The sequence below is a fragment of the Corallococcus caeni genome, assembly GCF_036245865.1.
Taxonomy (GTDB): domain Bacteria; phylum Myxococcota; class Myxococcia; order Myxococcales; family Myxococcaceae; genus Corallococcus; species Corallococcus caeni.
In genome coordinates, this window is record NZ_BTTW01000007.1 from 459,789 (window position 1) to 568,717 (window position 108,929).

82 protein-coding genes (1 of these 82 only partly in view) are annotated in these 108,929 nt (G+C 71.1%); 37 read left to right on the forward strand and 45 right to left on the reverse strand.

Annotated elements, in window-relative coordinates:
* The 6 genes from AABA78_RS28810 to AABA78_RS28835 form a co-directional block, all read left to right on the forward strand.
* Positions 1–1,639, forward strand: the 3' portion of a protein-coding gene (locus AABA78_RS28810) for a type I polyketide synthase (protein ID WP_338267861.1). 1,385 nt of this gene lie to the left of the window's left edge; the window shows 1,639 of its 3,024 coding nt (coding positions 1,386–3,024); its start codon lies off the left edge, out of view; it ends in the stop codon at positions 1,637–1,639.
* Positions 1,636–9,693, forward strand: a complete 8,058-nt coding sequence (locus AABA78_RS28815) for a hybrid non-ribosomal peptide synthetase/type I polyketide synthase (protein ID WP_338267862.1) — start codon at positions 1,636–1,638, stop codon at positions 9,691–9,693. Before AABA78_RS28810 ends, AABA78_RS28815 begins: the two co-directional genes overlap by 4 nt.
* A gap of 49 nt (positions 9,694–9,742) precedes the next feature.
* Positions 9,743–10,693 carry a hypothetical protein gene (locus AABA78_RS28820; RefSeq protein ID WP_338267864.1) on the forward strand — a complete coding sequence of 317 codons (951 nt, stop codon included), beginning with the start codon at positions 9,743–9,745 and terminating at the stop codon, positions 10,691–10,693.
* Between the two features lie 87 nt (positions 10,694–10,780).
* Entirely contained in the window at positions 10,781–12,079 is a 1,299-nt protein-coding gene (locus AABA78_RS28825; RefSeq protein ID WP_338267865.1) for a hypothetical protein, read from the forward strand.
* On the forward strand, positions 12,076–13,344 hold the full coding sequence (locus AABA78_RS28830) for a YncE family protein (RefSeq protein WP_338267867.1): 1,269 nt from the start codon (positions 12,076–12,078) through the stop codon (positions 13,342–13,344). The genes AABA78_RS28825 and AABA78_RS28830 overlap by 4 nt, the downstream gene beginning before the upstream one ends.
* Positions 13,341–14,036 carry a c-type cytochrome gene (locus tag AABA78_RS28835; protein WP_338267869.1) on the forward strand — a complete coding sequence of 232 codons (696 nt, stop codon included), beginning with the start codon at positions 13,341–13,343 and terminating at the stop codon, positions 14,034–14,036. The genes AABA78_RS28830 and AABA78_RS28835 overlap by 4 nt, the downstream gene beginning before the upstream one ends.
* Position 14,037: 1 nt before the next feature.
* On the opposite strand, the gene AABA78_RS28840 is transcribed toward AABA78_RS28835, so the two are convergent.
* The 7 genes from AABA78_RS28840 to AABA78_RS28870 all read right to left on the reverse strand — a co-directional run bounded on the left by AABA78_RS28840 (position 14,038) and on the right by AABA78_RS28870 (position 21,686).
* Entirely contained in the window at positions 14,038–15,411 is a 1,374-nt protein-coding gene (locus tag AABA78_RS28840) for a ferritin-like domain-containing protein (protein WP_338267871.1), read from the reverse strand.
* Positions 15,412–15,483: 72 nt separating this feature from the next.
* Complete coding sequence (locus tag AABA78_RS28845) at positions 15,484–16,854, reverse strand: ferritin-like domain-containing protein (RefSeq protein ID WP_338267874.1); 1,371 nt, start codon at positions 16,852–16,854, stop codon at positions 15,484–15,486.
* 222 nt (positions 16,855–17,076) lie between these two features.
* Positions 17,077–18,327 (reverse strand): hydroxymethylglutaryl-CoA synthase family protein, encoded by a 1,251-nt coding sequence (locus tag AABA78_RS28850; protein WP_338267876.1) that lies wholly within the window; start codon positions 18,325–18,327, stop codon positions 17,077–17,079.
* A gap of 40 nt (positions 18,328–18,367) precedes the next feature.
* Complete coding sequence (locus AABA78_RS28855) at positions 18,368–19,405, reverse strand: zinc-binding dehydrogenase (RefSeq protein WP_338267878.1); 1,038 nt, start codon at positions 19,403–19,405, stop codon at positions 18,368–18,370.
* A gap of 45 nt (positions 19,406–19,450) precedes the next feature.
* A complete protein-coding gene (locus tag AABA78_RS28860; protein ID WP_338267879.1) occupies positions 19,451–20,197 on the reverse strand; it encodes a CoA-transferase subunit beta in 747 nt (248 codons plus the stop codon).
* Positions 20,194–20,994: a CoA transferase subunit A gene (locus AABA78_RS28865; protein ID WP_338267881.1), complete on the reverse strand. Its 801-nt coding sequence runs from the start codon at positions 20,992–20,994 to the stop codon at positions 20,194–20,196. Before AABA78_RS28865 ends, AABA78_RS28860 begins: the two co-directional genes overlap by 4 nt.
* On the reverse strand, positions 20,991–21,686 hold the full coding sequence (locus AABA78_RS28870; protein ID WP_338267883.1) for a TetR/AcrR family transcriptional regulator: 696 nt from the start codon (positions 21,684–21,686) through the stop codon (positions 20,991–20,993). Before AABA78_RS28870 ends, AABA78_RS28865 begins: the two co-directional genes overlap by 4 nt.
* A gap of 199 nt (positions 21,687–21,885) precedes the next feature.
* Here AABA78_RS28870 and AABA78_RS28875 point away from each other — a divergent pair, with 199 nt between their 5' ends.
* The 4 genes from AABA78_RS28875 (at position 21,886) to AABA78_RS28890 (ending at position 26,357) form a co-directional block, all read left to right on the forward strand.
* Entirely contained in the window at positions 21,886–24,018 is a 2,133-nt protein-coding gene (locus tag AABA78_RS28875; RefSeq protein ID WP_338267885.1) for a two-component system sensor histidine kinase NtrB, read from the forward strand.
* Positions 23,996–25,360 (forward strand): sigma-54-dependent transcriptional regulator, encoded by a 1,365-nt coding sequence (locus AABA78_RS28880; RefSeq protein ID WP_370469488.1) that lies wholly within the window; start codon positions 23,996–23,998, stop codon positions 25,358–25,360. Before AABA78_RS28875 ends, AABA78_RS28880 begins: the two co-directional genes overlap by 23 nt.
* Positions 25,361–25,477: 117 nt before the next feature.
* Positions 25,478–25,843, forward strand: coding sequence for a DNA-binding response regulator (locus AABA78_RS28885; protein ID WP_338267888.1), 366 nt, complete (start codon positions 25,478–25,480; stop codon positions 25,841–25,843).
* A complete protein-coding gene (locus AABA78_RS28890; protein ID WP_338267889.1) occupies positions 25,836–26,357 on the forward strand; it encodes a DUF6232 family protein in 522 nt (173 codons plus the stop codon). The genes AABA78_RS28885 and AABA78_RS28890 overlap by 8 nt, the downstream gene beginning before the upstream one ends.
* Here the strand turns inward: AABA78_RS28890 and AABA78_RS28895 are convergent.
* The 11 genes from AABA78_RS28895 to AABA78_RS28945 form a co-directional block, all read right to left on the reverse strand.
* Positions 26,308–27,336, reverse strand: a complete 1,029-nt coding sequence (locus tag AABA78_RS28895) for an LLM class flavin-dependent oxidoreductase (RefSeq protein ID WP_338267891.1) — start codon at positions 27,334–27,336, stop codon at positions 26,308–26,310. The genes AABA78_RS28890 and AABA78_RS28895 overlap by 50 nt on opposite strands.
* Positions 27,337–27,658: 322 nt before the next feature.
* Complete coding sequence (locus AABA78_RS28900) at positions 27,659–29,458, reverse strand: GGDEF domain-containing response regulator (protein WP_338267893.1); 1,800 nt, start codon at positions 29,456–29,458, stop codon at positions 27,659–27,661.
* A gap of 129 nt (positions 29,459–29,587) precedes the next feature.
* Positions 29,588–31,045: a CHASE2 domain-containing protein gene (locus AABA78_RS28905; RefSeq protein WP_338267895.1), complete on the reverse strand. Its 1,458-nt coding sequence runs from the start codon at positions 31,043–31,045 to the stop codon at positions 29,588–29,590.
* A gap of 1 nt (position 31,046) precedes the next feature.
* Positions 31,047–32,225, reverse strand: a complete 1,179-nt coding sequence (locus tag AABA78_RS28910; RefSeq protein WP_338267897.1) for a FecR family protein — start codon at positions 32,223–32,225, stop codon at positions 31,047–31,049.
* Positions 32,222–42,088, reverse strand: coding sequence for an Ig-like domain-containing protein (locus tag AABA78_RS28915; protein WP_338267899.1), 9,867 nt, complete (start codon positions 42,086–42,088; stop codon positions 32,222–32,224). The genes AABA78_RS28910 and AABA78_RS28915 overlap by 4 nt, the downstream gene beginning before the upstream one ends.
* Positions 42,089–42,299: 211 nt before the next feature.
* Entirely contained in the window at positions 42,300–42,716 is a 417-nt protein-coding gene (locus AABA78_RS28920) for a response regulator (RefSeq protein ID WP_338267901.1), read from the reverse strand.
* A gap of 156 nt (positions 42,717–42,872) precedes the next feature.
* On the reverse strand, positions 42,873–43,283 hold the full coding sequence (locus tag AABA78_RS28925; protein WP_338267903.1) for a response regulator transcription factor: 411 nt from the start codon (positions 43,281–43,283) through the stop codon (positions 42,873–42,875).
* A gap of 136 nt (positions 43,284–43,419) precedes the next feature.
* Positions 43,420–43,902: an NUDIX hydrolase gene (locus tag AABA78_RS28930; protein WP_338267906.1), complete on the reverse strand. Its 483-nt coding sequence runs from the start codon at positions 43,900–43,902 to the stop codon at positions 43,420–43,422.
* A 9-nt stretch (positions 43,903–43,911) separates the two neighbouring features.
* The gene (locus AABA78_RS28935) at positions 43,912–44,043 is read right to left on the reverse strand and encodes a hypothetical protein (RefSeq protein ID WP_338267909.1); all 132 of its coding nucleotides are present in this window, start codon (positions 44,041–44,043) and stop codon (positions 43,912–43,914) included.
* Entirely contained in the window at positions 44,040–44,336 is a 297-nt protein-coding gene (locus AABA78_RS28940; protein WP_338267911.1) for a lipoxygenase family protein, read from the reverse strand. The genes AABA78_RS28935 and AABA78_RS28940 overlap by 4 nt, the downstream gene beginning before the upstream one ends.
* Before the next feature lie 130 nt (positions 44,337–44,466).
* Positions 44,467–44,772: a hypothetical protein gene (locus AABA78_RS28945; protein ID WP_338267912.1), complete on the reverse strand. Its 306-nt coding sequence runs from the start codon at positions 44,770–44,772 to the stop codon at positions 44,467–44,469.
* Positions 44,773–45,263: 491 nt separating this feature from the next.
* Here AABA78_RS28945 and AABA78_RS28950 point away from each other — a divergent pair, with 491 nt between their 5' ends.
* Positions 45,264–45,725 (forward strand): hypothetical protein, encoded by a 462-nt coding sequence (locus AABA78_RS28950; RefSeq protein ID WP_338267914.1) that lies wholly within the window; start codon positions 45,264–45,266, stop codon positions 45,723–45,725.
* A gap of 88 nt (positions 45,726–45,813) precedes the next feature.
* Here the strand turns inward: AABA78_RS28950 and glsA are convergent, their stop codons facing one another.
* Together glsA and AABA78_RS28960 are read right to left on the reverse strand one after the other, a co-directional pair.
* Positions 45,814–46,800 carry a glutaminase A gene (glsA, locus tag AABA78_RS28955; RefSeq protein WP_338267916.1) on the reverse strand — a complete coding sequence of 329 codons (987 nt, stop codon included), beginning with the start codon at positions 46,798–46,800 and terminating at the stop codon, positions 45,814–45,816.
* A gap of 181 nt (positions 46,801–46,981) precedes the next feature.
* Positions 46,982–47,569 (reverse strand): cyclic nucleotide-binding domain-containing protein, encoded by a 588-nt coding sequence (locus tag AABA78_RS28960; protein ID WP_171412305.1) that lies wholly within the window; start codon positions 47,567–47,569, stop codon positions 46,982–46,984.
* Positions 47,570–47,635: 66 nt separating this feature from the next.
* On the opposite strand from AABA78_RS28960, the gene AABA78_RS28965 reads away from it, so the two are divergent.
* The 5 genes from AABA78_RS28965 (at position 47,636) to AABA78_RS28985 (ending at position 52,459) form a co-directional block, all read left to right on the forward strand.
* On the forward strand, positions 47,636–48,883 hold the full coding sequence (locus AABA78_RS28965) for a sterol desaturase family protein (protein ID WP_338267919.1): 1,248 nt from the start codon (positions 47,636–47,638) through the stop codon (positions 48,881–48,883).
* A gap of 145 nt (positions 48,884–49,028) precedes the next feature.
* Entirely contained in the window at positions 49,029–49,802 is a 774-nt protein-coding gene (locus AABA78_RS28970) for a DNA/RNA non-specific endonuclease (RefSeq protein ID WP_338267921.1), read from the forward strand.
* 73 nt (positions 49,803–49,875) lie between these two features.
* The gene (gene mtgA, locus AABA78_RS28975) at positions 49,876–50,775 is read left to right on the forward strand and encodes a monofunctional biosynthetic peptidoglycan transglycosylase (RefSeq protein WP_338267924.1); all 900 of its coding nucleotides are present in this window, start codon (positions 49,876–49,878) and stop codon (positions 50,773–50,775) included.
* A 63-nt stretch (positions 50,776–50,838) separates the two neighbouring features.
* Positions 50,839–51,438 carry a TetR/AcrR family transcriptional regulator gene (locus AABA78_RS28980; protein ID WP_338267926.1) on the forward strand — a complete coding sequence of 200 codons (600 nt, stop codon included), beginning with the start codon at positions 50,839–50,841 and terminating at the stop codon, positions 51,436–51,438.
* Positions 51,439–51,475: 37 nt separating this feature from the next.
* A complete protein-coding gene (locus AABA78_RS28985) occupies positions 51,476–52,459 on the forward strand; it encodes an alpha/beta hydrolase (RefSeq protein ID WP_338267929.1) in 984 nt (327 codons plus the stop codon).
* On the opposite strand, the gene AABA78_RS28990 is transcribed toward AABA78_RS28985, so the two are convergent.
* A complete protein-coding gene (locus AABA78_RS28990) occupies positions 52,369–53,169 on the reverse strand; it encodes a VOC family protein (RefSeq protein ID WP_338267932.1) in 801 nt (266 codons plus the stop codon). The two genes, AABA78_RS28985 and AABA78_RS28990, sit on opposite strands and share 91 nt — an antisense overlap.
* 126 nt (positions 53,170–53,295) lie before the next feature.
* Positions 53,296–55,161 carry a M23 family metallopeptidase gene (locus AABA78_RS28995; protein ID WP_338267934.1) on the reverse strand — a complete coding sequence of 622 codons (1,866 nt, stop codon included), beginning with the start codon at positions 55,159–55,161 and terminating at the stop codon, positions 53,296–53,298.
* Positions 55,162–55,293: 132 nt separating this feature from the next.
* Here AABA78_RS28995 and AABA78_RS29000 point away from each other — a divergent pair, with 132 nt between their 5' ends.
* The 5 genes from AABA78_RS29000 (at position 55,294) to AABA78_RS29020 (ending at position 61,172) form a co-directional block, all read left to right on the forward strand.
* On the forward strand, positions 55,294–56,151 hold the full coding sequence (locus AABA78_RS29000) for a helix-turn-helix domain-containing protein (RefSeq protein ID WP_338267937.1): 858 nt from the start codon (positions 55,294–55,296) through the stop codon (positions 56,149–56,151).
* A gap of 51 nt (positions 56,152–56,202) precedes the next feature.
* Positions 56,203–56,952, forward strand: coding sequence for a metal-dependent hydrolase (locus AABA78_RS29005; protein ID WP_338267939.1), 750 nt, complete (start codon positions 56,203–56,205; stop codon positions 56,950–56,952).
* A gap of 196 nt (positions 56,953–57,148) precedes the next feature.
* Positions 57,149–57,619 (forward strand): hypothetical protein, encoded by a 471-nt coding sequence (locus AABA78_RS29010; RefSeq protein WP_338267941.1) that lies wholly within the window; start codon positions 57,149–57,151, stop codon positions 57,617–57,619.
* A 161-nt stretch (positions 57,620–57,780) separates the two neighbouring features.
* A complete protein-coding gene (locus AABA78_RS29015) occupies positions 57,781–60,339 on the forward strand; it encodes an exonuclease/endonuclease/phosphatase family protein (RefSeq protein WP_338267942.1) in 2,559 nt (852 codons plus the stop codon).
* Positions 60,336–61,172 (forward strand): hypothetical protein, encoded by an 837-nt coding sequence (locus AABA78_RS29020; RefSeq protein WP_338267945.1) that lies wholly within the window; start codon positions 60,336–60,338, stop codon positions 61,170–61,172. Before AABA78_RS29015 ends, AABA78_RS29020 begins: the two co-directional genes overlap by 4 nt.
* 13 nt (positions 61,173–61,185) lie before the next feature.
* Here the strand turns inward: AABA78_RS29020 and AABA78_RS29025 are convergent, their stop codons facing one another.
* Positions 61,186–61,653, reverse strand: coding sequence for a hypothetical protein (locus tag AABA78_RS29025; protein ID WP_338267947.1), 468 nt, complete (start codon positions 61,651–61,653; stop codon positions 61,186–61,188).
* A 206-nt stretch (positions 61,654–61,859) separates the two neighbouring features.
* Between AABA78_RS29025 and AABA78_RS29030 the strand changes: the two genes are divergently transcribed.
* The gene (locus AABA78_RS29030) at positions 61,860–63,131 is read left to right on the forward strand and encodes an SBBP repeat-containing protein (RefSeq protein WP_338267949.1); all 1,272 of its coding nucleotides are present in this window, start codon (positions 61,860–61,862) and stop codon (positions 63,129–63,131) included.
* Positions 63,132–63,307: 176 nt separating this feature from the next.
* Here AABA78_RS29030 and AABA78_RS29035 read toward each other — a convergent pair whose 3' ends face one another.
* Positions 63,308–64,138 carry a hypothetical protein gene (locus tag AABA78_RS29035; RefSeq protein WP_338267951.1) on the reverse strand — a complete coding sequence of 277 codons (831 nt, stop codon included), beginning with the start codon at positions 64,136–64,138 and terminating at the stop codon, positions 63,308–63,310.
* A 200-nt stretch (positions 64,139–64,338) separates the two neighbouring features.
* Positions 64,339–65,229, reverse strand: coding sequence for a hypothetical protein (locus AABA78_RS29040; protein ID WP_338267952.1), 891 nt, complete (start codon positions 65,227–65,229; stop codon positions 64,339–64,341).
* Between the two features lie 443 nt (positions 65,230–65,672).
* Here AABA78_RS29040 and AABA78_RS29045 point away from each other — a divergent pair, with 443 nt between their 5' ends.
* A complete protein-coding gene (locus AABA78_RS29045; RefSeq protein ID WP_338267955.1) occupies positions 65,673–67,055 on the forward strand; it encodes an amidase in 1,383 nt (460 codons plus the stop codon).
* Between the two features lie 4 nt (positions 67,056–67,059).
* Here the strand turns inward: AABA78_RS29045 and AABA78_RS29050 are convergent, their stop codons facing one another.
* The 3 genes from AABA78_RS29050 to AABA78_RS29060 form a co-directional block, all read right to left on the reverse strand.
* Complete coding sequence (locus tag AABA78_RS29050; protein ID WP_338267958.1) at positions 67,060–69,114, reverse strand: LamG domain-containing protein; 2,055 nt, start codon at positions 69,112–69,114, stop codon at positions 67,060–67,062.
* A gap of 197 nt (positions 69,115–69,311) precedes the next feature.
* Positions 69,312–69,548, reverse strand: a complete 237-nt coding sequence (locus AABA78_RS29055) for a SelT/SelW/SelH family protein (protein WP_338267960.1) — start codon at positions 69,546–69,548, stop codon at positions 69,312–69,314.
* 41 nt (positions 69,549–69,589) lie between these two features.
* Positions 69,590–70,255 (reverse strand): glutathione S-transferase family protein, encoded by a 666-nt coding sequence (locus AABA78_RS29060; RefSeq protein ID WP_338267962.1) that lies wholly within the window; start codon positions 70,253–70,255, stop codon positions 69,590–69,592.
* Positions 70,256–70,418: 163 nt separating this feature from the next.
* On the opposite strand from AABA78_RS29060, the gene AABA78_RS29065 reads away from it, so the two are divergent.
* Positions 70,419–72,653, forward strand: a complete 2,235-nt coding sequence (locus AABA78_RS29065) for a GNAT family N-acetyltransferase (RefSeq protein WP_338267965.1) — start codon at positions 70,419–70,421, stop codon at positions 72,651–72,653.
* A gap of 21 nt (positions 72,654–72,674) precedes the next feature.
* Here the strand turns inward: AABA78_RS29065 and AABA78_RS29070 are convergent, their stop codons facing one another.
* Positions 72,675–74,426 carry a SulP family inorganic anion transporter gene (locus AABA78_RS29070; RefSeq protein WP_338267969.1) on the reverse strand — a complete coding sequence of 584 codons (1,752 nt, stop codon included), beginning with the start codon at positions 74,424–74,426 and terminating at the stop codon, positions 72,675–72,677.
* Positions 74,427–74,600: 174 nt separating this feature from the next.
* Here AABA78_RS29070 and AABA78_RS29075 point away from each other — a divergent pair, with 174 nt between their 5' ends.
* The 3 genes from AABA78_RS29075 to AABA78_RS29085 all read left to right on the forward strand — a co-directional run bounded on the left by AABA78_RS29075 (position 74,601) and on the right by AABA78_RS29085 (position 78,895).
* Positions 74,601–76,097 (forward strand): HAMP domain-containing sensor histidine kinase, encoded by a 1,497-nt coding sequence (locus AABA78_RS29075; RefSeq protein ID WP_338267971.1) that lies wholly within the window; start codon positions 74,601–74,603, stop codon positions 76,095–76,097.
* A complete protein-coding gene (locus tag AABA78_RS29080; protein ID WP_171412289.1) occupies positions 76,087–77,532 on the forward strand; it encodes a sigma-54-dependent transcriptional regulator in 1,446 nt (481 codons plus the stop codon). Before AABA78_RS29075 ends, AABA78_RS29080 begins: the two co-directional genes overlap by 11 nt.
* 70 nt (positions 77,533–77,602) lie before the next feature.
* The gene (locus AABA78_RS29085) at positions 77,603–78,895 is read left to right on the forward strand and encodes a porin (protein ID WP_171412290.1); all 1,293 of its coding nucleotides are present in this window, start codon (positions 77,603–77,605) and stop codon (positions 78,893–78,895) included.
* 9 nt (positions 78,896–78,904) lie between these two features.
* Here the strand turns inward: AABA78_RS29085 and AABA78_RS29090 are convergent, their stop codons facing one another.
* From AABA78_RS29090 to AABA78_RS29105, 4 genes are all read right to left on the reverse strand, one after another.
* A complete protein-coding gene (locus AABA78_RS29090) occupies positions 78,905–81,343 on the reverse strand; it encodes an Ig-like domain-containing protein (protein ID WP_338267976.1) in 2,439 nt (812 codons plus the stop codon).
* 172 nt (positions 81,344–81,515) lie between these two features.
* Complete coding sequence (locus tag AABA78_RS29095; protein ID WP_338267979.1) at positions 81,516–82,427, reverse strand: type VI immunity family protein; 912 nt, start codon at positions 82,425–82,427, stop codon at positions 81,516–81,518.
* On the reverse strand, positions 82,424–83,224 hold the full coding sequence (locus tag AABA78_RS29100) for a hypothetical protein (RefSeq protein WP_338267980.1): 801 nt from the start codon (positions 83,222–83,224) through the stop codon (positions 82,424–82,426). Before AABA78_RS29100 ends, AABA78_RS29095 begins: the two co-directional genes overlap by 4 nt.
* 291 nt (positions 83,225–83,515) lie before the next feature.
* Positions 83,516–83,833, reverse strand: coding sequence for a hypothetical protein (locus AABA78_RS29105; RefSeq protein ID WP_338268050.1), 318 nt, complete (start codon positions 83,831–83,833; stop codon positions 83,516–83,518).
* Between the two features lie 23 nt (positions 83,834–83,856).
* Here AABA78_RS29105 and AABA78_RS29110 point away from each other — a divergent pair, with 23 nt between their 5' ends.
* Both AABA78_RS29110 and AABA78_RS29115 read left to right on the forward strand, forming a co-directional pair.
* Complete coding sequence (locus AABA78_RS29110) at positions 83,857–84,246, forward strand: putative porin (protein WP_338267983.1); 390 nt, start codon at positions 83,857–83,859, stop codon at positions 84,244–84,246.
* The gene (locus AABA78_RS29115; protein ID WP_338267986.1) at positions 84,243–84,404 is read left to right on the forward strand and encodes a hypothetical protein; all 162 of its coding nucleotides are present in this window, start codon (positions 84,243–84,245) and stop codon (positions 84,402–84,404) included. Before AABA78_RS29110 ends, AABA78_RS29115 begins: the two co-directional genes overlap by 4 nt.
* A 9-nt stretch (positions 84,405–84,413) precedes the next feature.
* Here AABA78_RS29115 and AABA78_RS29120 read toward each other — a convergent pair whose 3' ends face one another.
* The 6 genes from AABA78_RS29120 to AABA78_RS29145 all read right to left on the reverse strand — a co-directional run bounded on the left by AABA78_RS29120 (position 84,414) and on the right by AABA78_RS29145 (position 92,452).
* On the reverse strand, positions 84,414–86,858 hold the full coding sequence (locus AABA78_RS29120) for an Ig-like domain-containing protein (RefSeq protein ID WP_338267988.1): 2,445 nt from the start codon (positions 86,856–86,858) through the stop codon (positions 84,414–84,416).
* 235 nt (positions 86,859–87,093) lie between these two features.
* Positions 87,094–87,969 (reverse strand): subclass B3 metallo-beta-lactamase, encoded by an 876-nt coding sequence (bla, locus tag AABA78_RS29125; RefSeq protein ID WP_338267990.1) that lies wholly within the window; start codon positions 87,967–87,969, stop codon positions 87,094–87,096.
* 12 nt (positions 87,970–87,981) lie between these two features.
* Positions 87,982–89,319, reverse strand: a complete 1,338-nt coding sequence (locus tag AABA78_RS29130; protein WP_338267992.1) for a sigma-54-dependent transcriptional regulator — start codon at positions 89,317–89,319, stop codon at positions 87,982–87,984.
* Positions 89,316–91,445 carry a PAS domain-containing sensor histidine kinase gene (locus AABA78_RS29135; protein WP_338267994.1) on the reverse strand — a complete coding sequence of 710 codons (2,130 nt, stop codon included), beginning with the start codon at positions 91,443–91,445 and terminating at the stop codon, positions 89,316–89,318. The genes AABA78_RS29130 and AABA78_RS29135 overlap by 4 nt, the downstream gene beginning before the upstream one ends.
* Before the next feature lie 196 nt (positions 91,446–91,641).
* Positions 91,642–91,890, reverse strand: a complete 249-nt coding sequence (locus AABA78_RS29140) for a hypothetical protein (protein ID WP_338267997.1) — start codon at positions 91,888–91,890, stop codon at positions 91,642–91,644.
* Complete coding sequence (locus AABA78_RS29145) at positions 91,820–92,452, reverse strand: OsmC family protein (protein WP_338267999.1); 633 nt, start codon at positions 92,450–92,452, stop codon at positions 91,820–91,822. The genes AABA78_RS29140 and AABA78_RS29145 overlap by 71 nt, the downstream gene beginning before the upstream one ends.
* A gap of 357 nt (positions 92,453–92,809) precedes the next feature.
* Between AABA78_RS29145 and AABA78_RS29150 the strand changes: the two genes are divergently transcribed.
* Positions 92,810–93,295 (forward strand): SRPBCC family protein, encoded by a 486-nt coding sequence (locus AABA78_RS29150; protein WP_171412377.1) that lies wholly within the window; start codon positions 92,810–92,812, stop codon positions 93,293–93,295.
* 7 nt (positions 93,296–93,302) lie between these two features.
* Here the strand turns inward: AABA78_RS29150 and AABA78_RS29155 are convergent, their stop codons facing one another.
* Positions 93,303–94,739, reverse strand: a complete 1,437-nt coding sequence (locus AABA78_RS29155) for a cytochrome-c peroxidase (protein WP_338268001.1) — start codon at positions 94,737–94,739, stop codon at positions 93,303–93,305.
* Positions 94,740–94,972: 233 nt separating this feature from the next.
* Between AABA78_RS29155 and AABA78_RS29160 the strand changes: the two genes are divergently transcribed.
* Positions 94,973–95,410: a hypothetical protein gene (locus tag AABA78_RS29160; RefSeq protein WP_338268003.1), complete on the forward strand. Its 438-nt coding sequence runs from the start codon at positions 94,973–94,975 to the stop codon at positions 95,408–95,410.
* Between the two features lie 14 nt (positions 95,411–95,424).
* Positions 95,425–95,919, forward strand: a complete 495-nt coding sequence (locus AABA78_RS29165) for a PM0498 family protein (protein ID WP_338268006.1) — start codon at positions 95,425–95,427, stop codon at positions 95,917–95,919.
* A gap of 55 nt (positions 95,920–95,974) precedes the next feature.
* Here AABA78_RS29165 and AABA78_RS29170 read toward each other — a convergent pair whose 3' ends face one another.
* The 3 genes from AABA78_RS29170 to AABA78_RS29180 form a co-directional block, all read right to left on the reverse strand.
* Positions 95,975–96,280: a hypothetical protein gene (locus AABA78_RS29170; RefSeq protein ID WP_338268008.1), complete on the reverse strand. Its 306-nt coding sequence runs from the start codon at positions 96,278–96,280 to the stop codon at positions 95,975–95,977.
* An 87-nt stretch (positions 96,281–96,367) separates the two neighbouring features.
* A complete protein-coding gene (locus AABA78_RS29175; RefSeq protein WP_338268011.1) occupies positions 96,368–98,593 on the reverse strand; it encodes an Ig-like domain-containing protein in 2,226 nt (741 codons plus the stop codon).
* 54 nt (positions 98,594–98,647) lie between these two features.
* On the reverse strand, positions 98,648–100,279 hold the full coding sequence (locus AABA78_RS29180; RefSeq protein ID WP_338268013.1) for an OmpA family protein: 1,632 nt from the start codon (positions 100,277–100,279) through the stop codon (positions 98,648–98,650).
* A 389-nt stretch (positions 100,280–100,668) separates the two neighbouring features.
* On the opposite strand from AABA78_RS29180, the gene AABA78_RS29185 reads away from it, so the two are divergent.
* The 3 genes from AABA78_RS29185 (at position 100,669) to AABA78_RS29195 (ending at position 102,984) form a co-directional block, all read left to right on the forward strand.
* A complete protein-coding gene (locus AABA78_RS29185; RefSeq protein ID WP_223740452.1) occupies positions 100,669–100,947 on the forward strand; it encodes a hypothetical protein in 279 nt (92 codons plus the stop codon).
* 52 nt (positions 100,948–100,999) lie between these two features.
* Complete coding sequence (locus AABA78_RS29190; RefSeq protein WP_171412381.1) at positions 101,000–101,827, forward strand: polyphosphate kinase 2 family protein; 828 nt, start codon at positions 101,000–101,002, stop codon at positions 101,825–101,827.
* A 149-nt stretch (positions 101,828–101,976) separates the two neighbouring features.
* Positions 101,977–102,984 carry a fatty acid desaturase family protein gene (locus tag AABA78_RS29195; RefSeq protein ID WP_338268020.1) on the forward strand — a complete coding sequence of 336 codons (1,008 nt, stop codon included), beginning with the start codon at positions 101,977–101,979 and terminating at the stop codon, positions 102,982–102,984.
* Between the two features lie 60 nt (positions 102,985–103,044).
* On the opposite strand, the gene AABA78_RS29200 is transcribed toward AABA78_RS29195, so the two are convergent.
* Complete coding sequence (locus tag AABA78_RS29200) at positions 103,045–103,584, reverse strand: ferritin-like domain-containing protein (protein WP_338268023.1); 540 nt, start codon at positions 103,582–103,584, stop codon at positions 103,045–103,047.
* Between the two features lie 241 nt (positions 103,585–103,825).
* Here AABA78_RS29200 and AABA78_RS29205 point away from each other — a divergent pair, with 241 nt between their 5' ends.
* Together AABA78_RS29205 and AABA78_RS29210 are read left to right on the forward strand one after the other, a co-directional pair.
* Positions 103,826–106,237 carry a helicase-related protein gene (locus tag AABA78_RS29205; RefSeq protein WP_338268025.1) on the forward strand — a complete coding sequence of 804 codons (2,412 nt, stop codon included), beginning with the start codon at positions 103,826–103,828 and terminating at the stop codon, positions 106,235–106,237.
* Between the two features lie 126 nt (positions 106,238–106,363).
* Complete coding sequence (locus AABA78_RS29210; RefSeq protein ID WP_338268027.1) at positions 106,364–108,082, forward strand: B12-binding domain-containing radical SAM protein; 1,719 nt, start codon at positions 106,364–106,366, stop codon at positions 108,080–108,082.
* 142 nt (positions 108,083–108,224) lie between these two features.
* Here the strand turns inward: AABA78_RS29210 and AABA78_RS29215 are convergent, their stop codons facing one another.
* Positions 108,225–108,749: an IS630 family transposase gene (locus AABA78_RS29215; RefSeq protein ID WP_338268030.1), complete on the reverse strand. Its 525-nt coding sequence runs from the start codon at positions 108,747–108,749 to the stop codon at positions 108,225–108,227.
* Between the last annotated feature and the right edge of the window lie 180 nt (positions 108,750–108,929).

Genomic DNA, 108,929 nt, shown 5'->3' on the forward strand with positions numbered 1-108,929 from the left:
GGAGTCCGCGCGGCCCGGGGTGGCCTCGCTCCCGGCCGTCGCCTACGCGGAGCGCGCGCACCTGCTGGTCCTGTCCGCCCGCGGCCGCACGGCGCTGTCGAACGTGGCCCGGCGGCTGGTGGACCACCTGACGAGCGGCCCCGGCCAGCAGGAGTCGCTGGAGGACGTCTGCGCCACGGCCGCGCTGCGCAGGACGCACCACGACCACCGGGTGGGGCTCGTCGTCCGCTCCCGCGAGGAGGCCGTCCAGCAGCTGCGCGCGCTCCAGCAGGGCGTCCTGCCCCCGGGGGCTGCTTCGGGCACCGCCGGAAGGCCGGGGCGTCCGGTGTTCCTCTTCCCCTCGGAGCCCCGGCTGTCCGGGGCAGGGCTCGCGGCGCTGGGCCGCGACTGTCCGGTGTTCGCCCAGGCCCTGGAGCGTTGTCGCGGCGCGCTCCAGCCGGGGCAGGACGTGGGCGGGGTGGGGGAGCACTTCGCCGTGCAGGTGGCGCTCGCCGAGCTGTGGCGCTCGTGGGGCGTGGAGCCGGGCGCGGTGCTCGGGCAGGGGGTGGGGGAGATCGCCGCGGCCCACGTCGCGGGCGCGCTGTCGCTGGAGGACGCCGCGCGCGTCGCCCGCGAGTGCGCGCGCCTGCTGGCGAAGGGAGACGCGGCCGCCGGAGCGCTGGGCGCGGCGCTGGCGGGGCTGACGCCTCGGCCCACGGTGGTGCCGCTCTACTCGGCGGATGGGACGGTGCTGGACGGCGAGTCCCTGGGCGCCGGGGCCTGGGCGAAGTGCCTGCGCCGGCCCGGGCCGGTGGCGCCGGCCATCGAGGAAGCGCTGCACGCGGGCCACCTGCTCTTCGTGGAGCTGGGCGCGGAGCCGGTGCTCGCCGTGCCGGTGGCGGAAGCCGCCGCGCGCCTGGAGCTGCCGGACGTGCTGGCGGTGTCCAGCCTCCGGGGGAACCAGGACGCGCTGGGCGTCCTGCTGATGTCCGCGGCGGCGCTCCACGCGGCGGGGCTGGGCCTGCGGCTGGAGCGGCTGCTGGCGCCCCACCACCACTTCCTCCGCCTGCCGACCTATCCCTTCGAGCGCGAGTCCTTCTGGTTCAAGGAGCGGCCCGTCACGGTGCTCGCGTCGGTGCGCTCCACCAGCATGGAGCTGCCCCGCACGGAGGTGCGTGACACGCCCCCCGAGCCCGGCCGTCGCCCCGCGGAGGCCCGAGCCCCGGCTTCGGCGCAGCTGACCGGCTGGGGGGCACTGCCGGAGCGCGAGCGGACCACGAAGCTGCGGAGCCTGGTGCACGCGGAGGTGGCGCGCATCCTGAAGTTCGACGCCGCGCGGCTGGACCCCAAGGGCGGCTTCTTCCAGATGGGCATGGACTCCGTGATGGCCGGACAGCTGCGCAACCGGCTGGAGCAGCAGCTGGGGCGCAAGTTCGCCGTCACCGTCATCTTCGAGAACCCCACCGTGGAGCGGCTGTCCCGGCAGCTGGGCACGTTCCTCACGCCGCCCCCGGCGCCTCCCACCCCGCCGCGTGAGCCGCAGCCCCTGGCGTCCCAGGGCCTGGCCCCGGTGACGGGAGGCGGCACCGACAGCATCGCCGACCTCCTGGCCCGGGAACTCGAAGAGACCTCCTCCATCTCCAGCAAGGACCTGTCATGAGCACCCCGCCGGTTTCCACCGAAGCGTCCAACCGCGACGAACTGCTCCAGCGCGCCCTGGAGCGCATCCGTGAGTTCCGCGGGAAGCTCGACGCCGTCGAGTCCCAGCGCTCCGAGCCCATCGCCGTGGTGGGCATGTCCTGCCGCCTGCCGGGCGGCAACGACGACCCCGCCTCGCTGTGGCGCTTCCTGCGCTCCGGGGGCGACGGCATCCGCGCGTTCCCCGCCGAGCGCGGCGCCGCGGCGACCCCGGAGGGACAGCCCTTCAAGGGCGGGTTCCTGGAGCAGGTGGACCGGTTCGACGCGGGCGTGTTCGGCATCTCCCCGCGCGAGGCCGCGACGTTGGATCCCCAGCAGCGCCTGTTCCTGGAGGTGAGCTGGGAGGCCCTGGAGAACGCCGCGCAGCCCTTCGACAAGCTCGAGGGGAGCATGGCCGGCGTGTTCGTGGGCATCACCAACTACGACTACTGCCAGAAGCTGATGCAGGAGACGCCCATTGATCAGCTGGACGCCTACTGCCTCACCAGCAACGCGTCCACGTTCGCGGCCGGGCGCCTGTCGTACTGGCTGGGCCTGCGCGGTCCCAGCCTGTCCGTGGACACGGCCTGTTCCTCTTCCGCCGTCGCCCTGCACCAGGCATGTCAAAGCCTGCGCGCGGGGGAGTGTTCGCTAGCACTGGCGGGCGGCGTGAACGTGCTGCTGTCGCCGGAGTGGTTCGTGGTGCTGTCGCGCGCGGGCATGCTGTCGCCGGACGGCTACTGCAAGACGTTCGACCGGAACGCCAACGGCTACACCCGGGGCGAGGGCTGCGTCGTCTTCGTGCTCAAGCGCCTGTCGGACGCGGTGGCGGCGAAGGACCACATCCACGCGCTCATTCGGGGCTCGTGCGTCAACCAGGACGGTCGCAGCGGCGGCCTCACGGTGCCCAACCCCGCCGCCCAGCAGGACGTCATCCGCGGCGCGCTCAAGGCCGCGCGCGTGGGGGCGGACCGCGTCAGCTACGTGGAGACGCACGGCACGGGGACGCCGCTCGGCGACCCGATAGAGGTCCGCGCGCTGGGTGCGGCGCTGGGCGAGGGACGGGCGGAAGGGGACCGCATCCACATCGGGTCCATCAAGGCCAACATCGGGCACCTGGAGCCGGCGGCGGGGGCCGCGGGCCTCATGAAGGTCATCCTCGCGCTCCAGAACGAGGAGCTGCCGCCCCAGGTGCAGTTCCGGGAGCTGAACCCCGAGATCGACCTGGACACGCTGCCGGTGGCCATCTCCACCCGGCCGGAGGCCTGGCCGCGCGCGGAGCGTCCGCGCATCGCGGGCGTGAGCTCGTTCGGCGCGAGCGGCACCAACGCCCACCTGGTGGTGGAGGAGGCCCCGGCCGTGGTCCGCCCGGCGCGGGCCTTCGAGCCCGGCACGCAGCTCTTCACGCTGTCCGCGCGAAGCCCCGCGGTGCTGGCGCGGCTGGCGGGACGGCACGCGTCGCACCTGGCGACGCATCGCGACCTGCTGCTGGAGGACGTGTGCTTCAGCGTGAACACCGGCCGGGCCCGGTTCGCGGAGCGCGTGGCGCTGCCCGCGGACGACCTGGAGTCGCTCCAGCACGCGCTGTCCGCCATCGCGGCGGGTGAGCTGCCCGCGGGGGCGTCCCTGGGACGCGCGCAGGTGGGGCAGGCGCCGAAGGTGGCCTTCCTCTTCACCGGCCAGGGCAGCCAGTTCCCGGGCATGGCGGTGGAGCTGCACGCCTCGCAGCCGGTGTTCCGGCAGGCGCTGGACCGCTGCGCGGAGGCGCTGAAGGCCCACTGGGACGTGCCGCTGCTCACGCTCTTGCGCGGGGAGGGCTTCACGGCGGGCCTGCTGGATCAGACCCGCTACACCCAGGCCGCGCTCTTCTCCGTGGAGTACGCGCTCGCCATGCTCTGGAAGAGCTGGGGCGTCGTCCCTGCCGCGGTGCTGGGCCACAGCGTGGGTGAGTACGTCGCGGCCTGCGTCGCGGGCGTCTTCGAGCCCGAGGCGGCCGTGTCGCTGCTCGCCGTGCGCGGCGCGCTCATGCAGGCGCTCCCGGCGGCGGGCGCGATGGCATCCGTCTTCGCCAGCGAGGCCCAGGTGCGCTCGGCGCTGGAGGGCAAGGCCGCCTGCGTGTCCGTGGCCGCGGTGAACGCGCCGGACAACATCGTCATCTCCGGCCAGGCGGACGCCGTGGAGCAGGTGCTCCAGGCGCTGACGGCGCAGGGCCACAAGCACAAGCGCATCAACGTCTCGCAGGCGTTCCACTCGCCGCTGCTGGACCCGATGCTGGACGCGCTGGAGCAGGCCGCGTCAGGGCTCACGTTCCAGGAGCCGTCCATCCCGCTCATCTCCAACCTGACCGGCCGGCCCGTGGACGCCAGCACGCTGGGGCCGCGCTACCTCCGCGACCACGCCCGCGAGGCCGTGCGCTTCCAGGCCAGCATGGAGTGGCTGTTCGAGAACGGCTTCGACACCTTCGTGGAGGTCGGCCCCGCGCCGCACCTCATCGGCATGGTGAAGCGCTACGCGCCCGCGGGGGACCGCGCCTTCCTGCCCTCCATGCGCAAGGGGCTGGCTCCCCAGCGCTCCATGCTGGAGAGCGCGGGCGCCCTGTACACGCGCGGCGCCGACCTGGACTGGGACCACCTGCACGCGGGCCTGGCGCCGCGCCGGGTCCCGCTGCCGACGTACACCTTCGACCGGAAGCGCTACTGGTACGCCGCCCCCGCGCCCGGTGCCGCGGCCCGGTCCCCGGCCTCCGCGCAGGAGGTCGAGGCGGGTTCCACGACGCTGCTGGGCCACCGGCTGCCGTCGCCGCTGCCCTCGGCCCAGTTCCGCGTGCGGTACGACGCGGCCCAGCACCCGTGTCTGGCGGACTGCCGGATGGGCGGGATGCGGGTGGTGAACGTGGGCGTCTTCCTGGAGGCCGCGCTCCAGTCCTGGCACGCGCTGACGCCGGGAGCAGGCGCCTGCCGCGTGGAGGGCCTGTCGGTGCGGCGCGGGCTCCTCATGGACGACGAGGAGACGCGCGTCGCGCAGCTGGTGGTGGAGCCCGTGGACGGGAAGGGCGAGCGGAGCTTCGCGCTCCACAGCCTGCCGCCGGGCGCTTCGGAGGACTCCAGCGCGTGGTCGGTGCACGTGGAGGGACGGCTCGCGGAGGCCCGCGAGGAGAAGGACCTGGAGTCCGCGGACGCCATCCTCGCGCGCTGCGGGCAGACGCTGGACGGCGCGGAGTTCTACGCGCGCATGGAGAAGCGCCAGCTGGTGCTCGGGCACTCGGCGCGCTGGATTGAGCAGGTCCGCTTCCGCGAGGGCGAGGCGCTCGCGACGATGCGGGCGCCTGACGCGAAGGAGGCGGAGGGCTACCGCGTCCACCCGGGCCTGGTGGACGCGCTCTTCCAGGCGGTCTTCGCGTGCCTGCCGGGCGACGTGCCCGAGGACGCCATCTACATGATCGTCGAGGTCGCGCGCTTCGTCGTCGGTCCCGCCACGCCGGCGACCGCGACCCGGGCGCACGTGCGGCTGCGGCCCTGGAAGGACGGGGACACGACGATCGTCGCGGACGTGGACGTGGCGGACGCGCAGGGCCGCGTCTTCCTGCGCGCCGAAGGGGCGCTGCTCAAGCGCACGACGGTCCAGGCGCTCCAGAAGGTGACGCGCGCGGAAGTCACGCCGTCGGCGAGCGCCGCCCGCCCCGCTTCGTCGGGCCTGCGGGACGTGCTCGCGCGCCTGCAGGTGGCGGAGCGCACGCCCCGGCTCGTGGAGTGGCTGCGCGCCCAGGTCGCCGTCATCCTCCGCGCCTCCGCTTCGGACGTGGACGTGGACGCGCCGCTCGCGCACGCGGGCTTCGACTCGCTGATGGCGCTGGAGCTCAAGAGCGCCGTCGCCAACGAGCTGAACGTGGCGCTGTCGCTCGGCGGACTGCTGGCCGGCGCGAGCCTCAAGGCGCTGTGCACGGAGATCCTCGGGCAGCTCTCGCTGGAGGCCCCTCCCGCGAACGGCGCCGCGGAGCCCGCGCGGACCGCGAGCGCGGAAGCAGCCCCGGTGGAGGTGTTGGTGCACGACGGGGAAGGGCGCCACCAGCCCTTCGGCATGACGGACCTCCAGCAGGCGTACCTGCTGGGCCGCACGCGCTCCTTCGAGCTGGGCGGCGTGTCCACCTACTTCTTCCTGGAGGTGGACCTGCTGGGCGTGGACCTGGAGCGGCTGGGCTCCAGCCTGGACGTCATCATCCAGCGCCACGACATGCTGCGCGCGGTGGTGACGCCGGACGGCCAGCAGCGCGTGCTGCCCACGGTGCCCTCGTTCGTCATCCGCACGGTGGACCTGCGGGGGCAGGACGCTGGCCAGGTGGAGCGCGCGCTCGCGGCCCTGCGCACGGAGATGGCCACCCAGGTCTTCCAGACGGACCGCTTCCCGCTGTTCGACGTCCGGGCCACGCGCCTGGATGGCGAGCGCACGCGGCTGCACCTGGGCTTTGACGCCCTGGTGGTGGACGCGTGGAGCACGTCGCTGCTCTTCAAGGAATGGTCCGCCGTGTACCGCGAGGGCGCCGGGGCGCTGCGGCCCATCGACATCACCTTCCGGGACTACGTGCTGGGCGTGCAGGCGCTGGAGGCAGGCCCCGCGTACGCCGCCGCGGAGAAGTACTGGCGCGAGCGCGTCCCCAAGCTGCCGCCCGCGCCGGAGCTCCCCATGGCCCGCCACCCGGGCACGCTGGAGCTGCCGCGCTTCACGCACCGCTCGTTCCGGCTGCCCAAGGCGCAGTGGGCGCGCTTCAAGGAGCTGGCGCGCGAGGCGGGCGTCACGCCCTCCATGGTGATGTGCGCGGCCTACGCGGAGGTGCTGGCCACCTGGGGCCGCAGCCGCGCCTTCACGCTCAACGTGCTGTTCTTCAACCGCGTGCCGCTGCACCCGCACGTGGACCGGGTGCTCGGCAACTTCAGCGCCACCACGCTGCTGGAGGTGCAGGTGGAGCGCGGGGAGTCGCTCTCTTCGCGGGCCCAGCGGCTTCAGCAGCAGCTGTGGAACGACCTGGACCACGCGTCGTTCAGCGGCGTGCGCGTGCTGCGGGAGCTCAACCGGCGCGACGGCGACATGCGGCGCGCCCGCATGCCCGTGGTCTACGCGAGCACCATCAACTTCCACTCGCGCGAAGGTGACGCCGCTCCAGCGGGCCTCGCGCAGCACCTGCTCACCATGGGCACGGGCGGCGAGGAGATCCACAGCAGCATCCGCACGCCCCAGGTGTTCCTGGATCACCAGGTGGTGGAGGACGGCGGCGGGCTGGTCCTCAACTGGGACGTGGTGGAGGAGCTGTTCCCGGCGGGGATGATCGACGCGATGTTCGAGGCCTACTCGGGCCTGGTGACGCGGCTGGCGGCGGAGCCCGCCGCCTGGACGGAGCGCACGCGGCTGCTGCTGCCCGCGGAGCAGCTGGACGCCCGTCGACAGGCCAACGCGACGGCCGCGCCCGTGGCGCGGGGCCTGATGCACGAGCCGTTCGTGAGGGCCGCGGCGCTCCAGCCAGACCGGCCCGCGGTCATCACCTCGCGCCGCACGCTCACCTACGGGGAGCTGGACGCTGCCTCCAACCGCGTCGCGCACTGGCTGCGCGAGCAGGGGGCGAAGCCCAACGCGCTCGTGGCCCTGGTGATGGAGAAGGGCTGGGAGCAGGTCGTCGCCGCGCTCGGCGTGCTCAAGTCCGGCGCCGCGTACGTGCCCATCGACGCGCACCTGCCTCCGGCGCGCCTGCGCTACCTCCTGGAGAACACGGGGACGAAGCAGGTGCTCACCCAGTCCTGGCTCAAGCTGGACCTGTCGGGCGTGGACCCCGGCGCGGTGCTGGCCATCGACGGGCCGGAGGCGCAGCGTCCCCCGGCGGACGCGCTGCCTGCGGCGCAGCGTCCGGAGGACCTGGCGTACGTCATCTACACGTCCGGCTCCACGGGGCACCCCAAGGGCGTGATGATTGAACACCGGGCGGCGCTCAACACGCTGCTGGACGTCAACACGCGCTACGGCGTGGACGCGGACAGCCGGGGCTTCGCGCTGTCGGCGATGAACTTCGACCTGTCGGTGTGGGACGTCTTCGGCCTGCTGGCCGCGGGCGGCGCGCTGGTCATCCCGGAGCCCGGGGAGCTGCGCGAGCCCGGCCGCTGGCTCCAGCTGGTGCGCGAGCACCGCGTGACGGTGTGGAACAGCGTCCCCGCGCTGATGGAGATGATGACCGACCACCTGGCGGGCCTGGGCGAGACGTGGCCCCAGCTGCGGACGGTGATGATGAGCGGCGACTGGATCCCGGTGTCGCTGCCGGAGCGCATCCGCGCCGTGGCCCCGAACGCCGCCGTCTACAGCATGGGCGGCGCCACCGAGGCGGCCATCTGGTCCATCGTGTACCCCATTGGCGACGTGGACCCGGCCTGGCCCAGCATCCCCTACGGCAAGGCGCTGCTGAACCAGCAGATGCTGGTGCTCGACGACGCGCTGATGCCGTGCCCCACCTGGGTGCCGGGGCAGATCTTCATCGGCGGCGTGGGCGTCGCGCGCGGCTACTGGAAGGACGAGGAGAAGACCCGCGCCAGCTTCATCCGCCACCCGCTGACGGGCGAGCGGCTGTACCGCACGGGCGACCTGGGCCGCTTCCTGCCGTCCGGCGACATCGAGTTCCTGGGCCGCGAGGACTTCCAGGTCAAGGTCCAGGGCTTCCGCATCGAGCTGGGCGAGATTGAAAACGCGCTGCTCCAGCACCCGGGCGTGCGCGCCGCCGTCGCGTCCGCGGTGGGTGAGAAGCGGGGCAACAAGCGGCTCGTGGCCTACGTGGTGCTGGACGCGGAGGCGCCCCCGGCGCTGGACGCCCTGCGCGAGGCGCTGCGCACGAAGCTGCCGGAGTACATGGTGCCGCAGACCTTCGTGACGCTGGACTCGCTGCCGCTCAGCGCGAACGGGAAGGTGGACCGCGGCGCGCTGCCGGCCCTGGAGGGCACGCAGCCGCAGAAGCAGACCGGCGTCCGGGTGCCGCCGCGCACCGAACTGGAGAAGACGCTGGCCGGCCTCTGGGAAGGGCTCCTGCCGGGCCCCGTGGGCGTCCACGACAACTTCTTCGAGGTGGGCGGCAACTCGCTGCTCGCGGTGCGGCTGATGGCGCGGCTGCGCCAGGAGCTGGGCCGGGAGCTGCCGCTGGCGACCCTCTTCGAGATGCCCACCATCGCGCTGCTCGCCGCGTCCCTGGAGGGGCCGGAGACGCCGCGGCGCGAGGGGCGGGGCGCGCTGGTGCCCATCCAGCCCTCGGGCACGCGGCCGCCGCTCTTCCTGGTGCACCCGGTGGGAGGCAGCGTCCTCTGCTACGCGGAGCTGGCGCGCAAGCTGGGGGCGGATCAGCCCGTCTTCGGGCTCCAGGTGCCGCCCGGCGCGCCGCCCCGGTCCATCGAGGCCATGGCCGCGGCGTACCTGGAGGCGCTGCGCGACGTGCAGCCGCGCGGCCCGTACCACCTGGGCGGCTGGTCCATGGGCGGCGTCGTCGCCTACGAGATGGCACGCCAGCTCCAGGCGGCGGGAGACACCGTCTCCACGCTCGCGCTCATCGACGTGCTCGTCCCGCCGGCGGGGCAGGGCGGGGACGCCATGGACGAGGCGGCGCTGATGGCGCGCTTCGCCGAGGACCTGGGCGCGCTGTCGGCCCGCCGCGTCTCGGTGGACGCCGGCGCGCTGCGGGCCCTGCCCGCGGACGCCGTGCTGGAGCGCGTGGTGGAGGACCTGCGGGCGCAGGAGGCCATCGCTCCGGAGCTCGACCGCGCGACGCTGGGGGCGCACGCGGAGGTGTTCAAGGCGAACATGCGCGCCCTCACCGCGTACCAGGCCCGCCCCTACGCCGGCCGCGTCTGGTTCTGCCGGGGCGCACAGCCCGGAGGAGCCTCGCGGCAGAACGCGGAGGCGTGGCTGGGGCTCACCTCGGGCGGCCAGCTCGTGGAGCTGGAAGGCAACCACTACACCCTGTTCAGCCACGGGCTCGACGCGCTCGTGGGCTCGCTGTCGTCCGCCCTGCGCGCCTGAGCCGGGGCTGCTGCTTCGTTCAACGTGTTTCGTTCACAAGGAGTGCACCGTGTTTCATCGTCTGAGTCCGTGGATCCTGGGTGTGGCCCTGCTGGGCATGGCTGGCTGTTCCGATGATGGCGAGACCGTGGATGCCTGCGTCGACGGCAAGGCCAAGAAGGTCTCCGAGAAGGAGCTGTCCAAGCTGCTGAAGGACGGCGCGTACCGTGGCATGTGCGACCTGATGGAGAACCGCGTGTCGTTTGGCGACGGTTACGTGCAGTCCATCGTCCAGAAGAACCCGGACGGCTCCGTGAAGGCCATTGGCGTCACCGTGGATCAGGCCGCCATGGACACCCTGCCCATGCTGCCCAACCTGCCCACGAACGACGGGCAGACGTGCTGGGACACGAACAACGACGGGGTGACGGACCCGGAGAAGGAGTGCAACGGCGGCCACGAGCGCGTGCTCTGGTTCCCCAAGATGAAGGACGTCCCCTTCCAGTGGATCATGTTCAACTGGCAGGGCCGGGGCCACGGCCCCATCGGCGCGTTCGACAAGGGGCACTTCGACCTGCACTTCTTCATGCAGGACTTCGTGAAGCGCAACTTCATCCGCACCGGTCCGTGCGGCGTCTACACGGACTGCAACGACTACGCGAAGGCCATCAAGGATCCGCCGGCGCCCTTCTACCCGACGGGCTTCGAGAACCAGAAGGGCGTGTCCGCGCGAATGGGCAACCACCTGGCGGACATCGCCGAGTCGCCCTTCAACGGCGAGCCCTTCACGCAGGCGTTCGTCTACGGCGCGTATGACGGCCACATCACGTACTTCGAGACCGTCGTCGAGGGCGGCTTCGCCAAGAGCAAGCCCGCCGAGGACTGCCGCGTCATCAAGGCGCCCCCGGCGATGGAGGTCTCCGGCCTCTACCCGACGCGCTACTGCTTCCGCTACCGCGAGGACCGGGGCGACTACCTGATGACGCTCGAGGACTTCGAGTACCGCACCGCGCCCAACTGAGCTGAGCCCCCCACGCGAGCGGCCGTGCACCGGAGCGGATCCGGTGCGCGGCCGCTCGTTGTTTCCTCGCCGCGCCGGAGCCACACCGTGAAGAAGACATCCGTCCTCCTGTCCTGGAGGCTGCCGCTGCTCCTGTCGCTGTGGGCGGCGCCCGCCGGGGCGCACTGGGGCATGCCCGACGAGGCGAGCAGCATCAGCGTGCGCCGCGGGCACGCGTCCGACTGGATCATGGGGGACTCCTCCGGCGCGCTCATCTCCCGTGACGAGGGGACGACCTGGCGGTGGATCTGCCCGGAGGGCATGGGCATCGCCATCTGGCGTCCGGAGCGCTACTTCTGGCTGTCCGGCGGGGCCATCCTGGCCGCCACGGGGAGCGCGCTGATCCGCTCCGACGACAGCGGCTGCACCTGGACGGCGCACGGATATTTCAAGGACACGTGGGTCACGAGCCTGGCGGTGCACCCGGTGGACGAGCGCTTCCTGTACGTCAGCACGGGGCGGCCGTCCCAGAGCAACGGGCTGTTCCGCTCCGAGGACGGCGGCGAGTCCTGGGTCCAGGCGCTGGCGCCGACCCCGGGCTCCCAGTTCTCCGCCATCCGCGTCGCCGCGTCGGATCCACTGCGCATCTACGCGTCGGGCCAGGACGCGGAGGGGCAGTTCCTTACGCGCAGCGACGACGGCGGGCGCGTGTGGACGCGGCTGCCCCAGCCGCTCACCGCGTTGAAGCTCCCGTATGACCTGGTGCTGCTGCGCGTGAGCGACGCCTCCCCGGACGTGCTGTGGGCGAAGGTCTCCGCCCAGGGGCACGACTGGCTGCTCAAGAGCACGGACGGCGGCGCCACTCTGACGCCGGTGATGGACACCTACGAGCGCATCGGCAGCGTGGAGGCCTCCCCGGACGGGCGCACGGTGTGGGTCTCCACGACGACGCATCTCTTCCGGGGACAGGACGACGGGCCCTTCACGGAGCTGGCGGAGCCGAACGGGAACGCCTGCGCGCTGAAGCGGGACGGGACGCTCTATGGCTGTGGCCCGGGCTGGACGGGCGGCTGGGCGCTCGCGAAGAGCGCGGACGACGGCACGACCTGGGACCCGATGTTCAAGCTGGGCGACGTGCAGGGCGCGCACCTGTGTCCCGCATCTACGCCCGTGCAGCAGCGGTGCCCGGCCCTGTGGCCGCAGCTGGCGCAGCTCTACGGCGCGGGTCCGGATGGTGGGGTGGGGCCCACGCCGGACGCCGGCCCCTCCGAGCCGCCGGTGACGCCTCCGGCTTCGGATGGCTGCGCGGCGGCGCCGGGGCTGGTGCCGGGCGCGCTCCTGGTGCTCGCGACGGCGTGGGCGCGCCGGTCCCGGCGGGGGGCGTCGGCGCGGAGCCAGAGGTCATGACGACCGGCCTGTTTCGTACGGGGTGCGCCATCAGGGCGTGCGCCTGGCTGCTGACGATGGGCGTGCTCGGGGCCTGTGGGGAGACGGACCCGGGGCCGCTCCAGGTGCCGGAGCTGGAGTACGGCGTCGAAGCGCCGTGGCCGGTGTCCTCACCGCTGCCGCCCGTGGGGCCCGCGGGGCGGCTGATCATCACCAACAACCTGGAGGACACCCTCAGCCTGCTGGACCTGGGCGGGATGGAGTCGCCCACGTGGGGAGAGTTGGCCCGCGTCCCGGTGGGCCTCAACCCGGTGGAGCTGGAGGGGCCGCACCACACGGCCGTCTCGCCGGAGAACGACTTCTATTACGTGGGCATCTCCAACTACGTGCCGGGCTCCGGCTCCGGACCGCACGGGACGCATGGTTCGGGGAAGGCGGACGGCTACTGCCTCAAGCTGGATGCGGCCACCCACGCCGTCGTGGGGTCCGCGCGCGTGGATCCCAACCCGGGTGACGTCATCCTCAGCGCGGACGGGCGGACGCTCTTCCAGACTCACTTCGACCTCTTGAAGATCGCGGAGGTGGCCCGGCGGGGAGGCACGGAGGCGGAGATGGATTCGCGGATGGCCATCCTCGACGCGCGGACGATGACGCGCACGGCGATGGTGCCCGTCTGTCCCGCGCCCCACGCCGTGCGCCTGTCGCTGGACGGACGCCGCGCCTACGTCGCCTGCTGGTCCGACGAGGTGGCCATCGTCGACCTGGAGCAGGCGGACCGCCCGGTGCGGCGCGTGAAGGTGGCGGCCAACGCAGGAACGGCCGTGCGGCCCCTCCACCAGCCCTATGCGCTCACGGTGTCGCCCACGACGGGGGCGGTGTGGGTCAGCTCGCTCGCGAGCCGCGCGGTGCAGTACCTGGATCCGGTGACGCTCACGATGGATCCCCAGCGCACGGTGTATCTGCCGGGCGCGCCGATGTTCGGGGTCTTCACGTCCGACGGGCGCACGCTCTACATGCCGTACCAGTCGGTGGACTCCATCGCCGTCATCGATCCAGCCCATCCGGAGGCGGTGCCCGGGGAGATTCCGCTGGCGTCCAGCGGCTGCCTCAACGTGCACCAGCTGATGCTGACGCCAGACGAGCGTTACGCGCTCGCGGTCTGCGAAGGGGACCACGTGGGGCCGGGCACGCTCCACGTCGTGTCGCTGGAGGAGCGGCGGGTGGTGAAGACGGTCCAGGTGGGACTCTTCCCGGACTCGGTGGCGCTGCTGCGGAGCCGGCCATGAGGTGGGGGTGGATGCTGGGCCTGCTGCTGGCGGGCTGTGGCGGCGCGACGCCCGCGGCGGAGTACGGTGAGGCGCTGTTCCAGGATGCCCGGTTGTCGGACAGCCAGTTCAACAGCTTCTCCTGCGCGACCTGCCACGCGACGAGCGCCACGCCCGAACCGGACCGCATGCTCGCGGGCTACCCGCTGGAGAACGTGGCGTTCCGTCAGACGTGGTGGGGCGGCTACGAGACGGACCTGCTGGGCGCGGTGAACTTCTGCTACCTGAGCTTCATGCGCGGCGTGTCCCCTCTCACGCGGGAGGACCCCAAGGCGCGGGCCCTCTACGAGTACCTGGTGCGGATCAGCCCGGACACGGACGCGCCCGCGTTGCCCTTCACGGTGGTGAAGGACATCCAGGACGTGCCGCCCGGTGACCCCGGACGGGGAGGCGCCGTGTACCGCGCCGCCTGCCAGACGTGCCACGGGGCCACGCACACCGGGGAGGGACGGCTGACGTCGTTCGCGTCGGTGTTGCCGGAGGTGACGGACGACTACGACTCGCTCTTCCCCGGCACTCCCCGGCGGCTGGTGGTCATCGAGAAGCTGCGTCATGGCAGCTTCTTCGCCGTCGGCGGCACCATGCCGCTCTACAGCCGCGAGGCCCTGTCGGACGAGGACCTGTCGGCGGTGCTCGCCTTCCTGGGGTTGTGACTCAGGCCCAGAGTTCCTGCTCCAGCGAGTCGAGCAGCGCCGCCGCGACCTCGGGAGAAGGCAGTCCGGCGTCGGCGACGAGCTTCGGGTCGAGCGGCACGGCCACCTCCTCGCGCAGCACCGCGACGGCCTGCCGCCGGGCCTCTTGAAGGGAGGCGCGCTGTTCGGTGGACAGGTGGGGCATGGCCCACGCGTCGATGTCCCACGACAGGCCCGCGTGCCGCGTTTCATCCTCGGCGATGCGCACCATGGCCTCGCGGATCTCCGGGTCCTTCGCGTGCAGGGCCTGGTGGTGCGCCACCAACGCGCCGTACGTCTCTCGCACGCAGCCCTCGACGGCGTTGTCGAGGAGCACCTCGTCCAGCGGACGCAGCGGCAGGTCCGTAACGGCGGGAGGCAAGGGCGTAGCGCCGAAGCGAAGGGCGAGGCGGGCGGTGACGCCGGTGTGCCGCACCTCTTCCGCCGCGCTGGCGAGCGCCGCGTCCTGCAGCTCAGGGCTCGCTCCATGCAGGGCCAGCTCCTCGCGCAGGCGCAGGAAGGCATGGATGGACGCGGCCTCCAGCCGGGCCGAGTCCGCGAAGTAACGGCCCCGTGCGTCCTCGCAGCCGCCCGCGCGCGCATCCTGGAGCCCCACGGGCCTCCGGCCGATGCTGCAAAGGGGGGAGCCCTCCTCGAGGACGGTGCGCTGCTGCTCGGTGAGCTCACCCGTGGCCGTGATGCCCAGCAGGTGCTGCGTCAGCCTTGTGCCCTCGCCACAGGCATATCCCTGGGTGCCGATGACGCTGAACGTGCCATCTGGCAAGGCCCGTACCTTGCCGTGCCTGTCTCCGGTCCACCCGCACAGCGAATAGCCCGAGGCGAAGGCCAGGAGCGCCGCCTCCTGCGGGGTGTCGATGCGGCCGAGGAGCGCCCTGACGGCCTCGGCGTTCGCGAAGGCCGCCACCTTGTCCCCTCGGGTCATGGCCAGGAAGTCGTCGGCGCAGCCCTCGGGGAAGACGCAGGTCTGCGGAAAGCCCTGCTGGATCTCCAGCGTGTCGAGCCGTGCCTGACAGTCCTGCGGGTCGGTGGCCGTCGCGCAGGCTTCTCCCTCCGAGGTCCGGACGTGCAGCGCGGGAAGGCCGAACGGCGGAGTCCTCAGGTAGATGGCGCGGAGCTGGACCGAGTCAGGCGGCGGCTCGATGGTCAGGTCGCTGATGGCAGGAGCGCCGTTCACGCACTCGACGTCCGAGTGCTGGCTCACATCGATGGGCTCCGGCTTCGCCGGTGGGGGCTCCACGACGACGGGCTCCCTTCCACACCCCACGAGCAGCAGCGGCGTGGCCAGGGAGGTGCGCAGCGCGCGGGAGAAGAGAAATCGCAGCCGGTCCACGTTCATGAGCCCCTCGAAGTCAATCCGCGAGCCCCAAGCTCGCGGCGTTTGGACACGCGAGCCCGAAAGCTTGGGACATCAGGCCCAGAGTTCCTGCTCCAGCGAGTCCAGCAGTGCAAGGCTCACCGCCGGTGAAGGCAGGCCCGCCTCGGCGGTCAGGCGCGCGTCGAGAGGGACGGCCACCTCCGCGCGGAGTTCCGCGACGGCCTGCCGCCGGGCCTCGCGAAGCCAGGCCTGTTCCTCGGTGGACAGGTGGGGCATGGCCCACGCGTCAATGTCCCACGACAGGCCTGCGTGCCGGGTCTCATCCTCGGCGATGCGGACCATGGCCTCGCGGATCTCCGGATCCTCCGCGTGCAAGGCCTGATGGTGGGCCAGCAGCGCGCTGTAGGTCTCCCGCACGCAGCCCTCCACGGCGTTGTCGAGCAGCACCTCACGCAAGGGCCTCGGAGGCACGTCGGCCACGGAGGGCAGGGGAGGGACGGCCCCGAAGCGACGCGCCAGCCGGGTGGTGACCTCCGCGTGCCGGACCTCATCCGCCGCGCTGGCGAGCGCCGCGTCCTGCAAGGCCTGACCCGCACCGTGCAGGGCCAGCTCCTCGCGCAGGCGGAGGAAGGCATGGATGGAGGCGGCCTCCAGCCGGGCTGCACGCGCGAACCAGGCGCCGCGGGCGTCCTCGCAGGAGCCCTGGGCCAGGGGCTCCTGGAGCCCCACGGGCCTTCTGCCGGGGTAGCAGCCGCTGTCGCCATACTTGACGATGATGGGTTCGTATTTGACGACCTCTCCCGATGAGGAGACCCGCACCGGAACCCGGGCCGTCCAGGTCCCCTCACCACAGGCATGGCCATCCTGCACCAGGACGGTGAAACCCTCGTCGGGGTTGACGCCGACCGCCGGGGGGAACTCGGAGGGTGAGCAGACGTCGTGGCCCGCCGCGAATGCCAGGAGGGCGGCCTCCTGTGCCCGGTCGATGGTGCCCAGCAGCTGCCTGAGGGATTCCATCGTGTTGTAGGTCCTCACCTCGTCGCCGCGGGTGGTCACCACGTAATAGGCAGTGCAACTGCCCATGAATAAGCCAGCACAAACAGGTTGAAAGCCGTCCTCGCCTCCGTCCTGCGCCTCGAGCGTCTTGAGGCAGGCCTCCTTGTTGACGGCCGTCTCGCAAGCTTCTCCCGTGGCGAAGACGGGCAGGAAGCCCGGGAATCGCTTCCACTCGATGGTGCTCCGAAAGCTTCCGTTGAGCGGCCGGCGTTGCGCGAGGTTGGTGAAGAGCCTCCAACGGTACGAGTACCGCCTCCATTCGACGAAGTCCGGCGCGGGCACCATCCAGGCCCTGTCGATTTCGGGGACGCCGTCAACGTAGGAATATCCCTCTCTTGTAGGCGCCTCCACGCACCGGATCCGGCGGTAATTCGTCGCCAGCTTGCCAACGGGGGCGTCGGGCTTCACGACCCGTTCGCCGTGGCAACCGGCAATGACAAGCGGTGTGGCCAGCGATGCCTTCAAAGCCTTGACGAACAGGTGCCGCAATCGCTCCACGTTCAAAGGAGACCCCCTTGGTGTGAACCCTATCAGGCTGCTCCGGGGCCGTGGCCCGCGAAAGGCAGACGGGCGATGCACGCCATCCAGCGCGCACCGCCCGTGGGGCCTTCAGGGGGAATCCGTGAGGCCTTACGCCCCCGCGTACTTGCGGCGGAACTCGTGGATCTCCGCCAGCCGGAACGTGCCCGGCTCCGGAGCAATCGCCTCCGGCGCGTCGTAGGGCAGGTTCATCAGCCGCTCGTACTCCTCCACCGACACGCGCTCGCGCTTCGCCAGCACCGTGTCCAGGTCCGCGCGGGCCATGCGCTCCGCCGCCTTCTCACCCACGACGCCGGAGAAGAACTCCGCGCAGGAACCGCTGCCGTAGGACAGGAGGCCGATGCGCTGGCCCGCCAGCGCCGCGCCCTCCGCGTGCAGCTGGCCCGCGAGCGCCAGGTACAGCGACGCCGTGTAGACGTTGCCCACCCGCGCGTTCAACCCCAGCGACTTCGCCACCTGCGCGTCGTAGCTGGCCTGCGACTTCGCCGCCTCGTCGCGCGCCTCCGGCGTGGCCGGCCCGCTGCTGGAGTCCTCCAGGTCGCACAGCCGCACCTGCGCGTGCGCCTTGCGGGCCATCTTGCAGAAGGGCACGTGGTACAGGATGCGCGCGAGCTGCTCGCTGGGCAGCTTCGAATCCCACCGCACCAGCCCCTGCTCAATGGCGCGCTCGCGCCAGCCCCGGTACGCGCCCGCCATGGCGTCCAGGTAGCAGGTGATGGAGTAGTGCCCGTCCACCAGGGCCTCGCGCCGTCCCACTGGCCGCCAGAAGTCGTACACGTCCGCGGTGCTCACGCCGTTGAGCCCCACGTCCACCGCCAGCAGGTCCGGCGTCTCCGACACCAGCAGCGCCACCGCGCCGCCGCCCTGGGTGGGCTCGCCCGCCGTCTTCAGGCCGTAGCGCGCGATGTCCGTGCACACCACCAGCGCGGAGCGGCCCGCGCCGGCACCGGAGGCGATCCACTCCACCGCCGCCATCAGGCCCGCCGTGCCGCCGTAGCACGCGTGCTGCGAGTCGAACGTGCGCATGGCGCGCGGCAGCTTCAGGAGGCCGTGCACGTGCGACGCGATGGGCTTCGAGTGGTCCACGCCCGTCTCGGTGCCCACCACCAGCATGCCCAGCTTGGACGTGTCCACGCCCTGCTGCTGGATGAGCCGCGCGGCCGCCGTGGCCGCCAGCGACACGGAGTCCTCGCCCGGGTCGTTGACCGCCATCTCCTTCGCGCCCAGGCCCGCGGTGAACTTCGCCGGGTCCACGCCGCGCGCCCGCGCCAGGTCCTCGATGTCCACGTACCGCCGGGGGACCGCCACCGCCAGCGCTTCGATTCCAACCCGCTTCTTCATGGGGAGCTCCTCAAGTCAAAAGGTCGCGAATCCAATGGCCTCACGCCGCCGGCGGCACCAGCACCAGCCGGCCCGCCACTTCCCGGTTCTCCAGCCGGAAGTGCGCGCGGCCCGCTTCCGCCAGCGCCACCTCCTCCGACACGAAGGGGCGGATGAGGCCCTTGGCCGTCAACCGCAGCGACTCGTCCAGCTCCTCGCGCGTCGTCGCGTACGCGCCCAGGATCTCCAGCTCCTTCACGATGACCAGGCCCGGGTTGAGGTTCACCACCCCCGACTCCAGGTTGCCCACCACCACCACGCGTCCGCCCGGCGCCATGGCCTTGAGCGTCTGGTCGAAGGTGGCGCTGCCGACGATCTCCACCGCCACGTCCACGCCCTGGCCCTGCGTGCGCTTGCGCGCCTCCGAGCCGAAGTCCAGGCCGCGCGAGACAATCACCTCGTCCGCGCCGGCCTCCTTCAGCGCCGCCACCTTCGCCTCGCCGGACGTGATGGCGATGACGCGCGCCCCGTCCACCTTCGCCAGCTGCACCGCGGCCAGGCCCACGCCGCCGCTGGCGCCCGTAATCAGCACCGTCTCACCGGCCTTCACCTTCGCCCGCGTGCGCAGCGTGTGGACGGCCGTGCCCAGCGTGCAGCACACCGTCGCGGCCACCGCCCAGGGCAGGTCGGACGGCACGCGGCCCAGGCCTCGCACCGGGGCCACCATGAACTGCGCGTAGCCGCCCTGGAGCTCCTCGCCGAAGAAGCGGTTGTCCGTCTTGCACAGGCTGTTGCGGCCGGAGAGGCACAGCGCGCACTCGCCGCAGGACATGCGCTGCAGCGTCGCGGCGCGGTCGCCCACCTTCCAGCCCACCGTGTCCGGACCGACTTCCACCACCTCGCCCGCGGCCTCGTGCCCCAGGATGGCGGGCACGTGCGTGCGGGGCAGGTTGCCGCGGCGGTTGATGACGTCGTGGTAGCAGACGCCGCACGCGTGGACCTTCAGCAGCACCTCGCCCTTGCCCGGCCGGGGAACCGGCACGGTCTCCAGACGCAGGTTCTCTGCACTTCCGAACTGGCGAAGAACGACAGCTTCCATGCGGTGCCTCTTTTCCGTATTGCGCCAAAGGGTGGGGAAGACGTCTCAGCCGCCGACGAGCGCGTCGCGCAGGTTGCGGGGGTCCAGCGCGCGGATGGCGGACACCGTGCGCGCGTCCGGAAGCGAGGTGACGGGCAGGGTGTCCGGCACCGTGAACTCGAAGCCGGTGCGCTCGGCAATGCCGTCCACCGTCGCCCAGGGGTGACGCGACAGCAGCTTCGCTCCGCGCGGCCCGCCCAGTTCGTACGTGCCCAGGTCGGAGATGAGCCGCACCGGACGGCTGGGGTCGCGCGTCGTCGCCACCTGCACCTGCGGGACGAGGTTGCGGCGCGACTGCCGGGGCACCAGCAGCACGGGGTTCTTCACCCACTGGCGCAGCGTGGCCGCGCCCGCGACACCGGGGAACTTGGCCCGGGGCTTCTCCAGGCTGCCCGACGCCGTCATGTTCGTGCGGCCCGCCGGATCCACCTCCGCCGCGCCGAAGAAGACCGTGTCCACCCGGCCGCGCCGAGCGTGGTCGAAGAGGTCCGCGATGCTCACCTCCGCGGACCGGCCGTCCAGGTAGCGCAGGTCCTCCGAGGACGGGTACAGCTCCGGCAGCACGGGGTCCAGGGAGCCCACGCATGCCAGGTACGTCAGGCCCGGCGCGTGCGTGGCCCGGGCCACCGCGATGGCCAGGATGACCAGCGGCGACGCCACCCCCGTGGCCACCACCGAGCCGTCTTCAATCTCCCGCGCCAGCAGCGACACCACCGTCTCCGCGGGCGTCGCGTCCACCGTCGTCGTCGTCATGCCGCGCTCCGCGTCGCGCGCAGCGACATGAGGAAGCCCTTCGCGTCGCCCGCCTCCGCCGCGGCCAGGTAGGCCGCCAGCATCGCGTCGTCATGCGGGTACTGGCCCACGCAGCCCGTGGGCAGCGCGCCGCCGGGGGCGAGCACCACGCGCTCCACCTGGAAGGCGGGGATGGTGACGCGCGCCAGCCTGGGCACGCGCTCCTCCACCGTGGCGATGATGCGCTTCGCGGCGCCCGCGACGAGCAGGTCCGTGGTGGGGTCCTCGATGAAGAGGTTGCCCTTGTCGTCCGCCGCCCGCGCGTGGATGAGCGCCACGTCCGGGTAGTAGGCGGGCTCCACCGGCACGCGGCGGCCCGTGAAGGGATCCTCCACCGTGCGCGGCGCGTCCACCTCCGCCAGCTCCGACACGTCCGCGTCCGGCGCGGGGATGAACGGCAGCCCCATGGACGCCGCGCGCAGCCGCTGCACCACGCGGTAGCCGTCGTGCTCGCGCCATTCAATCCCGCCCGCCTCGATGGCCCGCTTGAGGCAGGGCAGGGGCCGCACGCGGTTGTCCAGCACCAGCGCGCCGAAGGGCAGCTCCACGCGCTTCAAGCACCCGCCCGCCACCAGGAACTCCGCCGGCAGCGGGTTGGGCAGGGAGATGAGCTGCAGGTCGCGCTTCTCCTGCGCCACCAGCTCCAGCACCAGCGCCATGGGCGCGCGGCCCAGCATGAACCCGCCGGCCGCGAGCGACGCGCCGTCCGGGATGGAGGCCACCGCCTCCGACAGGGAACTCCACCGGGCGCGGTTCACTGGGGCTCCCCTCCGGACCCGGAAGCGGAACCGGCGCGCGGCACCATGCGCAGCGCGGGCGCGTCGTCAGTCGAAGGGGCGGCGGCGGAGGCACCGAGCGTGGCGCCGGGGAAGAGCAGCTCCACCATGCCGTCGGCGATCTGCTCCTCGGAGAGGCGCCCGTCCGGCTTGAACCACTTGTAGACCCACAGGATCATGCCCAGGAACGAGAAGGCCGCGACGGTAGGGTCCACCACGCCGCGCAGGCGGCCCAGGCGGTTGGCCTCCGCGAACGCGTCCTCCAGGAAGCGCACGTAGCGCTTCTTGCGCCGGTCGATGTACTCGCGCGCCTCGCCGGTGAGCGTGGCGTGCTCGTGGAGGATGATGATGACCTCCTTGCTGCGGCCGCTCGTCACCAGGTGGATGTTGTGCCGCATGCACTGGCGCAGCCGCTCCACCGGATCCGCCACGTCCTGCACGGGGCCGAGCACCTGCTCCTCGAACACGTCCATGCCGTAGTTCATGATGGCGAAGAGCAGCTGCTCCTTGTTCTGGATGTGGTGGTAGAGCCCCGCCTTGGTCATCCGGCACGCGGCGGCGATCTCCTGCATCGACGTGCCCTCGTAGCCGCGCTCGCAGATGAGCCGCGCCGCCGTCTCCAGGATGGTCCGGTACCGCTCGCCCTCGTCCGGTTTGCGCCCCGTGGGTGTCATGCGTGCCTTCCCTCTCCGGCCTGCCTGCTCCTGCCGGACCTGAATCCACCTACCGACCGGTAGGTCACTTCGCCTACCGACCGGTAGGTAGCATTCCCCAACGCGGTCCGTCAACGGGCAAGCACCGGAGGGCAGGTGGGATAAAAGCTATTGGAAACAAGGACTTGGACCCACCCAACGGGTTAGGTTGGGGCCGTCCATGCGGTCCACGCTCCTGCCCATCCTCCTGTTGTGCGCCGCGCTGGCGAGCGTGGGGGTGGGGGTCTGGACACTCGTGAAGCGCAGCCGGACCACCCTGGTGGAGCAGTTCGCGGGGGACCGGCAGAAGCAGCTGGACGAGGCCGTGGGCGGCGTCACGGACTCGCTGGAGGAGGTGGGCAAGAACCTGCGCTTCGCCGGGGAGCTGATGTCCCAGCCGGGGAGCCTGCCGGAGCACCGGCGGGAGCTGCGCGCGCTGCTGGAGGCGGTGGGCCAGTACAAGGCCATCGCGGCGTACGACGGCGACGGCGCGGAGCGGCTCCTGCTGCTGGACCGAAAGCCGGACGCGCAGGTGTCGCGCGAGGGGCTGGTGGCGGAGATGGCGGGCACGGCGCGCCGGGCGTTGCAGCGTCCGCCGGGGGACCTCACCACGTCGCCCATCCTGGACGCGGCCAACGGCGGCTGGCTGCGCATCCTGGCCACGGCGCTGCCCGCGACGGACGGCAAGCCCGAGGGCGCGGTGGCGGTGCTGGTGGACACGGAGTCCTTCTTCGCGCCGCTGCGCATCGTCACGTCGGACCTGGAGGCGCGGCTCTTGCTCGTGGGCACGCACGGCCAGCCCACGCCCGCGAGCGACCCGGGCCTGGCGGAGTGGTTCCGCCGCGCGAGCCAGAAGGACGCCGGCGTGCCCGGCTTCGCGTTCCTCGTGTCGCGGCTGAAGGCCGGCGCGCGCGGCATGCTGCCCCTGTCCGAACAGGAGGCGGAGCGGCTGGGGCTGGGGCGCGCGGAGGTGGTGGCCGTCTACACGCCCATCCGCATGCGCGGCGGCAGCCACTGGGCGGTGGCGACGCTGGTGTCCACCGCGGCGCTGCGTTCGCACGAGCAGTCGCTGGTGGTGCGGCTCTTGGGCGCGGGCGCGCTGGTGGCGTTCTTCCTGGTGGCCTTCGCGGTGTACGTGGTGCTGGCGCGGCGCCGCGCGGTGGCGCTCCGGGAGAGCCGCCGGCACGCGGCCCAGCTCGCCGCGCTCCATGACCGGACGCGGAAGATCCTGGACCACATCCCCACGGGCGTCCTCGCGCTCACGGCGGACGGGCGCATCAACGCCGTCAACCAGGCCCTGCGCTCGCGCGTGCCTGGCAACGTGACGGGAGCGCCGCTGACGGCCGCGTTCCCCGGGGCGCCGGCGCCGGTGGTGGAGCGGCTGTCGGCGCTGGTGGCGTCCGCGCGGCAGGAGGACCGGCCGCTGAGCCTGCTGGGCGAACCGCTGGCGCTCTTTGGCGAGGAGGGCACGTACAACCTGCACGCGGTGCCGCTCACGGCGGAGGATCCGAAGGAGGAGGCGCGCGTGCTGCTGGTGGTGGAGGACCTGAGCGACGTGCGCGCGCTGGAGACGCAGCTGTTGCGCGCGGAGAAGATGGCCACGGTGGGCGTGCTGGCCGCGGGCATCGCGCATGAGATCGGCACGCCGCTGGGCGTGGTGCGCGGCCGGGCGGAGTACGTGCAGGGGAAGCTGGGGCCCTCGCACCCGCAGGGGCCGGGGCTGGGCGTCATCGTGGAGCAGATCGACCGGGTGAGCCGCACGCTGCGCCAGCTCCTGGACTTCTCCCGCCTGCAGCCCGCGATGGTGCGGCCGGTGGCGCTGGGGCCGCTCGTGAAGAGCGTGCATGAGCTGCTCCAGGTGGAGGCGGAGCGGCGGCGGGTGAGCCTGAGCGTGGACGTGCCGGAGTCGGTGCCCGCGCTGGCGGCGGACGCGGATCAGCTCCAGCAGGTGCTGATCAACCTCGCGCTCAACGCATGTGACGCGTGCAGCGAGGGCGGGAAGGTGGAGGTCTCCGCCTCCGCGCTGGCGGGGCCGGAGGAGGGGACCTGGGGCCTGGTCGCGCTCACCGTGCGCGACGACGGGTGCGGGATTCCGAAGGAGCGCCTCAACCAGGTGTTCGACCCGTTCTTCACGACGAAGAAGCGCGGCCAGGGCACCGGGTTGGGGTTGACGATGGTGGCCCACGTCGTGCGCAACCACGGCGGCCGGGTGGAACTGGAGAGCACGCCGGGACAGGGCACCCGCGTCACCGTGCTGTGGCCGGTGGCCCGCGCCGTCCCAGGGGAACGCCATGCCGAGCGACTTGCCATCTGACGCCCGCATCCTCGTGGTGGACGACCACGTGGAGATGGGGCGCATGCTCCAGGAGCCGCTGGCCGACGCGGGCTGGACGGTGGACCTGGCCACGGGCGGCCAGGAGGCGCTGGGCCTCATCCGCTCGCGCGTATACGACGCGGTGCTCACCGACCTGCGCATGGAGAAGGTGGACGGGCTGGACGTGCTGGACGCCGCGCGCGCGGTGGATCCGGAGCTGCCCGTGCTCTTGATGACGGCCTTCGGCGGCGTGGAGAGCGCGGTGGAGGCGATGCGCCGGGGCGCGTACCACTACTTCACCAAGCCCTTCCGCCTGGACGAGGTGCGGCTGTACCTGGGCCGCGCGTTGGAGGACCGCCGGCTGCGCGCGGAGCACCGGGCGCTGAAGCAGGCGTCGCAGGAGCGCTCCGGGCTGGGCGCGCTGGTGGGCAGGAGCGCGCCCATGCGCGGGCTGTACGAGCTCATCGACCGGGTGGCGCACGCGGCGGCCCCGGTGCTGCTGCGGGGTGAGAGCGGCAGCGGCAAGGAGCTGGTGGCCCGCGCGCTGCACTTCGAGGGCCCGCGCGCGCCAGGACCCTTCGTGGCCGTCAACTGCACCGCGCTGCCAGGGCCGCTGCTGGAGAGCGAGCTGTTCGGCCATGTGAAGGGCGCCTTCACCGGGGCCACGTCCGTGCGGCGCGGCCTGTTCGTGGAGGCCCACGGCGGCACGCTGTTCCTGGACGAGATTGGCGACATGCCCACGGAGCTCCAGGCGCGGCTCTTGCGCGTGCTGGAGGACGGCGAGGTGCGCGCGGTGGGCTCGGACGCCAGCCGCACGGTGGACGTGCGCGTGGTGGCGGCCACGCACCAGGACCTGGAGGCGCGCGTGCGGGAAGGGCGCTTCCGCGCGGACCTCTTCTACCGACTCAACGTCGTGACGCTGCGGGTGCCTTCGCTGAAGGAGCGCCGCGAGGACATCCCGCAGCTGGTGGAGCACTTCACCGCCCGCTCCCGGGCGCGCAACCCGCGCTCGCGCGTGACGTCGCTGTCACCGGAGGTGGTGGCCGCGCTGGGCGCCATGCCCTGGCCGGGCAACGTGCGCGAGCTGGAGAACCTGGTGGAGCGGCTGGTGGTGCTCGTCCCCCGGGAGACGGTGACGCTGGAGGACCTGCGGCCCCACGCGCCGGTGCCGGAGCCGGAGACCCCGCTCGCCCAGGCGCAGGAGGGCGTGTGGACCCTGCGCAAGCTGGAGGGGGAGTACATCCACTGGATGGTCCAGCACTGCGGCGGGAACAAGACCCGCGCCGCGGAGCTGCTGGGCATCGATGTGTCCACCATCCACCGTCGCGAGCGGGAGCGGTAGAGGGCCGGCGTGGCAATCCGCCACGGGGGGCTGGCGGATTGCCACGGTCCACTGGCGATCACTCCCAGGCCCCGGGGGGCGGTGGTCCAGGCATGTTGCTTGCTGTGACGTGGGGCCGTGACGCCCCTGCGCACAACCCGGGCCTTGCTGCTCGGTGCGGATGAGTCCCTGGCATCGTTGCTGGCGGACGTGCTGGGCGACCTGGGCATCGCCCTGTTCCTGGACGCGGGGGACGCGGCCCGGCCGGACCTGGTGCTGGCGCACGTGGAGCGCGGTGAGGCCATCCTCCCGGTGCTGACGCGCGCGCGGGCCTGCGCCGCCGCCGCGCCCGTCGTGGTCCTGCTTCCCTTCGCGGACGAGCGCCTGGTGTCACGCGCCCTGTGTCAGGGGGCCCGGGCATGTTTCGCGCTGGGCCGTCCGCTCGATGAGCTTCGCGCCCTCCTGCGCTCGCACTTTCCCTCCTTGGAGACCACCCATGGGTGAACCGATGGCCGTCGTCACGGTGCTGCGTCCCGTTGTCCCCCTGCGCGATGTGGAGCGCCGCCCGGTGGCCGTGCCGGAGCCGGTGGTGGCTCCGGTGTCGGACGCGGGGGAGCCCTCCCTCTTCCAGGCGGGCCAGGTCCGCGTCACCCGCGACCGGCTGGTCGTGGGCGGGCAGGCCTGGGCGCTGCGCGACGTGCTCCAGGTGGAGACCGCGCGCCGCACCCCGAAGGTGTGGCCCTACCTGCTCGCGGTGGGCCTGGGGGCGGTGCTGGGGCTGCCGCTGTTGTCCTGGCTGTCCGTCAGCGTCACGGCATTCCGCGGGGCCTACGAGGCGGGGCTCGTCTTCACCGCCCTGGGCTTCTTCGCGTCCATGGCCGCGCTGCTCGTGGTGGAGGACACCTACTACCTGGTGCTGGGGCTGCCGGGCGGCGCGCGCCGCGTCTTCGGCAGCCACGACGCCCAGCTCATCGCGCGGCTTGCGGGGACGGTGCGGGCCGCGTGTCCCCGGCCGTGAGCTGCTCGCGCACCTGCGAGACGAGCTCGAAGGAGCGCAGCCGCGCGGCGTGGTCGTAGATCTGCGCGGTCACCATCATCTCGTCGACCCCGGTCTGGTCGAGCAGGGACTGGAGCCCCTCGCGCACGCTGGCCGGCGAGCCCACCACGGTGCACGCCAGCATGTGCTCGATCTCCGCCAGCTCCATCTCGTTGAGCTGGCCGTCCAGGCTGTCCACCGGCGGCAGGAGCGGACCCGGCCGGCCCCGGCGCAGGTTGAGGAAGGCCTGGAGCAGTGACGTGAAGAGTCGCTGGGCCTCCTTGTCCGTGTCCGCGGCGAAGACGTTGACGCCAATCATCGCGTACGGCTTCTGGAGCACGTCCGACGGGCGGAACTGCGTGCGGTACAGGTGCAGCGCGCTCATCATCTGCGCGGGCGCGAAGTGCGACGCGAAGGCGAAGGGCAGGCCCAGGGCCGCGGCCAGCTGCGCGCTGTAGGTGCTGGAGCCCAGCAGCCACAGGGGCACGTGCAGGCCCGCGCCCGGCACCGCGCGCACGGCCTGCCCCGGCGTGGGGTCCTTGAAGTAGTTCTGCAGCTCCACCACGTCCTGCGGGAAGCTGTCCGCGCCCAGCCCCCTGCGCAGCGCGGCGGAGGTGCGTTGATCCGTCCCCGGCGCGCGCCCCAGGCCCAGGTCGATGCGGCCAGGGTAGAGCGTCTCCAGCGTGCCGAACTGCTCCGCGATGACGAGCGGGGCGTGGTTGGGCAGCATGACGCCGCCCGCGCCCACGCGGATCCGCTTCGTGCCCCCCGCCACGTACCCGATGACCACCGATGTGGCCGCGCTGGCGATGCCCGTCATGTTGTGGTGCTCGGCCAGCCAGAAGCGCTGGTAGCCCCAGTCCTCCGCGTGGCGGGCCAGGTCCAGGCTGTTGCGCAGGGCGAGGCCGGGATCGCCCCCGGAGATGACGGGGGACAGGTCGAGGACGGAGAAGGGGATCATCGTGGGGGACCCTCGCGCCAGGGGGCGGAAAGCCCTTCGATAGCCAGGGCCTCCAGGGTTTTCACGGCATTGACGCACCGCCCGGGCGCTCGGGCCCTCCCTTCTGCCAGGCAGGGGCACTCCCACCCATCAGCCCGGCTTGCTGCCAGGGCGCGCCCGGGGGCCGAGGCCGCTCAACTGGTCCGACAGTAGGACCAGTTCGCCCGAGCCCGAGGCCGCTCAACTGGTCCGACAGTAGGACCAGTGCGCCCGGGGCCGGCCGAGGCCGCTCAACTGGTCCGACAGTAGGACCAGTTCGCCCGAGGCCGTGCCCGGGAGTGGGTCAGTCGTGAGAGGGGGCGGCTTTGCGCTCTGGCTTCACCCGGGTCAGGGCGGCCTGCGCGCGGGCTAGGGTGTCATGCGGATCCTCCTCGCCCTGCACCGTCACGGCGATGGACACGCAGCCGGGCTGGCCGGGCCGGTCGTGGAGCTGCTGGCGCACGGCCTCCGCGACCACGGCGTCCGCCCCGGGCAGCGCGAGCAGGAAGGTGTCCCCCGTCCATCGCACCGCGAAGCCCGGGGGAGGGCAGAGCGCCTCCGCGCGCCGGGCCAGCTCCCGCAGCGCGCCGTCGCCCGCGTCGAAGCCGCGCGCGCGGTTGAGGGCGCCCAGCTCCACCAGGTCCACCAGCACCAGGCTGACGGGTAGCCCTTCACGGCGGCAGCGGCCAATCTCCTTGGCCAGCCGCTCCTCGCCCGCCCGCCGTGTGTCCAGCCCCGTGAGCGCGTCCTGGCGCAGCAGCCGCTCGCGCGTGCCCATCAGGTCGGAGCCGATGCCCAGGTCCAGCAGCGACAGCAGCTGCGCGACGCCGCCGGGCACCAGGAAGGGGCGCGCCACCCAGCGCACCACGCGCGGCCGGGGCCGCTCCAGCGACAGCGTCAGGTGCAGCCCGCGCGAAGCCTCCGCCGCCAGGTCCAGCTGCCGCAGCGTGCCGCCCGGGTCCGCGGTCAGGTTCGCGACGTGCTGGCACAGCGAGTCGAAGGCCATGCCCGACAGCCGGTCCTCTGGCAGCCCCAGCAGCTCCGCCAGCGCCGCGTTGGCCGCGAACGGCTTGCGGCCCGGGGCCACCACCAGCACCGGCACGTCCAGGGCGCTCACGGCCTCGCGCACCAGCGCCAGCGCCGCCGCCTCCGTGAGCGCGGGCTCCGGCGCGCGCTGGACGCGCGCTGGGACGGGGCGCGGCCGGTTGGGCGCGGTGGCGCGCTCCAGGTTCTCCGCCACGCGGTTCGCCAGCTCGCGCAGGGCCGCCAGGTCCTCCGGGCCCAGCATCAGCGGACGCGTGTCGATGACGCACAGCGAGCCCAGCACGTCGCCCGTGGCGGTGACGAGCGGCGCGCCCGCGTAGCTGCCGACGATGCCGTCGCGCACCAGCGGGTTGTCCCGGAACACCGGGTGGCGCGTGGCGTCCGGCACCACCATGGCCTCGCGGCCCTGCACCACGTGGTGGCAGAAGGCCCAGTCGCGCGGCGTGCCGCGTTCCTTCGCGAGCGCGGCGGGCAGCCCCACGTGCGCCTTGAACCACTGGCGGTCGCCCAGCACCAGCGTCAGCAGCGCGACGGGCACCCCGAAGGCCTGCGCTACCTCCGCCACCAGCTCCTGCAGCTCCGAGTCGGGAGGCCCCGCGTCCACCAGCTCCAGCTCGTCGATGCGCGCAAGCCGGCGCTTCTCCTCGTCGCCGGTGGACTCCATCAACATGCTGCCCGCGAGCTGGCCCGCGAGCGCGCGCCGCACGCCGTCGCGCATCGCCTCCGGACCCGCGCGCCGGCTGAGCAGCGCGTGGATGCCGAGCGCGTCCTTGAGCTGCCACGCGCGCACGCGCAGCTCGTCGAACGCCGTCACCACCATCACCGCCGTGCCGCTCGCATCCGGGCGGCCCCGCAGCCACGCGAGCAGCGCGAACCCGTCCACCCTCGGCAGCGCCAGGTCCGTCACCAGCAGCGTGGGGGCGCCGCGCTGGCGCACCAGCTCCTGCGCCTCCGCGCCATCCCGCGCGGTCGTGCCCTCCAGCCCCTCCTGCTGCGCGAGCGCGAGCAACGCCGCGGCACGGTGACGATCCGGTTCGGCGATGAGCGCGTAGCGAGGCATGGCGGTCCTTTCATGGTGCCACGCCTGTCACGCCCGCGTACCCTGGCCCTTTGTCCAGGGGCGCGGCGCCAGGCCGTGGGCCGTTCAGGCGAAGCGCTGGAGGATTTCCACGAGCTCCGCCGCGTTCGTTCAAGGCTGGGGCTCACCCGGCGCGGTCCGTGAAGCCTCCCGGCCCGGTCCTGCCTCGGGCTCTCCGTCAAGTGAGGCGGGGGCCTCGCGAGGGAACCGGCCGAACAGGCGCTTGAGTGCGCCGCTCTGCCGCTGCAGGTCCGCGGTGCGCGCGACGGCCTCCGTCAGCGTCACCAGGACTGCCCCCACCACCGCGGGCAAGAGCGGCACGACCCAGCCTGGGTCCGCCAGGAGCCAGCCCACGAAGGCCGCGTGCGCGGCGAGCAGCAGCGCCGCCTGGCCCACCACCGCGCCCAGGCTCCGCGCGCGGCGCCTCCGCCACAGCAGCAGGCCCAGCACCAGCGCCGTCTCCACCGTGCCCAGCAGCTCCGCGGGGCCCGTGGACCGCAGCACCCGGCCGGTGCGCAGGTTGTCCATCGCGAAGGCGTGGATCTCCACACCCGGCACCGCGAGCTGGCCGGGCAGGGTGCTCTGGCCGTGCAGCCCCGTGGCGGTGACGCCCACGAACACGGTCTTCCCCCGGAGCGCCAGGTCCAGCCCCACGGAGGACGGGCCCGCGGCCAGCACGTCCGCCAGGCTCACACGCGGCAGCCAGTCCGGCGCGGGCAGCCGCATCAGGGGCGCCCCGTCGTCGGTGGACGCCACGCGCAAGAGCGGCTCCGAGCGCTCCGGCCACAGCCGCAGCGCCGTCGCCAGCGCGAGCGAGGGCCACGCCTTGCCGTCCACCCGCACGGCGTAGGGATAGCGCCGGATGACGCCGTCCGAGTCCAGCAGCACGTTCAGCGTCCCGCTGCTCCAGGCCGCCAGCCGCAGCGGGGCCAGGTTCGTGGACAGGCCCCTCGCGCCCAGGCGCAGCCGGTCCGCGTCCAGGGGCACCGGCGTCAGCGGGTCTCCCCGCGCGGGCAGGCCCCCGGCGTCCTCCGTCAGCGCCATGCTGCCCAGGATGACGGTGCCCAGCCCGGAGAAGGCCTCCGTGAGCCGCGCGTCGCCATCCCGCGCGTACAGCCGCGCCTCCAGGTCGCTGGCCAGCGAGGCGCCCTCGGGCGTCCGGGTGAGGCCCGACGTGCGCAGGCGCTCCAACACGTCCTCGCCCAGGTCCAGCGCGTCGCGGGACTCCGGCGCGTCGAAGAGGACGTCCACCACCACCGCATTGGGACGGTACGCCGCCAGCGCCTGGAAGGCCTTCGCCCAGGTGGCGCGCGACAGCGGCCAGCGCTCCCCCAGCGCCGCGAGCGCCCGGTCATCCACCTCCACCAGCACCAGGTCGGCGGTGGGGGGCAGCGGCGGCAGCAGCCGGCTCACCGCGAAGTCATACAGGGCCCGCTCGCCCGGGCCCGGCGCGCCGCCCGTCAACGCCGTGCCCACCGCGAGCAGCAGGCCCACGCCCACGCCCAGCCCCCGCGGCAGGGCGGGGGAGGACAGCAGCGAGGACCTGGGACCGCGAGCAGGCAGCGTCATCTCACCCGGCGACGTCGAAGCTGAAGATCTTCGACGGGTAGCCTACGAAGCCGTCGGCGTCCACCGCCAGCACCCGCCAGAACCATTTGCCCGCGCCCGGCGCCGCCGCGTCCACCGTGGGGTTCGCCGACTCCTGGACCCTCACGTCGCCCGTGAAGTCCGCCGTCGCCGCCAGCTCCACCCGGTACAGCTTCGCGCCCGGCACCGCCTTCCAGACGAGCGCGGGCGCCTTCGGGTACGTGCCGCCGCGCGGCCGCTCCAGCGCCGGGGCCGTGAGGAGCGCGCGGGGCGCTTCCGGCGCCTGGGCCGGCTTCGCCCGCGAACCGAAGCCCGCGCCCACGTCCACGGAGCCCTGCTCCGCGCCCAGGGCCACCTTGCCCTCCAGCGTCTCCACGCGGCTGGTGCCGTCCTCCTGCTGCGCCACGCGGAAGCGCGTGCCCCGCACGCCGGCCACCGCGCCGCGTGTGCGCACCTCGAAGGTGGACCCCGCGCCGCCCGGCGCCGCCTGCGTCTCCACCGTGCCCTTCACCAGGTCCAGCAGCACCTTGCGCTGGCGCTCGGCGGTGAGCTCCAGCGTGCCCAGGCGCACGGCGCTGTGGGGAGACAGGAACAGGTGGCTGCCGTCCGCCAGCGCCAGCTCCGCCCGGCCGGTGTCGCCCGTGGCCACGAGCTCGCCCGCGTACAGCGGGTCTCCCGCCACGCGCGGCTTCGGCTCCCCTTCGCCCAGGCTCGCCGACACCGGGCCGCTGGCCGTGCGCAGCCGCGCCACCGCGAGCGGCCCGGGGCGCTCCACGTACGCGAGCTGCAACTGGCCCGGCGTGTTGGCGTCGCCCGGGGGCGCCACGAAGGACACCCGCGTGCGGGGGATGCCGGCGCTCACCAGCACCTCCGCCGCGGCCTTCGCCACCGCCAGCCCCTGGCCGTCCAGCCGCTCCGCGTCCGGCAGCTTCGCGGCCACGGTGAGGCTCCGGATGGCGGGGCGCGCCTTCACCGCCTCCGCCACCTCGCGCAGGCAGGCCTCCGTCCGGGCCCCCTTCGCCTCCAGGGGGCGGCCCGTCGTGAGCCGCCCGTTGTCGAACGTCAGCCCGCCGCAGGCGCTGTCCGCCTCCGCCGCGAACCCCGTGACGGGCAAGGCCGACAGCAGCAGCGACAGCATCAGGCGGGCGCCTGCCTTCCTCACGGCGACACTCCTTCCGCCTGGCCGGCGGTCTTCACGATGTTGAACTCCACGCGGCGGTTGTTCTCCCGGCCCTTCGGCGTGTCGTTGGTGTCCACCGGCTTCGTCTCCCCGGAGCCCACCGCCTCCAGGCGCTCCGCGGCGATGCCGGTCTTCACCAGCCAGTCGCGCACGGTGTTCGCGCGGCGCTGCGACAGGTCCAGGTTCTTCGCGTCGTCGCCCTGGCTGTCGGTGTGGCCCTCCACGCGCACCCGCTCCAGCTCCGGGTGGGTGCGCAGGACGGCGGCCACCTGCGACAGCAGGGGGAACGACTTCGGCAGGATGACGTCCTTGCCCGTGGCGAAATACACCTTGTCGAGGATGACGATGCGCGAGCCCTCCAGGCGCACCTTCGACTCGCCCTTGTCCGGGCACCCGTCGTCGTCCTTCACGCCGTTGATGACCTCCGCCTCCAGCGGGCACGCGTCAGCCGCGTCCGCGATGCCGTCCTTGTCGTTGTCCGGGTCCGGGCAGCCGTCCTCGTCCTCGAACCCGTCCTGGTCCTCCGCCTCCGTGGGGCAGCGGTCCTCGGAGTCGGGGAGGCCGTCGCCGTCCGTGTCCACCGGGGCGGGCGGCAGGGTGAGCGCGGCCGGGGGCGTGGCGCTGTCCGTGGCGGGCTTCGCCTCCGGGACCGTGTCCGGGCAGCCGTCCTCGTCGCGCTCGCCGTTCACCGTCTCCGGCTCGGTGGGGCAGGTGTCGCTCACGTCGGGGATGCCGTCGTGGTCGTCATCCGGATCCAGGCAGCCGTCGTCGTCCTGGAAGCCGTCGAAGTCCTCGGGGCCCAGCGCGCAGGCGGGCGCACGCGCGGCGGCGGCCACCGGGGCCGAGGCACCGCCCGGCGTGTAGGCCAGCCCCGCGAGGACGCGGAAGGCGGGGGTGCCGTAGCCGCGCGTGAGGCCCGGTCCCGCGCCCACGTGCGCGGCGAAGCCCCGAGCGAAGCGGTACTTCACCGCGCCCAGCAACTCCAGGGGGAACTCCTCCTTGTCGGACTCCGACAGGCCCACCGCGCCCGCGAGCGTGGCCTGCGCGGACAGCGCCTGCGTGAGCGGCACCTCCGCGCCCACGCCGAACGCGAGCTCGTTGCCCACGTGCAGGTTGCGCAGGTCCTGCGCCTTGCGCAGGTTGACGCCCACGTTGGCGAGCAGCCGCAGCGACGGCGTGGCCCACTCGCCGGCCACGCGCGGCTGGAAGGTGGGCCCGTCCGCGCCCAGGAAGTGGTCACCGCCGCCGGTGGGCAGGGTGAAGGGCGCGAGCACCGCCAGGTTCAGCGCGCCCTTCGACAGGAGTGCCAGCTTGGGCACCACGCGCAGGTCGCCCAGGCCCGCCGTGCCCACGCCGTTCGCGAACTGCTCGGACACGGCGCTCGCGGACTGCGAGCCGGTGACCGTCAGCGGCAGCACCAGGCCCACCTCCAGCCGGTCGAAGAGGGACACCGCCCCCATCAGGTCCAGGGACACCTGCTGCTGCACGATGCGGTAGACGAACGTCTCCTCTCGCGGATCGAAGAAGTTGAGCGGCTGGTGCGCGTAGTTGAGCGACGCGCCCACGTTCCACGTCAGGTGCGGCGCGACGCGGGCGCTGTTGAGCCCGAGCACGTCATACGCGCCCGGCCCCGGCTTGTACTGCTGCACGTCGATGGCCTGCGACACCGACGCCTGGGCCTCCGCCCGCGACGCGGCGCCCAGCGACAGGCCCACCGCCACCGTCAACGCCACCCCCCGGCCCATGCCCCGGGCGGGGAGGGCCCGGCGGCGGCGCCCGAGCAACGGCACGGCCAGCAGGCCCAGCGCCAGCGGGAGCAGGCCCCCGGCGCCGCCCGTCGAGCAGCCCCGGCCCAGCACGGTGAAGTCGTCATCGGCGTCGAGCGGGTTGGTGCCGCCCTTCACCTCGACGCCGTCGGGGACGCCGCCCTCGTCGCTGTCCGCGCGGTTGGGGTCGGTCTCGTTGGCGTCGCGGGTGCCGTTGGCGTTGGTGTCCTCCTCGCCGTCCGAAAGGCCGTCGCCGTCCGTGTCGCGGGCCAGCGGGTCGGTGGGGTTCTGCCCGTGCACCTCGACGCCATCCATGAGGCCGTCCGCGTCCGTGTCGGCCTGGCGGCGGTCGGTCTCCGTGGCCTGGGTGATGCCGTCGTGGTTCACGTCTTCCTCGCCATCGCTGAGCCCGTCATTGTCGCTGTCGGTGTCCCGCGCGTCGATGAGCCCGTCGCCGTCGGTGTCGACCAGGCCATCGATGCCATCCGTCAGGCCATCGCCGTCCGTGTCGGCGTTGAACGGGTCGAGCCCCAGCTCCAGTTCGGTGGCGTTGTCCACGCCGTCGCCGTCCGCGTCCACGTCGTCGGCGGCGTCGAGCGGATTGGTTTCCCCGGAGTCCACCTTGCCGTTGTGGTTCTTGTCCTCGATGCCGTCCCAGACGCCGCCGTTGTCGGTGTCGGCCTTGAGCGGATCCGTGGTGGTGGCGGGGTCGGCGTCCGCGACGAAGTGGGCGGGGTCGGTGCCCGTGCCCTGGGGCGCGGTGAGGCCCAGCTCCAGGCCGTCGGTGAGGCCGTCGGCGTCGGAGTCCGCGCGGGTGGGGTCGGTCTCGGTGGCCTGGGTGACGCCGTCGTGGTTGGCGTCTTCGTTGCCGTCGAGCACGCCGTCGTCATCGGAGTCGTCGTCCAGCGGATCCGTGCGGCCGGAGTGGACCTCCACTCCGTCGGGGAGACCGTCGGCATCCGTGTCGGCGTTGCGCGGGTCGGTGCCGGCCTGGGCCTCCTCCGCGTCGGTGAGGCCGTCGTTGTCGGCGTCATCGGTCGCGGACCACGACCAGGTGGCGGGCGAGTCATCCACGTTGCCCGCCGCGTCGGTGGCGCGCACGGCGAGGGTGTGGGGACCGGGCGTCACCGTGAAGAGGGCCGGGTCCGAGCACGGCGTGAACGGGCCGTCATCCAGGCTGCACGCGTAGGTGACGCCGGTCTCGTCGGAGTCCAGGTCGAACGTGGCGGGGTTCGGCGCGTCGTTCGCGATGGGGCCGGAGCGGATGAACGTCTGCGGCGCGGCGGTGTCCACGGTCCACGTGAAGGCAGCGGGCGTGGGGTCCACGTTGCCGGCCGCGTCCACCGCGCGCACCTGGAGGGTGTACGTGCCGTCCGCGAGCGCCGTGCGCTCCTGGGGGCTGGTGCAGGGGACGAAGGCCCCCGTGTCGAAGCGGCACTCGAAGGTCGCGGTGGCGTCGTTGGAGGTGAACTCGAAGGAGGCCTCGCGACTGGAGGTGACGGCGGGGACGGACGCGGTGAGGACCGTGTCCGGCGCCACGAGGTCCACGCTGAAGGCGACGCTCGTGGCCTGACTGCTGTTGCCGGCCGCGTCCACCGACGTCACCGAGACGGTGTGCGCGCCGGTGTCCAGCACCGGGCCCGAGGTGAAGGTCCACGTGCCCGCTTCGGAGACCCCGGCGGTGCCCACGAAGACGCCATCCACCGTCACGCGCACGGTGGTGCCGGCCTCCGCGGTGCCGGCGTAGGACACCGCGCCCGTGTTGAAGAGGGCGCTATTGGCGGGCGAGGTGATGGCCGGGGCCTCGGGAGCGCCCAGGTCCACCGTCCACGCGTACTCAGCGGGGCTCGGGTCGACGTTGCCCGCCGCGTCCACGGCGCGCACGGCGAGGGTGTGCCCGCCCTCGGCGAGGGAGTCGAGCGTGAAGGGGCTGTCGCAGGAGGTGAAGGGCGCCGCGTCCACGCTGCACTCGTAGCGGATGCCGCCGCCGGTGGAGCTGAACTCGAACGTGGCGCTGGCGCTGTTCGAGGGCTGGGCGGGGCCCGACTCGATGGTGGTGTCCGGCGCGTCGGTGTCGATGAAGAAGGTGAGCGACACGGGCTCGCTGGTGTTGCCCGCCGCGTCCGTGGACGTGGCGCTCAGCGTGTGGGAGCCGTCCGCCAGCGTGGCCTGGACGGGGTAGCTCCACTCGCCCTGGTCGTTGACGAGGATGGGGCCCAGCGGCGCGCCGTTGTCGAGGACCAGGTACACGGTGCTGCCCGGCTCCGCGGTGCCGGTGATGACGGGCGAGGCGGAGGTGAGCACCTCGCCGCTCGTGGGCTGGAGGACGATGGGCGCGGCGGGCGGCGTGACGTCCACGGTCCAGGTGAAGCTGGCGGGCGTGGGGTCCACGTTGCCCGACGCATCGACGGCGGCGACGGTGAACGTGTGCGGGCCCGCGTCCAGGTCGGTCGCCGTGTACGGCGAGGCGCACGCCACGCTGATGGTGTCCAGGGTGCAGACGAAGCCCGCGACATCCGCGTCCGTGCCCTGGAAGGTGAACGTCGCGGACGTGCTGTTGCTCGCGACCGGAGGATGCGAGGTGATGACGGTGTCGGGCGACACCGAGTCCACGGTGAAGGTCAGCTGGGCCGCGTCGCTGACGTTGCCCGCCGCGTCGGCCGCGGTGGCGCTGACGGTGATGGGGCCCTGGGGCAGGTCGGTGGCCGGCGTGAAGCTCCAGGTGCCGGAGGCGTCCACGGTCAGCGGACCGAAGGTGTTCCCCCCGATGACGAGCGTCACCTGCGTGCCGAGGTCGGCGGTGCCGGTGATGGTCGGCCGCGCGGTGGTGACGGTCGCGTTCAGGGCCGGGGCGGTGAAGACCGGCGCGTCCGGCGCGGTGGTGTCCACCGTGAAGGTGGAGGTGGCGACGGGGCTGTTGTTGCCCGCGCCGTCCTGGGCGACGGCCGTGAGGGTGTGGCCGCCGTCCCCGAGCACGATGCCGGGCGTGAAGCTCCACTCGCCCGCGCCATTGGCGGTGACGGTGCCCAGCGACGTGCCATCCAGCGTCACCGTGACGCGGCTGCCGGGCTCGGCCGTGCCACTGTAGGTGACGGGGGACGCAGCCAGCGCCGCGCCGTTCGCGGGCGTGACGATGACCGGCGCGTCCGGCGGGGTGGCGTCGACGGTGAAGGACACCGTGCGCGCGGGGCTGGTGTTGCCCACCGCGTCGCGGGCCGTGACGGACACGGTATGGGAGCCATCCATGAGCGTGGAGGACGTGCAGGACCACGCGCCGGAGGCATCGGCGGTCGCGGTGCACAGCACGGTGGTGCCTTCACGCACCGTCACGATGCTGCCCGCTTCGGCCGTGCCCGTGATGGCGGGCGTCGAAGTGGCGACCGCCTGGCCGGACGTAGGGGCGGTGACGACGGGGGTCGCCGGGGCGGTGGTGTCCACGCTGAAGGGAACGGAGGTGCTGGCCGGGCCCGTGTTGCCCGCCGCGTCCCGAGCGGTCGCGGAGACGGTGTGCGCACCGTCCGCGAGCGTGGAGGACGTGCAGGACCACGCACCGGAGCTGTTCGCGGTCGCGGTGCACAGGACGGTGGTGCCCTCGCGAACGGTCACGGTGCTGTTGGCCTCCGCCGTACCGGACAGCGTCGGCGTCTGGGTGGCGACCGTCTGACCGGAAGTGGGCGAGGCAATGACCGGAGCCACGGGAGCGGTGCTGTCCACGGTGAAGGGAACGGACGTGCTCGCCGGGCCGGTGTTGCCCGCCACATCCCGAGCGGTCGCGGAGATGGTGTGCGTGCCATCCGTCAGCTGCGACGAGGTGCAGGACCACGCGCCGGAGCCGTTCGCGGTGGTGGTGCACAGGACGGTGGTGCCCTCACGAACGGTCACGGTGCTGTTGGCCTCCGCCGTACCGGACAGCGTCGGCGTCTGGGTCGCCACCATCTGCCCGGACGTGGGCGACGCGATGACCGGAGCCACGGGGGCAATGGAGTCGATGGTGAAGGGGACGGGCGTGCTGGCCGGACCCGCGTTGCCCGCCGCGTCGCGAGCCGTCGCGGAGATCGTGTGCGACCCCTGGGCGAGCGAAGACGACGTGCAGGACCATGCACCGGAGGCGTTGGCCGTCGCGGTACAGAGGACCGTGGTGCCCTCGCGCACGGTGACGGTGCTGTTCGCCTCCGCGGTGCCGGAGAGGACCGGCGTCTGGGTCGTCACAAGCTGACCGGACGTGGGCGCCGCGATGCCCGGAGCCGCCGGAGCCACCGTGTCGACGGTGAAGGGGACGGAGGTACTTGCAGGGCCCGTGTTGCCCGCCACATCCCGAGCCGTCGCGGAGATCGTGTGCGCCCCTTCCGCGAGCGTCGAGGACGCGCAGGTCCAGACACCGGAAGCATTGGCCGTCGTGGTGCACAGGATGGTGGTGCCCTCACGAACGGTGACGGTGCTGTTCGCTTCCGCCGAGCCGCTGAGCGTCGGCGTCTGCGTGGCGACCACCTGGCCGGGCGTGGGCGAAGCGATGAGCGGAGCCGCCGGAGCGGTGGTGTCCACACTGAAGGGGACGGAGGTGCTGGCCGGTCCCGTGTTGCCCGCCGCGTCCCGAGCCGTCGCGGAAACCGTGTGGGCACCGTCCGCGAGCGTGGAGGACGTGCAGGACCACGCGCCGGAGGCATTCGCCGTCGTGGTGCACAACACCGTCGTGCCTTCGCGCACCGTCACGGTGCTGTTGGCCTCCGCCGTACCGGACAGCGTCGGCGTCTGGGTGGTCAAGGTCTGGTTGGCCGTGGGCGCGGTGACGACTGGCGCCGCCGGGGCGGTGGCATCCACGGTGAAGGGGACGGAGGTGCTCGCCGGGCCGGTGTTGCCCGCCGCGTCCCGAGCGGTCGCGGAAATCGTGTGGGCACCGTCCGCGAGCGTGGAGGACGTGCAGGACCACGCGCCGGAGGCATTCGCCGTCGCGGTGCAGAGCACGGTGGTGCCCTCACGCACGGTCACGGTGCTGTTCGCCTCCGCCGTGCCAGACAGCGTCGGCGTCCGGGTGGCCACGAGCTGCCCGGGCGTGGGCGACGCGATGACCGGAGCCGCCGGCGCCACGGAGTCCACCGTGAAGGGGACGGACGTGCTCGCCGGACCGGTGTTGCCCGCGGCATCCCGAGCCGTCGCGGAGATGGTGTGCGCACCTTCGGAGAGCGTCGCGGACGTGCAGGACCAGGCACCGGAAGCATTGGCCGTCGTGGTGCACACCACCGTCGTGCCCTCACGGACGGTCACGGTGCTGTTGGCCTCCGCCGTACCGGACAGGACCGGCGTCTGCGTGGCCACGGTCTGACCCGAAGTCGGCGACGTGATGACCGGAGCCACCGGCGCCACCGAGTCCACCGTGAAGGGAACGGAGGCGCTGGCCGGGCCGGTGTTGCCCGCCGCGTCCCGAGCGGTCGCGGAGATCGTGTGCGCCCCCTGCGCGAGCGAAGACGACGTGCAGGACCAGGCACCGGAGGCATTGGCCGTCGCGGTGCACAACACCGTCGTGCCCTCGCGCACGGTGACGGTGCTGTTCGCCTCCGCCGTGCCGGAGAGGACCGGCGTCTGGGTCGTCACAAGCTGACCGGACGTGGGCGCCGTGACGACCGGTGCCACGGGGGCCACCGTGTCCACGGTGAAGGAGGTCGTGCTCGCCGGGCCCGTGTTGCCCGCGGCGTCGGTGGCGGTGACGGTGGCCGTCTGGGCACCCTGGCCCAGCGCCGTACCGGAAGTGCAGGACCACGCGCCGGAGGCATTCGCCGTCGCGGTGCAGACCGTGACGCCCCCGACGACGACGTTGACGGTGCTGCCCGCTTCCGCGAAGCCGCTGAACGTGGGCGTCGTGCTGCTCACCGCCGAGCCGCTCGTGGGCGCGACGATGACCGGCGCCGCCGGAGCCGTCACGTCCACCACGAACGTGCGCCCGCCGGAAGCGGGGCCGGTGTTGCCCGCTGCATCCTGCGCCGTCGCCGTCACCGTGTGCGAACCGGAGGGCAGCGTCACGCCGGACGCGCAGCTCCAGGCGCCCGTCGCGGCGTTGGCCGTGGTGGTGCAAAGGACGGTGGCGCCCTCGCGCACCGTGACGGTGCTGCCCGCCTCCGCCGTGCCCGTGAACGTCGGAGTCGCCGTGTTGAGCTGCGCGTTCTGTGCGGGCGTGGAGATGACCGGCGCCACCGGCGCCGTCGCGTCCACGCTGAATGCCACGGACGTCGTCGGGCTGAGGTTGCCGCTGGGGTCCGCCGCCTGCGCGGTCACGGTGTGCGCGCCATCCGCGAGCTGCACGGTGGAGGCGCAGCTCCAGGCGCCGGACGCGCTCACCGTGGCGGTGCACAGCACCGTGGTGCCCTCGCGCACGGTGACGGTGTTGCCCGCTTCCCCCGTGCCGCTGAAGGTGGGCGTGCGCGTCGTCAGCGTGGCGTTGGCCGCGGGCGCCGTCACGGCCGGCGCGGGCGGACCGCCCACCGGCGTCGTCGTGGGACCGGTCCCCACCGGCGGCGAGGACGGGAAGGACGTCTCCGGCGCGCCCTGCTGCCCGGTGCTGCGCACGACGGCCTGGTTGTCGATGCTCCCCGTGGCCCCCACGTTGATGGTCACCCGGAAGACGAGCGTCGTGCTCTCTCCGATGTTGATGACGCCGCCCTGCGTGGCGTTGGCGCCCGTGCCCAGGCGCACCGTGAGCCGGCGGTTCGCGGCGTCGTAGTCGCCCTGGTCGTCCCCCGTCGCGTCGGTCTTCGCGCCGGTGTTGGCGCCCGCCGTCACCCGCAGCGTGCCCGGCACGTAGGTGACGTTGGTGGGCAGCGTGTCCGTGAGCACCGTGAGGATGCCCGAGTCATCGCCCGTGTTCGTCGTCTGAACGGTGTACTCCAGCACGTCACCGCCGCGCAGGCTGCCGTCCGGACGCGGCGACACGGCCGCCACGCTCTTCACCGTCTGGATGAAGTCCGGCTTCTGCGTGGAGATGGACGTGATGAACGCGCCCAGCAGGTACTGGTCCGCCGTGGAGGTGGCGGACACCGTCGCGGACGTCTGGCCCGCGGAGACGCGCGCGGTGATGTCCACGACGTCCAGGTCCATGCCTTCGAGCGTGGCCGGCGTGCCCGCGAAGCGCGGCAGGTCCCCGGCGTTGCTCTGCGCCACACCCAGCCGGCTGCGCGTGCCGTTGAAGAAGTTGTTCGCCGGGTTCTGCGCGTCCGACAGGGCCACGCCGTTGAAGTTCAGCGCGTCGCCCGAGTAGACGTTCTCCCCCTCGTAGGCGATGACGCCCAGCTTCGCCGAGTAGCCGGAGGCCGGCACCAGGAAGCCGGACAGCGTGGCCGTCGCGCTCACGCCGTTGCTCACGATGTCCAGCCCATCGAAGAGGGTGAGGTTGCGCAGGGGCTCGCTGGCCAGCCGGTAGAAGACGACCATCGCCCAGCCGGAGTAGGGGAAGGTGTCGCTGACGTTGCGGAAGTCCAACACGTCCGCGCCGGAGAGCAGGTAGGCGCCCGTGCCGTACTGCTGCACCAGCGCCGTCACGTCCGCCGTGGACTGGTAGGCGTAGTTGCTGCCGTTCGTGTAGCCCTTGCTGGAGTCCGCGGTGATGGCCGTGGAGAACGTGCCCACCCGCGCCAGCGTCACGGACGTCCCCGGGGACATGGTGCCCGTGCGGCTCGCCACCGAGCGCACCGCACCCCAGTACAGCCGCGCGTACGTCACCACCGCCCCCGACGGCAGCGCGAGCACCGCCTGGCTCTTCGCGCTGCCCGGCGCCACCGACGTGTCCGCGGACGCCGTGGTGCCGTCGGTCGTCCAGTGCACGTCCGCCGCCTGGTCGTCGATGTTGGTGCCGCAGGCGCCGACCGTGCCCACCAGCGGCGCCGGCGTCCCCGCGCGGCACTCCTGCGACAGCGTGTTGCCGAACAGCACGAAGTCGCCCCGCTGATCCATCTGGTAGCGCAGCGACGGCGCGGCGGAGGCCCCCAGCGGAAGCAGCGCCAGCAACACCAGACACGTCAGCTTCCAGGCCAGCGTGGAGGGGGCGGCGTCCCGGAACCAGGCGAAGGAGGAATCGTCGGAGGTGGGGTCCATGGGGGGCTCTTCAGTACGGCGGCGGCGAGGGGCAGCGGGGCAGGCGACCTCCCAAGAGCAAGTCGAAGGCCAGCCTGAGCAGATGGTCGAAACTGAATTCTTCCGGGGGCTTGGAATGAAGGCCCCGGCCATGCGGTGCGCCTTGTCCTGTTTGCGGATCCAGTTTCCGGAATCCGGATCCGCTGTCACCCAAGTCCCGGCGCGTTACCGCTCAAGGCATGAGGCGACGCGCGCTTTCCTGGCGTGGAGCCTCCAGCAACTGCGACACGTGCACCGCCAGGTCTGGCAGCGGCTGGGGCTTGCTCAGCACCAGGTCCACGCCCAGGGCCTGCGCGCGCGAACCCAGGTCCGGCGTCGCGAACGCCGTCAGCAGCACCATGCGTGTGTCCGGAGAGGCCTCGCGCAACCGCTCCGCGATGATGAGCCCCTCCTCGGACTGCGTGCCGCTCAGGCGCAGGTCGCTGATGACCAGGTCGTACCGGCCGTGCTTCACGCGCTCCAGCGCCTCGTCCAGGTCCGTGGCCGAGTCGACCTCGTACCCCGCGCTGGAGAAGAAGCGGCCCAGGACCCAGCACAGGACCGTTTCGTCATCGATGATCAGCAGGTTCCGGGGCACTCGGGGAGGCATGAGCAAGCCTGGGGCCAGGACTCGGGAATAAAGCGCGGAGACGTCTTTACGGCCGTTTGGCCTGGCCGGAGAGCGTCCCTGGCGGGAGCTTGTCCAGCTTGCGGATCCATTTTCCGGAATCCGGACCGGAACCTGGAACGCCGCGCGCCTGGCTTCCTAGCGCATCGGGATGGGCTGGGGCCGGTCCTCGTTGGCCGCGGCGGGGATGAGCGCGGACAGGTGGAGGATGAGCACCGGCATCAGCTGCGGTTTGGGCAGCAGCTTCGTGATGCCGCTCGCCCACGCCGAGTGCCGCACCTCGTCCAGGGGCAGCGCCGTCATCAGCAGGAGGGGGATGTGCGAGTCGTGCAGGCGCAGGTCGCGCGCGAAGCGCAGGCCCTCCTCCATGCCGGGCCGGCCGAAGGGATGGTCGATGAGGACCGCGTCGAACAGGTGGGTGTCCAGCAGGCTCCGCGCCTGCCCATCCGTGCGAGCGGTGAGGACGGTGAAGCCCGCGGCCGTCAGGTGACGCGCCGTCGCCCCACGAACCGGGGGCTTCGAATCGAGGAGGAGGATTTTACCGAGCATGCACAACAACAGTGCAGCGGTTGTGCCACGCGCGGTGTCATCCGCCAGTCCCAGTCATTGCAAGGGATTGGCGGGCGAGGTGGGAGGGCCCATTCCAGTTCCTGGACCGCGCTCCGGAATCTGGAATCCAGCTCACTCAAAGGCCGCTGCGCCGCCGCGCGGCGTCCTCGAGGTAGGCGCGCACGACGGGCATGAGCGGCAGCCGCAGCGCGGTCTCCACGTCGAGCCACCGGGCCCACACCACTTCGCGCTGGTCGAGCACGAGCCGGGGCTCGCTGTCGAGCTCCAGCTCGACGAAGTGGCACCGGTCGCGCTTGAACTCATCCGTGTGGTGCAGCTCGCACACGGCGCGCAGCCGCGAGGCCGGCACATGCAGCCCCACCTCCTCGCGCAGCTCCCGTGCGCCCGTCTCCTCCGGGGACTCGCCGCGATGCCGGCCGCCTCCCGGCAGGGAGAAGGCCTGCTTGTAGGAGTTCTGCAGCAGCAGCACCTCGCGGCCCCGCCACACCCCCACGAGCGTGCCCTCCGTGCGCGGTCGGCGCACGAACCACCAGGCGAGCGCCAGGTGGTAGGCGCCGCGATAGGCCACGCGCACGAAGGGGTCGATCGGGGTGCTCATGGGGGGAGGCTACCCCGGTACGAACGCTCGGATGTTGATGCTCTGGGGGATGAGCGAGGGGACGAGGTAGGGGTAGGGCTCGTAGCGAGTCGCGTTGCGCTGACCGATGACGCCGCCGATGTCCTCGCCAAAGCCCTTCACCGGCCTCCGTCCTGGGCCACCAGCTCGGCGGCCCATGCCTGGAGCGCGGCGTCCCCGGCCACGGCGGCGTTGTCCGGGTCGTGGACGCCCACGTAGGCGCGCACCCACTGCTCGATGGCGCCCCAGACGAGCCGCGCGTCCTCGCGGTAGGGGTAGTCCAGGTCCGGATCCATCACCCCGCGCTGCTCCAGCGCACGCGGCAGCATGCCCTGGGTGAAGTCGTAGTCCGGGTCGTCCAGCAGCGAGGCCACGGTGACGGCGCGGCTGGATTGGATGGTGCCGCCCAGCAGCATGTCCACATCGCCGCCGGGGGGCGATGAGCTTCGCCTGCGCGGCGTTGTTGATGTACAGCGTGCCCTCGAAGTGGGGCCGCAGCAGCACGCTCACGGTGTGAGCCGGACCGCGCGGGTCCTGCGTTTCAAGCTACCAGGCGGGACAGGCGTATCCACGTGGGCCGCAGGCGTTGCGCTCCATGCAGTACCCACCATCGTTCGTCCGCCACGCGAACGCCATGGGCAGGCCCGGGCCACAGTCGACATACGGTCCGCTCACCGGACAGTCATTGGGGCCGTCGCAGTCGCCCTCGGAGTACTCCGCAGCCGAGTGCGTCGGCGCCTCGCTCTCTTCGCTGGAAGGTGCCTCCATTCCGCCACAGCCGGAGAGGGCCACCGCCCCCGCCACCAGCAGACACGTCCACGACTGCTTCACCTGGGAAAAGACTGCGCGCATGGGGTTCTCCTTGGGAGCCGCGACATGGGGGACTCCCATCCAGCCAAGGATCACGCAAGCCATGAGGAAAACGCAAAGGCCCCCAGACCCTGGCTGTTGCCCTCGCGAAAGGTCGTCCACATGTCGAAGTGGCTTGCGGTCACGCTGGGTGTTGTTGTGGGGATCGGCACGATGGTTCCCGCGTTCGCTATGGCCGTCGAGCCGGAATCGGCGCCGGCCAACCATCCAGGCCCCTGCTATCTGTCGCTGGTTTGTGAAAACGGCATGACGGTGAGCTGTTCGGGCCAGTTCGCGTGTGATTACCGGACGGACGCTCCGGGGAGCCCCGGCTGGGTTCGGTGTGACGGCGCGGGCTATTCCTGCGGCGGGGACAGCTGGTAGCACCGCCAGCGCGCGGTTCCAGCAGTACGCGAGCCCCCGGGTGCCTTGCTGGCACCACGGGGACCGGTCCACGTCACATTTTCGCCGCTTGAGCTGGGAGCAGGGTCGTCATGGACGCGAAGGCGTATCGCTGGCTCGTCAATGAGTTGGACAAGTGGCGGGTCCCCGTCGAACTTGATGCGCTCCGCAAGCGGGGACCGGAGGTGTTCGACGCCCTGGTGGAGATTCTCGAACAGCGCCAGCTCTCCACCCGGCAGCGAGCGAATGCGCTCTGGGCGCTGAGCGAGTTGAGCCTGAAGCGGGGAGCCCTCCTGGAGCGAAGCACCGTCCTGGCGCGGCTCGCGAAGGCCCACGTCGTCGGCGACCAGCAGGACTTGCGCGAGGTCGCGGCCCGGGTGCTGGTGTTCCAGTTCTTCCAACAGGAGGGCTACGCGGCCCTGCGGCCGCTGTTGAGCGCCGAGGAGTTGGGGGCCCTGTTGAAGCGCGCCGAGGCGTTGGGCCTGAGCGACGAGGTTCGCGACCAGGTCTGGCATTCCTTCCGATCCAGCGAGCGACGGCGTCTCAGCGAATGAGCCCACCCACCGTGCATCGGTAGCCCCAGCCCCTTCAGGCGGACGCCAAATGGAGGGATGTCGGCCAGGGCCCAAACCAGCAGCGGGGTCAGGGGTTGGGGCGGGACATGAACAGGCTCAAGCCGAGCCGTGGGGCCAGGAACCGCGCGACGAGCTGCCCCTTGATGCTGTTCCCCGCCGGGTCGAGCAGCGGGGCGAAGGTGCCCAACGCGCCCTTTCCCGGCGCGACGGCGACGATGCCGCCGCCAATGCCACTCTTTCCCGGGGCCCCCACGTCGTAGAGCCAGTCCCCGGAGGTCTCATACATCCCCGCCGTGGCCATCACCGCGAGCGTGTGATGACAGACCTCCTCGTCGACGACGCGCGCCCCCGTGAGCGGGTTGACGCCTCCGTCCGCCAGCGTCGCCCCCATCACGGCGAGCTCCCTGGCGGTCACCGCCAATGAACACTGGCGGGTGTAGAGCTCCGTCGTCAGGACCGGATCCGCTTCCAGACGGCCCAGGCCGTGCAACAGGAAGGCGAGCCCCTGGTTGCGGTGGTGGGTCTCTCTCGCGGAGGCATACACCTCTTCGTCGAGCGCGAGCCGGTGTCCGGCGAAGCGCGACAGCCCCTCATGGATGAACCGCCACCGGGCCTCGGGGCTGCTGCCTGGAACAAGGCTCGTGGTCGCCAGCGCCCCTGAGTTCACCATCGGGTTCGTCCGTCCATCCGGGCTCTGGTCGATGGCCATGGCCGAATTGAACGGCAGGCCCGTGCCATTGACCCCCAGCTTGCGCCGGGCCACTTCCGGCCCCAGGGCCTGACAGACGAGGGCGAAGACGAACGGCTTGGAGACGCTCATGATGGAGAAGGGATGGTCCACGTCCCCGGCCCCATGGCTGCCGCCGTTGATGCCCACCACGCACGCGCCGAAGAGCCGGGGATCCACCCTCGCCAGGGCAGGGTAGACCTGGGAGCACTGCCCCTCCGTGTTCCCCTGGTGGCGTTGGTAGGCCTCGTCCACCCACGCCTGGACCTGCTCCGCGGAGGGGAGCTGTCCAGTGGAGATGAAGGGGGGCTCGGCTGTCGTGTCCATGCGTGACGGCCTCGGCGTCCAGGAGCGGAGGAAGCGGCGCTTCCTGCCTGGAAGGTCCGTCGCGTTCCAAGGGATGTCAATGTCACACATGTGCACGGGCCTGGACCTGCACGTCTGTCCATTCATGGGGTCCGGTGCGGCACAGCGGATGCGACCGTGGGACCGGTTACCTCGGTCCCGCTCACTCCGCGCGCTTGCGGCGCCGTGACATGATGCGGCTCAGGGCCACCTCCGTGATGCCGAGGTAGGCCGCCACGTCGCGCTGGGGAATCCTCCCCTTCAGGTGGGGATGCTCCTCCCAGAACTTCACCAGGCGTTCCTCCGCGGACAGCTCCAGGAACTCCTGCTCGCGGCGCTCCTTGAGGATGAAGTGCTGCTCCGCCACCCGGCGCGCCAGCCGCTCCCAGCACACGTGGCCCCGCTCCAGCGCCTGGAAGTCCTGCGTCTGGAACACCAGCACGTGGCTCGGCTCGAGCGCTTCAATCGCTGTCATCGACGGCAGCCGCTGCAACATCTCCGCATAGGCGCCAATCAGCTCTCCCTCGGCGCGGAAGGCCTTGATGGACTCGCCCCCGCGCGGCGACACGCGCACGCCCCGGAAGACGCCCCGCAGTACCACCGCGAACCGGTCCGCTGCGTCTCCCGGCCGCAGGAAGAGCTCCCGCTTCGCGAGCGACTGCTCCTTCGCCACGGCCTCGGCCTTCACCCACTCCTCGGGAGGAAGCGGGGCCAGGGTGGCGAGGCGCTCGTAGAGCTTGGGGAATCTCACGTCGCGGGGACCGGGGCTTGACCTGGGTTAAGGCGGAGGCGGCTTGGAGAAACATATACCGGGGGCATGTCCCTCAACGTCTATGCCGTGGCCACGCCCTTCGTCATTGCCCTGGCCCTGGCGGAGTTCGCCTGGTGCGTGGCGCGGCGCAACGGCTACTACAGCTTCCAGGACTCCATCGCGAGCATGGGCACGGCGGTGATGAACCAGTGCGTCAACGTCGCGGTGGCCCTGCTGGTGCTGCCCCTCTTCACACAGCTGGGCCAGTACGCACCGTGGCGGCTGGACGCCTCGTCGCCGCTGTCACTGGTGGCGCTCTTCCTGGGCGTCGACTTCCTCTTCTACTGGTTCCACCGCTTCGGGCACCGCACCAACATCGGCTGGGCAGCCCACTCGCCGCATCACTCCACCGAGGAGCTCAACTACGCGGTGGCCTTGCGCGCGAGCGTGACGCAGCGCCTCTTCTCCTTCCTCTTCTACTGGCCGCTGGTGCTGGTGGGCTTCCCGCCGGAGGCGGTGCTGGCGATGGTGGCCTTCCACCTGGTGCTCCAGTTCATCCCCCACACGCGTGTCATCCCCAAGCTCCCCAGGTGGGTGGAGTCGTGGCTGAACACGCCGTCGCACCACCGCGTGCACCACGCGCGCAACGACGCGTACATCGACAAGAACTACGCGGGCTTCCTCATCATCTGGGACCGGATGTTCGGCACCTACGCGGAGGAGACCGAGCCGTGCTCCTACGGGCTGACGACCCCGGCGAACACCTGGGACCCGACGGCCATCAACTTCCAGGCGTGGGCCCGGCTGGCCGCGGACGCCGTCGCCACGAAGCGCCCGTGGGACAAGCTGCGCATCTGGGTGATGCCCACGGGCTGGCGGCCCGCGGACCTCCCTCCGCGCGCGCTGGGGTACTGGAAGCAGGACGGCGCGGAGGTGAAGTACCACTCCCGGGAGCTGCCCGGCGTCCGTGGGTACCTCGTCTTCCAGTTGTTCGCGGCGATGCCCTTCATGCTCCTGGTGAGCCACCATGCCTCACCGCTGTCGGGCTGGCAGAAGGTCGCGTTGAGCCTGCTGCTCTGGGTGATGGCGACCGCCTGGAGCGGGATGCTGGAGTCGAAGGGGTGGAGCGAGCCGCTGGAGCTCGCGCGGGTGCTCGCCATGGGCGTGGCGGTGACGCTGTGGCTGGTCTGGGCCAGCGCGCCCCAGGCGTGGAGCGCGCTCACGGCGTCGTGGCTGATGGTCTCGCTGGTCTGGCTGCGGGTGGCGCGCGGTGGCGCCGGCCGGAGGTCCCTGCCGACGTCCTTCCCGGGCTGACGACGGGTGCCTGTCCGTGGCACCGCGAGTACGTGAAACATGCTGTATCAGGGCTGATACAGAATTCCGGCAAGGTATTTATCACCATCCTCTCGTGTTTCTCTCGACTTCTTGGTAATCGAGGCCGCGAAAAGGAGCCGGAAGAATGCACACCCTGAACAAGCTCTCGGTCGCGGTGGTGTTGGGTCTGTTGCTCGGCGGCTGCGGAGCCACGGACCTGGGCGGAGAAGACGTCACCCGTCAGCTCGAGCAGGACTTCGGTGGCCCGAGCGGCCTCATGGACTTCTTCGACAGCCACACGGAGGAGGAGATCCGGGAGGCGCTGACGCCCTACGGCGTCGGGTACGTGGCCCACGGGAACGTCACCGCGCAGCTGATCAGCGACTGCCCGAAGTTCTTCCCGTCGACGGACCGGAGCAAGTGGCACAGCTTCGACGGCGAGTACTACTACATCGACAGCGTGGGCCGTCCGAACCGTGCGTACAAGGATCTGCCGAAGATCACCGCCGCGCCGCGCGTCGACTCCTGTCAGACGAACGTGGGCCAGTGGGGGGACGCGGAGAACCCCAGCAACGACTACGACGGCGGACACATGATCGGCTCACAGCTCGGGGGCTGGGGCGGCCGGGCGAACCTTGTGCCGCAGGATGCCAACTTCAACCGTGGCAACTGGCTGCAGCTTGAAAACAAGATGGCCAACTGCGCGAGCCTGCCGATTGGCCGGTTGCGCTACGCCATCGGCGCGAACTATCCGAACTCCACCGCGCTCATCCCCAACACCCTGACGATGGAGATCACCAACCAGTCCACGGGGAGCGCCGTGTCGATGTCCTTCTCGAACGTGGACTACGGCGGCTCGAACGGCACGAACGAGCGGACCCGTGGCGTGAACTGGCTGACGAGCCAGGGCTGCAACTGACGAAGGCCGCCGGGTGCCATCCCGGCCGTCTTCTGGACAGCCGCTACATCCCGGGGCAGATGTAGGTGCACCGATGGCCTCCCGTCCGCCCCCAGCGCGCACCTCCACCGTCCGGACGCAGAAGACGAAGCAGCTCTCCTCCGGCGCCCGGCGCGTCGTGGCGAAGCGCTCCGGCCCGGGCTGGGGTCGCTGGGCGCTCGGCGGCTGGCTGCTGCTCGCCCTCTGGCTCGGGGTGGAGTTCGCGCGGATGCCGGACGTGAGCCTCCTGCGCACGCAGAACCCGCGCACCACCGCGCTCATGTCGCAGCGAGCCGAGGAGGCGCTCGAGGCAGGCAGGAAGCCCCGCGCGCGCCAGGCCTGGGTGTCGCTTGGCGCGGTGGCCCCGCACGCCGTGGACGCCGTGTTGATCTCCGAGGACGCGCGCTTCTACCGGCACGAGGGCGTGGACTGGACCGAGGTGGAGAACGCCTTCGAGCAGTCGGTGCGCGAGGCGCGCCTGGGGCGCGGCGCCTCCACCCTCACGCAGCAGCTGGCGAAGAACCTCTACCTCTCCACGGACCGCAGCCTGCTGCGCAAGGGCAAGGAGTTGCTGCTCGCGCGCCAGCTGGAGACCCACCTGTCCAAGCAGCGCATCCTCGCGCTGTACCTGAACGTCGTGGAGTGGGGTGAGGGCGTCTACGGCATCGAGGCTGCGGCGCGCGAGCACTTCGGCGTCTCGGCGCGGGCGCTCAGCGTGGCGCAGGGCGCGATGCTCGCGGCCATGCTGCCGGCCCCGCGCCGCTGGCTGCCGGCCCAGCGGCCCGAGACCCTGCGCACCCGCGCTGGCGTCATCGTCGGGAGGCTGGAGCGCGAGGGCCGCATCAGCGGGGCGCAGGCCCGCGAGGCCAACGCCGAACTCTCACGCTTCTTTGGCGAACCGCCCGCGCCCGGCTTCGTGGCGGAGGCCGGCGCCGCGCTGCCCGCAGGGAGCTGAACCCTTCCCAGGGCTTCCGCGGAAGCGGTTGCACGAAAAGCACGACCGTTCTATGAATAGGTCATGCGCAAGGGCGAGCTCACCCATCAGACCATCCTGGAGACGGCCGTCCGGCTGGCGAGCCGGGTGGGGCTGCAGGGGCTGAGCATCGGGGGGCTGGCGGAGGAGCTGGGCCTTTCCAAGAGCGGGCTGTTCGCGCACTTCAAGTCCAAGACGGAGCTTCAGGTGCAGGTCCTGGAGGCGGCCACCGTCGTCTTCACCGAGCGCGTCGTCCGCCCGGCGCTGGGCAAGGCCCGCGGCGAGCCCCGGGTGCGGGCGCTCTTCGATGGCTGGCTCACGTGGGACCGGGACAAGGTGCTCGAGGGCGGCTGCATCTTCGTGGCGGCGGCGGCGGAGCTGGACGACGCGCCCGGGCCCGCGCGGGACACGCTGGTGCAGAGCCAGCGGGACTGGCTGGACTGCCTGGCCCAGGCCGCGCGCATCGCCGTGACGGAAGGACACTTCCGCGAGGCGCTGGACGTGGAGCAGTTCGCCCATGACCAGTACGCGGTGATGCTGGGCTTCCACCACGCGCAGCGGTTGATGCGAGACCCCCAGGCCGAGGCGCGAGCCCGCCGGGCCTTCGAAGCGCTCGTCACCGCCGCGCGCACCCCCACTTCCTGACCTTGTCGTTGCCGTGTCCTTCGAGGAGGACCTCATCATGGTGGAAAATAGCACGAACGTTCGGACGAAGATGGCGCTGTGGGGTGTGCGGGCGGCGGCGCGGAGCCTGGGGGCGGTGGCGCCCGGGCTGGCGGCGGCGTGGTCGGAGCGGCTGTTCCTGACGCCTCGGCGGCCGCGGCGCTCGCGCACGGCGGAGGCGGTGCTGGCGCGGGGCCAGCCCCGGATGTTGAGGGTGGAGGGCGAGGATGTGGCGGTGTGGAGCTGGGGCGAGGGCCCCCGGGTGCTGCTGGTGCACGGGTGGAGCGGCTACGGTGGGCAGCTCACGGCCTTCGTGCAGCCCCTGGTGGACGCGGGGTTCTCGGTGGTGACGTACGACGCGCCGGGGCACGGGGCGTCCTCCGGGCGCACCAGCTCGCTGCCGGAGCTGGCGGGAATGGTGGCGGCCGTGGGAGAGGCGACGGGTGGGCCCTACGCGGTGGTGGCGCACTCGTTCGGCGCGGCGGCCACGGCGGTGGCGCTGCGGGAGGGGATGAAGGTGGAGCGCGCGGTCTTCATCTCGCCGCCGGCGGATCCGCTGGCGGGCATCCGGGCCTTCGCGGACACGGTGGGCCTGTCAGAGGCCCTGTGGCGACGGATGGCGGCGCGAATCGAGGCGCGCTTCGACATGCGGCTGGCGGACCTGGCGCTGCCTGCCTTCGCGCCAGGGTTGGACGTGCCGCTGCGAATCTTCCACGACGTGGGGGACCGCGAGGTGCCGCTGGAAGCAGGCGAAGCGGTGGCGCGCGCATGGCCGGGCGCGAAGCTCACGCGCACGGAGGGACTGGGGCACTTCCGCATCCTCTATGCGCCGGAGGTGCTGTCGCCCGCGGTGGACTTCCTGGCGGAGGGCCGGCCGCCCTCCACGTCCGACCGTGGAGGGCGCTCCTGGCTTCATTCGCCCCTGGGCCCTACGACACCAAACGCGGCGCCCGCGGGGTCCGTCGCGACGACAACCCAGTCGCCGCCGGGCACTTCGTGCTGACCTTGCAGCACCTTGCCGCCGTTGGCTGTGATTGCGCGCTCCGCCTCGGCGATAGAGGGGACGCCGAAGTAGAACAGCCAGGTGCCGGTTGAACCGGGGCTCCCGGCGGGCTTCTGCATGATGGCGCCGAGCCGAACGCCATCGTGGTCGATGAAGCAGTAATCGCCCATCGGGCCCATGGGCATCACGTCGTTGAACTGGAAGTGGAAGTGCTTCGCGTAGAACGTCCTGGCGCGCGCGAGATCGGGGCTGGCCAGTTCGTTCCAGCGGATGCGCTGTACCTCCTTCACATCGAAGACGTCGCTCTTCGCGTTGGGTTTGCCGGGCGGTGGAATCGGCGTCATCACGTAGAAGGGCGTGCCCATCGGGTCGGCGACCATGGCGATCCTGCCGACGGGCAGATCCATGCCCGGCATCACCACCCTGGCGCCGTCGGCCACCATGGCCTGGATGGAGGCATTGACGTCCGCCACGTGCAGATAGCCGAGCCAGCACGGCTGTGCGCCATTGCGCAGCATGTCCTGGGACAGGCGCAGCACACCGCCGGCAGAGCCGCCATCGCCGCGCATGATCATCCGGTAGTCCGCTCCGTTCGGCATGGGCGCGGGCGCGTCGGAGATCTTCCATCCCACGACGGCGCCGTAGAACCTGGCGGCCGCGTCGGGATCGTGGGTCATCAGCTCGTACCAGATGAAGCTTCCGGCGCTCATGGTCTCACTCCGTTCGTGAACAGCGGCGGGAGAGCGTAGCGGACGGATGTGCACCGTGTTGAGGGAAGAGCAGGGGGGCCGCCCCGGGGAGGAGCGCCGGTCCTTCCCCGGGGGCCCCGTCGCTCATTACTGGACGACGTTGACGCGGGAGGAGCCGAAGGACTCCTTCTTCCAGACGCCGTTGTCCAGGCCGCGCACGTACGGGGTGCCCTGGAACAGGGTGACGTCAAAGGCGCGGATGCCGCCGGGGTGCTCGGCCCAGGTGCTGCCGGTCGCCGAGGACCAGAGGCCGTCATTGGCCCCGATGCCCCACAGCTTGCCGGTGGCGCCGTCCACCGCCAGCCGCTTGAGCGTCGTGGTGGCGGGCAGCTGCACGAAGGAGGAGCCGTTGTGCTTCCAGACGCGGTCATCCATGCCGATGATGTAGGGGATGCCCTGCGCGACCGCGATGTCCTTGCCCGTCGCGGAGGTCGGAGCCTGCGCGCTCCACGCGAGGGTGGCGGGGTTGAAGGAGTAGACCTTGTCGTCCAGGCCAATGACCCAGACCTTGCCGGTGGACTCATCCACCGTGAGGCGCTTGGCCGTCTGCGACGTCTGGACCCACCCCGCGCTGGTGCCCCGGTAGACGAAGTCGTTCATCCCAATCAGATACGGAATCGTGGCGGTGGCGGCGATGGCCTTCGCGCTGCCGCCCGGGTTCACGTCCAGGTAGACGCCGGTGTTGACAGGGACGCTCAGGCGGTCATGGGTGGTGAGGACGGCGCCCGTGCTGCCCACGGTCCACAGCTGGCCATTGGAGCCCACCGCGAAGTCGTTGACCACGGAGTTGCTCAGCACCGCCGGCGAGCTCGCCGCGGGCCAGAGGAGCGAGTTGATGTGATTGGGCGCCGCACCGCTGGGGATGCCCACGCCGTTCATCGGGGACCAGGGTGCCAGATGCTCCACGCCGATCCAGGGCGTCAGCATCGCCTGGTCGATGGCGTATGCGCTGTCGAGCGGCAGGGGGCGCAGCGAGCCTCCGCACTGGGGGGACCACAGCGTCGGCGACGCGTCCGACGCGATCGCCCCGATGTGGAGGTGCGGCTTCGAGGAGCTGCCCGAGTTGCCCACGAGGCCCAGGAAGTCGCCCTCGTGGACCACCGCGCCCACGGTCAGCAGGGCGGGGTTGAGCGAGCCGGCCTGCATGTGGGCGTACCCGACCAGATACGTGCCGTTGTCGATGGTGAAGCTGTTGCCGCCGCCGTGCGACGCCGGGTTGACGGTGCCCACCGGGAAGTTGGTGGCGTCGGTGTTGACGAAGTCCGTCACCGTGCCCCCGGTGACGGCGTAGATGGGCTTGCCCCACTGCCGGTAGTGCTCGTTCTGCGAACCGTCCGTGCCCGGAAGGAGGTCGGACCAGCCGGAGCCCGTCCAACCATAGACCCCCACGTCATAGGCGAAGAGCTGGCAGCCCTGGACGCTCGCGCCGTGCACCGCGCCCATGCCCTGCCAGTATTCGTGGGGACGCAGGTCGCCCACACGGCCCCAGAAGCGGTTGCTGCCGGACGGCGTGTCCGCCTGGTAGGCGGCGAGCGTGAACGTCTGCATCAGCGGGTTCGCATAGCCCGTGAAGAAGAGCCGCATGCGGATGCTGGTCGGCGCCGGGTTCGGCAGGATGATGTTGTCAGCGGCGCTGAACGCCCAGTTGCGGACCGCGTTCGCGGGCACGACGAGGTTGGTGGACATGCCCGTCAGCAGCGTCGTTCCGGGAAAGTCGATCAGCACCGAGGTCAACGTCACGGACGTCGCCTGGTTGTTGCGCAACGCCAGCGCGAGCGACACCTGGTGGCTGGGCCCTGGCCCGCCGAGGTAGGGGGAGGCCATGGTGAGATAGCGGATGGCGCCTCCCTCCATGGGTTCGTAATAGGTCGTGACGTCCGGTGTCTGGGCGGACGCGAGCTGTCCCCACAGGAGACAGGGCAACAACAGCAGCAGGGTGCGGAGGTTCATCATGGGTGCTGGGGTCCTTGGTTTGGGGCAGGCCGCCTCCAGAGCAACGCGTGTGCCAAGACCCGCTCCCCCGGAAGCGCCCTCCAGCACGGCATGCGTTGGCGTTGCCCCGGCTTGCTCCATACTGGAGGCACGATGCGACGCGACGAGTCTGGCCTGGTGGTGCTGCCCGCGCGGCTCGCGGGAGTGGACGGGGTCCGCGTCGCGGGGGATACGCGGCTGTGGTCCGGCGTCTCCACGCGCTACGGCGTCACGGTGGTCTACGCGGGTGCCTTCGACTTCTGGTACCGAGGGCGGGCCTGGACGCAGGCCGAAGGGGTGCTGAAGTTGAAGGAGCCGGGAGAGGTGCACCGCGACCTGCGCGTGCATGCGCCGGTGACCGCCCAGTCGCTGACCCTGGCGGTGCCGGTGGTGGAGGGAGCCGCACGCGAGCTCGGGCTGCGCGCACCGCCCCACCTGCCCGCGCTCTCTGGCGGTATCGGACGCGCCGAGGCGCTGGCCCTGCACGCGGCGCTGAGGGATCCGGGCAGTGATGCGCTCGCGCTGCAATGCCTGCTCGCCGGGATGCTCGCGGCGCTGCTGGGCGCGAGCGCCAGCGCGTCAGTGGAGGCGGTGCCCCGCGCACGCCGCGCGGCGCTGCGTGCACGCGACCTGCTGCACGCCTCGGTCGTGAAAGGCGTCAGCCTGGAGGCGCTCGCGCTGGCCTCGGGCCTGGGCCGCTTCCACCTGCTGCGCACCTTCCGTCAGGAGCTCGGGCTGACGCCCCATGCCTACCTCACGCACCTGCGCGTTTCGCGGGCGCGCGAGCTGCTTGCCCGGGGCGTCCCCGCCGCACGCGCGGCCCTGGAGGTGGGGCTCTACGACCAGAGCCAGCTGCACCGGCACTTCGTGCGCATCGTCGGCACCAGCCCGGGGGCCTACGCGCGCGCCGTGCGCGGCACGTCAACTTCGCCCAAGAAGGGCGCGGAGCGGGTGCCACATCCTCGCCGCTGAGTCCGCCGTCGGGTCGGTCCCGCCGCCGGAGCCTTCGCGAGGTCCCGCACCATGCTCCTCTCCCTGTCCCTCCTGGCGGCGCTGCTCGGCGCAGCGCCGACCCCACCGCCCCAGGAGTTCCACGTCACCTGGCTCGGCCACGCCGGCTTCGAGGTCGTCTCGCCCGGGGGCACGCGCCTGCTCATCGACCCCTGGTTGAAGGAGAACCCGCGTGCGCCCGAGGCCTGGAAGGACCTCGCGCGCCTCGCACGGACGCCGCCCGCGGCCATCCTGCTCACGCACTCGCACGGGGACCACGCGCAGGACGTGCACACCCTGGCGCGCCTGAGTGGGGCTCCCGTGGTCGGTACGGGGGAGACGCTGCGCTGGCTCAAGGTCCCGGAGGCCCAGCAGCTCACGGTGAACGTCGGCGGCTCCACGCGCATCGGCGACGTCACGGTCCACGCGGTCCCGGCCATGCACTCGTGCGAGCCTGACGGTCGGCCCCTTGGCTACGTCCTGGTGCTCCCCGGGGGACGCTCGCTCTACCACACGGGCGACACCTGGCTGTTCGGCGACATGGCCCTGGTGCAGGAGCTCTTGCACCCGGACATCGTCCTCCTCAACGTGGGCGGCGGGCGCTACGGCATGGACCCCCGGACCGCGGCGCTCGCGGTGCGCAAGTACTTCCGGCCCTCGGTCATCGTGCCCATGCACTTCGGCACCTTCGAGCCGTTGGCGACCGAGGCCCAGGCGCGCGAGGCCCTTGGAAGCGATACACGCGTGCGCTGGCTCACCCCGGGCATCGCCGCGTCACTTTGAGTGGCCCCCCGGGCTGGAGGAGGGGAAGCGAGCGAGGCCCGCGGCCCCCGGAAGCGGCGCGCGTGACTCCTGATCCGGCGTTCGGCCACACCGGTACCCGGGTGTTGCATGTTTCACCGGAAGTCACTGATGCGACTTCGCGTTCCCGGCTTACATGTCGAGGGCACCTGTCCTCGCCGGCGGAGACCTCTCCTCCATGTACACCCTTGATGAAGCACTCTGGCCGCTGGTCATCGTCCAACGCGGCGACACCACGACGGACCAGGAGATGGAGAGCCTTCTTCAGAGCCTTTCCAACCTCATCAAGCGACGCGAGCCCTATGTCCTGGTGATTGATTTCTCCCGGTCCCGTCCGCTGACCCATTCACAGCGGATGATGCTGGCGGATCATCAAACCGCGACCGCGGACCTGGCGCGCGAGCACTGCAAGGGATTCTTCGTGGTGGTCAACTCGGCCACCGCGAGGCTGGCGAGGGCCGTCACCAGCTTCATCCGGCCCTCCACGGACCAGCATGAGGTGGTCGCGTCGCTGGAGGAGGCGCTCGAGCGCGCCGCGCTCCGCTTCGAGGAGGCGGGGGTGCACATGGGGGCCTTCATTGCCCGGGCCCATGCGCGGCGGCTGAAGGCCGGTCTTGCCCCGAGCAGCTCCAGCGCCCGTCACGACTGAAGGCTTCGCCCCCCGTCCTGGCCCCGTGGGACGCGGGAGGTGGCAAGGCTTGTGTGCAAGTCCTGCACGACCACGGCAAGCCTTGCCGTCGTCCTCGCGGCCTCGCAGGGGGAGCCACACGGCATACGCGGTGCACTCCAGGGGCTCCACCCGGAGGCATCATGCAACGCGTTCCACTCTTGTTGGCCCTCGCCGGCCTCATCCCCACGGGGGCCCTGGCGGCGCCTTCCGTCACGAAGCTCCTCCCCCAGGACGCGCTGGTCCACTGCAGCCCCGGCACTCCGTGCGTCCAGCCCACGGCGGACGGCGTGGTGGCCCCCCTGGAGTACGCCGACGGCAAGAAGTTCCCGCTGCAGGACTTCGTGAACGGAGGGCCCAACGGGGACCTGTTCCTCTACGTCTCCGACAACGCCAGCTACACCGCGGACGAGTGCAACGTGGGGAAGCCCCAGAACCCCTGCCACGCGCAATCCCTGTTCATTGGCATGCGCCTGCCCCGGCCCAGGAACGCCAGCGGGAACCTCGTGGGCCTGGAGGGCACCGTCAACGTCTGGCTCGACGCGAAGCGCGGCGAAACCCTCCAGCAGGTCCCCGGCGCGTACGTGCCTCGTGGCGAGGACCGGCGCATTACGCTGAGCTACTCCACGGTCAAGGGCTACGCGAACACCGTGCAGAGCAAGGGGGACCTCCTCAACGGTACGAATGGCTGGATCGCGCTCGCGGCCCCCACCGAGGCCTGGCCCACCACCGTGAACGTGTCGAGCCCTGCCTCGGACCCGACCCACGTCCACATCGAGTTCGAGATCAAGCTGGCGCCGGGCCTCCCCGCCGGAGGCGCGAGCGAGCCGCTCCTGGCCACGGTGCGCAAGCTGGGACTCGGCATCGAGCACACGCCCATCCCGACGACCTCCGCGCAGACGGTGGGTGGCGGCCGGTTCCCCAACTTCTCGGGCCCGTCGGCCGGAGGCACCCTGACGGGCGCCTGGGAGACGCTCGAGTTCGCGAGCCCGACCCCGATTCCACTCAGCTTCGCCATGTGGAACGTGGGGCAGATGCCCGATGTGACGGCTTGGGTCGACGATGGCGGCTCGGGTGAAATCGATACCGTGGCCCAGCGGATCTTCCGGAAGGAGGTCGCATGCATCTCCGAGATCTGGATGGCCCATGAGCGCGGCGAGCTCATCGAGAAGGTCAACGCGCTGCGCGCGAACGCGCAGCTGCCGCCCATGCAGGCCGTCACCGAGCTGAACGACAACGTCCTCCAGCCGTCCCTGTTCAGCACGGGGCTGGTGTTGCTGTCCTCGCGGCAGATCCTCGAGGGCGGGGTGCACCACTTCCCCTTCGGCATGTGCACGGGCAGCGACTGCGCCCAGGCCAAGGGTGTGCTCTGGGCGCGCATCGCCACGCCCGCAGCGACGGCCCCCGTCATCGTCGACGACCACGACGTCCCCACGGTCGCCGCCGGGACGGACTACGCGGAGTTCGTCGACGTGTTCTGCACGCACGTCAACGCGGGAGACAACACGTCGGGGCCCGACACCACCGCGCGCGAGAACCAGTTCTCCAACATCAAGGCCTACGTCCAGCAGGTGCGCCAGGGCGGCCCCCTGACCGACACCGTGTTTGGCTTTGACGTCCATGACGCCTTTCCCCAGGGCACCTGGCCGAGCGGCCTGGACCGCCCCGCCTTCCTGCTGGGGGACCTGAACACCCTGGGGCCCAAGGGCGCGGAGACGGACGTCGGCTTTGCCCACTACGCGGACATGGTGGGCCCCGGCCTCCTCGACATCCGCAAGCTGAGCGAGTTCGACAAGGCCAACACGCAGTTCTCCGAGACGCGGGACCTGGCCCGGGCGGTCTCCGGGCCGGACCCGATGGCGGCCGGAACGTGGCTGTCCAGCGTCTGCACCGACAACGTGGTGAACGAGCTGAACGCCAAGAAGCGGCTCGACTACGTCCTGGTGTTCCCCGCCGAGGACACCCTGGACTTCCCCGCGTTCGCGTTGCTCAACGGCTCCACGGCGAGCGTCAACCCGCACTTCGATCCCACCTCCGGCAGCGAGGACTCCGAGGGAAACCTCATCCAGCAATGCCTGTCGGATCACGCCATGGTGGAGGTCACCGTGCAGTTGGCGCGCGTGAAGGACGTCGTGAAGTACAACCCGATGAAGAAGCACCGGATCGAGTACGCCGTGAAGCAGGTCACCGACCTGGAGACCGCGAGCGGCTGCTGCGCGGACTGGTTCACGCCCCGCGTGCTGATGACCGCCAATGGCCTCACGCAAGTGAACGCCTTCCCGAACATCCTCGAGGACCAGACCATCTACCCGAACTGGCTCGTGCACACGGGCCCCGACAACCTCTTCCCCTTCCCGGACCTGCCGGTCGGATTCTCCGGGACGGTGAACATGACGTCGGCCATCTGGGAGTCGGACTCCGGCCCGAACGACCACTACGACTCCACCCCCGAGAGCAGCGCCCTCCTGGCGGCGGACGACAAGGACGCCCACTTCACCTTCTTCGCGAACAGCGGCGTGCTGCGCCGGGTGAAGGGCGAACTGCTGGCCATGGACTGGCTCACCGGGGTCGAGCTCCTGGGGAGCTTCATGGACGGCTACGAGAACGGCATCACCGTGGAGACCGCGGGACACGACACGGCCACGGGCGACAACGCCCGCGTGCGGCACTACTTCAACGTGAAGGAACTGGAATCGCCATGAGCACGATGAACCTGAAGTGCGCGGTGCTTGCACTGGTGCTGGGCGGGACGGCCCAGGCGGTCGAGCCGATGGTGCCCTACGACAACTTCAACCCGATGGAGCCCAACCCTCCACGCGCGACGAAGATCCGCGGCATCGACCCGGCCCGGTGGGTGGAGGAGCAGACCGGCACCCGGCTGGACTCCGTCCGCGAGCTGGCCTTCACCCGCCTGCGGTTGATGAGCCGTTCGGACTCGGGGGCGGGGCGCTTGGGCCTGCTCTTCTCCCAGTCACCGGCGGTGACGGCCATGGCGGCGAAGGTGCGCCTGAACAACGCCAGGAGCACCGGGTGCACGGCCCCGGCGGGGACTCCGGCGGCCCAGAGCACCGCCGAGCTCACGGGCCACTTCTTCAACACCCGGGGCGCGGTGGGAAGGAGCCTGCAGGACGACGTCACCGCTTCCATCCGCACCGTCTCGCGGTCCACGGACCCCGTCGGCTCCAATGCGCTGCGGGTGGAGGCGGTCATCGAGCGGTGCACGAACTCCACGTGCTCGACACGCACGCAGCTCTTCGCGGCGGACCTGGGCCTGGTCCACCAGGGCGAGCAGGCGGCGCTGCGGCTCCAGTGGGACGTGGCGAATCACCGCTTCGTGTTCCAGCGGGACACGCAACCGGAGGTGTACGGGGCCTACACCGTGACGGACACCCATGCGCCCGGCAACTCCGGCAAGGCCCTGGTGGTGACCCACGACCTGCCCACCTGCACCAGCGGCACCCCCGCGCCCCTGGGGTATGCGAACGCGTACTTCCACGACGTCTTCGTGAACGAGTCCGCGGCGCCCGCCCCCTGACGGCAGCCGCGAGCTACAGCACCTCTTCGTAGGCGCTCTTCCAGCTGTAGCTCCCGTCCTGCTTGCCCACGATGGAGGTCTTCGCCGGGTCGATGTAGATGGTCAGCACGCTCCCATCGAGCGAGACCTTGGTTCCTTCCGTCGACAGCTTGCAGACCGTCTTGGTGACGGCCTCCTTCACCGCGGCCTTGCCATCCGCGGTGCCGCAGACCTCGACCAGGGTGCCCACGGCCATCTGGCATGCGCTCTGGGTCCGGTCCTTCATCGGGTCGAAGGCGGGGTAGGTCGACCTGTCGTAGCTGCTCTTCACCGCCGACCCGCAGGCCTTGTTGACCGCGTCCTCCTTCTTCTTCAGCTCCGCGTCATAGACGGCCCAGCCGTTCTTCTGGGCCACGGTGAGCCGCGCGGGCTTGGAGGCGGACTCGTCCGCGATGGCGAGCGAGGCGAACAGGCAGAGGCACAGGGACGGAATCCGGAACATGAAGGCTCCTGGTGGAAGCGGTGTGCGGGAATGCGGACCGCCGCTCCTCGAGGGAAGGGCCCCGGGGAATTCTTTTGCATTTGTGCTCAGTGTCTTTCTCTACCCAGCTTCCGCGCGCCCGCTTCTCGTGGTCTTACAGGGATGCCGTGGTAGCAGATTTTTCCCGGCCCACGGCTCAGTTCCCCCGCTGAGAAATGGAGTTCGCGATGAAACACCCTCTCTTGAGCATGTTCGGGCTCGCCAGTGTTGTCTGCGCCGCGAGTGCCCCCTCCGTCGCCGAGGCCCAGGTCCCGCCTCCGGCCTGGGTGCGCCAGCTGGGCGCCACCCTGGATGAGCAGGCCAACGCCGTGGCCGTCTCCGGCACGAGCGTCTACGTGGTAGGCCAGACGACCAGCCAGCTCGGCGTCGAACCGAAGGCCGGCGGTCAGGACGCGTTCGTTGCCCGGTATGACACCACCGGCAACCTCCAGTGGGTCCACCAGCTCGGCACCTCGGGAACGGACCGCGCCATCGCCGTGACCACCGACGCGGACGGCAATGCGTACGTCGCTGGCACCACCTTCGGCGGCTTTGATTTCTATACCAATTCGGGCGGCATCGACTTCTTCATCGCCAAGTATGACGCCGCCGGCAATCGCCTGTGGCTGCGCCAGAACGGCACGCGGATGGATGACTTCGCCACCGGCATCGCCATTGGCGCGGACGACACCCTGTACTTCACCGGCTACACCGGTGGCAGCTTCGCCAACGGCGGCAATCCCAACAACTACGACATCGTCGTGGCGCTCTACGACACGGGGGGCAACCCGTACTGGCTCCAGCAGTACGGCACCGCCATGAACGACGTGGCGCGCGGCATCGCCGTCACTCCCACTCACGAGGTCTACGTCGTCGGCAACACCTCCGGCAGCCTCGACGGCACCACCGCGCCGGTGAGCAGCGACATCTTCCTGCTCAAGCTCGACATCCTCGGTGCCCAGCAGTGGGTCCGGCAGATCGACGCGGGCGACCTCGATGACGCAAAGAGCGTCGCCGTGGGCCCCGACGGCGCCGTCTACCTCGCTGGCGAAACCTTCGGCAGCCTGGATGGCAACACCAACTCCGGCACCATCGACGTGCTGCTCGCCCGCTACGACAGCGCCGGCAACCGCGACTGGAGCCGCATGCTCGGAGGGACGCAGCCCGACTACGCGTTCGGCGTCGCCGTCACTCCGGACAACGTCGTGCAGGTCGTCGGCTACACCTCCTCCACGCTCGACGGCAACCCGCAAGCGGGCCTCTCCGATGCCTTCCTCACCCGCTACGACGCGCTCGGCAACAAGCAGGGCACCCGCACCCTGGGCACGCCGAGCCCGGACATGGCCCGCGGCGTGGCCGTGGACGCCACCGGTGCCACCTACGTCGTCGGACAGACGTACGGAAGCCTCGGCGGCAACACCTCCGCCGGCGGTTACGACGCCTTCCTCGCCCGCTTCTGATTCGACAGACACCCCTGTGCGTACGAAGGCCTGCTCCCCCGGGACGCCCCATGGGAGAGCAGGCCTGTTCGCGACCACCGCCGGGCTACACCCGCCGCGGGTCGCTCAGTACGTGCAGCGCAGGACCTGGCGGTAGGTGCCGCACTGGCTGAAGTCCGTCGTGCCCGCGGGCGTGTCTACCGGCGCAGCCCGACGAACAGGTTCCCGCTCTGCTGGATGTTGAGCCGCAGGTACGTGGCGGCATCCGCGCAGGCGCCCCGTCCGGTCTCCAGCCGCAGCACGTTCCCGTCCAGCGTCAGGTCCCCCGTCGCCAGGCAGCCGCCGATGTCGGTGCCCTTGAGCCAGTCGTCCATGTCCAGGGTCCCGCCGAAGGCGGCGGGATGGTCCGCGAACTCCCTGGGCAGCCCTGTCGGGATGCCCCGGATTTCGAAGCGCATGGGCTCGTCCGACTGGAATGCGAACTCCAGCATGTGGGGCCTGCCCTTGTAGATGAAGCGCGCGCGAAGCTGGAAGCTGGGGTGCTCCGGTGTCCCCGGGGCCCACCGCGTGTCGATGGCGTCGTAGGAGACGCGAGGGACGAACACCTGCTCGCCCCCCACGGTCAGGGGCCTGGCCGAACCCACCTCCACGGGGCCCGGTAGGTGCAGCACGCCATGACTGCCCTCTTCGGGGCCCGGGAGGTAAGGCGAGTCAGGGATGCTCGCCACGGCGTCCTCACAGGACATCGCTGGGGAGAGGAGCTCCTTGGCGTCCTCGCAGCGCATCGTGGGTGGCAGGTCCATCCGCAGGTCCGCCAGCCTGTACGTCAGGCTGTCCACCTTGAAGTAGATGCGGTCGGCCGAGCCGAAGGCATCCGGGGCCTGCTCGAAGCTGCTCGTGCCCAGCACGAGCGTGTCCGAGCCGTAGCCGAAGTCGAGCAGGTAGGCGTTGCTGTCGGAACCACCGCAGGCAGAGAGGGCCAGGGTGGCGGTGAGGCCGAAGGTCCGGCGCCAGGAGGCTGAAGTCATGTGGAAAGGAGGCCTTGGGTTTCGAGGTCCTGCCGGCAGCCGTATCGCTCGCTGAGCGGTCCGGGCACGGCTGTGTCTCCACAATCGCACGTTGCGGGGCTCGGCGGGCGTTGCCAGGGGGGAGCCCCCTCGCGGTGCTGACCAGCCGCGAGGGGGCCGAGTGGGGCGACAGCCTCCGGGCTACACCTGCCGCGGGTCGCTCAGTACGTGCAGCGCAGGACCTGGCGGTAGGTGCCGCACTGGCTGAAGTCCGTCGTGCCCGCGGGCTGCGAGTGGTAGCAGTTGGAGACAACGGGGTCGCAGGGCGGGCTGGGCCAGACGTCGTAGGCGTCGCCGTCGGTGAGCGCGAGCTCCGTCACGCGCGCCACCAGCCGGGCGGTCTTCTGCATCGTCGCGCCGTTGTCGCCCCCCGCGCTGAAGTTGAGCGGGACCGTGTGCGGGTCCATGGCCTGCTGGAGCGTCGGGTAGGACCAGTCGAGCTTGTAGTTGGGCCGGCCCCAGACGGACGGGATGCCGTCGGGCGCCGTGACGGAGAGCCAGTCGATGTACCCGGAGGCCGAGGCGTGGCCCCGGTACAGGAGGTTGTTGTTCGGCTGGATGACGTAGCGGGGGGTGACCGCCTCGTCGATCCAGATGCCCGAGTCACCGCGGAAGTCGAAGAAGCGCGGGGCTACCACGATGCGCGCGGTGTACGCGCGCGGCGTCCCCGTGTTCGTGGTGACCTTGACGAAGAGCGGCAGGCCCGAGAGCACCGTGTTGAGCTCGTAGCCGTCGTGCAGGACGATCTCGAACCGGCGCTCGCTGATGATGTTCGCGTCGCCGAAGGCGTCATCCGGGACGAAGCTGAGGACGTCCGCGAGGTAGCGGTTCGCGGTGGCGTGGATGACGAGGGCGCGCACGCCGTCACGCTGCTCGAAGGTGCCGAGCGTCTCGAAGCTCAGCTCGTTGTCGCCCACCGAGGCGTAGAGGCGGGTCGCCGTCGCCGCGGCGGTGCTGACGCCCAGCTCCTCCGGGGACTCGGATTCGATGGGGGTGTTGTCACAGGCCGCGAGCGCGGCGAAGCAGGTCAAGGCAAGGGCGCGTAGACGCATGGGGATCTCCAGGTGAGGAATTCCCTGTATCACACGCCAGTGACACCGCACCTGCCTGGGATTGTGCCAGCCTTGTCACACATGCGTGAGGCGTGCTCGCCACGGCGCTTCCTCCCGGTGGGGGAATCGGGTCCACTTGGCGCCCTTCCACGAACGGGTGCCTCCTCCATGACGAAGAAGACGGCTGCTTCCGATGTGAACCCGACGGGTCTCTCCCGCCGTACGCTCCTCGGGGCCGCGGCGGCCGTGACGGGGGCGCTGGCCGCCCGCGATGCGCGCGCCGCCACGCCGACCGCCGCCGCGCCCGGGGCCTTCGCGCTGGAGGAGGTGACGGTCGCGGAGCTGCGCGCGGGCCTGGAGTCGGGCAGGTACACCGCGCGTGGGCTGACGGAGGCCTACCTCGGGCGCATCCGTGCGCTGGACCGCACCGGGGACCTGCCGCTGTGCTCCGTCATCGAACTGAACCGGACGCGCTCACGCTGGCGGACGCGCTGGACGCCAAGCGCAAGGCGAAGGGCGCGCGCGGGCCGCTGCACGGCATCCCCGTGCTCATCAAGGACAACATCGCCACGGCCGACAGGATGCAGACCACCGCGGGCTCGCTCGCGCTGGTGGGCGCCGTCCCCCCGCGTGACGCCTTCATCGTGGAGCGGCTGCGCGCCGCCGGCGCCGTCCTCCTGGGCAAGACGAACCTCAGCGAGTGGGCCAACTTCCGCTCCACGCACTCGACCAGCGGCTGGAGCGGACGCGGCGGCCTGTGCCGCAACCCCTATGCGCTGGACCGGACCCCCTCCGGTTCAAGCTCCGGCTCGGGCGCGGCCACCGCGGCCAGCTTCTGCGCCGTGTCGGTGGGCACGGAGACGGACGGCTCCATCGTCTCGCCCGCGTCCGCGTGCTCGCTGGTGGGCTTGAAGCCCACGGTGGGGCTCGTCAGCCGCGCGGGCATCATCCCCATCTCCTCGACCCAGGACACCGCGGGCCCCATGACGCGCACCGTGGCGGACGCCGCGGCGCTGCTGAGCGTGCTCGCGGGTGAGGACCCACTCGACGCGGCCACCGCCGCGAGCAAGGGCCGCGCCCACCCGGACTACACGAAGTTCCTCGACCCCCAGGGGTTCAAGGGGGCGCGCATCGGTGTGCCGCGCGAGCGGCTCTTCGGCTACCATCCGGCCACGGACGCCATCGTGGAGCGCGCGCTCGAAGTGATGAAGGCGCAAGGGGCCGTGCTGGTGGACCCGGTGACGCTGCCCAACATGGCGAAGCTCGACGAGGCCGAGCTGGAGGTGATGCTGTATGAGTTCAAGGCGGGCCTGGAGGCCTGGCTCGCACAGCTCGGCGAGGGCGCCCCCGTGCGGACGCTCGCGGACCTCATCGCCTTCAACGAGAAGCACCGCGAGCGCGAGATGCCGTACTTCGGCCAGGAGCTGCTGCTCCAGGCGCGGAAGAAGGGCCCGCTCACCGACGCCGCCTACAAGAAGGCGCTCGCGACGTGCCGCCGGTACTCGCGCGCCGAGGGCCTGGACGCGGTGATGAACCAGCACAAGCTGGATGCGCTCGTGGCGCCCACCCAGGCACCGGCGGGCCCCATCGACCTGGTGCTGGGAGACCACTGGCTGGGCAGCAGCTCCACGCCCGCCGCGGTGTCCGGCTATCCCAGCATCACGGTGCCCGCCGGCGACGTGCACGGGCTGCCGGTGGGGGTGTCCTTCATCGGCCGCGCGTGGAGCGAGCCCGTGCTGCTCAAGCTCGCCTACGCCTACGAGCAGGCCTCGCACGCGCGGCGCAAGCCCACGTTCGTCCGGAGCGTGGACCTGCGCGGCGCGTAGCGCGTCAGCAGCCCGCGGGCCTCTGGCTGATGGCGTAGAGGAACATCGCGAAGTTGGCCAGGAGCTGGAGGATGACGATGGCCACGTAGGCGCCTCCGGTGGCCCACAGCGCGGCGACCTGGACCATCAGCAGGGCGCAGTTGGCGGCGACGGTGAACCAGCCGCCCGTCAGCACGGCGCCGAAGATCTTCCCCAGCGTCCCGGCCGCGTAGAACGCCTTGATGATCCGGATGATGCTGTCGGCGTCCAGGGTGGCGCTCTCCGCCACGTCCTTCACCGCGTAGAGCAGCGGGGTGCTCTCCGTGACGGCCTCCGTGATGGGGGAGATGAGCTTGGCTCCGGCGAAGCCCACGCCGAACGCCGCCAGCAGCATGGAGAAGCCGGTCGCGGCCACGGTGACGATCCACCCGACGCACGGGCTGATGGCCGCGGTCAGCTGCATCCGGCCGGCCTCCACCTTGCCCCGCGCGGTGTGGTGGAAGAAGACGAACTGGTTCCCCTGCACCTCGCCGGTGAAGGCGCCCACGGGCGCGCTCCCGGAGGCGCCCACCCGCGCCAGTCCCTGGTACAGGTTGTCGCGGGAGAGCGACCGGAACTGCTCGCGCATCGACTCGGGCAGGGTGGCCACGAGGGGTTCCAGGGAGGCGAGGATGCTCTTCGCCTGGTCCTGCGTCACCAGCTTCTGCTCGGGGAAGGACACCGGCTGCGCGAAGCTCAGCTGCGCGGAGGGCAACGGCGGGTCGGACTTCAACTGCTGCGTCGAGCTGGCCACGCCGGGCGGCGGCGTGGAGTCCGAGGGCAGCGTCGCGACGAGCGCCGGGGTGGCCGTGTTCTGGAACAGCGGCGGGTTGCCCGTCACCTGGTTGCCCAGGGCCAGACCGTTCCAGGCGTAGTACGCCACGCAGCCGTCGACGTCGCTGGGGTCCTGCGACATGTACTGCTGCACCTCGCTGGCGGAGAGCGCTCGGGACCAGAGCCCCGCGCCCTGGAGGTGCCCCTGGAAGTTGTAGGCGATCGCGCCCGGCGAATCGGACTTGAACTGGGAGCCGAACAGCCAGACCGGCTGCGCCAGCGTGGGCATGACGACCCCGGGGATGTTCATGACGAGCTGGCCGTCCTGGTAGAGGGTCAGCAGGCTGCCGTCATAGGTGGCGGCCAGGTGGTGCCACCCGCCGGGGGGCAGCTGCGAGAGGCGGCCCCAGCCCCCTCCGCCGGAGGGGGCGCGCACCTCGATCGTGAGGTCGTACGCGTTGTTGCTCCAGGAGAGGCCCAGCATGAAGCCCTGGTTGCTGACGCTGTCCATGCACGAGAACAGGGCGTGCGTGTCGGATTGGTAGGGTGAGGAAGCGTCGAGGTTGAACCACGCCTGCACGCTGAAGGGGCCGCCGTTCGCCACCGCCGTGAGGTTGTCGCGGGGCGAGGGTTGCACCGCCGCGTTCACCAGCCGCAGCGACGGGGCCAGCATCACCACCTGCGCCCCATTCAAGAGGCTGGCGTTGCCCAGGTTGCGGCCGGAGACGTCAGCGCTGCCGCCGTCGCTGAAGCTGTAGCAGGCGACGAGCGTCGGGTCCGGCTGCGGCACGTCCCACACCGGCTTGAGCTGGTCTCCGGACCGCGCGGCGGACCAGAAGGCGACGTTGAAGAACTGCGCGTCGCTGCTCATGCCCAGGACGAACGGGGTGTCGCTCCGGCCGAGGTTGGACTGGGTCCCCTGGATGAGGACCGTGCCATCCACGTACACCGTGTAGTTGCCGGCGCTCGCGCCGGTCGACACGAAGTTGATCAGGACGTACTGCCACACGTCGGGCCGCAGCTCGAGCTCCGAGACCTGACGCGACATGCCCGGCAGGGCGAACGACAGCCGCAGGCCGTGCAGTCCCAGGTACCAGGCGGATCCGGACGCCAGCAGCTTGCCGTCGTAGATGGGAACGCGCGGGCGCACCCAGAAGCCGATGGCGTACGACGCACTTCCGCTCAGGTCGAGCGGGCACTGTCCGCCCAGCGAAACGTACTGACCGAAGCGGACGTCGGCCGCGCCGTATTGATACATGGGTCTCATGGTGTGGGCTCCAGGGGGCGAGGGGGCGGTCCGTGCCCGCGGCGGTGGCGGGCATCGGGACCACTTCCTGGCAAGAGCAAGGAGCGCGCCATCGCGTCCGCGCCCGTGCTCCCCTCGGAGCCGCACGGGTGAGCGCGCCGCGTGCGTTCCGGCGTCACGCAGCCGAGTCGCGCCGGGACGCGGCGAAGCCCTCGACGTCAGGGCTTCATGGCGCGGAAGACCGCGTCCACGACCTCCTGCTCGGTGGGGAACGCCAGGCCGGTCTTCTTGATGACGACCCTTCCGTTCACCGCGACTTCAAAGACCCCGGACCCGCCCTTCTTCAGCTCCACATCCACTTCCAGCTCGTCCTTCAGCACGGCCGCCGCACGGGTGGCCCTGGGCAGGTAGCCTCAAGCAGTACAGTAGGTGATGGAGACCTTCGCGTCGGCCATGGTGTTTCTCCTGATGGGCCATGAAGAGGCCCTGCGTAAGGTTATTCGAGGAACGTGGGGCCGCCACGCTCCACCGCGCGCTGGTAGGCCGGGCGCTCGCGAATGCGGGCGAGGAAGTCCTTGAGCCGCACCATTCGCGTGGTGTCCCCGCGCGACAGGAGCGCCTCCACGGGGTAGCTCATCTGGATGTCCGCGACGCTGAACGCCTCACCGGCGAACCAGGGCGAGCGCGCGAGCTCTGCTTCAAGAAAGCCCACGTGGCGCGTGAGGTTGGGGCGCACCAGCTGTTGCTCCAGCGTGCCTCCGATCTTCCCCGTCACGGGCCGCAGGAAGAAGGGCACCGGCGCCTTGCGGATGCGCTGCGCGATGAGCGCGACCAGCAGCTGAGGCATCAGCGAGCCCTCCGCGTAGTGCAGGAAGTAGCGGTAGCGCGCTGCCTCGGGCGTCCCGGGTGGCGGCGTGAACCTGCCACCCCCGTAGCGCTCCACGAGGTACTCGAGGATGGCCGCGGACTCCGCGACAGGGGTGTCTCCGTCGGTGAGGACAGGGGACTTGCCGAGCGGGTGCACCTGGGCCAGCTCTGGGGGAGCCAGGAGCGTCTTGGGGTCCCGGGAGTAGTGGACTACCTCATAGGGCAGTCCCAGCTCTTCGAGCAGCCACAGCACCCGGTGCGACCGCGAGCGTTCGAGATGATGGACCTTGAGCATGGCGGGGTATCTACCCCGCCCCTCGGGCGCGAACCAGCCGGTCGCCCCGGGAAGCCGGGAAGCGAAGCCGCGAAGCGGCCTTCCGGACAAGCCGTCCCCAGCCCCGCCGGACTCCTCTCCTGAGCGCTGGGCTCCTGGCGCGGAGGCCCTATGCTCCCGCGCCATGCCCAGTCCCTACGTCATCAGGGCCGTCCAGTCCCGTGCGGAGCTGGAACAGGTCCTGGAGCTGCAACGCAGGAACCTGAAGCAGCACCTGTCCGAGGAGGAGCGGCGCACGCAGGGCTTCGTGACCGTGGCGCATGACCTGCCCACGCTGGAGCGCATGCACGCGGTGGCTCCCAGCATCATCGCCCTCCAGGGCTCCGAGCTCGTGGCGTACGCCCTGGTGATGCCCCGCGAGTGCCGGGAGCTCGTCCCGGTGCTGGAGCCGATGTTCGCGCTCGTCGAACAGCTCGAGGACCAGGGACGTCCCCTCCGGGAGCAGCGCTTCTACGTGATGGGGCAGATCTGCATCGACAAGGCCCACCGGGGCCAGGGCCTGTTCGAGGCGCTCTACCACCAGCACCGCGAGCAGCTCCGGGGCACCTTCGACTGCGTCGTCACGGAGGTCTCCGTGCACAACCGCCGCTCCCTGCGCGCGCATGAGCGGCTGGGCTTCCGCACCCTCCACACCTACGCGGACGCCACCGACACCTGGGCCGTGGTGCGCTGGGATTGGATCCCGCCCCCGCGGCGCCTGGAGGAACTCGAGCGCTCCGACAGGGTGCTCGCCGCGGCGGGAATCGGCCGCTGGTCCCGCGACCTGTCCCAGCCCCACATCGTCTGCGACGCCATCTGCCGCGTGCACTGCGGGCTGCCCGCGGACGGCCTGGTGGACCCCGCCCGGGTCCGGGAACGCATCCATCCCGAGGACCTGGAGCGGGTGTGGGACGCGGCCCGGCGCTCAATGGAGGAGCGGGCGCCCTTCGAGCTGCGCTTCCGGACCCGCCCGAGCGCGGAGGCTCCCTCCCGCTGGTTGCACGTCACGGGCTCCGTCTTCCACGACGCGGCGGGGCGCGCGCGGCACTTCGAGGGCATCTCACAGGACATCACGGCCGAGCGGCAACTGGAGGAGTCCCTGCGCCAGACGCTCATCGAGAAGAACGACTCGCTGCAGAACCTGGAGCTCATCAACCGCACGGGCCAGGCGCTGGGCGCGGAGCTGCAATTGGAGAAGCTGGTGCAGGGCGTGACGGACGCCGCCACCCAGCTCACCCGGGCCGCGTTCGGCGCGTTCTTCTACAACGTGCTGGATGAGCGCGGAAACGCATACATGCTCTACACGCTCAGCGGCGTGCCCCGGGAGGCCTTCGCGAACTTCCCCATGCCGCGCTCCACCCGCGTCTTCGAGCCCACCTTCAAGGGCGAGGGCATCATCCGCAGCGACGACATCACGAAGGACCCGCGCTACGGCCACAACGCGCCCCGCCGCGGGATGCCCGAAGGCCACCTCCCGGTGCGCAGCTATCTCGCGGTGCCGGTGAGCTCGCGCTCCGGTGAGGTGATTGGCGGACTGTTCTTCGGCCACCCGACGCCCGGCGTCTTCACCGCGCGCGAGGAGCGGCTGGTGGCGGGGCTGGCGGCGCAGGTCGCCGTGGCCATGGACAACGCCCGGCTCTTCCAGCGGGTCCAGGAGGCCGTCACGTCGCGAGACACGTTCCTGTCCATCGCCTCGCACGAGCTGCGCACGCCCATCACGTCCATGAAGCTGCTGTCGCAGCACATGCGCAAGCGCATCGACGCCAACGACCCGGCGGCCTTCACCCGCGAGCGCGTCACCCGGATGGTGGAGCAGACGGAGCGCTCCATCGACCGGCTCGCCCGGCTGGTGGATGACATGCTGGACATCTCGCGCATCGCCGCGGGCCGGCTGCAGCTGCACCTGGAGCGGGTGGACCTGGGCGACCTCGCGCGCGACGTGGTGGACCGCTTCGAGCAGCAGCTCACCGAGGCGGGCCATGCGCTCACGCTGCGGCTCGCGCGGGGGCTCGTGGGGAGATGGGACCGGGTCCGGCTGGAGCAGGTGCTCGCGAACCTGCTGACCAACGCCCTCAAGTACGCACCCGGGACGCCGCTCACGGTCAGCCTCCAGGCCCGCGACGACCACGCCGTGCTGGAGGTGGAGGACCGCGGGCCCGGCATCGCGCCGGGAGATCAACACCGCATCTTCGAGCGCTTCGAGCGGCTCGTCACCGCGAGCGAGGTGAGCGGCCTGGGCCTGGGCCTCCACATCGCCCGGCACATCGTGGAGGCGCACGGGGGCCGCATCCACGTGCGGAGCGCCGTGGGCGACGGCGCCCGCTTCTTCGTCGAGCTGCCCCTGGCGGGCCCCCCGGACGCCACGGCCGCGAAGCCGTAGGCCCTGGGGGCCCGCGGCGCCTTACGGGTGCGCGGAGTGAGCGGCGTGCGCGGAGTGAGCGGCGTGCGCGGGGAGGACGACCGGCGCCTCCAGGGGCGCGGTGGGCAGAAGGCCTGCTCCCAGGAGCGCGCCCTCGAGCGAGCCGTGCATCCGCGCTTCGAGCAGGTGCTGCGCGATCGGCTCGAGCGCGGCTTCCAGGTGGGGCGGGACCTTCACCAGGGCCAGGTGCGCGCCGCGCACGGCGAGGAACTCCGCCAGGTACTGGAGCGTCGCCACGCCGGCGGCGTCCACGAGCGTCACGCGCGACAGGTCGATGACCACGAGCTTCGCCCAGGGGGGACCGTCGACGAGCTCGTAGAGCTTGAGGTGGTTGATGAACAGGATGGGCCCGTCCACGCGCGCGACCAGGAGGTCCAGCGCCTCGGGGGCGCCAGTCGCCTCCGGGGCCTGCACGTGCAGGCCGCGCTGCAGCTGTGACGCATCCGTCACCCGCTGCACCTCCAGCCGCAGGGCGCCGTGGCGCCGCACGTAGAGGAGGCTCGCCAGCGCGAGCCCGGCCCCGATGCCGGCGAACACGTTGAACACGGCGATACCCAGCGCGGTGACGAGCACCACGCTCAACGTCGACTTGGACTGATTCCACATGGCAACAAGACCCTCCAGGTTGAGCAGGCGCACCCCCACGACCAGCAGGATGGCGGTGAGTGCGGCGATGGGGATGCGCGCCACCAGCGGCGCGAGCAGCGCCATGGCCACGAAGAGCCACAGGGCATGCAGGACGGAGGCGGCGCGGGTGCGCGCGCCTGCTTGGATGGACGCGCTGGCGCGCACGATGGCGCCCATCACCGGGAAGCCGCCGAACAGTCCGGCCGCGATGTTGGCCAGCCCCTGCGCGACCAGGTCCTGGTCCAGGTCACTGTGGGTGCGCGCACCCGTGAGCGCATCGAGCGAGCTCGTCGCGAGCAGCGAGCCGAGCGACGCAAGCAGCGCGAGGCCCACGGCCGCCGGCAGGAGCCCCGCGAGGTGCACGCCTTCGAAGGACGGCAGCGCGGGCATGGGCAGCGAGCGGGGCAGGGCGCCCACCGCGTCGTAGCCCGTCCCGAGCCAGACCATGAGCCCGGTGCCGAGCGTCAGCCCCACGAGCACCGCGGGGATGCGCTTGTGCAGCCGGGGCAGGGTCACCATGGCCAGCGCAGTGAGGGCTCCGGCGGCGACCCCGAGCCAGCCCACATGGGCACCCCAGGTGCGCTTCATCACGAGCGCCACGGCGTTCGCGTGCGTGTCCTCCACCGCGAACAGCCGCGGCAGCTGCGTGTTGAGCAGCAGCAGTCCGATGCCCACCGTGAAGCCCATCACCACCGGCCGGGGGATGAGGCGCGCGAACCGCCCGGCGCGCACGAACCCCATCGCCACCTGCATGACGCCCGCGAGCACCGTGGCGATGGCGAGGCCCGCGGCCCCGTGCGCCGCCACGATGGCCGCGGCCAGGGGCAGCAGCGCCGCCTCCGGCCCCGTGACCTGGAAGCGGCTGCCACTGAGCAGCCCGCCCACGACGCCCGCCACCACGCCGGAGACGAGCCCCACGCTCGCGGGCAGGCCCGCCGCGGTCGCGAGCGCGACGTTGAGAGGAAGTGCCACGCACGCCACGCTCAAGCCGGCCGCTGCATCGGCGGGCAGGCTGCCTGGGTGCACCATCTCGCGCCAGCTCTGGAGGAGCTCGCCCGCACGCCGGGTCGAGAAAGGTCGCTTGGAGAGAGCGGTTGTCGAACGCATGGACGACGGCGTCTTTCAGGTGCCGTGCCAGCCGCCCTGTCAGAGGGCGGCGTGCCCCCGCTGTCGGTCCGTCCCACCAGCGCCACTGTCGGCTGGGGCCGACACTGTCGGGGCCTACAGACGGCCGTGCGAAGTGACGGGCCGCGCCCACGGACGCGCGTTAGATTGCGCGCCATGTTGGTGCTTCGACTGCGCGCCCGGCTCCTGCTGTCCTACGCGGTGGTCACCGCGCTGCTGGTGGCGGCGTTCTCACAGATGGCCGTGGGCCTCATGCACACCCACGAGGTGGTGGCCAGCGTGGGCCAGGAGGAGCTCGCGGCCTTCGAGCGCGAGCAGCGGGTGTACGTCGCGGCGTGGGCGCTCGAGCTGGCGGTGCGGCGCGGGGTGGTGGCCTGCGAGCAGCGCGAGAGCAGCGCGGCCAGCGTGCACCGCGCTGTCGCCAGCGCGCGCCAGGATCTCCAGACCGCGCTGGGTGCCGGCACGGCGCAGCTCGATGCGGGCTTCCGCGCGAGCGCCCAGGACTATGTGCAGTACGCCCTGCAACTGGAGCAGGCCGGCACCTGCGAGTCGATGCTGTCGTTTCCCCTGCGGGAGCGGCGGCTGCAACTGGATGAGGTCCTCACCACGGTGTGGTCCGAGCGCACGCGGGACATGCGCCTGGCCATCCAGGCGAAGGAGGACCACGCGCGTGCCATCGGCTCGGCGGCGCTGCGCTCAGGCGGCCTCTTCGGCCTCCTGGGCATCCTCGCCGCGGGAGTGCTCGCCTTCGGGCAGGCGCGCACGGTGTCGAACTCCGTGGCGCTGCTCTCCACGCATGCGCGCCGCATCGGCCAGGGTGACTTCAGCCCCTTGCCCCCGCTGCGCGGGCCCGAGGAGCTGCGCGCGCTCTCGCTGGACCTGGACCGCATGCGCGGCCGCCTGGCGGAGCTGGATCAGCTCAAGAGCGCGTTCGTGGCCTCGGTGTCCCACGACCTGCGCACGCCGCTGGCCCGCGTGCGCGAGGCCCTCTCGCTCCTGGGCGATGGCAGCACGGGCCCCCTGACGCCGCAGCAGGCCCGCGTGGTGAAGCTCGCGCAGGCCGCGTGCGAGCGTGAGATTCGCATGGTGACCTCCGTGTTGGATCTGTCGCGCGTGCAGTCCGGCCAGCCGCTGCAGCGCAACGCCGGGGCCTCGGTGGAGCAGATCGTCCAGAACGTCCTCCAGGACCTCGCCTTTGAAGCGGATGAGCGCAAGGTCCAGCTGGTGTTCGAAGCGGCCGCGAAGCCCGTGCGTGCGCCCATGGATGACGCGCTCGTCGAGCGCGCCCTGTCCAATCTGGTGAGCAACGCCATCGCGGTCTCCAGGGCAGGCCAGACGGTGCGCATCACGTGTGAGCTGGTGAGCCGCAAGCGCCCTGGCGCCGCCAGCCCCGTGCCCGCGGTCCAGCTGTCCATCGCGGACCAGGGCCCGGGCGTGCCCGCGCACGCGCGCGAGTGGATCTTCCGGCCCTTCGCCAGCCTGGAGGTCGGCGGGCGCCGCAGCACGGGGCTGGGCCTGGCCATCGCGCGTGAGATGATCACCGCGCATGGAGGGGAGCTGTCGCTCGCGGACACGCCCGCGCCTGGCGCCACCTTCACCTTCTGGATCCCCCTGGAAGACCCCGCGTCCCCTGGAGAGCGCCTTGACACCTGAGCCCCCCGTCCAGCAGCCCCGCGTGCTCCTGGTGGACGATGACCTCCAGCTCGCGGAGCTCATGTCCATGCGGATGACCTCCCGCGGCTACCACGTGACCGTGGAGAGCGAGGGCAAGGGCGCCCTGCGCAGGCTCGCGCAGGAGCGCGTGGACGCGATGGTGCTCGACCTGCGCCTGGAGGACATGGATGGCATGGAGGTGCTCCGGGCCGCGCGGCAGCGGGCCCCCGAGCTGTCCGTCATCATGCTCACCGCGCACGGCTCCATCGAGACCGCGGTGCAGGCCATGCAGGAGGGGGCCTACGGCTTCCTCACCAAGCCGTTTCACGACCACGAGCTCATGCAGAAGCTCACGCACGCGCTCGAGCGCTCGCGGCTGCGCCGGGAGGTGGCCGAGCTGCGGCTGCGCATGGGCGAAAGCGGCGAGCCCCTGCTCCTGGGCGTCAGCGAGGCCATCTCGCGCGTGCGCGAGCTGATCGCGCGCATCGCCCCCACCGACGCCACCGTCCTGCTCACCGGCGAGAGCGGCACCGGCAAGGAGCTGGCGGCGCGGATGCTCCACGTGCTCTCGCGCCGCAACACGGAGCGCTTCGTCGCCGTCAACTGCGGCGCCCTCCCGCCGGAGCTGCTGGAGAGCGAGCTGTTTGGCCACGTGAAGGGCGCGTTCTCCGGGGCCGTGCGCGAGCGCGAGGGGCTGTTCGGCGCGGCCAACGGCGGCACGCTGTTCCTGGATGAGATTGGCGAGGCGTCTCCGTCCGTGCAGGTGAAGCTCTTGCGCGTGCTGCAGGAGCAGCGGCTCACGCGGGTGGGCGCGGACGTGGAGGAGCCCGTGGACGTGCGGGTGGTCGCCGCCACCAACCGGGACCTCGCGGAGGAGGTGGCCGCGAAGCGCTTTCGTCAGGACCTCTACTTCCGGCTGCACGTGGTGCCCATCGAGCTGCCGCCCTTGCGCGAGCGGAGCGAGGACATCCCCTTGCTCGCGCAGCTCTTCCTGGAGCGCACGGCGAACCGCTATGGCCTGCGTCCGCCGCGCCTCGCGCCCGCGACGGTGGAATTGCTTCAGCGCTATGGCTGGCCCGGCAACGTCCGGGAGCTCATCCACGAGATGGAGGCCGCGGTGCTCCTGGCCGGCGCGGACGAGCTTCAGCCGCGGCACGTGCCTCGCCTGGGGCAGGCGCTGGAGCGGCCCCCAGCCGAAAGCGCGCAGCTGCCAGGGGTTCCGGGCGGCACGGAGGCCTTGCCCTCGCTGCGTGAGGCCCGGGATGCCTTCGAGCGCGCCTACCTCGCGGAGGCCATGCGCCGCAGCAACGGCAGTGTCAGCGCCGCGGCGCGAATGGCCGGGCGCAACCGGAGCGACTTCTACGACCTGCTCAAGCGCCACGGCCTGTCCGCCGCTGACTTCAAGGGAACGTCCGAGGGCGGTCCCACGCGCTGAGCCCGCGCGAGCCTTGACAGCCTGACTTCACGTGGGGAACGTGCGCGCCCCCTCATGTGAAAGGCCACGCGTGTCCGCCATCTCCGCCGCCCACCTCGCCACCCTGGGGTCGCTGCTGCTCGCCGCGTCCCCGGCCCGTGCCCAGGCGACCGAGCCCGAAAAGCCCCTGGAGCCCCCCACCGTCCAGCTCTCCGAGGAGGGCTACACGTTGTCCTCCGCCGACAAGGCCTTCGTGCTGAAGATCCGCGGACAGCTCCAGGGGGATGGCCGCTTCTACCTGGCGGACTCGGACCGGACCGGCACCAACACGTTCCTCATCCGGCGCCTGCGCCCCTTCCTGGACGGGACGCTGTTCGGCTTCGTGGACTTCCGGCTCATGCCGGACTTCGGCTACATGCAGCCGCTCGTCCAGGACGCGTACATCGACCTGCACCCCGTCGAGTGGCTCCGCCTGCGCGCCGGCCGCTTCAAGACCCCCTTTGGACTGGAGCTGCTCCAGGCCAACACGGACGTCCCGTTCATCGAGCGCTCGCTCACCTTCGATCTGGTCCCCGTCCGCGACGCGGGAGTGCAGCTGCACGGCGACATCGCCGGGGGACGCCTCCAGTATGCGTTCGCGGTGGTCAACGGCGATCCCGACGGCGCCAGCATCGACGTCAACACCGACGACAGCTTTGACCTGGTGGCCCGCGTCTTCGCCCAGCCCTTCAAGGGCGATACGTCCTCCGCGCTCCAGGGCCTGGGCCTGGGCGTCGCCGTCTCCCGGGGCCTCCAGTTCGGCACGCCCTCCGCCACGACCTCCGCGACCGGCCTGGTGCCTCAGCGCAGCACCGGCCAGGAGATCATCTTCAGCTACCTGAACAACGGCACCACCGGACCGACCACCATCGCGAACGGAGAGCACGTGCGCCTGTCGCCCCAGGGCTACTTCTACTGGGGTCCGGTGGGGCTGCTCGCGGAGTACGTCCTGTCGTCGCAGGAGGTGAGCATCGGTGACCAGCGCGCGCGCCTGCGCCACCACGCGTGGCAGGCGTATGCGTCGTATGTGCTGGGCGGGGACGCGTCCTTCACGGGCCCCAAGCCCCGCCGCCCCTTCGACCCCAAGACGGGCCAGGGCGGCGCGCTGGAGCTCTCCGTGCGCTACCAGGGCCTGGACATGGACGACGACGCGTTCCCTGTCTTCGCGGACCCCACGCGCTCCGTGAGCCGGGCCCGGGGCTTCGGCGTCGCCACGCTCTTCGCCTTCAACCGGCGCGTGCGCTTCGCGTTGAACTACCACCGCACGGACTACGTGGGCGGGGCCCTGGAGGGTGACAGGGAAGCGGAGAACGTCGTGATGTCCCGCTTCCAGGTCGCCTTCTGAGAACCGGCCTCAGGGTTCGAGCTGCGGCTGCAGCGTCCAGGTGAAGGTGCTGTCCGCGTAGATGAACGTCCCGGACAGCTCGCCATTGGGCTTCGCGAGCGGCGGAGAATCCGCGTCCGTGAGGAGGATGTTCCCGGGGGCATCCTTCACCGGGCCCTTGCAGTCCGGGCCGCCGCTGACGGCGAGATCCACGAGCCGTCCATCCGCGAGCGCCGCCGTGTACGAGCGCGAGGCGTGCGACAGCCAGGATTGGATATCGGGATCCGGTGACTTCAATTCGTTGAAGGGGTTCATCAACATCACCCCGCCCGAGCCGACCAGCGCGTACTTCGTGGGCCCGTGCGTGTACCGGCACCCGCCGGACGTGTAGTCGATGTCGAGCGTGAAGTCGCCGCTGGCGGGCATGATCATGAAGGCGCCCAGCCGCTTCGTGTGCGGCAGGCTCGGATGGTCGTAGTCCCCGGTCGCGAAGCCTCCGAGCACCTGGAACTCCGCGTTCATGTCGAGGACGTGCCCCCGGCCCGACCAGCCTCCGGCCATCAGGACCGCCTTCGTGGTGCCCTTGTACTTCCAGCAGCCCAGGTTGCTGCGCTTGAGGTAGGGCGTCTTCTGCGCCTTCAGGCTCCCACCGCCACCGGGCGCGAACTTCGCGTTGCTGGTGATGATGATCAGGTCCTGGGCCCGCTGCGACTTCAGGTCACGGCAGAGGCCCACGTACTCGTAATCACTCCAGTCCTCCTCGTGCCACGTCCCGCTCGCGTCGTTCCAGAGCGCGATCACCTTCACCGGATCCTTCGACTCGGTGATGTTCTTGAACCACCCGTTGTGGAAGAGCAGCGAGCGCGTGTTCGGGTCGCTGAACGTGAAGTGCTCGTAGTGGTTGGACAGGTTCTTCAACTCGTCGTGGAGCTCTTCTTTTTTCTCGGGCGCGCCGGCCAGATCGCCGTTGAGCGCGGTGGACTTCACCTTCTCCGTGAGCTGGTCCCACTTCACGAAGGACTCCGCCTTGGCGTCGATGGGCGCCTGGTTCCAGAGCACCTTCGCGAAGTCCGGCCAGGTCTTCTCCAGCCTGCCGGGGACGGCGGAGTCCACCGCGGTGAGGCTGGAGGTCTCCGTGGTCAGCTTCTCCAGCGCCGCCACCACGACGTTCGGGCCGTGCTTCTTCGCCAGGAATTGGAAGAACAGATAGGCGCCGTAGTCGCGCGCCGCCGAGCTGCCCGCCGCCGGGGAGGTGCAGTGGCCCGGGGCGCGGTCCTCCAGGGACAGCTCCGGGCTGCTCATGAAGCAGTCGGCGTAGTCGTGCTCCAGCTGAAGCTTCTGCCCATACACCTGGTCGATGGCCCAGTTCGCGGTCGCATCGCGGATCCATCCGTAGCCGGACTGCGGGCCCTTCGTCTTGTAGGACCACTGGATGGCGTGCATCAGCTCGTGCGTCGCCGCGCCCTTGAGGTCGTCACCGGCAAGCCCGTCCCACAGCAGGATGTAGGTGGCGGCCTGCGTGGTGTCCAAGCCCTCCGGGAGGGTCAGGCCCCGGCCGGCCATGTTGGGGGTCAGGTAGATGTCGAGCTGGGGGCTTCCTCCGTAGCAGCCCGCGGAGGACTCGTCGGTGAGGGGCTCCTTGAGGCCCAGCGCCATCAGCTTCGGCCAGATCTCCTTCTCCATCGCCTCGTCCAGGAGGACGGCCTGTTCGCGCTGTCCCTTGACGGTGAACTGGTACCAGACCTTCACCTTCGAGAAGGACTTGGAGGGGGAGTCCCACCTGTCCGAGCTGGGCCGGCAGGTGGGCCGCGCCATGCTACGCAGCCGGGCGTCGGGCAGGGGCGCGTTGAGCCAGCTGCCCGGGTCGTCCGGACGCAGCAGGTACATCCCGAGCGCGTCCTGCATCGGCGCGGAGAGGTCGTCGAAGCGCGAGTGGAGCTCTTCGAGCGAGGTGACGTCGAAGCCCGGCTCGACCCGGGCCTTGTACTGGAGGGGCAGCCGGGGATCGCTGAACGCCGCGTACACCCGGTAGGCCAGCAGCTCCTCGTCGTTGATGAGGCCTGCCTCGTGCGCGGACGTGAGGACCTCGTCGCTCGACGGAAGGGACGCGTCGCCCGGCAGCACGACCACCGACAGGGTCGTGCTCACCGCGCCCACCCTGGCGGTGATGACCGTGCCGCCGGGGGCCACGCCCGTCACCCGGCCGTCGGTCACGGTGGCGTACTCGGGCAGGTAGGAGGACCAGGTCACCTGGACGTTCTTGAGCGTGTGGCCGCTGTCATCGAGCGCCTGCGCGGCCAGGGTCAGCGTCTCGCCCACCAGGAGCGTCGCCCCGTTCGGGGTGAGGGTGAGCGCGGCGACCTTGTCGTCGTCCTCCCCGGGCGTCGGATCAGGCTCGGTGGAGCTGCAGGCGAGAACAAACGTGAGCAGGCACAACGCGAGCCAGCGGGCTCCACGAAACACAGGCATTTTCAGGCCTCGAAATGTCGAGCCGCGGGGTGCGGGCTACAACGAAACTTTATCGCCATGATTCCTGATGAAGTTTCGCCAAATCAACGAAATACATCCTCGGTGCTTGGATGGCTGTCGTTGACTGGGAGGCCACAGTTGCCTCACAGGCAACAGGAGTCCGGGCCGAGGGTCAGAGGAACCTGCGGATCCGCAGGTTGACATCCTGTTGGTGGGGGAGGAGCGCTTCGCCTTGGTATTGGAAGAAGAAGGGCTCCATCAGGCGTGCCAGCGCGCGGTACTGGGGAGGGATGGCCTCCCGCTCTATGTCGATGGGGGCTGGCCATTCGTCCAGGGTGACGAGCACACGGTCGCCGACCATGGGAAGCAGGGAGACCTCCGGAAAAGGAAGCGCGTTCCGGAGCGCGTTGATGCCACCCAGCTGCCCCAACAGGGGCTGACCTAGAAAGGTGAGCCAGGCGGGACTCAGGGCGTGCGCGCCAATGACCGAGCTGTAGGCGCTGGCGTGGTAGAGGTCCAGGCTGGGGTATCGGGTGAGGAGCGTCTCAAGAAGGTGCCCATCCCCCGAAGACCAGTAGCCGTGCGGCGAGACAATGGCGGGACTGACGTATCCGAAGTTGAAAGGCAATTCTTCCGACAGCTCGAGGGCCAGTGCGCGCATCCGGAGTGCGCCGTGCTCCCGCAGGTCCTGGGTCGGGAAGGCGAATGAAACGGACGTGGCCGGATCCTTGTAGAGGGGATCCCCCAGCCGCCGCCCGTAGTACTCGAATTGGTAGCTTCCCGCTTCGCTAGGGCTTTCCGACAGCTCGATCGCCCAGGCGCCGCTCCATGGGGGCTCAAGCAGGTACTGCCGGATCTGCTCCCAGCCCGCATCATCCAATGGGGCCATGTCTCCTTCGTCCGAGACGTACCAATTCAAGGTTTTGGGCGGGATGACCTGGAGATAGCGCTGGAGGGAGCGCCAGATGGCAGGCGCGACTTCTTCAGGGGAACGGTGGAGATAGAAGGAGACGACGAGGCCGTCCTGCGCGGCCAGCCAACCGCCTTTATCTCGAAGCTGAATGGCGGGATGGGATTGCTTCATGGTTCCCACACTCCTCTCTGTGGCGAGATGAGCAAAGGCTTTCCGCCCAATGCGGCTTCGTAGACGGTGCGCTGGTTGCTTCCGAAATAGGGGCTCCCTGGGCCATACGAGGTCCACTGTGGCTGGTTGCTGGCCGGGCACGGGAACTTGAAGTCCAGCGTGAGCACGGACTTCAGCAGGTTGCGGTCGCCGTGCAGAACGATGTCCGGCTTGAGGGTCCCCCTGAGTTCGTCGGTGCAGCCATCAGCGATGAGCTGCGCTTCCTTCTGCTTGCTGACGGTCTCCACCATCCGGACATGCGGGTAGTAGCGGTAGCGCTGCTCGATGCTGAAGGGCGCGGGCCACAGCCTCCTCAGCACCTCTTCGGCGCACTGAAGTGCGAGCACGTGCTTCTGCTTGCCCAGGAACATGGCCCGGGTCACGGGATTGCCGCAGCGGTCCTTCTCAACGACTTCAGCGCACTCCTGCCGCGTCGGAGGTCGGTCTTGGAAATAGCGCGCATTCCCCACCTGCTCGGCTTGCACCGCGCATGCGGCGAGCTGCTTTTCGAGCTCACCCGCATCATGGTCCTGTTGCATCAGTGCGAGCATGGCCGGCGGAATGGCTCGGAGCAGGGGAGACGCGGCGGCCCGGGTGGCGGACGCGGTGGCCTGCTCCGCCACATACGCGGCATACCGCGCCCGTGCGGCCGTGTCCGTATCCACGAACCCCAGCTCTCCATGCCGGGAATGCCGTGAACCACCAGCACAAGCCGTCAGCAGGGCACAGGCCATCCAGAGAATCTTCACGGGACGCATGCGCCGGACTCTACCCGACGCCATGCCGTCATCTTCTCCCACGCCGGGCCACGGCGGGCCCTTCGTCCCGGTGTGGAACCGCGCCCAGGAGCACCTGCCACCGGTGGCCCTTCGCGGGCGTCGCCATCCTCAAGCGCGCCGACCTCGCGGAGGCCATGCACCGCAACATCGGCAGTGTCAGTGCCGCAGCGCGAATGGTCGGGCGCAACCGGAGGCGTACGGGACTTGAACCCGTGGGCCAAGGCGATAGGAAACCCAGGCAGGACCCTGACTTGGGAACTCCAGTTCCGTTCAGGCCTCCTCGTCGGGAAGGAGCGTCCGGAGAACCTCGTCATCAGGACCGAGCGGGCGCCAGCCGGGAGGTGGTGGACTGGCGAGGAGCACGTCGCGAACGAAGCGCGTGACCCGCTTGTGCTGCTCCGCCTCGTACAGCAAGCCGCTCAACACCTGCACTGCGGCAACGTCGTTGCCCAACTCGTCGGCCAGGACGAACAGCGGAACGGCAGGGCGCGCATCGGCAAAGGCGGTCAGTGAGTCGTAGCCTCGCTCACGGACCCGTTCGTACAGGCGCGCCTTGATGTTGCCCTGCCATGCACCTCCGTCGCTAATCGTCCTCTCCCACGACTGGCCTGGTGCCCCAGCGCAGCACCGGCCAGGAGGTCATCTTCAGCTTCCTGAAAAACGGCACCCCCGGACCGACCACCGTCGCGGACGGAGAGCACGTGCGCCTGTCGCCCCAGGGCTACTTCTACTGGGGCCCGGTGGGGCTGCTCGCGGAGTACGTCCTGTCGTCCCAGGAGGTGCGCGTGGGGGAGCAGCGCGCGCGCCTGCGCCATCAGGCGTGGCAGGCGTATGCGTCGTATGTGCTGGGCGGGGACGCGTCCTTCACGGGCCCCAAGCCGCGCCGTCCCTTCGACCCCAAGACGGGGAAGGGCGGCGCGCTGGAGCTCTCAGTGCGCTACCCGGGCCTGGACATGGACGACGACGCGTTCCCCCTCTTCGCGGACCCACGCGCTCCGTGAGCCGGGCCCGGGGCTTCGGCGTCGCGACCCTCTTTGCCCTCAACCGGCGCGTGCGCGTCGCGTTGAACTACCACCGCACGGACTACGTAGGCGGGGCCCTGGAAGGCGACAGGGAAGCGGAGAACGTCGTGATGTCCCGCTTCCAGGTCGCCTTCTGAGAACCGGCCTCAGGGTTCCATCTGCGGCTGCAGCGTCCAGGTGAAGGTGGAGCCCGCGTAGAGGAACGTCCCGGACAGCTCGCCGTTGGGCTTCGCGAGCGGCGGTGAACCCGAGTCCGTCAAGACGATGGTCCCGGGGGCATCCTTCTCCGGCCCCTTGCAGTCCGGGCCGCCGCCGACGGCGATATCCACGATGCGTCCATCACCAATCGCTGACGTGTACGAGCGCGAGGCGTGCGACAGCCAGTTCTGGGTGTCGGGATCCGGCGACTTCAACTCGTTGAAGGGGTTCATCACCATCACCCCTCCATTCGCGACCAGCGCGTACTTCGTGGGCCCGTGCGTGTACCGGCAGCCTCCGAAGTTGTAGTCGACGTCGAGCGTGAAGTCGCCGCTGGCGGGCATGATCATGAAGGCGCCCAGCCGCTTCGTGTGCGGCAGGCTCGGATGGTCGTAGTCCGCGTTCGCGAAGGCTCCCAGCACCTGGTACTCCAGGTTCGAGTCGAGGATTTTTCCCTGGCCTGACCAGTTCGCCCCCGTCAGGACCGCCTTCGAGGTGCCCTTGTACTTCCAGCAGCCCACGTTGCTGCGCTTGAGGTAGGGCGTCTTCTGCGCCTTCAGGCTCCCACCGCCACCGGGCTGGAACTTCGCGTTGCTGGTGATGATGATCAGGTCCTGGGCCCGCTGCGACTTCATGTCACGGCAGAGGCCCACGTACTCGTAATCGCTCCAGTCCTCCTCGTGCCACGTTCCGCTCGCGTCGTTCCAGAGCGCGATCACCTTCACCGGATCCTTCGACTCGGTGATGTTCTTGAACCACCCGTTGTGGAAGAGCAGCGAGCGCGTGTTCGGGTCGCTGAACGTGAAGTGCTCGTAGTGGTTGGACAGGTTCTTCAGCTCGTCGTGGAGCTCTTCTTTTTTCTCGGGCGCACCGGCCAGATCGCCGTTGAGCGCGGTGGACTTCACCTTCTCCGTGAGCTGGTCCCACTTCGCGAAGGACTCCGCCTTGGCGTCGATGGGCGCCTGGTTCCAGAGCACCTTCGCGAACTCCGGCCAGGTCTTCTCCAGCCTGCCGGGGACGGCGGAGTCCACCGCGGTGAGGCTGGAGGTCTCCGTGGTCAGCTTCTCCAGCGCCGCCACCACGACGTTCGGGCCGTGCTTCTTCGCCAGGAATTGGAAGAACAGATAGGCGCCGTAGTCGCGCGCCGCCGAGCTGCCCGCCGCCGGGGAGGTGCAGTGGCCCGGGGAGCGGTCCTCCAGGGACAGCTCCGGGCTGCTCATGAAGCAGTCGGCGTAGTCGTGCTCCAGCTGAAGCTTCTGCCCATACACCTGGTCGATGGCCCAGTTCGCGGTCGCATCGCGGATCCATCCGTAGCCGGACTGCGGGCCCTTCGTCTTGTAGGACCACTGGATGGCGTGCATCAGCTCGTGCGTCGCCGCGCCCTTGAGGTCGTCACCGGCGAGCCCGTCCCACAGCAGGATGTAGGTGGCGGCCTGCGTGTTGTCCAAGCCCTCCGGGAGGGTCAGGCCCCGGCCGGCCATGTTGGGGGTCAGGTAGATGTCGAGCTGGGGGCTTCCTCCGTAGCAGCCCGCGGAGGACTCGTCGGTGAGGGGCTCCTTGAGGCCCAGCGCCATCAGCTTCGGCCAGATCTCCTTCTCCATCGCCTCGTCCAGGAGGACGGCCTGCTCGCGCTGTCCCTTGACGGTGAACTGGTACCAGACCTTCACCTTCGAGAAGGACTTGGAGGGGGAGTCCCACCTGTCCGAGCTGGGCCTGCAGGTGGGCCGCGCCATGCTGCGCAGCCGGGCGTCGGGCAGGGGCGCGTTGAGCCAGCTGCCCGGGTCGTCCGGACGCAGCAGGTACATCCCGAGCGCGTCCTGCATCGGCGCGGAGAGGTCGTCGAAGCGCGAGTGGAGCTCTTCGAGCGGGGTGACGTCGAAGCCCGGCTCGACGCGGGCCTTGTACTGGAGGGGCAGCCGGGGATCGCTGAACGCGGCGTACACCCGGTAGGCCAGCAGCTCCTCGTCGTTGATGAGGCCTGCCTCGTGCGCGGACGTGAGGACCTCGTCGCTCGAAGGAAGGGATGCGTCGCCCGGCAGCACGACCACGGACAGGGTCGTGCTCACCGCGCCCACTTTGGCGGTGATGACCGTGCCGCCGGGAGCCACGCCTGTCACCCGGCCGTCAGTCACGGTGGCGTACTCGGGCAGGTAGGAGGACCAGGTCACCTGGACGTTCTTGAGCGTGTGGCCGCTGTCGTCGAGCGCCTGCGCGGCCAGGGTCAGCGTCTCGCCCACCAGGAGCGTCGCCCCGTTCGGCGTGAGGGTGAGCGCGGCGACCTTGCCGTTGTCTTCGCCCTCCCCGGGCGTCGGATCCGGTTCGGTGGAACCACAGGCGAGGACGAACGTGAGCAGGCACAACGCGAGCCGGCGGGCTCCATGAAACACAGGCATTTCTCAGGCCTCGAAATGTCGAGCCGCGGGGTGCGGACCACAACGAGACTTTATCGCAGGGCTCCGGGAAGAGTTTCGCTAAGCCAACAAAATATCACTTGGCGGATTGGTGGCTGTCGTTGACTGGGAAGCCACAGTTGCCTGACAGGCAACAACAGAGAGGGAACCAGGCACCGGGTCAGCGGAGCGCTTCTTCGTTCCCAGCGGCCACCAGGCGGAGCCCCACTGAAGCCTGTTACCGGGCCTTGTGGCGCTGCTCTGCCAGTTGCGTGTTGAAGTCGCGCTCGGAGGCATCTGCGTAGGCCTTGCAGCTCATTGCCTTGGCGCCGGCCGCGGGGCCGGCTGCATAGTCCCAGCCGCTGGAGCCTGGATGCGGGGTCAGCAGCACATCGCAGGGCAGGGCGCGCACGGTGGCGAAGCTGCGCCGGTAGTCGTCGACGATGCGCGGGTAGCGCGGGTTGGCCAGCAACTTGTAACCGGGAGCGCTGAGGCTGTCTGCGTAGGCAATGCGGACCGGTTTGCCCTCCCGGGTATCGTTCCACGTCCAGCCGATGCTGCCCGGGGTGTGCCCCGGCATGAAGTGCGCGGTGAACTCGACGCCGCCTTGCGAGACGACCTCGCCGTCCATGACCACGCGGTCCACCTCGACGGGCGGGAAGGTGATGTCGTCACCGAAGTGCAGGTCGTTGCTGCCTCCGCGCGCCAGCATCACCGCGGACTCGGCGCTGGCCACGACCCGCGCGCCGGTGCGGCGCTTCAGTGCGGCGAAGGGGCCGGCGTGGTCGGCATGCGCGTGGCTGCTCAGCAGCAGGCGCAGGTCCTGTGGCGCGAAGCCGCGGCGCTTCAGGTTGGCCAGCAGATGGTCGGCCATCTGGGGCATGCCGCCATCGAGCAGCACGAGGCCGTCCTGGGTCTCCACCAGCAGGGCGGTCAGCTCCTGGGTGCCGATCTGCCAGGTGTGGTCGGCGATGCGCAGCGGCTCCATGGGCTGGAGCCAGGCCGCATCCACGGTATAGGCCTGCAATTGCGGCAGGGGCGGCGGCGCGGCGGCGGTGGGCGTGGCGTGCAGCAGAAATGCGGCGAGGGCGCGGGTGATGGTCTGGAGGCGCATGGCGCCGGCATCCTAGCCCCGCTGCCAGCCCTTGAGCTTCGCGTACAGCGAGCTGCGGGAGATGCCCAGCTTCGCCGCCGCTCGCTCCACGTGGCCGCTCTCGCGCGCCAGCACGCGCTCGATGTGGCGGTGCTCCAGCTCCTCCAGCGTGAGGTCCTCGCCCAGGGGCTCCTCGGCGGGGAGCAGGGACTCGAAGCGCAGGGCGCTCCGTGACAGGCGGGCGCTGCCGGACAGGAGCACGGCGCGCTCCAGCACGTTGCGCAGCTCGCGGATGTTGCCCGGCCAGGCGTAGGCCATCAGCGCGCGCTCCGCGTCCGGCTCCAGCTCCACCTGGCCGCGGCCCCGGTGCGCGCCCATCTCAGCCAGGAAGTGGCGCGCGAGCACCGGCACGTCCTCCGCGCGCTCGCGCAAGGGCGGTACGTGGAGGATGAGCGTGCTGATGCGGAAGTACAGGTCGCTGCGGAAGCGCTTCTCGCGCGCGGCCACCTGCAGGTCCTGGTGCGTGGCCGCGACGAGCCGCACGTCCACGCGCCGGTCCTTCACGTCGCCCAGCCGGCGGAAGCGCTTCTCCTCCAGCACCTTGAGCAGCTTGGGCTGGACGGCCACGTCCATGTCGCCAATCTCATCCAGGAACAGCGTGCCCCGGTCCGCCACCTCCAGCAGGCCCTGCTTCGCGGCCACCGCGCTGGTGAAGGCGCCCTTCTCATGGCCGAACAGCTCTGAGTCCAGCAGGTCCTTGGACAGCGCCGCGCAGTTGAGGTCCACGAAGGGCGCCTCCTTGCGCGGCCCGCCTTCATGCAGCCAGCGCGCGAGCACGCTCTTGCCGCTGCCCGTCTCGCCGGTGACGAGCACCGGGCTGTCGCTGTCACGCACGCGCTCCGCCTCGTCGCGCAGCGCTCGGATTGCGAGGCTGTTGCCCAGGAAGGGGTCCACCTGGGTGCGCGCCGTGCGCGAGCGGTCCGCGGCCAGCCGCTGCCGCTCGCGCCGCTGGGCCACCAGCCGCTCCAGCACCACCTTGAGCACCGCCAGCTCCAGCGGCTTGGTGAGGAACTGCTCGGCGCCTTCCTTCACCGCCTGCACCGCGAGCTCGATGGAGCCGTGCCCGGTCAGCACCACCAGGGGCACCGCCGCGTCCAGCTCCTTGAGCCGCGGCAGCAGCTCCAGCGCGGTGCCGTCCGGCAGCCGGTAGTCGATGACGGCCACGTCGGGCCGGTGCGTGCGGAAGCCCTCCTGGGCCTCCGCCACGCTGGTGGCCTCGGCCACGTCGAAGCCGTGCTGCGTGAGGTAGCCCTTCATGCCCAGCCGGACGCCGGGCTCGTCGTCCACGAGCAGGATGCGGGTGCGCGTCATGATACCTGTGACTTCGGAAGGGCCCCGGCGATCACTGCCGGGGAGAGGGCGGGCAGCAGGATGGTCACCTCGGCGCCTCCTTGAGGATGGTTGGACAGGCGGATGCGCCCCTGGTGTTCCTCCAGGATGCGCTGGACGATGGACAGCCCCAGGCCGGTGCCTCCCCGGCGCTTGCTGAAGAAGGGCTCGAAGACGTGGGGTAGGTCCTCGCTCTTGAAGCCGGGCCCTCCGTCGTGGACGGTGCAGCGCACCCACGCGCGGCCTGCCTCCTCCACGGCCTCCGCCGTCACGTGGACGGTCGCGCCCGGGGGCGAGTACTGCACGGCGTTCTCCACCACGTTGCGGAAGACGTGGAACAGGCGGCGCGCGTCCATGCGCACCGGGGGCAGCGCGTCCGACAACGCGCGCGTGAGCTTCACGGAGGCCTTGTCGCCGGGAAGCTCGCAGGCGGACAGGGCCTCGGCGACCACCGGCCCCACGGCGCCGTCCGTCCACTCGCCCCGCGTGGGACGGCCGTACTCGAACAGCTCCTGGGTGAGGTGGGTGAGGCGGCGCACCTCGCCGCGCAGCACGTCCAGGTACGGCTGCAGCTCCGGCTGCGTGCCGTAGGTGGCCTCCACCGCGTCCACGACGGCGGAGATGGAGAACAGGGGGTTTCGCACCTCGTGGGCCACGCCCGCGACGATGGCACCCATGGCGGCCATTGTCTCACTGCGCCGCACGTGGGCCTGCAGCTCCAGGAGCCGGGTCACCTCCGTGGCCACCAGGATGATGCGGGCATCCTCACTGGCCCGCTCATCCACCCAGGCGGCCGCCAGCTCCCAGGTGCGTCCGGACTCCGCGTCGTGCACCTGGCGGCTGGCGCTGCCGTGCGTCGCGCGCAGCTCCTCCACCAGCGGCTCCGCGCTGGACCAGGGCGGCGCCCCGACGGTCGCGGACAGCGGCTGGCCGGAGGGGTCCGCCTCCCGGAAGAGCACGCGGGCGGCGTCGTTGAGGCGGTGGATGACGCCGTCCGCGCTCAGCACCAGCAGCGGCGAGGACACCGCGTCGAAGGTGCGTCGCCACTCCGTCGCGGAGCGGCGGAAGCTGTCGTTCAACCGCTGGCGCAGGTCGTCCGCGAGGCGCCGGTCGGTGATGTCGGTGACGACGCAGCCCAGGTGCACGCCGCCCCGGTCGTCCAGGCCGGAGGCCGCGGCGCGGCTGCGCACCCAGCGCAGGCGCCCGTCCGCGCAGATGATGCGGTGCTCGATCTCCACCTCCGTGCTCGGGGCCAGGGCCAGGGACTCGATACACTCGCGGTAGCGCGTGCGGTCCTCCGGGTGGATCATCTCCGCCCACAGCGGCGAAGGCGTGCCCTCCGGGCCGGTGCCGGTGAAGGCGCTGGCCGGGTAGCCGGTGGTGCGCTCGATGACGGGCGTGCAGTAGAAGTCACGCAACACGCCGTCCCGCAGCTTCCCACCCCACAGGTAGTCCGGCAGCGACCGGGTGAGCACGTCCAGGCGCCCCTCGTGCTCCTGGAGCGACGCCTCCGCGCGCATCCGCTCCGTCACCTCCGACAGGGACGCGATGACGCCCAGCACCGCGCCGCCCGCGCCGCGCACGCGCGAATAGCTTCCGAACCAGAAGCGCGTCTCGCCGGGGGCCGCGGGCGTCTCCACCTGGAGGCTGAGGTCCTGCAGGGGCGCGTCCGACTCCAGCGCGCGTGAGAGCCGGGGCGCCAGCGCGGTGCCCAGCGCGGGCAGCACCTCCGAGACGTGCCGGCCCAGGTGCGCCTGCGCGGGCAGGCCGTTCATCGCGGCGAGCGCGGCGTTGACGTGCACGTACTTCAGGTCGCGGTCGTAGAACGCGAAGCCCACCGGCGTGATGGCCATGACCGCGTCGCGCAGCGCCCGCGCGTCGTCCGCCTGCTCGCGCAGCCGGTCGCACTCACGCTCGCTCCGGGCCAGGGCGCGCAGGGCGGCCATCACGCCCACCGAGGCCAGCGCGAACGCGCTCGCCGCCAGCACGGCGATGCGAGCCCCCGGTGTCAGGCCTCCGCTCCACACCCCCACCAGGGCCATGAGCGCCGCGCACGCGCTGGCGACGGCGGCAATCCTGGGGAGTGGGGGCGGGGAGGGCGAGGACATGGCGCGCGAGGAGCGCGCCTCACTCTACGTTTCCTCGCATCGACTTGCATCGCGGCGAGGCCCTGATCAGCGCAAGCGCTGGACGAAGGTCCAGGAGGATGCCGCGAAGCCAATCCTCTGGGTGAATCCGCTCGAACGCGCGGTGCGCCGGACTTGTGGAAACCCACGAGGCTACACCGCGCGGCGGCGTTCAATCTCAGACAGCGGGCCCGGCGATGATGTCCGGTGGCCCCGGACGGTTGGGGTCATGCGCGGGCGGTTCCTGGATGCCCGGCTTCACTTCGGGGTCCTGCAGGGGCGGAGGCGGTTCCCGGCGCTGGGGCTCGCCCGGCGGTGGATCCTTCTCCGGCGCGGGCGGCCGGGGCGGTTCGATCTCAGGCGTGGGCTTCGGATCCGGCTCCTTCACCGGCTTCTCGGGAGGCGTCGTCTGTGGATTCGTCGGCATGGACCTCCACACTGCGCACGCCGTCCTCCCAGGGAACCGCCGCGCCCTCCGCGTCGTCTTCGGGTGCGTGGTTTTCGACAGGTGTCCCCGCGTCCTGGAGGCGGGCGTGGGCCCAGACCTCCACCACGGGTTCGATGCGCGGGGTGAGCTGGATCATGGAGCTGGGGAAGCAGCGCGCAGGCAGCCGGGCGAAGAGCTGGCGCACCTGCTCCGCCTCCCGCGCGCTGGCCACGGCGACGTGCGGCCTGACGATGAGGTCGGTGAAATGGGCGGCCTGCTCCGGGCTGCCGCTCACCAGCCGGGCCGTCGCGCAGCTCTGGTAGAAGAGCACCCTCACGCCTGCTTCCCGTGCGCCGTCCAGGAACGCGTGCAGCGTGCGCCCCTCCACCGCGCCCACCAGCAGCGCCTCCGGGTCCCACCGCCCATCCCCGGGGCCGCTGTCGCGGTCGTTCAACGGACGGCCAATCGGTACGGGGGGCGCATGGTCGCTCGTCAGCACCGCGCCCCGCTCTCCCTGCCAGAAGAGGCGCGTTTCGTACTCAGTGATGGAAGCGGAGGTCATCAGGCATCTCCTCGGTAGGGGCCTGCGCGATGCGCCTTCAACACCCATGCCGCGGCAATGCTTCTCATGTCGCTGGGGACTGCCCTTGAGTACGAGTCCCCCCAGGTAGGCCGGTGATCGCGGGGCCACAGCCGCCCTGGCCCGGGATGCGGCCTCCCTGGAACAGCCCTTTTGGACGATTTCGCCCCCGCCGTCCCTGCTCCACATCCAGCGCCTCAATGCCTGACATGGGGGGACGGCATGGGTGCGATGCGACGCGGTGGGGAACGGTGTCTGTTGATTGTATGGCTTTGCGAGGGCTTCCAGGGCCGCACGGCCGCTTGAACCATGTCCATGCAAGAACGAGGTGAGGCACCGATGGCCGAAGCGTATGCGAGTCAGCTCATCCAGGCCCCCGCGGACGTGGTCTGGGACCGCGTGGGAGGCTTTGACAGCCTCCCGCGCTGGCACCCGGGCGTCGTCTCCAGCGAGCGGGTGACGCGTCCCGAGGCCGGTCCCGGGCCCCTGCGCCGGCTGACCACGCGCGATGGCGAGGTGTACCTGGAGGCCCGGTTGGAGCACGACCCGCACGCGCGCAGCTATGCGTACACGCTGCTGGAGAGCCCGCTGCCCGTGCGCGACCACCTGGCGAAGCTGAGGGTGACGCCGGTGACGGCGACCGGGCAGACCTTCGTGGAGTGGTCCGCGACCTTCAGCCTGACGCCCGGGCACGAGGGCGAGGCGGCGGCGCTGTGCCAGTGGATCCGCGAGGAGTTCTTCGCGAGGGGCCTGCGGGGGCTGGCGCACACCTTCCTGCCGCCTCCGCCCCGGGTGTCGGCGCCGGAGCTGGAGTGGCGGCGCTGAAGGGCGCTCACAGCCGCTGGAGGAAGCGCACCAGGTCCTGCTTCTGCGCCGGGGTGAGGGACTCCGGCGGCCCGCCTGGGAACTCGGGCGGGTGCAGCGGCAGGCCCACGGTGGGGATGCCCGGGAGGATGAAGCGGCTGTAGGTGTCCACCGCCTCCGCGAGCGTGGCGTGGCTGTTGTCGTGGAAGTACGGCGCGGACCGGGCGACGCCGCGCAGGGACGGCACGTCGAAGGACTCGAACTCCGCGGGGTCGCCGCTGATCAACGCGCGGCCGGGGTCGGTGGAGTACCACTGGGCCGCGAGCGCGGGGCCCACGATGGGCGCGCCGTGCTCATCCAGGGCGGGGTTGATGTCATCCGGGTCGCCGCTCGCGGTGACGGGGATGGGGGGCAGGTCGGTGACGGGGTGCTGGCGCGTGCCGTCCGTGTAGAAGCGGAAGCGGTACTGGGGGAAGTCGACGGACGTGTTGAAGAGCGGCACGACGCCGCGCTGTCCCAGGTAGGTCATGTACGCGTAGCCGGCGTTGAGGAACTCGCTGTGGGGGCGGGGCACGCGGACGGGCTCGGGCCGGCCGCCGGGCGTGACGGTGTACTGGATGTTGCCGTCGGGCTTGAGGGCGTAGAAGAGGGCGTCGTGCGTGGCGCGGTTCACGATGCGATTGCGGGTGCGGTCGCCGTGGCAGGCCTCACAGGCCAGGTTGTAGACGTCGCGCCCGCGCCGCTCGGAGGCGTCCAGCAGGAGCAGTGCGTCCGGATCCGGGATGGCGCTCAGGGGCCAGCCCTGCTCCAGGAGCTCCGACACGAAGCGGGCGCGGGGGGAGCTGAACACGGTGCGCTCGAACGCGGCGATGCGCTGGAGCACGGGGAGCGGCACGGTCCCGCCCTGGCTGTGGCTGGTGACGGCGCTCTGGGCCTGGGGGACGAGGTCGGTCTCCCGGCCGTCGGCCTGGAAGGGGCCGGAGAAGCCGGTGTCGGCGATGCTCGGCACTGCGCGCCAGACGGACACCTTGCGGTCCGGGGCGGTGATGACGTTCCCCTGCACGTCGATGACGTCCATGTTCGCGGGGAGGGGGAGCACCACGCGCACCAGGCCCTTCTTCAGGTGCTCGTAGGAGGGCACGGGGGCGGTGGGGTCATCCGCGTCGATGCGGTTGAACAGCGGATCCGCGGGGTTCCGGGCCCAGAGCGCCTCCACGTGCGCGGGCGTGAGCGCGGTGTTGTCCGCGAGCACGTGGCACGTCGCGCAGGAGCGCCCGTTGGTGCCGGGCAGGGCTTCCTGGAAGTGCTTCCTGCCGGCGGCCGCCTGCGCTGGGGACACCAGCTCCGCCTCCGAAGTCGCGAGCGTGGCGGTGGCTTCCACGGGTGATGCGCCATCGGTGCAGCCCGCGAGCCCGGCGAGCGCGATGGCCCCCACGGTGCGCGCGATGAGTCGATTCCCTGCCATGTGTTCCCCTCCATTTGACTGCGATGGCAGGGGAACACCGCGCGCCCCGCTTCGTGTCACTGGGAGGAAGAGCGTCATGCCCTGAGGTCGGTCCCATTCGTCGCGCTGCGGGCGGTGAGTCCGGGATGCCGTTGAGCGGCGGGCGTCGTGTCACCAGCATCACGGCCAGGCGTCGCAAGCCCATGCGCATGCTTCCGAGTGGCCCGTTGAACCTCACGGCCCGGGGAAAGCCCATGCCCGTCATCCGATGGCTGGTGTTGTTCGTGCTGTCCTGCGGCCTTGGATGTGGGGCCGCGATCATCTCCAGCGAGTGCAACCAGTCAGACAGCACCGTCTCGTGTTGCCTGAAGCGGCATCCAGGACAGTACGAGGGCTGCGGAGCGGACGCGCCCGCCCAGCGGATGTTGGGGGCACGAGGAGCCCGCATCGACAGCAAGACCCTCTGGAAGCAGGGGCGGATCCGTCTTGACGTGGAGAACCCGGCGCCCGGAGTTCGCCCCGGGCAGCTCCACTTCCAGGATGCCCAGACGGGCGCGAAGTACCTGTACGATCCCGCTTCCAAGAGTTTCGCGGACGCGCCCCGTTGGGTGAACGAATTGCTCAAGACGGACGCGAAGTTTGCCTCGTCCGTGGAGAAGGGGCTGTACTACCTGGGAGAGGTGCCACCTTGAGGAGCAACGCGTTGATGCGGGCCTATCTGCGCAATGCGCGGGTACAAGAAGTCATGGCGCGCCCGCTCACGCCCAGGATGCAGGCGCTGCTCGATGAAGGGGTCGTCGAGGATCATGGCTTCTGGGTGCTGCGGCGCGCGGCGACGGAAAACGCTCCACGCATTCGTCCCGGCCTCCAGGACGCGACCGGCTACGAGTGTTTCGCGAACAAGCTGCACGTCTCCGACTTCGTGGGCTCCTTCGAGGAAGAGCCGTGGGCCCGACGACTGCGCCTCAAAGACCAGGTGGGGTATGGCCTTCGACTTGCCCGGGAGTTGCAGAGGGTGCTCCCAGCGGATGGGCGATTCGTGATCATCCTCGGATGCAGCAACGCGTGCACGTTGCGTTTTCATCTGGAACGGCCGGGAGAGCATTGGCTCACGGACGACCTGGAAGGCTACCGTCGAGATGCCCTCCTGGAGTTGAGCAACCGCGAGGATCTTCGCGAGTGGGTTGTGCTCCCCTCATGAGGGAACACCGCGCGCCCCTCTTCGTGTCACCGCGAGGGGCGCGCTGGTGGAAACCTCATTCCTTCCGCATCCGGGCCTGCCGCTGCATGCCGGTCCGCGAATGGAGTTCCTGGGCCAGGAACCGGAGGACGTCCTCCCATGCGGTGAAGGCGCGGAAGAAGACGCACGTCAGGCAGAAGATGAAGGGAGTCCGCACGGCACCGCGGAGCAACATCAACTCCGTGGGGGAGGCATCCGGCGGGACGGCGTCGGTCACCTGGAACGCCATCCACAGTAGTGTGACCAGGACGGGGATGAGCAGGGTGGCGACAGCCGCGTCGACGAGATGCACGCGGAAGCGAGGGTCGGAAGAGAAGGGCATTCTGCTCGAATGGACGATGGAGGGAGTGGGGGCGCCGGGCGACGCGACGTACCGCCCGGCGCTGTGTCGTGAGTGCTGCGGTGAGACTCAGGACTTCCGGCGGCGGGCGCGCGCCATCAGGCCCGCGAGCAGTGCGCCGACCCACATGGCCGGAGCCGACGTCGTGGCGCCGCACCCCAGGCCGCCGCCGAGCAGCTCTTCATCGGGCGTGCCGCCAATCACCCCTGTGTCATCCGGAGTCTGGACGCCACCGGTGCCCGGATCCGTGGTGCCACCGTTGCCCGTGCCGGTCCCCGGATCCGTGATGCCGCCCGTGCCGCCATCGGTGTTGGTGCCCGTACCCGTACCGGTGCCGGTGCCAGTGCCGCCATCGGTGCTGGTGCCCGTACCCGTGCCGGTGCCGGTGCCCGTACCAGTGCCTGCATCTGTACCAGTGCCCGTACCCGTGCCGGTGCCAGCATCCGTGCCGGTGCCGGTGCCGGTACCCGTGCCGGTGCCTGCATCCGTACCCGTGCCCGTGCCCGTGCCACCGTCAGCGCCGGTGCCCGGGTCGCTCGTGCCGCCATCCGAGCCCGTACCGCCGCCCGTGCCACCGCCCGTGGCCGGGGTCATGTCCCACGTGTAGCTCACCGCGATGCCGATGTTGCCGGCCGCGTCCACCGCGCGGACCTGGAGCGTGTGCGTCCCGGGCAGCAGGCCCTCCAGCGTGATGTTCGCCAGGCAGTCCTGGAACGCCAGCCCGTCCACGCTGCACTGGAACGTGGCCAGCACCTCGTTCGCGGCGAAGCCGAACGAGGCCACCGCCCCGGCCAGCACCGGCGGGGGCGACGTCACCAGCGTCACCACCGGCGCCACCGTGTCCACCGTCCACGCATGCACGGCCGGCGTCACGTCCGGCAGCCCGTTGGGCGCGATGGCCTGCACCGTGAACACGTGCGGCCCATCCGACAGGCCCTGATACAGCGCGGGGCTGGTGCACGCCGCCGCCACCAGCGAGTCCATACGGCACCGGAACGACGCGCCCGCGTTCTCCGACGTGAAGCCGAACGTCGCGCTGGCGCTGTCGCTGAACAGCGGCGGGCCCGACACGATGCGCGTGTCCGCCCCCGTGCTGTCCACTGTGAAGCCCACCGTCACCCCCGCGCTGGCGTTGCCCGAGTCATCCGTGGCCACCGCCGTCAGGACGTGCACTCCGTCCACCAGCGTGCCCGGCACCGCCACCGTCCAGTGGCCCGTGGCATCCACCACCGCCGTGCCCACCGCGCCGCTGTCGAGCGTCACGTGCACCACCGACCCGACCTCTCCCGTGCCGCTCACCTCCGAAGGCGTCACCGCCACCGTCGCGCCCGCCGTCAGCGACGTCACCTGTGGCAGCGCCGGCGCCACCGTGTCCACCGTCCAGGTGAACGTCGTGGCTTGCGCCTCCTCGTTGCCCGCGGCGTCCTTCGCGCGGACCGCCAGCGTGTGCGTCCCGTCCCCCAGCGAGGCCGTGACGTACGGGGACGCGCACGGCAGCGCCGGGCCGGCGTCCAGCGCGCAGGTGAACGTGGACAGCGGCTCGGAGGACTTGAAGCCGAACGCCGCCACCGGGGCGTTGCTGTTCAACGACGGCGTGGACGTGAAGGTCGTCTTCGGCGCCGTGAGGTCCACCGTCCACGAATACGAGGCCGGCGTGGTGTCCGTCAGCAGCCCGAGCAGGTCCTTGGAGCGCACCTGGAACTGGTGCGGGCCCTCGCTCAGGCCCGTGAGGTCACGCGGCGTGTCGCACGCCAGGAACGTGTCGCTGTCCAGCGCGCACTGGTAGCTCACCAGCAGCGCCGACGACGCGAACACGAAGCGCGCCTTCTGCTGCGCCGTGGAGGCCGCCGGGCCGCTGAGGATGACCGTCTCCGGCCCCAGCGCCAGGACGCTGAACTGCACGCTCGCCGGGGTGCTCGTCTGGCCTCCCGCGTTCGTGCTGACCGCCGCCAGCGTGTGCACCCCGTTGGACAGCAGCTCCAGCAGCGAAGGCGTGTAGCCCCAGCGGCCGTTCACGTCCGCCTTCACCGTCGCGGTGACCTTCCCATCCAGGCTGAGCGTCACCTGCGCGCCGGCCTCCGCGGTGCCGCTGTAGAACGGCAGCGCGGTGGACAGCACCACGCCCAGGGTGGGGGTCAGGATGACGGGCGGCGCGGGGGGCGCGTCGGGGAGCGCCGCGGACAGGTGGCGCGGGGACAGGGCGGCGGAGACAGGCGAGGCCTCGGCGGTCGCGCGGGCATTCAGGCAAAGCGCGGCCAGGGCCCCCACGAGGAGGCGGTAGGAATGGGTGGTCATGGAAGGTTCCGGTAGGGCGGGGGATGCGGGAAGGAAGAGGGGAAGGACAGCGGATCAGTCGCGCGAGGCCTGGCCAGCCGCGGGGGCCGGCGCGATGTGGAACTCCACGCGCCGGTTGAGCTCACGGCCGGACGCGGTGCCGTTGGACGCCACGGGAGCGTCGGGGCCGCGGCCGGCGGCCATCAGCCGGTCCGCCGCGACGCCGCGCGACTCCAACTGCTGGACGACCGAGGACGCGCGCTGCTGCGACAGCGTCCGGTTGGTCTCCGGACGGCCGCGCGAATCGGTGTGGCCTTCCACCAGGATGTGCGTCAGCTCCGGGTGGTTGTTGAGGACCGTCGCCACCTGCTCCAGCAGGGGGAACGAGCGCGGCAGCACGCGCGCCTTGCCGGAGGCGAAGTAGACCTTCTCGCGGATCTCCAGCCGGTCCTGGGTGATGATCACCAGTTGCTTCTGCTTCGCCGGGCAGCCCTGGTTCGTCGCGGGACCGGCCACCAGCGGGCAGTTGTCCACCGCGTCCGCCACCGCGTCGCCGTCGTTGTCCACCTCCGGGCAGCCGTCGTCGTCCAGGAAGCCGTCCCGGTCCTCGGGGTCCACCGGGCAGTGGTCCTTCGCGTTGGCGACGCCGTCGCCGTCGTCATCCAGCAGGGGGCACTGCTCCAGCGAATGGCTCTGGTTCGGGGCGCACACGTCCACCACCGCCACCGGGGCCTCCACCGGCGCCGGCTCCGGGGCCACAACGGCCACCGCGGGCGCGGGAGCGGGGACAGGGGCCTCGGCGACGCGGGGCCGCATCACCGGCCGGTTCGCCTGGAGCGCGGCCATCGACACGCCCGCCATCACGCGGAAGGCGGGCGTGCCCGGCGCGGTCCCCAGGCCGGGGCCTCCCAGCGCGAACACCTCCAGCCGCGACCCCAGCGCATACCGGCCACCCGCCAGCAGCTCCATGGGCATGGGGCTGTCCGTCAGCGGCACCGACGAGCGCAGGCCCAGTTCACCGCGCAGCCGCTGGCCCGTGGTGGCCACGGTGGCCGCCCAGGGCAGCTCCGGGCCGACCTCGTGCGACCCCACCGCCGTGTGGTTGCGGAGCCGGACGCCCGCTTCCAGGCCCACCACCACCGGACCCACCGTACGGCCCGCGGACACGCGCGGTGTCACGTCCCAGCCGCCGCTGCCCTGGAGCGAGTCCTGACGGCCCACGGGCAGGCCCACCGCCAGCTCCGCCGCCAGCGACACCGGCGCGGACGCTTCATCCAGCAGCCCCAGCCGGCCCTGCAGCACCGGCGTCCCCAGGCCCCAGGACGAAGGCGACGTCATGCCCTGGTCGGCGAAGCCGCCCGTGCCCTGGTGGGCCATCAGGGGGAGGATGGCGCCCACCTCCACCCGCTTGCTCACCGTATAGGTGCCCGCCAGCTGCACCTGCGTGCGCGACCCGACGAGCGAGCCCATCCGCTCGCCATCGCGGAAGAGCGTGAGTGGCGAGCGCTCGTAGTGCGCCGCCAGGGACAAGCGCAGCTCCCCCGGCTCACGCAGCCCGCCGGCCGACGTGCCGAGCGCGGCCCGCGACGTCGGGTTGAGGCTCAGCCGCTCCAGGTCGAACGCGGGGACGGGGGATGAAGCGGCGCTGGCCAGCGTGGGCAGCAGCGCGAGGGTGGACAAAAGACGCAGAGGGGTGGGCAGGGGCATGGGATTCCAGGACGCCAGTGGCTCCAGACGTGGCGGGTCGCGACAGGGCTATGGAGGGGAGACGGGAGGGGATGAAGGGTGTGAAGAAAGGGATTGGAGTCCGCAGGGGCGGAATTCGCGGCAGGTTGCGGACGGCGGGCAAAGCAAGCGCAATGCCGAAGCCGCCGTGGTTCGCCCATTCCCCGCAAATGGCATGAATTGCTGGAGTATGTCTGGAATCAGGGTGCTTGCCGGCCAACCTGGCGGGATGTCTTGTCTGGATTCAAGAACCAGATTCTGGAAACTGGACAGCCTGCCCGCCCTCGCGGGTCGGGTGCCGGAGGAGGGCACCCGCTGGCGCGAATGGTGCTTGGGCGCGTCGTACTTTTTTGAAGGACGCCGGAGGACACGTGATCCAGGAGCGCAAGCGAGGCCATGCCCTCTACGCACTCAACAGGGTGCTGGTGGTGGCCCGCTTCATGTCCCTGAAGGGGCATGACCCCCAGACGCTCGCGGCGGTGCTGGACGCGGCCGAGCGGCTCACCTGGCTGCTGGCCGCGCCCCAGGACGAGACGGCGCGCTACCGGCAGTGGCTCCAGGAGCTGTCCAGCCGCCACAGCCTCTGCCGCATCGTGCTCGAAAGGTTCGACTCGGACGTTTTGCCGCCGTCCTGGCTCGGGACGGTGTGAATCCGCCTTCGCTCCGGGCACGCTTGAGCCCATACCTGGAGCGAAGGGGACCATGGACATCATCCGCGACGACAAGCAGGGCGCGAAGGTGAAGCTCGAGCGCATCTCCACGACACCGCCGAAGAAGGCGGACCGCGAGGCGGCGAAGGCGGAGTTCGAGGCGCTGGGCGAGGAGCTGTTCGACCTGCAGGACCTGCTGTGGGGCGCGAAGATGAACTCCGTCCTCATCGTCCTGCAGGGGCGCGACACCGCCGGCAAGGACGGCACCATCAAGCACGTGGTGGGCAGCCTCAACCCCCGCGGCGTGAGCGTCACCTCCTTCGGAGTGCCCAGCACGGAGGAGCAGGAGCACGACTTCCTCTGGCGCGTGCACCGCGAGGCCCCGCGCAAGGGCGAGTTCTCCATCTTCAATCGCTCGCACTACGAGGACGTGCTCGTGGCGCGGGTGAACAACCTGGTCCCCAAGCCGCTCTGGAAGGCGCGCTACCAGCACATCCGCGACTTCGAGACCCTGCTCGTGGAGCACGGCACCGTCATCCTCAAGTTCTTCCTCCACATCAGCCGCGAGGAGCAGGAGCAGCGGCTGCTGGCGCGCGAGCAGGAGCCACGCAAGGCGTGGAAGATCTCCGCGGGGGACTGGGAGGACCGCAAGCACTGGCTGGACTACACCCATGCCTACGAGGACGTCTTCGCCCAGACGTCCACCGAGCAGGCGCCCTGGCACCTGGTGCCCTCGGACGCCAAGTGGTACCGCAACCTCGTGGTGGCCCGTGCCGTGGCGGAGGCCCTGCGCCCCTACCGCAAGCAGTGGCAGCAGCGCCTGGACGAGGTCGGCAAGCACAAGAAGGCCGAGCTGCGCGCCTGGCGCAAGAAGCGCTGAGGCACGGCCTTCCGCGTCATGGATGACGCGCAGGCACACGCCGCGCTTCGTGGGAGCCGCTGACCCGGCCGTGACATGGGGATGGGACAACACGGTCGGTCATCCGTCCCGGTGTGTCGCCGGGCGGTCACCCCCGGAGCCCTGTCGACATGGAACGAACCGCGTCGCCGCCGAGCAAGGACCTCATCGCCCGCACGCGCCCCTTCGCGGCCCAGGACACCGCGCGCTCCGTCGGCGCGCTCGTCTCCACCTACGCCGCGCTCGCGGGCGCGGTGGCGCTGGCGGTGGCCGCGCCCTGGTGGCCCCTGCGCATCGTGGGTGGCCTCGTCGAAGCGTTGGTGCTCATCCGCTGCTTCATCCTCTTCCACGACGCGATGCACGGGGCGCTCCTGCCGAAGTCGCGGTGGGCGAAGGTCCTCTTCCAGGTGCAGGGGCTGCTCACGCTCACGCCCGCGCGCATCTGGAATGACACGCACAACCACCACCACGCCAACACCGCGCGCATCGCCGCGGACTCGGCGGGGACGTTCGTCACCTGGACCACGGAGCAGTGGCGCAAGGCCACGGGCGCGCAGCGCCTGGGCTACGTGGTGGAGCGCCACCCGGTGACGTTGATGCTCGGCTACTTCACCGCGTTCCTCTACAGCCTGTGCCTCCAGCCGTTCGTGAAGAACCCGAAGCGCTACTGGACCTCCGGGCTCGCGCTGGGCGTGCACGTGGCGCTGTCCGTGGCCGTCTGGCACTTCTTCGGCCTGGGCGTCTACCTCTGCGCCTTCCTGGGGCCGCTGGTCGTCGCGTACGCGCTGGGCACGTACCTGTTCTACGCGCAGCACAACTTCGACGACGTGGCCATCCTGCCGGAGGCCGCCTGGAACCACGCGGACGCGGCGCTGGAGGCCAGCAGCTACATGCGCTTCGGGCCGGTGATGGAGTGGTTCACGGGCAACATCGGCTACCACCACGTGCACCACCTCAACCCGCGCATCCCGTTCTACCGGCTGCCAGAGGCGATGGCCGCCATCCCGGAGCTGCAGGGGCCGCACGTGACCACGCTCACGCTGAAGGACGTCGTGGGCTGCCTGCGGCTGAACCTGTGGGATCCGTCGCTGAAGCGGATGGTGCGCTACCGCGACGCGCGGCTCGCCCACGGCGCCTGAGGAACCTCGGCCCGGCGGGTCCGTTCGGGACCCGCCCGAGGAACCCACCGGGCCGGGGTCTCAAGGCTCCAGCAGCGTGTGCAGCGCCTTGGCGTGCGCCTCCTCCTCGTCGAGGAGCTCCTCCAGCAGCCGCCGTGTGGTGGGGTCGCGCTCCTCGAAGTAGGGGATGAGCTCGCGGTACGTCTCGATGACGACGCGCTCCGCCGCCAGGTTCTCGCGGAGCAGCTCCACCAGCGTCCGCCCCTCTTCGTCGTGGGTGTCACCGCTGGACATGAGTCCTCCAAGGTTGAAATCCGGCCGTCCGCCCAGTTGCTGGATGCGCTCGGCGAGCCTCAGCGCGTGGCCCTGCTCCTCGCGCGCGTGTCGGCCGAACGCGGCCTTCACCGCCTCCGCGCCGGGGCCCGCCGCGCACAGGGCGTGGCGTGTGTAGCGCCGCACGCAGACGACCTCGGTCGCGAGCGCGGCGTTGAGCAGCGTGAGGCACATCCCCAGCTCGCCCCCGGCGGTATCCGTGTGGGCCCCCGCCGACAGCTGCTCTCGCGCCTGGCGGTGGATCCGCTGGAGGTCGGTGACGAACGGCTGCGGACGCGTGTCGGCCATGGCGGTGCCTCCGGGCGGCTGGGTGTCGGGAAGCTGGGCGGCCCCGGCCACGCCGGCCATCCCTCCTGCCCCTGCGTGCCGGGAGCGCCGCGCCTGTCCGTCCCACCCCGGGGCCCTGGCCCGGGATCCGATTGCCGCTGGCGACGCCTGCCTCCACGCCCAGCGCGGGCAGGGACGTTGCCCGCGAACACCCCTTGCGGCCCCCAGGGCGGAGGAGGGGGTTCGGGGTTAGTCTTCGCCAATGAGCTCGAGCCCATCCAGCCGGCCGTCCGTCGTCGTGGCGGAGCTGGGGCCCACGAACACCGGGAAGACCTACCGCGCCATCGAACGGATGCTGGAGCACGACTCAGGCATCATCGGCCTGCCGCTCCGCCTGCTTGCCCGTGAGGTCTACGACCGGGTGACCGCGAAGGTGGGCGAGGGCCGGGTCGCGCTGATGACGGGCGAGGAGAAGCGCATCCCGCCCCGGCCCGACTACTGGATCTGCACCGTGGAGGCGATGCCGACGGACCGGCAGGTCGACTTCCTCGCGGTGGATGAGATCCAGCTCGCCGCGCACCGCGAGCGCGGACACGTCTTCACCGACCGGCTGCTGCACGCGCGCGGCCGCAAGGAGACCTGGTTCCTGGGCGCGGAGACGATGCGGCCCATGGTGCAGGCGCTCATCCCGCATGCGTCCATGAAGCGCGCCACGCGCCTGTCGCAGCTGCGCTACTCCGGGCGCAAGTCGCTGAAGAGCCTGCCGCCGCGCTCGGCGGTGGTCGCGTTCTCCGCGGACCGCGTCTACGAGCTGGCCGAAGCGCTGCGCCGGCTGCGGGGCGGCGTGGCGGTGGTGCTGGGCGCGCTGTCGCCCCGGACGCGCAACGCGCAGGTGGCGATGTATCAGTCCGGCGAGGTCCAGTACCTCGTGGCCACGGATGCCATTGGCATGGGGCTGAACCTGGACCTCAACCACGTGGCCTTCGCAACGCTCTCCAAGTTCGACGGCGCCGAGCAGCGCGACCTGTATCCCGACGAGCTGGCGCAGATCGCCGGCCGCGCGGGGCGCCACCTCAACGACGGCAGCTTCGGCGCGCTGAACACGCTGCCGGAGCTGCCGCCGCGCGTCGTCTCCGCCATCGAATCGCACCGCTTCCCCGCGGTGCGCAGCCTCATCTGGCGCAACGCCTCGCTCGACTTCTCCAGCCCGGAGGCCCTGCTGGACTCGCTGTCGCGTGCGCCGCGCGACAACGCCTTCGTCCGGGTGGAGCGCGCGGATGACTTCGACGCGCTCAAGGGGCTGTCCGCCGTGCCCGCCATCCGCGAGCTCACCTCTGACAAGGCGTCCGTCGAGCTGTTGTGGCAGGTCTGCCAGATCCCCGACTTCCGCAAGGGCCTCTTCGGGCAGCACGTCGCGCTCCTGCGCGAGACGTTCCTCCAGCTCACCGCGGGAGACGGGAAGCTGGACCCCACGTGGCTGGGCCGGCAGGTGTCGCCGCTCGACGACGCGTCCGGGGACATCCACACGCTGATGGACCGGCTCGCGGCCATCCGCATCTGGACGTACATCAGTCATCGTCCGGGCTGGCTGCACGACGCGGAGGACTGGCAGGAGCGCACGCGCCGCATCGAGGACGCGCTGGGCGACGCCCTGCATGAGCGACTGGTGGAGCGCTTCGTCCAGCGGGCCGCGAGGAGGAGCGCGCGCCGCTTCGTGAGGGCCAGCGCGCTGCCGCAGGTCGGCTCGGACAACCCCTTCGCCAAGCTGGGGCAGCTGCTGACGGAGGTGCCGGGCGCGGAAGGCGCGGTGATGACGGAGGAGCAGTTCGTCCAGCGCGTGGTGGACGCGACGCACGACGCCTTCGAGGTGGATCCGATGGGGCGCATCTCCTTCGAGTCGCAGCCGCTGGCCCGGCTGGTGCGAGGCCGCGACCGGCGCTCCCCGCAGCTCGCGTTGGCGGAGCCGGAGGTGTGGACGGGGGGCGCTCGGCAGCGGCTGGAGCGCCGGCTGGTGGCGCTGGCGAAGGACCTGGTGACGGAGGCCATGGGAGGCTTTCCCGCGGAGTCCTTCACGGGCGAGAGCCGCGCGCCGGCGATGCGGGGCGTGGCCTACCGGCTGGCGGAAGGGCTGGGCGTCATCTCCCAGGGCGAGGCGCGCGAACAGTGGAAGCTCCTGGACGAGGAGTCGCGGGAGCGGCTGAAGGCGCAGGGCGTCCACGAGGGCCAGCGGTTCCTCTACGTCAAAGGGGCCCTGTCGCCGCAGGCCCTGGAGCGGCGGGCCATGTTGACGGCGCTGTTCCAGCAGGCCCCGTGTCCGCAGGGCATCCCTCAGGAGCCCGCGCTGAACGTCGCGGCGCTGGGCGGCCGCAACGCGCGCGCCTTCGGCTACGAGGTCATCGGGCCGGTGGCGCTGCGCATCGACATCGTGGAGCGGCTGGGGGAGGGACTGCGCGATCCCCAGGGGGCCCGGCAGGCGCAAGCGCTCATGCAGCAACTGCGCTTGGAGGGCGGCGTGCGGGCGCAGGTGCTGCGGGCGCTGGGGGGACCGCCCCCGGGCGCGGCCTCGAAGCGGCGGCGGCGCAGGAGGGGACGGAAGCCGGCGACGCCGGAGGCGAGCGGGGGGCGCGGACGTGAGCCGATAGTCTCGAAGTGGCTCAACGAACGGCCCTCGTGAGGGGCTGTCCAGGGAGCAGGCCGGCTGTCCGGGAGGCAGGGTGGCGACGAATCCACGCGGGTCCTGGCCGGATTCGCCTACGCTGACGCCGTCTCCTGTCTCCTCTCCAAGGCCGGTGGTCGTCTCATGAGCGGTGGTCGTGCCCTCTCGCCAGTCCTCCTCGTCGGTGCCGGAACGGGCGAAGCCACGTGCGGCATCCTCTACCTCGCGAGCTACCTGCGGCGCGGCGGGATTGAGGCCTTCGTGCGGCTGTGGGACGGGGATGAGAGCGCGGGGGAGGTGACGGACTCCTTCGAGCGCCTCATCGCCCGCGTGCGCCCGAAGCTCATCGGCATCAGCCTGAAGTGGTTCCACCACGTGGACCGCGCGCTGCTCATCGCGCGGACCATCCGGAAGATCGACCCGTCCATCCGCATCGTCGTGGGCGGCAACTCCGCGTCGTACTGGTGGAAGGAGTTGAGCGCCTTCGACTTCATCGACCACGTCATCCTGGGCGACGGGGAGGCCCCGCTGCTGGCGCTCTGCAACGGAGACGAAGCGCCGCCCAACTGCGTGACGCGGCACCCGGACGGCCGTCCCCGCAGGCTGCCGCTGGCGTACGTGCAGCGCTCGACCAACACGCAGGACGTCTACTACTCGCACTTCAAGGACATCTTCCTCAGCCAGAGGGACGCGCACTCCTTCTCCGGCTGGGTCGCGCCCGGGAAGGGCTGCGGGGAGAACTGCCTGTATTGCGGCGGGGCACGCGGCAACCAGAAGGCGGACTTCGGGCGCGCGAAGCCGTTCCTGCGCTCCGAGGAGAACGTGCGCCGGGACCACCAGGAGATCGCCGGCCGCACGTGGCAGATGCGCTACGACTTCGCGGGCAGCACGGCGGAGTTCCTGGGGAGCACCTGGGCGGGCGTGGACCTCTCCCGCCACTGCTGCACGTACTTCCTCTGGGGCGTGCCGCGCGTGGAGCTGGTCGCGGCGCTGGCGGCGACCTTCCAGCGCATCTACATGGTCATCGACATCGGCTGCTTCTCCGAACAGCAGCGGCTGGAGCAGATGTCCAAGGGCCTGCTCAAGCCCTGCGCCAGGGACCGCGAGCTGCTGGAGGTCATCGAGTCCGTCCGCCGCCACCCGAACGTGGACATCGAGATCTCCGGCATCGGCGGCCTGCCGTTCACGGACAAGGCGCGGCTCGCGGAGGAACTCCGGCTGGTCGAACAGGTCATCGGACTGGACTGCGTGGTGGGCTACCAGCGGCTGGAGGCGCAGCCCGGCGCGCTCGTCACGGAGCACCCCGCGCGCTTCGACATGGTGACGGAGGCGAAGACGTTCGCGGAGTTCCTCGGCTACTTCGAGCGCCGCGAGCCCGGCGACGTGTCCGTGCCGATGATCCGCTTCAAGGACGCGGAGCTGGAGGCGGCGGTGCAGCGCAACTCGGACCGGGTGGACGCGCTGGCCTGGAAGCACCGGGACGCGAGGAAGCGCGTCGACCTCAACGGGCGCACGCGGCTCAAGAACACCGCGTCCGCCGCGGAGCGCTTCACGCTGGGAGACTGGCTGGGCAGCCACCGCGCGCCCGTGAAGCTGTCGAAGGAGCCGGTGACGGTGCTGCGCTCGGTGGACGGCATCACCCTGAGCTGCGCCCCGTCCGTCAGTCCGCGCAGGTTCAACGACCCGACGCTCACGCAAGGCGAGGACGGCGCCATCCTCCTCGCTGCCCTGGACGCCTTCAAACAGCCCACCACCGTCTCCAACGCCGTGACGCACCTGGGTTCGAAGGCGAGGTTGGACCCGCACTCCGCCCGCGAAGTCATCGACCACCTGGTGGACGGACGGTTCCTCCAGCCCGCGTAGGCATGCGCCAGCCAAGCGTACATTACATCATGGCTTGATGGATCTAGTCGGGATGTCGGATTGCCTAATACTTCTCCGAGTCATGTCTGACCGGCGCTTCGTCAATGCTCTCTAAACGGCCGATCGTAATTCTCGAACGTTCTCAAGCTGCGCGTCGAGCAGAGGCGGCGCGCAGCAAGGGACTGGCGGACTTCTGGGTGTTCCGCGCGTCGAGGTAGGCGTCCACCTCGGTCATAAGCGCCTGCATCTTCTTGCAGCGATGGCTGCGGGTGACGTTGGCGTGCACGTCCCACCACAGGCATTCGGTGCGGTTGCCCTCCGGGCAGTACGGCGGCAGGAAGTGCAGCACCAACCGCTCGCCCAGTGCCTCCAGCGCCTTCTTCGTCTTCTTGCTGGAGTGGGTGGCGGCATTGTCGAGGATGAAATGCAGACGCTTCGCCCTGGGATAGGCGGCGTCCACGGCGCGCACCAGGTCAATGAAGAGCGCACTCGTCTTCTTCTCCCCCTGTACCCAGGTAATCCGGGCCGTGCTCGCATCCAGCGCCCCCGCCACGAAACGCTTCTGGTTGTTGCCGGGTGTGACGACTACTCTGCGCTGTCTAGGCAACGTCCAGTCGGGGCCGATTTTCGGATTGAGGTGCACGTCCATCTCATCCTCGAAAAGCACGGGCTCGTCGGGCCGGACGAAGGCCGCACGGCATTTCAGCTGCCAGAGGCGTCGCGGTGAGCGTCAAGGTAGTTGTCGCGTGAAAGGGTTCAGCCGATGCGCTTCAGCTCCTGCACTTGCGGTGAGGGGTTGAGGCGCACGGGGCCCGCAGGTGTCCAGTCGCGGGTGTCGCGGCTCCAT

What these genes read in the sequence shown, in the direction of transcription:
- AABA78_RS28815 (WP_338267862.1), top strand. Translation starts at nt 1,636, where the DNA reads ATGAGCACCCCGCCGGTTTCCACCGAAGCGTCCAACCGCGACGAACTG.
- AABA78_RS28830 (WP_338267867.1), top strand. Translation starts at nt 12,076, where the DNA reads ATGACGACCGGCCTGTTTCGTACGGGGTGCGCCATCAGGGCGTGCGCC.
- AABA78_RS28835 (WP_338267869.1), top strand. Translation starts at nt 13,341, where the DNA reads ATGAGGTGGGGGTGGATGCTGGGCCTGCTGCTGGCGGGCTGTGGCGGC.
- AABA78_RS28840 (WP_338267871.1), bottom strand. Translation starts at nt 15,411, where the DNA reads ATGAACGTGGACCGGCTGCGATTTCTCTTCTCCCGCGCGCTGCGCACC.
- AABA78_RS28850 (WP_338267876.1), bottom strand. Translation starts at nt 18,327, where the DNA reads ATGAAGAAGCGGGTTGGAATCGAAGCGCTGGCGGTGGCGGTCCCCCGG.
- AABA78_RS28855 (WP_338267878.1), bottom strand. Translation starts at nt 19,405, where the DNA reads ATGGAAGCTGTCGTTCTTCGCCAGTTCGGAAGTGCAGAGAACCTGCGT.
- AABA78_RS28860 (WP_338267879.1), bottom strand. Translation starts at nt 20,197, where the DNA reads ATGACGACGACGACGGTGGACGCGACGCCCGCGGAGACGGTGGTGTCG.
- AABA78_RS28870 (WP_338267883.1), bottom strand. Translation starts at nt 21,686, where the DNA reads ATGACACCCACGGGGCGCAAACCGGACGAGGGCGAGCGGTACCGGACC.
- AABA78_RS28875 (WP_338267885.1), top strand. Translation starts at nt 21,886, where the DNA reads ATGCGGTCCACGCTCCTGCCCATCCTCCTGTTGTGCGCCGCGCTGGCG.
- AABA78_RS28880 (WP_370469488.1), top strand. Translation starts at nt 23,996, where the DNA reads ATGCCGAGCGACTTGCCATCTGACGCCCGCATCCTCGTGGTGGACGAC.
- AABA78_RS28890 (WP_338267889.1), top strand. Translation starts at nt 25,836, where the DNA reads ATGGGTGAACCGATGGCCGTCGTCACGGTGCTGCGTCCCGTTGTCCCC.
- AABA78_RS28895 (WP_338267891.1), bottom strand. Translation starts at nt 27,336, where the DNA reads ATGATCCCCTTCTCCGTCCTCGACCTGTCCCCCGTCATCTCCGGGGGC.
- AABA78_RS28900 (WP_338267893.1), bottom strand. Translation starts at nt 29,458, where the DNA reads ATGCCTCGCTACGCGCTCATCGCCGAACCGGATCGTCACCGTGCCGCG.
- AABA78_RS28905 (WP_338267895.1), bottom strand. Translation starts at nt 31,045, where the DNA reads ATGACGCTGCCTGCTCGCGGTCCCAGGTCCTCGCTGCTGTCCTCCCCC.
- AABA78_RS28915 (WP_338267899.1), bottom strand. Translation starts at nt 42,088, where the DNA reads ATGGACCCCACCTCCGACGATTCCTCCTTCGCCTGGTTCCGGGACGCC.
- AABA78_RS28920 (WP_338267901.1), bottom strand. Translation starts at nt 42,716, where the DNA reads ATGCCTCCCCGAGTGCCCCGGAACCTGCTGATCATCGATGACGAAACG.
- AABA78_RS28925 (WP_338267903.1), bottom strand. Translation starts at nt 43,283, where the DNA reads ATGCTCGGTAAAATCCTCCTCCTCGATTCGAAGCCCCCGGTTCGTGGG.
- AABA78_RS28930 (WP_338267906.1), bottom strand. Translation starts at nt 43,902, where the DNA reads ATGAGCACCCCGATCGACCCCTTCGTGCGCGTGGCCTATCGCGGCGCC.
- AABA78_RS28940 (WP_338267911.1), bottom strand. Translation starts at nt 44,336, where the DNA reads ATGCTGCTGGGCGGCACCATCCAATCCAGCCGCGCCGTCACCGTGGCC.
- AABA78_RS28945 (WP_338267912.1), bottom strand. Translation starts at nt 44,772, where the DNA reads ATGCGCGCAGTCTTTTCCCAGGTGAAGCAGTCGTGGACGTGTCTGCTG.
- AABA78_RS28950 (WP_338267914.1), top strand. Translation starts at nt 45,264, where the DNA reads ATGGACGCGAAGGCGTATCGCTGGCTCGTCAATGAGTTGGACAAGTGG.
- glsA (WP_338267916.1), bottom strand. Translation starts at nt 46,800, where the DNA reads ATGGACACGACAGCCGAGCCCCCCTTCATCTCCACTGGACAGCTCCCC.
- AABA78_RS28965 (WP_338267919.1), top strand. Translation starts at nt 47,636, where the DNA reads ATGTCCCTCAACGTCTATGCCGTGGCCACGCCCTTCGTCATTGCCCTG.
- AABA78_RS28970 (WP_338267921.1), top strand. Translation starts at nt 49,029, where the DNA reads ATGCACACCCTGAACAAGCTCTCGGTCGCGGTGGTGTTGGGTCTGTTG.
- mtgA (WP_338267924.1), top strand. Translation starts at nt 49,876, where the DNA reads ATGGCCTCCCGTCCGCCCCCAGCGCGCACCTCCACCGTCCGGACGCAG.
- AABA78_RS28980 (WP_338267926.1), top strand. Translation starts at nt 50,839, where the DNA reads ATGCGCAAGGGCGAGCTCACCCATCAGACCATCCTGGAGACGGCCGTC.
- AABA78_RS28985 (WP_338267929.1), top strand. Translation starts at nt 51,476, where the DNA reads ATGGTGGAAAATAGCACGAACGTTCGGACGAAGATGGCGCTGTGGGGT.
- AABA78_RS28990 (WP_338267932.1), bottom strand. Translation starts at nt 53,169, where the DNA reads ATGAGCGCCGGAAGCTTCATCTGGTACGAGCTGATGACCCACGATCCC.
- AABA78_RS28995 (WP_338267934.1), bottom strand. Translation starts at nt 55,161, where the DNA reads ATGATGAACCTCCGCACCCTGCTGCTGTTGTTGCCCTGTCTCCTGTGG.
- AABA78_RS29000 (WP_338267937.1), top strand. Translation starts at nt 55,294, where the DNA reads ATGCGACGCGACGAGTCTGGCCTGGTGGTGCTGCCCGCGCGGCTCGCG.
- AABA78_RS29005 (WP_338267939.1), top strand. Translation starts at nt 56,203, where the DNA reads ATGCTCCTCTCCCTGTCCCTCCTGGCGGCGCTGCTCGGCGCAGCGCCG.
- AABA78_RS29010 (WP_338267941.1), top strand. Translation starts at nt 57,149, where the DNA reads ATGTACACCCTTGATGAAGCACTCTGGCCGCTGGTCATCGTCCAACGC.
- AABA78_RS29015 (WP_338267942.1), top strand. Translation starts at nt 57,781, where the DNA reads ATGCAACGCGTTCCACTCTTGTTGGCCCTCGCCGGCCTCATCCCCACG.
- AABA78_RS29020 (WP_338267945.1), top strand. Translation starts at nt 60,336, where the DNA reads ATGAGCACGATGAACCTGAAGTGCGCGGTGCTTGCACTGGTGCTGGGC.
- AABA78_RS29025 (WP_338267947.1), bottom strand. Translation starts at nt 61,653, where the DNA reads ATGTTCCGGATTCCGTCCCTGTGCCTCTGCCTGTTCGCCTCGCTCGCC.
- AABA78_RS29030 (WP_338267949.1), top strand. Translation starts at nt 61,860, where the DNA reads ATGAAACACCCTCTCTTGAGCATGTTCGGGCTCGCCAGTGTTGTCTGC.
- AABA78_RS29035 (WP_338267951.1), bottom strand. Translation starts at nt 64,138, where the DNA reads ATGACTTCAGCCTCCTGGCGCCGGACCTTCGGCCTCACCGCCACCCTG.
- AABA78_RS29040 (WP_338267952.1), bottom strand. Translation starts at nt 65,229, where the DNA reads ATGCGTCTACGCGCCCTTGCCTTGACCTGCTTCGCCGCGCTCGCGGCC.
- AABA78_RS29050 (WP_338267958.1), bottom strand. Translation starts at nt 69,114, where the DNA reads ATGAGACCCATGTATCAATACGGCGCGGCCGACGTCCGCTTCGGTCAG.
- AABA78_RS29060 (WP_338267962.1), bottom strand. Translation starts at nt 70,255, where the DNA reads ATGCTCAAGGTCCATCATCTCGAACGCTCGCGGTCGCACCGGGTGCTG.
- AABA78_RS29065 (WP_338267965.1), top strand. Translation starts at nt 70,419, where the DNA reads ATGCCCAGTCCCTACGTCATCAGGGCCGTCCAGTCCCGTGCGGAGCTG.
- AABA78_RS29070 (WP_338267969.1), bottom strand. Translation starts at nt 74,426, where the DNA reads ATGCGTTCGACAACCGCTCTCTCCAAGCGACCTTTCTCGACCCGGCGT.
- AABA78_RS29075 (WP_338267971.1), top strand. Translation starts at nt 74,601, where the DNA reads ATGTTGGTGCTTCGACTGCGCGCCCGGCTCCTGCTGTCCTACGCGGTG.
- AABA78_RS29090 (WP_338267976.1), bottom strand. Translation starts at nt 81,343, where the DNA reads ATGCCTGTGTTTCGTGGAGCCCGCTGGCTCGCGTTGTGCCTGCTCACG.
- AABA78_RS29095 (WP_338267979.1), bottom strand. Translation starts at nt 82,427, where the DNA reads ATGAAGCAATCCCATCCCGCCATTCAGCTTCGAGATAAAGGCGGTTGG.
- AABA78_RS29100 (WP_338267980.1), bottom strand. Translation starts at nt 83,224, where the DNA reads ATGCGTCCCGTGAAGATTCTCTGGATGGCCTGTGCCCTGCTGACGGCT.
- AABA78_RS29120 (WP_338267988.1), bottom strand. Translation starts at nt 86,858, where the DNA reads ATGCCTGTGTTTCATGGAGCCCGCCGGCTCGCGTTGTGCCTGCTCACG.
- bla (WP_338267990.1), bottom strand. Translation starts at nt 87,969, where the DNA reads ATGCGCCTCCAGACCATCACCCGCGCCCTCGCCGCATTTCTGCTGCAC.
- AABA78_RS29130 (WP_338267992.1), bottom strand. Translation starts at nt 89,319, where the DNA reads ATGACGCGCACCCGCATCCTGCTCGTGGACGACGAGCCCGGCGTCCGG.
- AABA78_RS29135 (WP_338267994.1), bottom strand. Translation starts at nt 91,445, where the DNA reads ATGTCCTCGCCCTCCCCGCCCCCACTCCCCAGGATTGCCGCCGTCGCC.
- AABA78_RS29140 (WP_338267997.1), bottom strand. Translation starts at nt 91,890, where the DNA reads ATGCCGACGAATCCACAGACGACGCCTCCCGAGAAGCCGGTGAAGGAG.
- AABA78_RS29145 (WP_338267999.1), bottom strand. Translation starts at nt 92,452, where the DNA reads ATGACCTCCGCTTCCATCACTGAGTACGAAACGCGCCTCTTCTGGCAG.
- AABA78_RS29150 (WP_171412377.1), top strand. Translation starts at nt 92,810, where the DNA reads ATGGCCGAAGCGTATGCGAGTCAGCTCATCCAGGCCCCCGCGGACGTG.
- AABA78_RS29155 (WP_338268001.1), bottom strand. Translation starts at nt 94,739, where the DNA reads ATGGCAGGGAATCGACTCATCGCGCGCACCGTGGGGGCCATCGCGCTC.
- AABA78_RS29160 (WP_338268003.1), top strand. Translation starts at nt 94,973, where the DNA reads ATGCCCGTCATCCGATGGCTGGTGTTGTTCGTGCTGTCCTGCGGCCTT.
- AABA78_RS29165 (WP_338268006.1), top strand. Translation starts at nt 95,425, where the DNA reads ATGCGGGCCTATCTGCGCAATGCGCGGGTACAAGAAGTCATGGCGCGC.
- AABA78_RS29170 (WP_338268008.1), bottom strand. Translation starts at nt 96,280, where the DNA reads ATGCCCTTCTCTTCCGACCCTCGCTTCCGCGTGCATCTCGTCGACGCG.
- AABA78_RS29175 (WP_338268011.1), bottom strand. Translation starts at nt 98,593, where the DNA reads ATGACCACCCATTCCTACCGCCTCCTCGTGGGGGCCCTGGCCGCGCTT.
- AABA78_RS29180 (WP_338268013.1), bottom strand. Translation starts at nt 100,279, where the DNA reads ATGCCCCTGCCCACCCCTCTGCGTCTTTTGTCCACCCTCGCGCTGCTG.
- AABA78_RS29190 (WP_171412381.1), top strand. Translation starts at nt 101,000, where the DNA reads ATGGACATCATCCGCGACGACAAGCAGGGCGCGAAGGTGAAGCTCGAG.
- AABA78_RS29195 (WP_338268020.1), top strand. Translation starts at nt 101,977, where the DNA reads ATGGAACGAACCGCGTCGCCGCCGAGCAAGGACCTCATCGCCCGCACG.
- AABA78_RS29200 (WP_338268023.1), bottom strand. Translation starts at nt 103,584, where the DNA reads ATGGCCGACACGCGTCCGCAGCCGTTCGTCACCGACCTCCAGCGGATC.
- AABA78_RS29205 (WP_338268025.1), top strand. Translation starts at nt 103,826, where the DNA reads ATGAGCTCGAGCCCATCCAGCCGGCCGTCCGTCGTCGTGGCGGAGCTG.
- AABA78_RS29210 (WP_338268027.1), top strand. Translation starts at nt 106,364, where the DNA reads ATGAGCGGTGGTCGTGCCCTCTCGCCAGTCCTCCTCGTCGGTGCCGGA.